Genomic DNA, 115,343 nt, shown 5'->3' with positions numbered 1-115,343 from the left:
GTAAGGCGAAGTATACGGGCTGACGCCTGCCCGGTGCTGGAAGGTTAAGGGGAGCGGTTAGGAGCAATCCGAAGCTGTGAACCGAAGCCCCAGTAAACGGCGGCCGTAACTATAACGGTCCTAAGGTAGCGAAATTCCTTGTCAGGTAAATTCTGACCCGCACGAATGGCGTAACGACTTGGGCGCTGTCTCAACGAGAGATCCGGTGAAATTTTAATACCTGTGAAGATGCAGGTTACCCGCGACAAGACGGAAAGACCCCATGGAGCTTTACTGCAGCTTGATATTGAATTTGGGTACGATCTGTACAGGATAGGTGGGAGCCTTTGAAGCAGGAGCGCAAGCTTCTGTGGAGGCACCGTTGGGATACCACCCTGATCGTATCTAGGTTCTAACCTGGTACCGTAATCCGGTGCGGGGACAGTGTCAGGTGGGCAGTTTGACTGGGGCGGTCGCCTCCTAAAGAGTAACGGAGGCGCCCAAAGGTTCCCTCAGAATGGTTGGAAATCATTCGAAGAGTGCAAAGGCATAAGGGAGCTTGACTGCGAGACCTACAAGTCGAGCAGGGACGAAAGTCGGGCTTAGTGATCCGGTGGTACCGCATGGAAGGGCCATCGCTCAACGGATAAAAGCTACCCTGGGGATAACAGGCTTATCTCCCCCAAGAGTCCACATCGACGGGGAGGTTTGGCACCTCGATGTCGGCTCATCGCATCCTGGGGCTGAAGTAGGTCCCAAGGGTTGGGCTGTTCGCCCATTAAAGCGGTACGCGAGCTGGGTTCAGAACGTCGTGAGACAGTTCGGTCCCTATCTGTCGTGGGCGTAGGAAATTTGAGAGGAGCTGTCCTTAGTACGAGAGGACCGGGATGGACGTACCGCTGGTGTACCAGTTGTTCCGCCAGGAGCACCGCTGGGTAGCTATGTACGGAAGGGATAAGCGCTGAAAGCATCTAAGCGTGAAGCCCCCCTCAAGATGAGATTTCCCAGTATGTAAGACCCCTTGAAGACGACGAGGTAGATAGGCTGGGGGTGGAAGTGCAGCAATGCATGGAGCTGACCAGTACTAATCGGTCGAGGGCTTATCCAATATGCACGTTGTAAATCGCACATTTCGTTTCGGATCTAGTTTTCAGAGAATGATCTCTGAAATGTAAGCTAAGCTATGCGTTTGGTGGCGATGGCGGAGGGGTTCCACACGTACCCATCCCGAACACGACCGTTAAGCCCTCTAGCGCCGATGGTACTTGGACCGCAGGGTCCTGGGAGAGTAGGACGCCGCCAAGCAAAGAACCACTGCCGATGTTATTCGGTGGTGGTTTTTATTTGTTTATAAGCAAAAGTAGAGGATTAGCTATTTGAAGATGGACTGAAATTTGGCGTTGGAAGCTGATATAAATAGAGGTTGAATTGACTTTTAAAAGAGGATAAATGAATGCTTTAAAAAGTCTTGAAATGAAGGTAACATTTTTGTTACGGAAAACGCATTCGAAACCAGTATAATAGGACTATGTTAAATATGCTAAAAGTACCTGACCACAGAGCTGGAATGTGCAGCTGTGAAAAGGAGGGTGTGTGTGACAAGTTGGCGAAGACTAGTTCTTCATTCGTTTCTCTTGCTCGGCCTGGTAGGCGTGCTTGTAGGATGTGGTGAAGCAGGATCTGCATGGACTTCTTATGAAGGAGCGGTAAACGAGAAGGGTTTCCCGGTTCCTAAAGTGGCGAATAAATCTGACCAGTCTGAAAACAATTCGGATATGGATTATGTTCGATATACGCTATCTGGTATTAGTGAGAGCACTAGTATTCCTGAGGTGTATCTAGACGAGATTAAGAGCTGGGGTTGGACAGAAAAGCAAGCCAAGAGTACATCCAATGACTCAAGTTCCCTACGTGTATTTGCTAAAGAAGGGCATACTGTACATCTAGCTGTACATGATGGCTTCTTCACGGTAATGGTTCCGAAAAGTGAAGCTGCTCAGACGACAGTAAAATCACTTGATGATGATGACTGAATGAGTTGTGCTTTGATGTAATGGTTCGACAATTAACGGTGTAATGGTCCGTATGATAGTAAAGCTCCCGATTACTGATCGGGGGCTTTTATTTTTGTCTGTCATGAACCATATTAGATGAGCAATGGATCGTTCGGAGTTTTTCTTTTGGTGGTGACTTAACCAGGAGCTGTAGAGAGGCAGGCTTACAGCACTCATACAGGAGACATGAGGCATAGATAGCAAAGATAGTAGGTGCCTGTAGAGGCTGGTTTCAGTCGTCTGTAGAGCAACTAAACATAGAAAAGGGGGAGAAGATACCGAAAGGAGCGATTATGAGCCTAATACATACTCAATATCAGAAACGGTATTCAATAAGCTAGGGAGTGACGGAACGGAAATGAATGAACTCTATTGGGGATAACCATTTTAACTATACCCATGCTGTGGATAAGGGAGAAAGGGAGGGGAAATGAATAAAGGTTATCCACAGTGGATAACCTTTAAGGTTTGGAAGCATGACGCAGTAATCAAAGAAGCGTGTCATAGGAGTGGTTGCGTCAGTTTGAATAGAAGGTATGGATTAGCTTTAGCGATTATGTATTACTGGGTTCTACTATATATTGCGTGTAGGCAAGGTTATAGATAACGGTTAGAAGAACAATTATTGCAGGTAGTAGGAGACATCTTGTTCATTTAATTTGATAAGCCCGTCCTTACGTTCGCGTGACAGAACAAGTACAACATATAGACGCGGTACAAGCAGCCACAGATGCCAGAAAATCAACGATAGGGTGAAGGACAAGGGTGACCATATTAAACAGACGGTAATGATGCATAATCCAATCCAGCTCATATTGAGGTGGACCCGGACGAACATACGGTAGCTGAAATGTTGGTCTGGAATATAGCCAAACCAAGGCATTTTGAGATTCCATCGCCAACGACGTGCATAGGAGGTACGGACCAGCAGTAATATGGTTCTGGCGATGACATAATGAATCCATAGTGTGATCGGGCCTGCCAGGATAAAGTAGAAGAGGCCGGTCCAGGAGAATGCTAACAGATTAAACAAAAGCATAATTACAGGTAAAGACAGATAGCTGAAGATTACGCTGCGGGCAATGGCCTTTTTTTTCAGAAGCCGGTATTGATAAAAGGTTGCTTTATTCTCCGGTTCGGCGATCATACGATTACAAATCCTCCTTCTGGGATCACGTTCATTCATAAAAGGTATTCGTTTTCATAAATAAGGAAATGGATGACGCTGAGTTGCACATTTGAACCTTGTATGTACTCCAGATTGATGTACAAGATATGGAAGTAGAATCATTCTATACAAGTATACCTTTGAAACGACCTGGCTGTCAGGTTCTGAATGGTGATGTATTATATATCGGCTGAAAATCCAAGTTTTTTTAAGATTATAGAATATAAGTTTTTCGTAGCTGTAGAAGGAGGAGATAATTACATAACAAATACAATGAAGTGCGGGAATGTTTCTTGTAATGGCTGTCCAAAATGGTTTTCATATAATAGAAGAAATTGCAGGTCTGCGAGGTTTTAGAGACGTTTTAAGGTTAAGGAGAAGGGGTAACAAATGCAGGCTGTCTCGCTGAAGTATAGAACGAATGGCCTTTTTCTTATGTTTGTTTTCGGTACAGACACCCACAGAGGGGTAAGCGAATATATATATTTTATAGAAAGAAAGCACTATGAAAAGGTTTAAAATAATAGAAACTGTGCAATACTGATAGTAATACGTAAAACAAGGTGGGATGGTTGATGGAAGGACACGCCGAACACACATGCATTATCTGCGAACAGACCAAAAGAGAAGGCATTTTTATTGTATCCGAATTTATATGTGACGCTTGCGAAGCAGAAATGGTTCATACGGATGCACAAGATGCCAAGTACAATTATTTTATTCATCAAATGAAGCAGATTTGGGTGCAAAAGAACGCATAAAGAGCGTTAAATCATATTAATGAACATCACATTGATTTGTATCGATGTGCATAGAGGCCCTAGGGGCCTTTTTCTGTTTCTATCAGGTAAATAAGAAGGAGAAAATGGACATGATAAGCACCCATGGGGTGACTGGATATGATGATGCTGCATCGGTGGAAACGGTGGTTTGCATGGGGGGCTGGACAATTCCTGATATAATGAAAGGAGAAGTGCTTCACCTACACGTTTTGAATACAGCAGATCGTAGGAAAGAGACAAGTTTGGAAAGGTCTCTGTTGTTATAGAGAGAGCATTGGTACGGACCGTATCAAAATTTATGAATGTACAGGATGATTACTCAATGGAGCATAAATCTAATACCGCACCTTTATATGAAGCGTTGCTTGCGTATCGTGATTCAGGGCAGCGTTCTTTTCATGTACCTGGGCATAAGAATGGACAAGTCTATCGAAGGTTACTGGAGCAAGCGGACCAGCAGCAGTTAGATGGGGGAGCTGTTGCAATTCACCGTAATGAGGGTGAGGCAAAGGGAAAACAAAGTTCGGGACGGTCAGTACCTGTTGGGGAGGATTGCTTCAGACAAGCTGAGGAAGAGAGGTATGGCAATGAAATTCACGGGCTGACGGTTCATGCTGAGAATGGAACTGACGAATCTGAAGCAGATGTAGATGTAGTACCGGTGAGTGCGTTTCTGGAGATGATGCGGCTGGATGTAACGGAAATCTCGGGGACGGACGACTTGCATCATCCAGAAGGGGTTATATTGGAGGCACAGCAGCTGGCAGCGGATTGTTTTGGAGCAGAGGAGAGCTTCTTTCTTGTCGGAGGCAGTACGTCTGGTAATTTGTCTTTGCTGCTGACCGTATGTAATGAACCTAATAGTCTTGTACTGGTACAGCGTAATGTGCACAAGTCCATCATTCATGGGTTGATGCTGGCAGGCGCAAGGGCTGTATTCCTGGAGCCATGGGTTGATCCAACGAGTGGACTTGCGGTGATGCCGTCGCTTGAGACGGTGCAGGCCGCTGTCCAAGCATATCCTGAGGCAAAGGGAGTACTTGTGACTTTGCCCAATTATTATGGCATGGGTGCTGATCTGAAGCCCATTGCTGGGGTGTGCCATGAGGCAGGCATGCCGCTGCTCGTGGATGAAGCGCACGGCGCGCATTATGGGCAGCATCCGGAGCTGCCAGCCTCCGCACTGTCATGCGGAGCAGACGGTGTGGTGCAGTCGACCCACAAGATGCTGTCTGCTTTCACCATGGGAGCCATGCTGCACGTTCAAGGACCACGGTTAAACCGGTCCTTGCTGCGTCAGCGTTTGGCCATGGTGCAAAGCTCAAGCCCATCGTACCCAGTGATGGCTTCGCTTGATCTGGCGCGCCGCCTGCTGCATACGCAGGGCGCGAATGCCTTCACGGCGGGGCTTGCCGCCGTGGACGCCTTTAAGCGTGGCCTCGCGGAGCTGCCGCGCTTTCGGTTGCTGCAGCCGTCGCAGCTGCTGCAGCAAGAGCCGCCAGCCGGGACGAAGCCGGCAGCGGGCGGTAATGCCGAGGCCGCCGGTGCACCGGGGCGGCTTGAAGCTCTGCCCGCGGCGGCGTTGCCTTCAGTCGCGGGGTACACCGCTCAGGACCCGTTCAAGGCCGTCATCTATGACGGCACAGGGGTGCTGAGCGGTTATGGGCTGCAGCAGCAGCTGGAAGCGCGCGGCTGCGTGCCCGAAATGAGCGACGAACGATACGTCGTTCTGCTCTTTAGCCTGGGCTCGACGCTGCGCGATGCCGAGCACCTGTTGCAGGCTTTACAGCAAATTAGCCTTGAACAGGAGCAGAGCCAATCTCTTGGTGAGCAATCACAGCGTTTAACAAAAGAGGCTACAAATTATATTTCCACGTGGAACAATTTTCAAGAAAGCACTCCTTTTTCGGAGCCTATCCCGTTTACGTTGCAGCCGATTATGGAGGAGGATACGACAGAGGTATCCATTGATAATTGTGTAGGTCTTCGCTCTGCGGAGATGGTCACTCCGTATCCTCCCGGTATACCCCTTGTATACGCTGGTGAACGAATAAGTGCAGCTATGATAACACGTATTAAGCTGCTGAGAGATGAAGGAGCAAGGTTTCATGGTGTATCGGATACTTCGCTGCAATCATTGAAAATCATCAGGGAATAATTGAGTTTAGAAGACACGCTTTGAATTCATGCAAAATGCTCAAACAAGTTAGGACATCATTGTTGTCTGGACATAAGAAAGAAGGGAACAAACTTTGGATATTCCGCTAAAAAAATATACGGGAATAGTCCTGCAAGTCATACTGATGTACGGTTTTTATTGGATAGGAAACCTGGTTCAGGCTGTACTGCATCTGCCGTTAACAGGAAGTATTGTCGGGATGCTGCTTCTATTCATCGTCATTCAACTGGGATGGATCAGAATAAGCTGGGGCGAAGAAGGATCATCCTGGCTTCAATCGAACTTGCAATTATTATTTATCCCTCCCACGGTGGGCATAATCAATCATTTTGATTTTTTTAGAGCCAATACCGTGCTGCTTGTTCTGGGGTTAGTCGTTAGTACATTGGTTACCTGTCTGTTGTCTGCGAAAATTAGTGAATGGCTCATGGCGTGGAGATCGACGCATCAAGGCAAGAAGGAGGCGATCTCATGCTCGCATTCATCCTCGGAATCGGAATGATTGCCTTGACCGTGGCTATATATATTCCGGCGACTCATCTATATAGAAGGTTGAAGTGGCCGATCCTTATGCCCGTCTTGACGGCAACGACTGTAATCGTACTGATTCTGGTCCTTTCCGGTATTAATCTCGATACGTACATGCTTGGTGGCAAATGGATACAGGAGTTATTGGGGCCGGCTGTAGTTTCTCTGGCATTTCCTTTGGCGAAACACCTTGATGTACTGAAACGGAATATTATCCCGATATTAGGGGGGACCTTGGGTGGAAGCATCGTTGGTATGTCCACAGGGGCCGCCATATCGCTGCTGCTCGGTTATCCGCAAGATATCGTTATCGCTTTATTGCCCAAATCCATTACGACACCTGTTGCCATTCAACTGGCTGATCAGGTGGGAGGAAATTCATCCTTCACTTCGTTATTTGTGATGATAGCCGGATTTTCGGGGATATTATTGGGACCCTTGATATTGAAATGGGCCAGAGTAAGTAGCAAAAATGCGTATGGAATCGGACTCGGCTCGGCTTCCCACGCACTGGGCATGGCAAGATCCTTTGAGTATGGAGAAAATGCGGTAGCACTGAGTTCCGTATCCATGATTGTCAGTGCTATTGCCGGCTCTGTCATGCTCCCTCTATGGGTATGGTTGATTTACGGCTGATCAGGCTATGTGCCTTAACGGAAATATTGGAGAATAGCTGACCGTTAACGCGGGATCATGTATAGTAGTTATAATAAGAAAGCTTGTACCAAACTCGAAATACTCTCAAACCAATCTATGGAGTAATTCATGAACATACACCTCTGGGCGGGTTCATTCATAGTCTGGTGTATGGAGGATCGAGATTGTAGTTATCGCAGCACAATTAGGAGCAATTATCGATATAGAAAGCAGGGAAGCATATGCAGGGCAGAGGTAAATTCATTACGTTGGAAGGGGGAGAAGGGTCCGGCAAAACAACGATGATCAGTAAGCTAGGTTCTTACTTTGAAGAACAGGGTATACCATATGTAGTTACTCGGGAACCTGGTGGGATTGAAATTGCGGAGAAAATACGTGCCATCATTCTCAATCCTCTTCATACGGCAATGGATGCAAGAACCGAAGCGCTGCTCTATGCAGCTGCACGCAGCCAGCATCTGGCAGAGAAGGTGGAGCCTGCATTGAATGCAGGGAAGACCGTTATCTGTGACCGATTTGTCGACAGCAGTCTGGCCTATCAAGGATACGCTCGTGGTCTTGGTGTAGAGAATGTTTGGGCTATCAATCGGTTTGCAATAGGTGAACTAATGCCAGATGTCACGCTCTATCTGGATATCGAGCCTGAAGCAGGGCTCGCCCGCATTGATGCCCACGATGGACGTGAAGTTAACCGCCTGGATCTCGAAAGTCTGGAGTTCCACCGCAAAGTGCGTGAAGGCTATTTTCTGCTGAAGGAACAGTTTCCTGACAGGATCAAAGTCATCGATGCTTCTCAAAAGCAAGAAGAGGTCTTGGCAGCAATGATTTTGTCGCTTGAGACAGGGATTTTGAAGGATTTTGACGAGTAATTGTCTAATATATAGACAGGGCATTTCACAAGGTGCTTATTATCTGAAGGAGGTTATGCAGGATGAAACTGATTGTTGCGATTATACAGGATAAAGACAGCAACCGATTATCCAGCGCATTGGTCAAAGCAAATTTTCGGGCTACGAAATTGGCCAGTACCGGTGGATTTTTGAAGGCAGGCAACACGACGTTTATGATCGGTGTCGATGATGGTCAGGTCGAGTCCGTAATGAACGTCATTCGCAGCAGCTGTAAGGTTCGTGAACAGCTCGTGACTCCAGTCACTCCGATGAGCGGAACAACCGACTCTTACCTGCCGCTACCTGTCGAAGTTCAAGTAGGTGGAGCTACCGTGTTTGTTCTTCCGGTAGATCGATTCGAACACTTTTAATGATGCATTTCGCATAAATCCTATTGAGCGTCCTTCTTGTTATCAAGATATCGCGTTCTCTGTCCGGAAAAAACTTTTCGATCAGGGAAGATTTTATTTCGGACAGAGGTTGACTAACCAACGAATAGATCCATGTGGTGATATTTAACTACTATTATATATAGAGTATGATGTAGCACATATATAAGGTCTCCTCCATGCACAGGCGCAGCGCGCACTGTGCTGATGGTCGATTGGCCTACTAAGGTAGAAAGCAGGCGTTTTCATGAAAATCAATCCTGGATTCCGACCGATGCAGAGTGGACTCAGTTCTTCCGATTCCGGCTCCAAACCGGTTCAATCCAAAAATTTCTCTGATATGATGAATCACCAGGGTGAACGGGCATCACAGGCTGAACTTACCCGCCGATTAAGTGAAATCCAGATGCAGGGTGATCGTTTGTCACGTTCCATGACCATTCGAGAATTAAAAGCATACAAGCAGCTTGTAAAAAGATTTCTGGAGGAAACAGTCCGTCGTGGTGTGTCTATGAAAGAGACTCGAGGATGGGATCGTCGGGGAAGAGGGAAACGTTACAAGTTAATTGATGAGATTGACTCTGCCTTATTATCCATGGCTGATGAGCTTTTGGAAACAGAAGAGGGCAAGATTACGTTATTACAGCAAGTAGGAGAAATTCGGGGAATGCTTATTAATTTAAGCTTCTGAGGAGGAAGTATGTCCTTTCAACAAATTATGGGTCAGCAGGCAGCCAAGCAGATGTTACAGAGCAGTTTGAGACGTCATGCCATAAGTCATGCCTATTTGTTTAGCGGACCATCCGGCAGTGGACAGTTGCAGACGGCGATCACATTTGCCAAAGCAATATTCTGTACAGAGCTTGAAGATGATGCCTGCGGACAGTGTCTTGAATGTCGTAAGGTGGAACATGGAAATCATCCGGATCTAACCATGCTTGCACCGGATGGAAATAACATTAAAATTGATCAAATTCGGGATCTGCAGCGTATCTTTTCGTACCGTTCAGAGGCGGGGCATCCCAAAGTATATATTATTGAACAGGCTGAGAAAATGACTGTCCAAGCGGCCAACAGCTTGCTGAAGTTTCTGGAAGAACCTCAGGTACCCGCAGTAGGCATTTTGATTACGGATAATGGACAGGCTATGCTGCCCACCATTCGTTCACGCTCTCAATTGGTTCCTTTCAGTGCATTGAATCCGGAAGAGATGCTGCAATCGCTGATTGCGGAAGGGCACCCTGTCAATCTAGCTCGCTCTGCCGTCCATTTAGCGTCAGGATTGGAAGCATGTAGAGAAATTCTCCAGCAGAATTGGTTTGCAGAAATTAGAAACGTAATGTTACAATTAGGGAAGGAGTCCCTGGGTAGAGGAAGTACATCATTGATCTCTGCACAGCAGAAGCTTTTTAAAACCGGACTCTCAGAACACCTGGATACGATGCTTAGCCTGTTCCATTTATGGTTCAGGGATATGCTGTATGTCCAGTATGGTAGGCATGAACATATCGTTTTTATAGATCAGTTGGACATGCTGTCTCAGTTGGCCCATACCCGCAGCACCGAGCAGTGGGTTTCCTACATGGATATGGCCGCAGCATGCAGAAAAAAATTGCGTTTCAATGTCAATGGCCAGCTTTGTCTGGAGCAATTTTTGATCGGTTTGGCATAAGACTGGGAGAGGAAGATTTTGTTCCAATCATATGCAAACGGTTATAACTTCGGCGGGTTCCCTAAGAAGACAGGGCTTCAGACGAAGTGGGATTGGCTTACGAGGGGGTTAATTTTTTGTACAGTGTAGTGGGTGTCCGTTTCAAAAAAGCGGGCAAAATTTATTACTTCGATCCCCTGGACCTTCCCATTGAAAAAGAAAACTGCGTTATCGTGGAGACAGCGCGGGGGGTAGAGTACGGTAAGGTTGTCGTTGGCAAGAAAGAAGTAGGCGAGTCTGATGTGGTGTTGCCGCTCAAAAAGGTCATCCGGGTGGCGGGCGAGACAGATGCCCGTGTCGTAGATGAGAACAAGCGCGCAGCAAAAGAAGCATTCGGTACTTGTTTAAATAAAATCAAAGACCACGGCCTCAAAATGAAGTTGGTCGATGTGGAATTTACGTTTGATCGCAATAAAATTATTTTTTATTTTACAGCTGAAGGAAGAGTAGATTTCCGGGAGCTGGTCAAGGATCTGGCAAGCATTTTCCGGACACGGATCGAACTGAGACAGATTGGTGTACGTGATGAAGCAAAGATGCTTGGAGGAATCGGACCTTGCGGCCGAGTATTATGTTGTTCTTCCTGGCTGGGAGACTTTGAGCCGGTATCAATCAAGATGGCTAAAGATCAGAGCCTGTCACTGAATCCGACGAAAATTTCCGGGTTGTGCGGAAGACTCATGTGTTGTCTGAAATTTGAGCATGATAACTATGAAAGTGTGAGAGAAGAATTGCCGGCTGTAGGCAAGTTGGTCGTCACCTCATTGGGTGAAGGAAAAGTTGTCGGCATTAATGCCGGTAATCGCACAGTCCATGTTCAACTGTTCGACATCAGTAAAGTCAAAGAACTTCCGCTGGATGACGTCGTTATCAAGTAAACCATAAAGGTTGCTTCGGGGTGGAAACTTGGAAAAGAAAAATCTGTTTACGCACATTCATGAAATGGAAACCCAATTGGGTCAGTTGCACAGTGATTTAGGAGAGTTAAAAATGATTGTTAAAGAGCTGCTTGAAGATAATCAGCGGCTTACCATCGAGAATGAGCAGTTACGCAAACTGCTGAAGCGTGAGGCCCCGGCAGATTTGCCCATCGCATCTGCACTCGCTCCGGTAGCAAGGCCTGCGGGTCCTGCTACTGGTGAAGATGTTGTAGGTGAAGGGTATGATAATCTTGCTCGGTTGTATCACGAAGGATTCCACATCTGCAATGTCTATTATGGACATTTGCGGACGGAAGGCGATTGTCTGTTCTGCCTGTCTTTTTTGAATAAATGAAGTGGCCGTAGGGATCCCCTACGGTTTTTTTTCAAGGTTAAGAACCTTGTCTGAGATATAGAGTACCGGAGGATGAGTGTATCATATGACAGAAATATCAGTAAAACTGCAAGATTCGGAGCGAATCGACGATTTGCTCTCTCATGATTTGAAGATTATTCAAAGTGATGAAGTGTTTAGTTTTTCAATGGATGCCGTATTGTTGGCCCGATTTGCTTCAGTACCGAAACGTGGTCGTGTGCTTGATTTGTGTACAGGCAATGGGGTTGTTCCCATTCTGTTGACCACACGGACTCAGGCGAGTCTGGAAGGCATTGAAATTCAGCCGCGATTGGCAGATATGGCACGCCGTAGCATTCAACTGAATGCATTGGAAGAATCCATTACGATCCATGAAGGTGATTTACGTGAACTCGTGAAAGAAACGGGCCATGCTGTATACGATGCTATAACGGTTAACCCTCCGTATATGCCCTTGAATGGAAGTGACCTCAAGATGAACACTCATCAGGCCATGGCACGTCATGAAATCGGATGTACGCTGGAGGAAGTCATTCAGGCCTGCAATCGACTGGTGCGCAATGGCGGTAAAGTATCCATGGTTCATCGTCCGCAGCGTTTAGGTGAGATCATCTCTCTGATGCGTGAGTATAAACTTGAACCGAAGCGAATTCGGATGGTACATCCCCGTGCTCATTTGGAAGCCAATATGGTGTTGATTGAAGCACTCAAGGATGGGAAACCGGAGGTACGCATGCTTCCACCACTGATTGTCTACAATGAAGAGGGGAAATACTGCGAAGAAATTATGGACATATATTACGGTGCACAGCATGCACAACGTACAACGGAAGGAGGGTTATAGATGACATTGCATATTCAGAAGAGCTACGCAGAGCGGTCAGATGATGCCGGTAAACTATATTTAGTAGGAACACCAATCGGTAATCTGGACGATATGACATTTCGAGCAATTAAAACATTGCAGAGCTGTGACATCATTGCAGCGGAAGACACACGTCAGACCCGAAAGCTGCTTACCCATTTTGAGATTACACCATCGATGTTGTTCAGTTATCATGAGCATAATAAGGGAGCCAGTGGGCCTGAACTAATACGCTATATAATAGAAGGAAAAAATTTGGCACTCGTCAGTGATGCCGGTCTGCCGGCCATTTCGGACCCTGGTTCCGATCTTGTAAAACTTGCGCTTGAAGCTGGAATTTCGGTCATTCCCATCCCTGGAGCCAATGCCGCGTTATCAGCTCTGATCGTATCCGGTTTACCGACGGAGCGTTTCACATTCGGCGGTTTTTTGCCGCGTGAGAAAAAAGACATGCGAAAAGTGATGGAAGCTTTTAATGAGTCCAACGGTACGTTGTTATTTTATGAGTCCCCTCACCGTATTCGCAAAACGTTAGCCTATCTCGAAGAGATTTTGGGTGATCGCTCGATCGTACTGGCACGTGAGCTGACGAAACGTCATGAGGAGTTCGCAAGAGGCAGTATCCAAGAATGCATAGAATGGCTTGAGGAACATCCGCCCCTTGGAGAATATTGTTTGCTTGTAGAAGGTATCAGGGAAGAGGAGCGTAAGGCGGAGCGGGAAGCCTGGTGGCAGCTGCTGTCTTTGGAGGATCATGTGAGCCATTATGAGAATGAAGGACTTAGTCGAAAAGATGCGATGAAGAAAACGGCAACAGATCGGGGTTTGACGAAACGAGATGTATATAACGCGTTAATCTAATAACGAATCAATAAATAGAGAACATACACTTAAAGGAACCTTAGGTCCAACCTTAATGGAATATGAAAACGAGTAGAGCGGAGAAAAAAATATATTACGAACGTCACCGCTCTTCTTTTTGGAGTTGTATAGACTCGTAGCTCTATTTTTGGGGTAATGAAAACCAATAATAAAGCAAAAAAATACCTTCCAGCGGTGGGGTTCACACCGGGAAGGCGATCAAGGAATATAAAAAGGTTAGAAATAACAATTTAATAAGACTATTATAGCGGATATTTCTTATTTTGTCACAGGTGCAGGGATTTCGGAAATACATTCGTTACAAACAATTTTACCTTTGAAATAAGTAACGTTCTCTGCATTGCCACAGAAGATACAAGCTGGTTCGTATTTTTTCAACATGATGCGCTCGCCGTCAACATAGATCTCAAGAGCATCTTTTTCACCAATACCGAGCGTACGGCGCAATTCGATTGGAATAACTACCCGTCCCAGTTCATCCACTTTTCTTACAATACCTGTTGATTTCATCATTATAATCAGTGCTCCTCTCAGCTAACGATCATTGTCATTATTCGACATTATTTTATGTTTTATGATACTCATCATACCAACGATTCCCAAAACAGTCAACCTTAAAATTAGCTTAAAATAAAGGCTGTTTTTGATAAGATTACGAGTGGTAAGGGATTGGAAGCCATTTTTCGTATTTAAACATCAATGTCAGCTTTGTCGATTTGGAAAACGACAAAACTACCTTATTCGACAAGATTCGTCAAATCGTGTCGAATCCTTGGTGGTATTATACTGAAAAGCGACAAATACAAACGATATTTAAAGGAGTGAATAGACATGGAACAGCGTTTAACGGAAGAAAAGGTGTTTAAAGATCCGGTACATAATTATATCCATGTGCAAGATCCGATTATATGGCAGTTGATTAACACGCCCGAGTTTCAACGTTTACGCCGAATCCGTCAGTTGGGAACATCGTTTCTTACTTTCCATGGTGCAGAGCACAGCCGCTTTTCACATTCCTTGGGCGTTTACGAAATTACGCGTAAGATTATTTCCCAATTCGAAAGAAGTCACTATTCAGATTGGCCAAAGGAGGAAAAGACGGTAGCCCTTTGCGCAGCATTGCTCCATGATCTTGGACATGGGCCATTCTCTCACTCTATAGAAGAAGCTTTCAATATGAATCATGAGGATTGGACTTGTCGGATCATTACAGGTGATACCGAAGTAGGGGCGATCTTAAGACGGTATGCTCCTGATTTTCCCGAGAAGGTGGCTTCTGTTATTCAAAAAACGTATGAGCAACCTATTGTTGTTAATTTGGTTACCAGTCCGCTCGATGCGGACCGCATGGATTACTTGCTTCGGGATGCCTACTTTACAGGTGTAAATTATGGGACGATTGACCTTGACCGTATCCTGCGTATGCTTCGTCCATATCACGGACGAATTGTGGTCAAGGAGTCTGGCATGCACGCCGTGGAGGATTACTTGATGTCCAGGTACCAGATGTACTGGCAAATTTACTTTCATCCGGTTACCCGGAGTTCGGAAATTATATTGCGGCAAATATTTAAGCGGGCAAAAAGTCTCATACAGCAAGGTTTTCAATTCCGCTTCATGATTGATCCACTGCCCCAGTTATTCAATGGAGATTTATCAGTGGAAGAATATTTGCAACTGGACGAAGCTTTGATTCAGACGGCATTTATGCAGTGGCGCAAAGAGGACGATACTGTTCTAAGTGAGTTATGCGAACGATTTATAGATCGCAAATTATATAAGTATGTAGAGATTGAACAGATCGACGTAAACATGATTGAAGAGATTCGGGAAGCCTTCACTGTAGCCGGTCTCAATCCCGAGTATGATCTAGAAATTGATTTTCCAACGGATAATCCGTATGATGTGTTTCGTCCGGATGAATCCACGGACAAGCAGATTTTGCTGCTTGATCGGCAAGACAAGTTACATGAGTTGTCAGAGGTGTCCGACATTGTCCGTTCAATCAGTGGTCTTCATCGCGGAAAACATCATTTGTATTATCCGCAGAATAAGGTGGATGCGATTGTTCATGAATTACCGTCCCATATTCGCCCCTATTTCTCACATTAAATGATGTGCAATGCTGTTCAAGAATCATGATGCAAAAAAGCTTTCGAAAAGAGCTATTTTTCATGATACAGTAATCTGCTTTAATGGAGAGTACATGTAGATCGACATAATTTTGTAATCTGAGCAATTAGAATACAACCCAAGTTGCTAAAAATAAGCACATATAGATATGAAGAAACTTGTTCGTTCTACATGTTGTGTTCAATAAACTAATGGAATGAAATATAAAAAAACATGATCCAATTTAGTAATATTTATGTTCTGGTTAAGATGTATAGGATACATTAAAAAGAGATAGTCGTTTATTCGACATGAAGGGAGAAATACAGCATGATGTTGTTCGACACACACACACACCTGGATGCACCACAATTCGACGAGGACCGCGAGGAAATGATTCAGCGTGCCGTGGATGCAGGCGTTGGTCGCATGATTAACGTGGGCTTTAATCGGGAGACCATTCCGTCCACGATGAAGCTGGCTGAAACCTATGATTTTATCTATGCTGCGGTAGGTTGGCACCCAGTGGATGCAATCACGATGCAGGAGGGTGATCTGGAATGGATTGCATCTTTATGCAAGCATAAAAAAGTGGTAGCCATTGGTGAAATTGGTCTAGACTATTACTGGGACACTTCACCGAAAGAGGTTCAACATCGCGTATTACGACAACAGATTGGTCTTGCCCGTGAGTTAAATATGCCAATTGTCATTCACAACCGGGATGCGCATGAGGATATTGTAAAGATTCTGCGTGAAGAGAAGGCCGGGGAAGTAGGCGGTGTTATGCATTCCTTCTCTGGCAGCTGGGAAACAGCGAAGATGTGCCTGGATTTGGGCTTTCATCTTTCCTTCGGAGGGCCAATCACGTTCAAAAATGCGAAGCAGCCCAAAGAGGTTCTTGAGAAGGTTCCTATGGACCGATTTTTCATCGAAACGGACGCCCCTTATTTGACACCGCACCCTTATCGTGGAAAACGAAATGAGACAGCGCATGTACGTCTGGTTGCAGAAGCAGCTGCGGAAATTAAAGGCATTTCGGTAGAGGAAATTGCAGCAATAACGACCAAAAATGCCATGGAACGATTTGGGATTCGTTAAAATATCGAGCAAAACAGGTGAAAAAGTGAGTTAGGCGGAGTTAATTTGCTTTTTGATCCAAATAAATCAAGAATATTACAATATTTTAACCAAATATTTAGAAAAACGTACTTGAACAACGCTTTACAACATGCATAGAAACAGGATATCATCTTTTCAGTGAATTGTTGTGCGGAAAATTGGACAGATGTTCGGGGGATGAACAAAGGGACACTTTCCGATGAAACAACATTACTTTCATGAATCAGTCTCGCTGAGTCTCCGTTAACGGAGAGCGGGGGAACCAATAGGGCTTAAACATCGGTGTTTGCAGCCGATGCGCAACATGCGCTGACCCAAAAGCAGCGTATGAATCTGCGAAGCCGTATTTGATTTCTTCTTTGGGTCTCGGGGTGAATTCAAGGGCGTCCGCCATGAGCGGATGACCGGAGATAGGGCGGCTCTCTTTCGCCCGAACCCGACAGCTAACCTCGCAAGCGGAAAAAGAGAGGCAACCTCGTGCATGAATTTCCGATATTCAGAATCATTCGGAAGCCACGAAAGAGTTCCTCTTAAACTCTTTCTTTGGCTTTTTTGTTTTTGAATAAAAGAAATACTGTCATCATACGGTAAGTATTCAGGAGGATGACATCATGTTGCGAAGATTGATTCATGGTGCAGAACCGGATTATGTTGGTCCGATCTGTGTTCTGTAGAAAATTTGGTATAGTCGCGTCAAAGACATCATGCATTACTTTAGACGGCGAGGCTATGAAGGAGGACGGAGAAGTGGGCACATTCCAACCAGAAGAGACCCATGAGTCACGATCATCCAGTAAGTCTTTCGCGTTGCGGTGGAAGCATGAGAACATGCGTCAAATGGCATTGATCGCGATTTTCTCAATTGCGCTTACAATCATGATCTTGTTAGTCGTTTACGGTCAGGCCGGGAAACAAATTTCACTGGTTATTGATGGCAAGGCTCAAGCGGTAGAGACTCGTACAGGAATGCTTCAGGAAATGCTGGAGGAGCAGTCAATCACAGTCAGCCCTCACGATCAGGTATCCATGCCCTTGAATGGGGCGATTACAGATGGAGACCGCATCGTTATTGAGCGGGCCGTTCCAGTTAAGATTACGGCAGACGGAGACACCAAGACTCTGTATACAACCGATTCATCGGTAAAAGATGCGATTAAAAAATCAGGTATTCAGATTGCAAGTGAAGACAAAGTGTATCCGGCGCTTGGAACCACTATCGAAGCGGATATGAAAATTCGTGTAGTGCGGGTAACAAAGCGTACGGTGGAAGTGGAACAGCCGATTGCTTATAAAGTGATCAAAACGGCTGACCCTAGCTTGTACAAAGGCGACAATCGTGTCATTGTGAGCGGTAAAGAAGGCACGCTTGTACAGCATATTGAAAAGGTGTTCCAGGATGGAGAATTGGTCTCCAAAAAAATGGTGGGTAAATCGGTCGCAACGAATCGCGTTGATAAAGTGATCGCCGTTGGTACCAAAGCCAAACCTGTTGTGAAAGAGCCAGTGATTCAGACGGTATCAGCGCAGACTTCCACGACAAAAACAGCAACAACCACGAACTCGAAGAAAACCGCTGCCTCGGGCAGCAAAGTAATTACCGTCTCAGGAAGTTCTTTTAAATATTCTAAAGTGTTAAAAAATGTATCCATGACGGCTTACTCTTCTGAAGAGCCCGGTATCGGCACAAAAACAGCATCAGGTACTCGGGTAACCGAGGGACGTACCATTGCAGTTGATCCCAAAGTCATTCCAATTGGCTGGTGGGTTTATATCGAGGGCCTTGGCTTCCGTCGTGCGGAAGACACAGGTGGTGCCATTAAAGGCAACAAAATTGATGTGTATTATGATAGTGTGAAGCATGCCCTGAACTTCGGACGGAAGAAAGGCAAGACGGTATATGTGATTGGTCCGGTGAAGCCGGAAGCGAACTAAAATCGTTTTACTTTGAAATGGGAATGCTATAAAATATAAGCATGAATGATTCATGCGGAATATGCGGCGGAGGGGTCTGAATTCAGTCTCCCCCGCCGTTTGGCAGAGAAGAGGATATTCCTCTTCTTTTTGCGTTAGAAAGGAAGAAATGGAACATGATAAAAGAAGTGATCGTGGTAGAAGGTCGTGATGACACCGTAGCCATTCGACGTGCGGTTCAGGCAGATACGATCGAGACTGGTGGATCTGCCATCAACCAGCGCATTCTAAAGCGTATTGCACTTGCTCAAGAGAGACGTGGTGTCATTGTACTGACAGATCCGGATCATGCTGGTGAACGTATTCGTAAAATCATCGCCAATAAGGTACCTGGTTGCAAGCATGCTTTCATTCCGGAGGCAGATGCTACGCGCAAGGGCGATATCGGAGTGGAGAACGCCTCACCGGAGGCGATTCGTCATGCACTGGCTCGTGTACACACGTCATATGAAGGCGCCCCAAGTCTGATCGATTGGGAGGATCTGATTGCGGCGGGACTGATTGTGCACCCACAGGCTGCTGCACGTCGTATGGAGATGGGCAATCTTCTGGGTATAGGTTATTGCAACGGCAAGCAGTTCCACAAGCGGTTGAGTGTATTCCAGATTACCCGGGAAGAATTCTCCGAAGCATTATCGCAAATTGAACGTGAAGGATTGTGAGCGTATGAAAGGCATGGAAGAAACCGTAGAGATTGCAACACCCAAACGAACCAAAGAAATTATTCAAAGACACGGATTTTCATTCAAGAAGAGCCTGGGTCAGAACTTTCTGATCGATCAAAATATATTAAACAAAATTGTAAATGCAGCTGATCTGGACGAGTCTAAGGGCGCACTTGAGATCGGACCAGGTATTGGCGCACTCACAGAACGTCTGGCTCGTGTAGCTGGTCCTGTAACGGCTGTAGAGATTGATCAGAGATTGATTCCGATTCTGGGTGAAGTGATGCAGCCTTATCCGAACGTTCGTGTGCATCACGGGGATGTGCTGAAGCTGGATCTAGCTGAGTTGTTCCGCACCGATTTTGGAACGGTAGATAAAGTGAGTGTTGTGGCCAATCTGCCTTACTATGTAACGACACCAATCATGATGAAGCTGCTCGAAGAGAAGCTGCCTGTAGACAGTATTGTAGTCATGATCCAGAAGGAAGTGGCTGAACGTATGGCTGCTGCACCGGGATCAAAGGACTATGGCAGTCTGAGCATTGCGGTTCAGTACTACAGTATGCCGGAATTGGTCTGTATTGTTCCGCCCACGGTTTTCATTCCGCAACCTAATGTGGAATCGGCAGTAATCAAGTTAAAGGTGCGTGAGCAACCACCGGTTGAAGTTCCCGACGAAGCACATTTCTTCGAAGTGGTACAGGCTTCCTTCGCGCAGCGTAGAAAAACAATCTCAAATAATTTGAAAGCTCGTTTCTTCACAAAGGAGAACAGAGAACAGGCTGATCAGCTGTTGGAGCAGGCCGGTATTCAACCTTCAAGACGGGGAGAAACATTGAGCCTGCAGGAGTATGCAACACTCTGTACCGTAATGTGGGAAGCTGGAGTACGCGCAGCTCTGTAAAATTCGGATGAACCAATCCGGGTTTCTGCCCATACGATGGGGTAGAGGTGATTATGTTGATGAATATCGGAGACTTGGTCGTTCGAAAGTCATACGGTGGAGATGTGACTTTTCGGGTGCAAGGCCTCCAGTCGGACGGTGCCATCATTAAAGGGACCGAGTTCCGGCTGTTAGCCGATTCCCCTGTGAACGATTTGATACAGGTTCCTTATGAACCGCAGAGTGCGAAGACGAGGCAGGCTCACGTGAAGGCACATCAGACGCTCTCACGCCTGCAGCAGAATCGAATGGAACAGGCTGAGCGCAATCGTGAAGGAATAGTTCAGGAATGGTCTGTGCAACAAGAACCGGCTTATTTCGAGATGCCTGGCAAAGTGCTGCACTTGGATGGTGACCCCAATTATCTAAAAAAAAGCATGAACCTTTATGAGCAGCTTCGTGTTCCCGCAGAGGGCCAATATGTACATGAGTCTGCCATGGCTGACACGTTATATCGTCTGCTGCCGAAAGTGCGTCCGGATATTGTTGTGATTACTGGCCATGACGGCGTACTCAAGACTCGTCAGCCCTACGACTTATATAGTCTGGGCAGCTACAAGAATTCGCAGAACTTCGTGTCCGCTATTCAAGTGGCTAGGCAGTATGAACGTCATCTCGATGCGCTCACGATTGTAGCTGGCGCGTGTCAGTCCCACTTTGAGGCCTTGCTACGGGCTGGAGCGAACTTTGCCAGTTCACCAGGCCGAATTCTCATTCATGCTCTGGATCCAGTCTATGTGGCAGCCAAGGCAGCCTTCACGTCGGTGCGGGAAACCGTGAACATGAATGACATTTTGCATAACACGATTAGTGGTAGCCAGGGTGTGGGCGGCGTAGAGACAAGGGGAAGTTATCGCGTAGGTCTGCCCGGATTGAATGATTTATCCACGTTAAAAGTGAATCCATCAGCCGTCTGAAGATGGCAGAAAAAAGTCCCATTTAGGGGCTTTTTTTGTTTGCAAAAAAATTCATTGACAACAACTTTTTGATACTGATATAATAATTAGTTTTGATTTGACAATGACTGTAAAATCCGGTATAATGGACAAGAAAAGAGGTGGTCGTCGACAATGGCTAAAAATACGCTATTGGATATCAAACGCAATCTCGATGCACATATCGGTCAGAAAATTATGCTGCGGGCTAATGGTGGCCGCCGTAAGACCATTGAGCGTACGGGTGTATTGGAAGAAACGTACCCTTCTGTTTTTATTGTCAAGCTTGATGAGGAGCAAGAAACTTTCAAGCGAGTATCCTACAGTTATGCTGATATACTTACGGAATCGGTGGAAGTCATGGTATTTGATCCAGGCAGCCAGACGCATAGCTCCTACATGGAGACGTAAGTATCGATTTACGGCGATTCTGCCCCCTTGGGCAGGTCGCTTTTTTTATTTTTGCAATAAGCCCGCTCGATTCATCGGAGAGGCATAGTTGATCAGGAATGAGTCTGGAGAAGAAGCGGCATACTATTTGGACAGGTTCAAGGCATTTTTCTTGGCCTGAGGGCAAATAGTCCCGGATACGAATGGACTTATTATGAATGAACTATTTCGAGGAGGATGACCCATGAGCCGGAGAAGAAGAAGTGTAATGTCGGATGAACTCAAGAATGAACTGGCAAAAGACCTAGGGTTCTATGATACCGTCCAGCAGGAAGGTTGGGGCGGGATCAAAGCGAAGGATGCGGGCAATATGGTGAAACGGGCCATTCAACTTGCGGAAGAAGCGGCACGCAAATCGTAATCCGGTTCAATCGGTTTGGAGAGCGGGGCAATCCGGCAGGAATGACCTCGCTTTTTCCCCATGGATGCGGAATAGAAATGACTTGACAGCCCCATTTTGATATAATATGTTAAGTTGTCTTAGGGAAAAGGTGAGGACGGGTGAACGCCTTGAAAATTTACGAAAAAGCGCCTGCTAAAATCAATTTGATGCTAGACGTTCTACATAAAAGAAGAGATGGATTTCACGAAGTTGAGATGATTATGACGATGGTGGATCTTGCCGATCGACTGGAAATGTCTGAGCTTCCTCGTGACACGATCTTTATCTCCAGTCAGGCGGGATATATCCCCCTGGATGAGAAGAACCTGGCATTTCAGGCAGCCAGGCTTATCAAAGAGCGTTATGATGTGAAAACTGGAGTTCATATTCATCTAGACAAAAAAATACCGGTGGCCGCCGGACTTGCTGGTGGCAGCAGTGATGCAGCAGCAACGCTGCGTGGATTGAATCGCCTCTGGCGTCTCAACATTCCGGATCAAGAGCTTCAGGAGCTCGGAGCCGAACTGGGGTCTGATGTGCCTTTCTGCATTACAGGTGGAACAGCACTCGCTACAGGCCGTGGTGAGAAGCTGACACCGATGCCGAATCCCCCGCAATGTTGGGTGATCTTGGCCAAGCCGCCGATTAATGTGTCCACAGCCGACGTCTATGGACGTTTCCGCAGCGACAAGATTGTTCGTCATCCAAGTGCTGCCAAAATGGAGCAGGCCATTCGCAATCAATCCTTTGCCGAAGTGTGCGGGCAGATGGGGAATGTGCTTGAGGACGTAACGTTGAAGCTGTATCCGGAAGTTCAGCATCTGAAAGATGCAATGATTCGGCTTGGAGCAGACGGAGTATTAATGTCAGGCAGTGGTCCAACCGTGTTTGGGCTTGTCTCCAAAGAGTCCAAGGTTGCCCGAGTCTACAATGGACTGCGAGGCTTCTGTAAAGAAGTGTATGCCGTACGTATGCTAACTTAATATTCGCTTTTATAATGTACAAACACGTATAAAGGTGGTATATTTTTAAATAATTATTCGGATTTGGATGTTTTCCGTGATCGTGAGGATGGATCTCTGTGAAGAAATTAAAACGAAGCGCAAGGCTGGTTGAAATGACGCAGTACTTATTGTCTAGACCGCATACGGTTATTCCGTTGACCACATTTGCCGAACGCTATGGAGCTGCGAAGTCGTCGATCAGTGAAGATTTGGCGATTATCAAGGAAGTGTTCGAAGAAGGTGGTTCGGGAGAACTGCATACACTGGCTGGAGCAGCCGGGGGAGTAAAGTGGATTCCAAAGGTGTCCAGAGAACTGGCACTGGCTTTTGCAGAACGACTTTCTACCCAGCTCGCGCAGCCGGATCGGATACTCCCTGGTGAATATCTGTACATGTCCGACCTGCTTGGACAGCCCGCATTGATGAATGAAGCCGGCAAGATTTTTGCAACGGCCTTTGGCAACATGGATATTGATGTGGTGATGACGGTCGAGACTAAAGGGATTCCGCTAGCTTATGCTACCGGAGCCCAGCTCAATCTGCCTGTAGTGCTCGTGCGCAGGGACCATCAGGCTACGGAAGGATCGGCCGTAAGTATCAATTATGTATCCGGGTCCCATAAAAGCCTACATACCATGTCCCTATCTCGCAGGGCAATGCGTGAGCACTCCAGAGTGCTCATTGTAGATGATTTTATGAAAGCCGGGGGAACCGTCCAAGGGATGATCGACCTATTGGCCGAGTTTAATGCCACGGTAGCCGGGGTAGGCGTATTAGTAGAATCTGGATCGGTTGATTCAGAAGAACGACTGCTGACGGACTACATATCTCTGGCGAAGCTGACGGCGGTTGATGCGAAGAGCAGACACATTTCCGTCAAGCCTGGCAACTATTTTGACCTGTAGAATCATGACGAATTACATGTCGGGAAAGGTTCTTTTCCATCGACCTGGCACTAACATTGTCGAATTGTGTATTAAATAAAAAAATTCCTGAAATTAGGACATTTTTGTGGTTATAAAAAGAAGGAGTTCGCATGTGCTGTGTGGAATTATACACCAAGTTCTGATGGAAAAAGGTGGTGAACACACACATGCAAATTACGGATGTCAGACTCCGCCGTGTTAACTCTGAGGGGAGAATGAAGGCTATCGCATCCATTACCATCGATAACGAATTCGTCGTTCATGACATTCGCGTCATCGATGGCAATAACGGAATGTTTGTTGCTATGCCGAGCAAGCGGACTCCTGACGGAGAATTCCGTGATATCGCCCACCCGATCTCTTCCGGTACTCGCGAGAAGATTCAAGCAGCTGTTTTGACTGAGTATGATCGCGCAGCAACTGAGGAAGAAGTCATTGAAGAAGGTGCCTGAGAACATTATTGGGGTTCGAAGGAAAAGAGAGCCATGTCTTATGGCTCTCTTTTCTTTTTGACCGGAATAAGATATATTCAGTATTGAGTTTATTCACAGAAGAGCATTTTCGCAGCTTAAATGTTGCAAAATGTTGAAAGAACAAAAAGCGCAGCGTGCGCTTGGTAACAGGGCGGCATCTTAGGAATCATGGGAATCGGTTAAGCTCGCAGGTACACGGCGTATACATATAGGTCACGATTTGTTGGTGTCCGCGTTGTTACGCGTGATTACAGAGACAGCAGGCGATGAACAAGACCGGCGCAGGGCCGGCTGAACGTTACTCATCGGATATATACAGGTAAGGTCAAACGATGGGTTTTTCAGAACAGGAGGTCGTAAATTTTGAAAAGAATGGCAATCGTTCTTGCGGCAGGGCAAGGAAAACGGATGAAATCGAAATTGTACAAGGTACTGCATCCCGTATGCGGTAAACCGATGGTGGGTCACGTGCTGGATGCAGCTCTTCGCGCAGGCGTTGAACGCAGCGTCGTTGTGGTCGGTCATGGTGCCGAAGCGGTGCAGTCATTTTTGGGTTCCAGAGCAGAGTACGTGCTTCAGGCTGAACAATTGGGAACAGGACATGCGGTGAAGCAGGTTAAATCTCTGCTCGGCAGTGAAGCAGGGTCAACCATTGTTGTCTGTGGAGACACACCACTTGTGACCAGCGAGACGCTGGAAGGACTAATGAAGCTCCATGAGAGCCGTGGAGCAGCAGCAACGGTTCTCACAGCTGAACTGGACAATCCTAAAGGGTACGGCCGCGTTATTCGCGGAGAAGATGGTTCTGTACAACGTATTGTGGAACAGAAAGATTGCACGGAGCAGGAAGATGCTGTGAACGAAATCAACACAGGCACGTACTGCTTCGATAATGCCAAGTTGTTTGCTGCGTTGGAGAAAGTGACGAACCAGAATGCTCAGGGAGAGTATTATCTCACTGACGTGGTTGGCATATTCCGTAATGATGGAGAAGTGGTAGAAGCTTACATGTCAGATGACATCGCGGAATCCATCGGAGTTAATGATCGACTTGCCCTTTCACAAGCAGAAGCGTTCATGCGTGAACGTTTGGCGGTAAAACATATGTTGAACGGTGTTACGATCATCGATCCGGCATCGACATATATCGGGGCGGATGTTACCATTGGATCAGATACAGTATTGTATCCGGGTACCATACTCAAAGGTACAACTACCATTGGCGAAGCATGCCATATTGGTCCTCAGGCAGATGTGGAAGACAGTATCATTCAGGATGGGGTTACAATCAAGCATTCTGTATTGTCACAAGCCGAGGTTGGATCAGAAGCAACTGTAGGTCCATTTGCTTATTTGCGTCCAGGCACCAAACTGGGCCGCAAAGTAAAAATTGGTGACTTTGTTGAAGTGAAAAATGCTACAATTGATGAAGGCTCCAAAGTATCTCATCTCAGTTATATTGGGGATGCTAAAGTAGGGAAAAACGTAAATGTTGGATGTGGGGCAATAACGGTGAATTATGATGGATATAATAAAGCTGTAACGACGATTGAAGATGATGCGTTCGTAGGCAGCAATGTCAATCTGATTGCACCTGTCACGGTAGGAAAAGGCGCATATGTTGTTGCGGGCTCTACCGTTACCCATTCTGTTCCCGAAAACGATCTTGCGATTGCCCGCCCACGCCAGGAGAACAAACCTGGATATGCGGAGAAAATTCGTGGTCGTGCCAAAGCTAAGAAACAAAATGCAAAACCCGAATAAGGGGTATTGATATTAAGAATTGCCTCCCGAACATCGGGGGGTGCCGACATGTCGCAGACGCTTATAGATTCCAATGAACCAGCACGGAGGGTTTTTATTTTATGACTTATTTTGATTCGAAATTAAAAATATTTACTTGCAATTCTAACCCCAAGCTTGCCCATCAAATTGCTGATTATATCGGAATTCCTATGGGTGAATCTCACACAACCAGCTTCAGTGATGGTGAGATCCAAGTGAAACTCTCTGAGAGTGTTCGGGGCTGCCACGTTTATATTGTGCAGTCTACTTGCTTGCCGGTTAATGACAACCTGATGGAAATGCTCGTTATGATTGATGCACTTAAACGGGCATCTGCCAAGACGATTAACGTCGTTATTCCGTACTATGGCTATGCTAGACAGGACCGTAAGGCCCGTTCGCGTGACCCGATTACAGCCAAACTGGTTGCCAATCTGATCGAAAAAGCGGGTGCAACCCGTGTAATTGCGATGGACTTGCATGCAATGCAGATTCAAGGATTCTTCGATATTCCGGTCGATCATCTACTCGGCGTGCCGATTTTGGCTCAATATTTCCGCTCGAAACAGATCGAAAATCCGGTTGTTGTATCGCCTGACCACGGCGGCGTAGTGCGCGCTCGGAAACTGGCGGACTTCCTGAATGCACCTCTCGCAATTATCGACAAACGTCGTCCAGAGCCGAACGTCAGCGAAGTGATGAACATTATCGGTAACATCGAAGGTAAAACAGCAATTCTGATCGATGACATCATTGATACAGCGGGAACGATTGTACTGGGAGCGAATGCTCTGATGGAAGGTGGCGTGAAGGAAGTATACGCTTGCTGTACTCATCCAGTATTGTCCGGACCTGCGATGGAACGCTTGGAGAATGCACCACTGAAGGAAGTTATCGTAACGGATACCATTCCGATTACGCATGCTAACCCGACAAGCAAACTTAAAGTGTTGTCTGTAGCACCTTTGCTCGGAGAAGCCATTATCCGGGTTCATGAGGAATTGTCAATCAGCAAGCTGTTTGAAATTGAATAAGGATGTCTGCATAAAGTAGTAGAGGGGTTACGTTTTCCGGATCAATGGAAAATGTAACCCCTGTCGGCGTGCCGTTATATTGGAAGTGAAACAGTGCCTGCCGAATTTCTAGTATCCGGGGCGGGAGATAAAACGGAACCGGCGCCGATGAAAAAGAGTGTCGGCAATTTCGACAAATTGATTATCGAAACGTGTGATTAGTCCGATCTCAATATGGGTGTCGCGGTCATATACCTGTACAGGTACGTGATATTCCAGATGATAGATAAAATCGCTATGTTGAGTCAGTTGTCCGTTGTCTTCGCGCAAAACCCGCTCACCTTCCTGGGTTGATGAAATAATAAATGTAAACACTATATAAGATCAACTAAACATTTACACGATAACGGAGAGGACAGAAATAACTTGAAGAAGCGAAGCGTTCGCCTGAAAGCTTTCTGCAAGAAAGCTACATCGGAAGCATAAGCTATCCCCGGATTTTCCCTTTTCATAAAGAATTCAAAAAAATCTGGGGATAACAGCGATCGGAAAGTTGTTCTGTCATCGGAGTGCCAGTGTAAATACTCTTTAGTTCAAATTATATAACCAATTCGAATCTCACTTTGTTGATATTATATGAAATATAACATTCGAAGTCTATGCTTCACCTTAGGCTGATCCGAAGGAGGGAACAAGATGAAGTGGATTGTCGGCCTCGGAAATCCAGGCCCGAACTACGCTAAAACCCGTCATAATATCGGTTTTATGGCACTTGATCGACTTGCAGAGCGGCATAATATCTCCATAACGCAGAGCAAATGCAAGGCGCTGATTGGAGAAGGTGTAATTGGTGGCGTCAAAACGGTGCTGATTAAACCAATGACGTTTATGAACCTGTCCGGTGAGTCGGTAAGGGCTTATATGGATTTTTATAAAGTTAGTCTGGAAGACCTGATTGTCGTCTATGACGACATGGACACGGAAACAGGCAAAGTCAGATTGCGTTACCAAGGCAGTGCAGGTGGTCACAATGGAATCAAATCCATTATCCAGCATACCGGTACACAGCATTTTAACCGGGTGCGGATGGGAATATCCCGACCAGAACCGGGACATGCCATTGTAGACTACGTACTGTCCAAGTTTATGAAGAACGAAAAGGAAGCACTCGATCAAACGATCGAACAGACCTGTGATGCATTGGAGTATAGTCTGGATCATACGTTTGAACAGACAATGGCCAAGTTCAACGGGTGAACCGCTGCAACTGACACTGGAAAAATGATCTAGATTCGGGTTCGATTCAGTCTTAATGGGCATACTGGACGTATAAACCATGTTCAGGAGGCATAAACATGTCAGTGAATTATGTGTGCAGGCATTGCCGTACTTTTATTGGACGAATCGATTCTGCCCGGATAACGGAAGCGCAATTGGGCTTTCATTTCTTGACCCCCGACGAGCGGAGGGATATAATAGCGTATAATTCCGGTGGCGATATAACCGTTCGGATTACATGTGATTATTGCAAAGAAGCTCTGGAATTCAATCCTGAGCTGAGCCTGCTTGCGAGTCCGCTTCAGTAATTAACTCGCAAGCAGCTAGAACTTATGACAGATGATGGTGGATGAGGAATACCGCTCCACCTTTATAGCCTTGGCAGCCTGCTGAGGCTTCTTTTCAGTTGGGATGAAACCAGACTATATGTGAAATTACCCTTCAGCTACATCAAACGGATGTGGCAAAGAAGCGACTTATCCTTTATGATGAAACAGGACAAAAAGGAATTTGTATCCAATTTCTAATGTGGTGAACCTGCGCGCAGGCGTGAGATACTCAAGTAAGTTATAAGAGAGGTGCCCCTTTTGTTACAAGCACTTATACAGGCTTTTTCCAAAGATCCGGACTTCGGATCCATTACGGCCGGGATTACATCCGGTATGAAGGAGCAATTGGTTTCGGGCTTATCCGGTTCGGCACGTCAGATTATGCTGGCTGCCTTACATCAGGAAATGAACAGACCCCTGCTCGTTGTGACACACAATATGTTTTCCGCTCAAAAAATCGCAGAAGATTTACAGGAAGCGCTTTCACCAGATCAGGTGCTGCTCTATCCTGCCAACGAACTTGTTGCCGCTGAAGCTGCTGTTTCCAGTCCGGAAACATTGGGTCAGCGTATTGACGTGTTGGTCCGTTGCGCCCAGGGATTCAGGGGCGTTGTTGTTATCCCGTTTTCCGGGGTACGGCGCTATGTTCCACTTCCAGAAGTGATGGCTAATGCTCAGATTACAATTAAACAAGGTAATACACTGGAGCTGGATTCATTCCTGCTGGAGATGGTGAAGCTCGGATATGAACGTGTAGAGCGCGTAGAATCACGCGGCGAGATGAGCGTGCGTGGTGGAATTATTGACTTCTATCCAGTCACATCGTCCATTGCGTACCGTGTGGAATTATTCGATGATGAGATCGATTCCATTCGTACATTTGATCCTGCAGACCAGCGTTCCATTGAACGAATTGATGAAGTGACGGTTCTGCCGTGCAAAGAGTTAATTGCAGATCGCGAACGTATGGAGAAGGCTGCCGATGCAGCCGTTATTTTGCTTGACCAACAGTTGGAGAAAATGACGGATCGGCAGGCGAAGCTGCGTCTGCGAGAAGAAATTCATCGCGAGATTGAACTTCTACGGGAGCATGTGTATTTCTCTGAAATGTATAAATATATTTCACCGCTCTATCCGGAAAACAAGACGATCTACGACTACATGCCAGAAGATACGTTACTTGTACTCGACGAGCCAGCAAGGCTCGCTGAGACGTCGAAACAGCTTGACCGGGATGAGTCGGAGTGGAATCTTCATTTGATGCAAAACGGGAAGACTCTTCCGGACCTGCATCTGTCGGCAGATGGGGATGATCTGATCTATGAACGTCCATTCCAGACGCTGTTTATGTCCATCTTTTTGCGTCAGGTTCCTCATACCCAACCGCAGAATATCCTTAACTTTATCAGCCGTGGAATGCAGGACTTCCATGGTCAGATGAATGTGCTCAAAGCAGAAATGGAGCGCTGGCAGAAAGCCGGAGTTCAAGTACTCATGCTGGCTAACGGTGAGGAAAGACTTGATCGGATGCGCCGGGTACTCATGGACTATGATATCCCTGAGCCGGAGATGCTTATTGGCAACTTGCAAACCGGATTTGAAATGCCTTCTATTCATCTGGCTGTCGTTACCGAAGGTGAGATGTTCTCACAGAAGCAGCGCAAAGTGCGCAAACCGATTCGCAATGTGGACAACGCTGAACGCATTAAATCCTATAGTGAGCTGAAAGTGGGCGATTATGTCGTTCACCAGAATCACGGGATTGGTAAGTATCTCGGGATCGGCACACTTGAGGTTGGCGGTATTCACAAGGATTACATGCATATTCTATATGCAGGTGGAGACAAACTGTCTGTACCGATTGAGCAGATTGATCTGATTCAGAAATATGTCGGTTCGGAAGAGAAAGAGCCGAAAATATATAAGCTGGGCGGTAATGAGTGGACACGGGTTAAAAACAAAGTCCGCACATCTGTACAGGATATTGCTGATGATCTAATCAAGCTTTATGCGGAACGCCAGACGTCAAAAGGCTTCGGCTTCGACAAAGACTCTGCGGAACAGCAGGAGTTCGAGGACATGTTCCCTTATGATGAGACACGTGATCAGGTGCGTGCAATTGAAGAAATCAAGAAGGATATGGAACAAAATCGTCCGATGGACCGTTTATTGTGTGGGGATGTCGGTTACGGCAAAACCGAGGTTGCGATCCGTGCTGCATTTAAGGCTGCCATTGAGGGGAAACAAGTTGCTGTATTGGTACCTACAACCATTTTGGCACAGCAGCATTATGAAACGTTCCGTGAGCGTTTCTCGGGTTATCCATTCAACATTCATGTACTTAGTCGATTCCGTTCACGTAAAGAACAGAATGAGACGGCCAAAGGTATCAAGGCAGGCACCGTCGATATCGTTATTGGTACTCATCGGTTATTGTCACAGGATCTAGTCTTCAAGGATCTTGGCCTGTTAATTGTAGATGAAGAGCAGCGCTTTGGTGTAACTCACAAGGAAAAACTGAAAAAGCTGAAAACAAACGTGGACGTGCTGACACTGACAGCGACGCCGATTCCGCGTACCCTTCACATGTCCATGCTGGGCGTTCGTGATCTGTCGGTTATCGAGACACCGCCGGAAAACCGTTTTCCGGTACAGACGTATGTCGTTGAACACAGTCAGGCGCTTGTTCGTGAAGCGATTGAACGTGAGTTAGCTCGTGGTGGTCAGGTCTACTACTTGTATAACCGTGTGCAGGGAATTCAGGAGATGGCTGCCGAAATTTCCGAATTGGTCCCTGAAGCCAAGGTGGGTGTGGGGCATGGCCAGATGTCGGAAACGGAGCTGGAGAAAACTATTCTGGACTTCCTGGATGGTGAATATGACGTACTCGTCAGCACAAGCATCATTGAGACCGGGGTGGATATTCCTAACGTAAATACGCTGATCGTGCATGACGCGGACAAAATGGGTCTTTCCCAGCTGTACCAACTGCGTGGACGGGTGGGACGTTCCAATCGGATTGCATATGCCTATTTCACGTACCAACGGGACAAAGTGCTGACCGAAGTTGCTGAGAAACGTCTGCAATCGATCAAGGAATTCACCGAACTGGGTTCGGGATTCAAGATCGCGATGCGTGATTTGTCGATCCGCGGCGCGGGTAATCTGCTCGGAGCTGAACAGCACGGCTTTATTGCGTCTGTCGGATTCGATCTGTATTCTCAGATGCTGGCAGAGGAAATTAACAAACGCAAAGTTACGATGCTTGGCGAAGAGCCGGTGCCATCCGATCAGTGGAACACAACGCTGGATCTCAGTATCGATGCGTACTTGCCGTCGGATTATATTTATGACAGTATTCAGAAGATTGAAATTTATAAAAAAGTGGCGGTTATTGCCTCCTTCGACGATGCAATGGAACTGGAAGACGAATTGGTTGACCGATTCGGAGATCTGCCGGAAGCCGTGATCAATCTGCTGGCGGTGGCCAGAATGAAAGTCTATGGCAAGATCTACGGTATTGAATCCATCTCCCAACGCGGAGATGATCTTACAGTGAAGTTCTATGAAGGCCGAGAACATGCATTTGAGCTCTCAAAAATCGCACACATTGGAAATCAGTTCGAAAGACGTGTACAATTTGAACAAGGACCCCATATGCTTATTCATGTCAAGGGCAAAGGGCTTGGGGACAAGCAACTGATGGAGCTGGTAGAGAAATTTCTGGAGTCCATGAAAAGTGCTTTTAAATCAAAGGGGGAACTAAAGGATGTTAGCAAAGTATAAAAAAGTAGGGAAAGTACTGTCTGTGAGTATGGTAGCAGTACTGTCCCTATCACTGCTTGCTGCTTGTGGCAAGAAGGAAGAAGCGACAACGGAACCAAAGGATACAAGTGCAGTAGTCGCTACGTATGATGGCGGTACAATTACAGCCAATGAATTCGACATGGAGCAACGGGTCATGAAATTCCTCTATCCGGAATATGCACAAATGATGGATATGGATGATTTCAAGGAGTACCTGGTAAAACAGGAAGTTGCATATGAATATTTGAGTGGAAAAGCAAGTGATGCAGCCAAAACCGAAGGTGAAAAAACAGCGACAGAGCAATTCGACAAAATGAAAGCTTCTGTTCAAGCTGACCAATGGACTGAGATGCTGAAAGCTCAGAATCTGACAGACCAGAACATTAAGGATTACATGACTCGCATCATGACGGTAATTAAGGACAAAGAAACTGGCGTTACTGAAGATGCGATTAAAGCTGAATTTGAGAAAAATAAAGATCAGTTCACAACGGCGTCTGTTCGTCACGTACTGATTAACTTTACTGATCCAAAAACGCAAAAAGAGCGTAAAAAGGAAGATGCTCTGAAACTTGCAAAAGAAGTGAAAGCCAAATTGGACGGCGGAGCAGACTTTGCTGAAATTGCGAAGAAATACTCTGAAGACACAGGTTCTGCAGAAAAAGGCGGATTGTATGAAGATACACCTGTAGCTAGCTGGGTAGATGCGTTCAAGGAAGCAGCAAAAACGCTGCCATTGAACAAAATCAGTGATCCTGTAGAGACTGAATATGGTTATCACATCATGAAAGTAGAAAAACGTACAGAAGCGGACTACGCGAAATTGACTGCTGAACAAAAAGAAACACTCAAAAGCCAATTGGCCGCTGCTGAGATCGATACATTCATGACCAGCGAACTGGACAAAATCGTAAAAGAAGTAAAACTGCCGAAAACAGACAAGGCTGAAGAAGGTACGACTGAAGGTACTACCGAAGGCACAACCGGTACAGGAACTGGTACTGAGGGTGAAAAAACCGATGCGGGTACCGATACCAAAACGGATCAAGGAACAACTGGAACCGACAAGGATACAAAAACAGATGAAAGTACAGATACAAGCGGTAAGTAAGATAGCGAATGCGTACATCCAGCTAATACGTTTGTCTGGGTGATACACTGAACGCTTCAAATATGGACAACCATACAGAAAAGCAAGAGGGGGACTTAAGGCCTCCCTCTTGCTTTTGCTTGTATCTATGGAGCAAAGTGGGTACATGGTCGCCTTCTGTGGAAGTTTACACAACTATATTCTCCAAAGTATGTATAAGGAAATGGGAACAGATGAATACTATGGTCAAGATATCACACTAAACGTTCTGGGACTTTCCTCTACCCATTAAGGAACAGTAGTTGAAAAATCTTCTCGAGAAAGTGGGGCAACATGTGAAATGAAAGCTACTGGTATTGTCCGCCGTATAGATGACCTCGGTCGAGTGGTCATTCCGAAAGAAATCCGCCGTACGTTACGTATCCGTGAAGGCGATCCACTTGAGATTTTTGTGGACCGCGATGGAGAAGTTATTCTTAAAAAATACTCGCCGATTGGCGAACTTGGTGATTTTGCCAAAGAATATGCAGAATCGCTGTATGAAAGTACAGGCCATGTAACGATGATCTCTGACCGCGATACGATTATTACGGTCGCAGGCGGTTCCAAGAAAGAGTATCTGGACAAGCAGGTAGGTCAACTGGTGGAGAGTTGTATGGAAAACCGCAAGACGATTTTGGAGACCAACAATGGTTCTTATGAGCTTAGCAAAGATCATGACGAGACGTTATCGTCTTTTGTTATCGCCCCAATCATTTCGGGTGGTGACCCCATCGGAACGGTTATCCTTTTCAACAAGGATGAGTCGGTGAAGATGTCTCAGATGGAAATCAAAATGTCTGAGACGGCTGCCGGGTTCCTTGGCAAACAGATGGAGCAATAAAAAAAGCAGATTAACTCCTGGTGCCCTGAGGCAACCAGGAGTTTTTGCATTTTAGGGAAGCTGTAGACCGTGTGGATGATGTCCTGAAGGACAGGATACCTGGAAGGGTTAGTCTGTGCGCCTTTGGACAGGTATAATAACTAGGTATACTTTGGAGAAAGAACGCATGGACATACGCAGGAGGGACATATGAAACAGTTGTCTACAGGCTCAAGATTGCTTCAGGGCGCATTTGTACTTGGGCTTGCCGCCATTATATCCAAAATCATTGGTGCTTTTCAGAAGATTCCGCTACAGAATCTGGGGGGAGACGGTGTTTTTGGCATCTACAACACGGTGTACCCGTTCTATATGCTCATCATTACCATTGCTGCTGCAGGGCTGCCTGTGGCTGTATCCAAATTCGTAGCCGAGCAGAATGCACTTGGTCGACCGGAAGAAGGCAGGAGGGTTATACGCTTGTCCTCGATGCTGCTCGGTGGAATTGGACTGGCCCTGGCTTTGTTAATGTATATCGGTGCACCGCTTATTGGAAACCTGATTGGTAACGGAAGTGTCGTACCGTCCATTCGGGCAGCTTCGATGGCATTGTTGTTTGTACCGGTGATGACAGGCTTGCGCGGATATTTCCAGGGGTTGCAGCAAATGGTGCCTACAGCGGTATCCCAGGTGGTAGAGCAGACTGTACGGGTCACGGTGATGATTGTTCTGTTGTTGTGGCTCATGGGACGGGACGCTTCATTGGAGACTATAGCAGCTGGAGCTATGATTGGCTCAGTGGCAGGAGGGTTTGCCGGGTTAGTTACGATGCTTGGATATGTGTACCATCATCGACGGAGAAATGAGGAAAGGCTCGCTGTTATGAAAAGTACTGAGGCAGCTGGGCAAATGGAGAAAAACAAAGAACACCGAAGCGTGGGGAGCAGCCTTCTGCCTGAAGAGCGGCGATCCAACGGTGAGTGGATGCGGACGCTACTGATCTATGCCATTCCGGTCTGTCTTGGATCATTGGCTGTGCCATTGATGAATCTGGTGGATACCTTTACGGTACCCCGCTTGTTAAGACGAGAAGGGCTGGATGAGCTTCAATCCATGGTGTCCTTCGGAATTTACAACCGGGGATTGCCGCTGGTTCAGTTAGTCACGATGCTTGCCACGTCACTGTCTGTGCTCTTTATTCCGGCGATGGCCGAAGCCCGACTGAAAGGCGGGCCAGAAGCCGTGAAGCAGCAAGCAGGCCTTGCGCTGCGTTGGTTCTGGTTAATCGGCCTAGCGGCATCCGCAGGTTTGGCGGTGCTGGCAGAGCCGATTAACCGCATGCTGTACGGGGATGCCGCAGGCACCGAAGCCCTGCGGTACATGGCGCTGACGGCTGCGGGAAGCACCGTCAGCATTATCGCGGCGGCGCTGCTGCAAGGCCTCGGCGCCGTGCGCGCTCCTGCGTTCAGCATGCTGGCCGCCGCAGGCGTCAAGGCGCTGCTGAACGTCATGCTTGTGCCGGCGCTGGGCATCAGCGGCGCGGCCCTGGCAGGCGCAGTCGCCTACATGCTGGCGGCTGGCCTGAATGTGGCGCTGCTGGCGCGACTTGTCGCCCTGCGCCCCGCTCCCGGCGCCGTCTTGGCGAAGCCGGCGCTGGTTATCGTCGCCATGAGCGTGGCGGCGGCAGGCACGGCCTGGGCCGCCGAAGCTGTGCTCGGCGGCATCGGTATCGCGGCCGACCGCAGGCTGGCCGCGATGGGCGTGAGCCTGCTTGGCATAGCTGCAGGCTCGGCCGTGTTCTTGCTGGCAGCGGCCCGAACGGGACTGCTGACCGCCGCAGAGCTGGCGGCCGTGCCCAAGCTGGGGCCGCTGCTGGCCAAGCTGCTGCGCAGACTGCGTGTGCTGCGCTAACCCTCACGTTGCGCTGCTACACTTAGCGCCACGCCGTCCATTCACCCCGGCTCTCGCATTCTAAAGCGGAGCAGCGGAGGTTGAATGAGTCACACCGTGTCATATGCAAATGCAATTATAGGATAACGTCTAATTCTGGTATAATACGTGTAATTATAGAGCCCTGTTCTGTACTATGTATGACTCATTCGTGATTGGCTTTGATCAAGGATGGAAAGTCGGAACAGGATAGTTCGGATGGAGGCTTATAAAGATGAGTGCAGCTTTGACAGTAGTCGGTCTTGGATCTGGAGATGCAGATCAGCTGACGGTAGGGATCATCAAAAAAATGAAGCATGCAGCGATGCTGTATGTACGCACACTGGATCATCCCGTACTGAATGATCTCAAGCAGGAAGGATTGGAGATGACATCCTTTGATGCCATCTATGAGGCGAAGGATTCTTTTCCGGAAGTGTACGACGAAATTGCAGACCGGCTGATTGAGGCCGCACGCAAGGGCGAGCCGGGTACCGAGATCGTTTATGCCGTGCCAGGGCATCCCATGGTCGCTGAAGCGAGTGTACGCCTGTTGAAGGAGCGCTGCCCACAAATGGGCATTTCGCTGCGCGTTATGGGCGGGGAAAGCTTTCTGGATGAGGCGTTTATTCGTCTTGGATTCGATCCTATCGAAGGGTTTCAGCTTCTCGATGCCAGCAGTCTGAATACGGAACTGGTGCAGCCGCAGCTTCATACCTTGATTGGACAAGTATATGATGTGTTTACCGCTTCCGATGTAAAATTGTGCCTAATGGACGTTTACCCTGACGATTATCCGGTATTTGTCGGACATGCCTTGGGTGTACAGGGACAGGAAATCATACACAAGGTACCGCTGCATGATCTGGACCGGATTGAAGGGTACGGTAATCTCTCATTGATATATGTGCCCAAAAATACGGATGACGCGCTTCGTCGGCGCTCCTTCGCACGACTTCATGAAATCGTGAATATTCTTCGTAGTCCAGGCGGCTGTCCATGGGATCAGGAGCAGACCCACCAGTCGATCCGCAAAAACCTGATTGAGGAAACCTATGAAGTTATTGAAACGATTGATGAAGATGATCCTGATCACATGAAGGAAGAGCTAGGTGATCTCCTGTTGCAGATTTTGCTGCACTCCCAGATGGAAGAAGAGGTTGGCACATTTAACGTGTACGATGTTATTGAAGGATTGAACGACAAGCTAATTTTCCGTCATCCGCACGTATTCGGTGAACAACAGGCAGGGAATGCGAATGAAGCGTTGCAAAACTGGGAACAGATGAAGGCAGAGGAGAAAAAGCGCAAGGGACAGGATCTACAGCAGACTTCTGTGCTGGACGGCATTCCCCGTGACTTGCCTGCCTTGATGAAAGGGTACAAATTACAGAAAAAAGCGGCCAAAGTTGGCTTCGATTGGGATGACGTGGAAGGTGTCTTTGCCAAGATCGAGGAAGAACTGGCAGAGCTAAAAGAAGCGGTACAGCATAACCAATCTGCGGAAGAGCGGAAGTTGGAACTGGGCGATTTATTGTTTGCAGCGGCCAATGTTGCGAGATTTATTGATACAGATCCGGAGGAGGCGCTTGCCGCCACCAATCGGAAATTCATTCAGCGTTTCCAGTATATCGAGGAGCGTCTACGTGAACAGGGAAGAACTCCGTCAGACAGCAATGTCGATGAAATGGAGCAATACTGGCAGGCAGCGAAAAAGGCTGGATTGTAAAGGGTTCTGGCATTTTGGGCGCTGATCCGATATCATTAGTTGCATCATGCGTATCGTCGTCGAAGCATCTCGAGCGAATTGCACGAGAAAGCGTGTGATTAACGGAGAGGTGTTTCGGGTACTGGACTTAGACTGTTCTTGGGCAGGACCGACAAAAAGTGAAAAAAGTCGAAGACCGAGGCAGGATTTCAGATGCCAAGCCAGAATACATGTGTAGTAACCTTGCGCGGAGCCAGCAGCAGCAGATCTGTTGTCACGGATTCGCAGATACTTTTTTTTCAATTTGGGAGGCTTTTAAAAATGAACAAAACAGATCTGATTAACAACATTTCCACCAAAAGCGGTTTGACTAAAAAAGACGTTGAGTCCGTATTGAACGGCTTTTTGGGAGAAATTACAGATGCACTTGCCAGCGGAGACAAAGTACAACTGATCGGCTTTGGCACTTTTGAGACCCGCAAACGTTCCGGTCGTACCGGACGTAACCCACAAACAGGGAATGAAATCGTGATTCCTGAGTCCACCGTTCCTGCGTTCAAAGCAGGCAACAAACTTAAAGAAGCCGTAAAATAATGCGTCTTGATAAATTCCTGAAGGTCTCTCGGCTGATCAAACGCCGCACCGTAGCCAAGGACGTTTCCGAACAGGGACGTGTGCTGGTGAACGGACGTGAAGCGAAGCCAAGCGCCGCTGTCAAAGTGGGCGATGAGCTTACGGTTCAGTTCGGTCAAAAGCTGGTCACCGTGAAGGTGGAGCGTCTTGCCGAGAGTACCAAGAAGGATGAGGCGAGCAGCCTCTACACCTTGGTTAAGGAAGAGCCGATCGCCAAGGATAACGGTCTGAACTGGTAACAGGGATGCCTGATATACTTTTCTACAACATTCATTGCAAAATGAAGAGAAACGCCTTTCCCGTGCAGGGAAGGGCGTTTTTGTGTTCCACTCTTTTCCGGACAATTGCTTTCATCCAACCTTGGTTCTATTCTGCACTTCTGATCCATAAGCTAGGGTTAAGAAGGAGGGGTACATGCCATGGTTGAGCAAAGTAAGACGAAACAGCATCATCTGAGCATGCAGAATCGGAAACTGCTGGATCTGACGGGTGTCTCCAATGTGGAGAGCTTCGACAGTGAGGAATTTTTGCTGCAAACTGAACTTGGGCATCTGACCATCCGGGGGCACAATTTACATATCAAAAACCTGAGCCTGGAGGACGGTTTGTTATCCATCGAGGGCACTGTCAGTTCTCTTCAATATCTGGACCCCGGTTCTCAGTCCAAAAACGGTAAAGGCCTGTTCGGCAAGATGTTCCGATGAGTCCGGATACTCAATGGATCACATTGATGTGGATGCTGATGTCGGGAGCCGTGATGGGGATGGCCTACGACAGTTACCGGGTACTGTCCGGTCAGCTGCGGTTCCCGAGATGGAGCGTCCACACGCTAGATCTGTTGTATTGGGTCGCTTCCGCGCTGTTCGTCTTCCGGATGCTGTACGCCGGGAACCACGGACAGCTGCGGTTTTATGTCTTTTTGGGGCTGATTATAGGGGTTTGCTTCTATTTTTGGCTTTTAAGTGTTACAACCCAGCGTTTTGTGGTAATGTTAATTAAACTCGCAAGAACGCTGATTCATTGGTGTGGACATATCCTTAACATCCTGATCGTTATGCCCGCTAAAGGACTATACAAGCTAGTGCGCGTATTATTTGGTTTTGTACTCGCCATACTGTTATTCCTGGGTAAGCTGGTGCTGCAATGTTTGGTACCTTTCGGCAAGTTGTTCCGCTGGATGTTTAGGCCAATCCTGAAACATTGGGTTACGCCACGCTTCCTGATCCGTGCGGGTTCAAGTATCGCAGCGATGTGGAAACGCTGGTTTTAAGGAGGTCCGATAATGGGTAAAACACCTATGAACAAATCAAAAGCTCCAGCAGGCCAAGGAAAATCTGCAGGTGCCAAAAGGCGTCTCATGCTATGGATGACCTTTATGGTTGTGTTTATCATTTGGGCAGGATATACGTTCCTTGTGCAGACTGCGCAAATTTCGGACAAGAGTTCTCATCTGGCTGCCCAGCAATCTTCAAAGGAAGAGACGTTGAAGAAGCTGGCTCAATTGAAGTACGAAGTCAGTCGGTTGAAGGATCCCGAATACATAGGACAGCTGGCTCGGAAAAAAGGATACTATCTGCCTGAGGAAACACCAATTCAGGTTGAAGAGTCAGGGAACTGATGTAATTTGGCTCATTATTGAGCAAGGATTGTTATCTATATGTCTGAAGCCGTTATACCGGAAAAAATAGGCTACCTTAAGGGGTAGTGCTCAGTTGACCTTGGTTTGCGGCATAAGGTATAATTAAATTAGCACAGCATTGATTTTGGCATTCAAAAAATCGGGTTGTATATTTTTAAGGGAGGATCATTTTATTCTATGGCAATTGAAGTGGGCACCAAGTTAGAGGGCAAGGTGACAGGCATCACGCATTTTGGAGCATTTGTGGATCTGTCAGGAGGTGTCACGGGTCTCGTTCACATCTCGGAAATCGCCGACAATTATGTCAAAGATGTCAACGACCACCTGAAGCTTAATGACCTCGTTACCGTTAAGGTCATCAACGTTGACAAGGATGGCAAGATTGGGCTTTCCATTAAGCAAGCTGTTGACAAACCGGTTGAGCAACAAACACAGTCCAGACCCCCGAGAGCTCCTAGACCGGAACGCAGTGGAGGAGATCGCGAACGATTCAGCGGCGGAGGCCCAAGTGGTGGCCAAGGTCGTGGTGGCGGCGGTGGATTTAACCGTGGTGACCGCGGAGGCCGTTCTTTCAAGCCCGCAGCAGGCAAACCTTCATTTGAGGATAAAATGTCACGCTTCCTGAAAGATAGTGAAGAGCGGATCTCTTCGCTGAAAAAGAACACAGAAGGCAAACGTGGTGGCCGTGGAGCCAAACGCGTGTAATCTGGTTCAACCTGATTTAAAATATAAGAAGAACCGTTAGCCTTGGGGCTGACGGTTTTTTTGCGTTTGTTTTTAATGTTGGGGTTTAACCGTTCAGATATAGACATTTAACCGGATTCATAGCCGTTTTTGTAAAGTGAAGCTCCATATCCCCAGTTTTTCTGCGCAGGAAAAAAAGTACATAAGAACATTTGTCGTCTACCATTTTTTACCGACAGGTTTCCGTGGCATTCCACAGGTATCCTGCTCAAATCGTGGCGATGACGAACCGCGTCCGGTTCAAAATCAGACAAGTGCCTTGTCGGCAAGGGTCTGGGCAAATGGATGAAACCACAATAAGGCCGGGGGTTTCGCACCACCGCGCCGCGTCTGTTTCTTTTGTCGTAAAGTTTTTGGACCCTACCCACCAATTGTGACAAACTACGTCTTCTATTCTATCTATAATCAGAACCATCGAGAACGAAACACGAAAATTAAATTAATCGAATGGGGTGCCTTGAGGATGATGGAAAAGTGGAATGTCATTCAATTTCCGGGAATGAAAGCTGGTAAAGGAGGTACAGAAGCTCGGGAGGAGCTTTCGGTACGCCTAAAACAGTGGATTAGCTCCCGCAAGGCCGTCCAGATCGTTGCTGCACGTAAATGGGTGCTGCTTCTTACCTTTATGGGATTTTTGCTGGGCAAGGCCATGATTCTGAATGAATTATCGCCCTTTGCGATTGCTTACTTTGCGGTTATCGCCTTCATGCGTAGGGATTACATTATTCCGGTAGGGGCTGCGTTGCTGGCAGGAAGTCTCTTCGCTCCGTTTCCGGTACCTCTGATTGTTGCTTCGGAGCTCGCCATCTTCTATCTGTTGTTCAGAGGACTGGAGTCTTATGACCGCGCTGAATTATCTTATGCGCCAACGATGGTGTTTACGACTACTTTTATGGTCAAGTTATTCGCCGTCGTTATTGGGCCGTCTTTCAGCTGGTACGCCATGTTAATGCTCACGATGGATTCCGTACTCAGCTTTGTGCTTACCCTGGTTTTCATACAGGCCATACCGATCTTCACGTATCGCAAAAAAAAATTCAACCTAAAGAACGAGGAGATCCTCTGTCTGATCATCTTGCTGGCTTCCGTGATGACAGGGGCGGTGGGCTGGACGATCCAGTCCCTGTCTGTAGAGCATATGCTCTCCCGGTATCTCATTCTGATCTTCGCGCTGGTGGGCGGAGCCCCCCTCGGAGCCTCGGTTGGGGTCATTACTGGCCTCATTCTCAGTTTGGCCGATATGTCGGCGGTATATCAGATGAGTCTGCTTGCTTTTGCTGGCATGCTGGCAGGTATGCTCCGGGAAGGAAAACGTGCGGCTGTTGCTCTGGGCATGCTGCTGGGTTCCTCTATTCTATCCATATATCTGGGTGGACCGGGAGATGTCATGAATTCTTTATGGGAGACATGTGCAGCCATTGTTTTGTTTATGTTAACGCCAAAAAGTATGCTGACGGCCATATCCAAATATGTTCCTGGCACGCAGGATCATACGAAGTCGCAGCATGAATATGCGAAGAGAATACGTGATGTCACCGCAGAACGGGTTACCCGCTTCTCGCAGGTATTCCGTCAGTTGTCACGCAGCTTCGATCAGATGTCTGGCGCGGGGGAGCCGGTACAGAACGAAGGCGGGATGGAGCACTTCATGAATGCCGTAGCCGAAGGCACATGTTCGGGTTGCTTTAAGAAGGCCCAATGCTGGGATGCGAAGTTTATTCAGACCTATAAATATATGACAGATGTGATGAGTTCCATTGAAGCCAACCCGGAGATGTCAGGCAAGCAAATTCCGGTGGAATGGAACAGGGTATGTGCGAAACCGGAGGAGGTACTTGAAGTGATGCGCGCCCAGTATGGTCTGCATCAACATAACATGCAATGGAAACGTCAGATTATAGATAGTCGACAGCTGGTTGCAGAGCAATTATCAGGGGTATCCCAGGTAATGGAGGACCTGGCGAAAGAAATTCAACGGGAAAGTGAGGAGATGGTACAACAAGAGGAGCAGATTCGAGATGCGCTTGAATCGTTAGGTCTGTCCATACATTCTATTGAAATTATTAATCTGGAAGCGGGGAATGTGGAAATTGAGATTGTTCATGCCTATACACGCGGATTTGACGAGTGCCGGAAAATGATCGCTCCGCTGATCTCAGATGTACTGGACGAGCATATTGCCGTCTTGAATGAGACGATGCTTGACCCTCGCCAAGGGCTGGCGACAGTTACCTTTGGCTCTGCCAAAACTTTTGAGATAACAACGGGTGTTGCCGCCGCCGCCAAAGGGGGAGATGTGATGTCCGGGGACAGTTTCAGTACAGTTGAACTGGGTAACGGGACCTTTGCAGTTGCGCTTAGCGATGGCATGGGCAATGGGGAACGGGCACGCATGGAGAGCAGTGCTGCACTAAATATACTGGAGCAGTTGTTACAGTCGGGCATGGATGAGAAGTTGGCGATCAAATCGGTGAATTCCGTTCTGATGCTGCGTTCTCCTGAAGAAATGTATGCAACGGTGGATATGGCTCTGATCGATGAATATACGGCAGAGACCACGTTTATGAAAATCGGATCGACTCCAAGTTTTATTAAACGAGGGCAGGAGGTTATTCAGGTTTCGGCAAGCAATCTGCCGATTGGTATTATCAAAGATATTGAGGTGGATCTGGTAACCGTACAGCTTCAGCCAGGGGACGTTTTAATTATGATGACAGATGGTATCTATGATGCGCCGGGGTATGCCGTCAACAAAGAACTATGGATGAAGCGGCTCATTCAGGAAATTGATAGTGACGATCCTCAGGAATTAGCAGACTGTCTGCTTGAAAGTGTTATTCGTTATCAGCAACATGAGATCTATGATGACATGACTGTAATTGTAGGCAAAATAGAACATTATCGCCCGGAGTGGGCGACATTAAGAGTCCCCGGAATAAGCCGGATGGAACGTCCACGTACCGTTAGTTAATTGCATATTCCTCTGTTTGAAGTCTCTTCATTCTGGCAATGCTAGTCATAGAGTTGGAGAGTAACCCAAAACGGAGGGATATCGGATGAAACAAATCTTGTTGATCACCGACGGTTGTTCCAATGTAGGTGCAAGCCCGGTGCTGGCTGCGGCGGAAGCGCGGGAAGAGGGAATTACGGTCAACGTGGTCGGTGTTATTGATTATGGAACCATTGGTGAGTTAGGTAGTCGAGAGATCGAGGATATTGCCAAAGCCGGGGGTGGAATCAGTCAGATCGTAGGTACCAGGCAGCTTGCCCATACGATGCAGATGATGACAAGAAAAACAGTGGTTCAGACCATTCAACAGGCGGTTAATAGAGAGTTAACACAAATTCTGGGAGAGCACGAGCCCAAAACGGTAACCGACCTTGAACCGGCTAAACGTGCACAGGTGGTTGAAGTGATGGAGGATATGGCGGAGACAACACCGCTTCAAGTCGTTCTTCTCATTGATGTAAGTGCCAGTATGAAGCCGAAGCTTGCTGCTGTGGAGGAAGGGATTCGGGATTTAATGCTTAGCTTGCAGGCACGTATGGGTCAGAGCCATCTTTCCGTCTTTCATTTTCCTGGACGACATAGCGGAGAAGAAGCTGTCATGGACATCGACTGGACAGTTGACCCGAGCCGTGTTCGTTCGCTGTTTGGACGTTTGCAAATGAAGGGAGCGACGCCGACAGGTCCTGCGATTCAAAGGGTGATTGATTTTTACCGTTATGGTACACTGGAGGGACAGCAGGAAATAGAAGGGAACTATCGCATTGAAAGAGAAGGGATGCTCGGTGACAACGTTGTCTGACGCCTCTTTCCCGCCAGGAACAGTCATCACAGGGAAATGGAATCGCAGCCGCTATACGATTCGGAAGCTGCTGGGCAAAGGAGCCAACGGCATCGTTTTTCTTGTCCAGCGGGGTGAGAATGGCAAACATTATGCGCTTAAAATGGGATTTGACCCAGTAGATCTGCAATCGGAAATTAATGTGCTCAAATCTTTTCAATTACAGCGTAATCATGAGGCCCTTCGACAGAGTGGCATTCCTTCTTATCTGAAAGATGTGGATGACTACGCCATTCGTGGTCGTGATATTCCCTTTTATGTGATGCGTTACGTTCGGGGGGAATCTCTGCACCACTTCATTCGGCGTCAGGGAACGGATTGGACACTTCTGGTTGGACTCAGACTATTGCAGAAGCTGGCTCAATTGCATCAGGCTGGATGGGTGTTTGGCGATCTCAAACCCCAAAATGTACTGGTATCGGATTATGGGCAGGTAGAACTTATCGACTATGGCGGAGTGACTTCTATCGGCCGGAGCGTCAAGCAGTTTACTGAATGGTATGATCGCGGATTCTGGAATGCGGGTAGCCGAACAGCAGATGGTACCTATGATGTGTTTGCTTTTGCGCTATTATTGATTCATGTACTTGAAGCTGATGCACTCAAAGCGCTGGCTGCAGAAGGATTACCCCAACTGCGAAGTGTAAACCAGCTTACAGCCCTTGTGGAGCGCAGCGAACGTCTTCGCCCCTTTCGAAACTGGACTATTCAGGCATTACGAGGTCAGTTTCAGGATGCCGGACACGCGGCTAAGGTCTGGAAAGAGATGATGGCACGCCCTTCTCCTCTTCGCCGACGTTCCAAAAGTACAACACCGCGTTGGCTCAAAAATGCATTTACTGTATCCGTTATATTACTTATCGGGGTACTCATCTATGCACTGCGATTCTGACCTGTGAGAGTGCATATACATAACGTAAGGAATGAGGAACAGGTATGGAGGCTTTACGCTGGAACAAGCTGGTGAATAACGTGCTGGATGCAGCGGAAGAGCATCAGTTATGGGTTCCCGGGGATCGGATTGTCGTCGCAATATCGGGCGGACCGGACTCGGTAGCTTTTTTGCATATCATGCATGAGATCAGTACCAGGCATGTCCCGCTGGAGTTGATCTGCGCCCATGTACATCATGGTTTTCGGATTGAATCCGATCATGAAGCCGAGATGATGAAAGAACTTGCGCACCGGCTTGGCATAGCATTTGAATGGGTAAAGGCCGATGTACCTTCTTATATGAAGCTTACCGGTCAAGGTCCTCAGGAGGCCGCGCGCAACAAACGATATGAATTTCTGCATGAAGTGGCTGCCAAATACGATGCGGCGAGCATTGCACTGGCCCATCATGCCGATGATCAAGCAGAGACGGTTATGCTCCATTTGCTGCGTGGGAGTGGTCTTTCCGGACTCGCAGGAATGAAGTTTAAAAGACGAGAAAAAAATGTGGAACTTATTCGTCCATGCCTTCGTATAAACAAGACAGACCTTGTAGAAGCTTGTAATACCCAGGGTTTTCTGTATTTTAATGATGAAAGCAATTCCCTGCGTAAATATCGGCGTAATGCCATTCGCTTGGATGTGCTCCCATTTTTGGGGCAATATAATGGACAGTTGACGCCGTCTTTGAATCGACTTGCCGAAATCGTGGGCGATGAAGACGATTTCATGGAACAAGGTGCATATGACGCATACAGGTGTCTAGTGCAGGCGAACGGCGGAAGGCAAACCTTTGAGGTGCCTTCCTTTTTGAAGTTACATGTCGCTTTACAACGAAGGTTGATTAAACTAATATTGAATTATCTGCCTTTGGACAGTGATTTTGTCGACTTTACCCGTATTGAGACCATTCGCCGCAAGGTTATTCAGCCTGAAGCGACGACCTGGAGCCTGGATATAGGACAGACACTCGCCTGCACCCGGGAGTATGATCTGATCTCTTTCGGCGTACGGACTGACGTACAGGGTCAATCTTACGAATATCGTCTTGCTCAATCGAGCGGAACCTATGAGCTTTCTCTCACGGAAATTGACCGGCATGTTCAGATCGTTCCGATGAGTCCCGAGGACTATCATGTACCAGAATCGGCGGATCATGCCGCATTTGATGCAGATCAACTGCTTATGCCGCTGGTTGTGCGTTCACGGTTACCTGGAGATACCATGAAAGTGATGGGATTAAACGGAAGCAAAAAGGTGAAAAATATTTTCATCGATGAGAAAATTCCCCCTTCTGTCCGTTCACGGGTTCCCGTGGTATGTGATGGAGCAGGCAATATCATCTGGTTACCGGGTGTTCGCCGGTCTAGTGTAGCTCCTGTCAGGGAGGATACTTCCGCAATCCTGTACATGACTGTAGGCGATTCAGCGATTCAGGGGTAGTGGTTATGGTTCAGGTAAGGCTTTCATATGTATAACTTAGGAGGTTCGCACAGTTGCAGAACGACATTCAGGAAGTATTGATCAGTGAAGAAGAGATTCAGAGTAAAATCAAGGAATTAGGCGCAACAATAAGTGCCGAATATGCAAATCGCAATCCTTTGGTCATTTGTGTGCTTAAGGGTGCGTTTATATTTATGGCTGATTTGGTTAAGAACATTACGGTACCTGTTGAGATGGATTTCATGGCAGTATCGAGTTATGGCGCTTCCACCAAATCATCCGGCGTGGTTAAAATCATTAAGGATCTGGATGAATCCGTTGAGGGACGCGAGGTTCTGATTGTAGAGGACATTATTGATAGTGGACTCACGCTCAGTTATCTGATCGAACTCTTGCAGAACCGCGGTGCTGAATCCGTCCGCGTGGTTACGCTATTTGACAAGCCTTCAGGTCGCAAAGTCGAACTTGAAGCCCATTACACTGGCTTTGACATTCCGGACGCATTCATCGTTGGCTATGGCCTGGATTATGCCGAGAAGTACCGGAACCTCCCTTACATCGGGATTCTGAAACCGGAAGTTTACAGCAACTAATGCTTAAGCTAGTTCCAAGCCCATATCTGTTGGTGGCTTCTGTTGAGAAGCCATGTTGGGCTATGTTAAAATAATTAAAGTGTCTCGAGAGGAGGTAGGGGATGAATCGGTTCATCCGGAATTCTGCTTTTTATTTGATTCTTTTTTTAGTTGTGGTGGGGATAGTCCAGTTCGTCAGCAATGGCGGCGAAGCCACCGATAATCCTAGATATGATCAGTTGCGCGCGGCGATCAAGACCAATAATGTCTCTGAATTGACGGTTCAATTCAACGGTCAGACGTACCTCGTGACCGGTCAATACAGGAAGACGCCTGACGGAGCCAAATCAGAAAATTTCTCAACGTATATTCCTCCTACGGATGAGGCAATTAGTGAGCTTGTAGCTGCAAGCGAAACGAACAATTTCGAATATCATCAGGAACCTATGAAAGGTGACAGCATCTGGTTGACGTTGCTGACTTCCTTTATTCCTTTGATCATTATGTTCCTGCTGTTCTTCTTCCTGTTTAATCAGGCTCAAGGCGGCGGCGGTAAAGTAATGAACTTTGGTAAAAGCCGTGCTCGTCTCTACAACGAAGAGAAGAAACGGGTTACGTTTGAAGATGTTGCGGGTGCTGACGAAGAGAAACAGGAGCTTGTTGAAGTCGTGGACTTCCTCAAAGACCCTCGTAAATTCGCAGCAGTAGGTGCACGGATTCCTAAAGGCGTACTGCTTGTAGGTCCTCCGGGTACAGGTAAAACCTTGCTCGCTCGTGCTGTTGCCGGTGAAGCGGGTGTGCCATTCTTCAGTATTTCCGGTTCTGACTTCGTTGAAATGTTCGTCGGTGTCGGTGCATCTCGTGTACGTGACTTGTTTGAAAATGCGAAGAAAAACGCCCCATGTATCATCTTTATCGATGAGATTGATGCTGTAGGACGTCAGCGTGGTGCTGGTCTTGGTGGTGGTCACGACGAACGTGAACAAACACTCAACCAGTTGCTCGTTGAAATGGACGGATTCGGAGCCAATGAAGGTATTATCATCGTTGCTGCAACGAACCGTGCTGATATTCTGGACCCTGCCTTGCTGCGTCCAGGACGTTTTGACCGTCAAATCACGGTTGATCGCCCTGACGTGAGAGGTCGTGAAGCGGTTCTGAAAGTACACTCACGCAACAAACCACTCACCAAAGATGTGAAGCTGGACATTATTGCGAAGCGTACTACCGGATTCTCTGGTGCAGATTTGGAAAATCTCTTGAATGAAGCGGCATTGCTTGCGGCACGTCGTAATCGCAGAGATATCTCCATGCGTGAAGTAGACGAAGCGATTGACCGTGTCATTGTTGGTACGGAGAAGAAAAGCCGTGTTATCAGTGACCGTGAAAAACGTATTGTTGCTTATCACGAAGCAGGTCATACCATTGTAGGCTACTTCCTGGAACATGCCGATATGGTACATAAAGTTACCATTATTCCGCGCGGACGTGCGGGTGGATATGTAATCATGTTGCCAAAAGAAGATCGTATGCTTGTTACCAAGCAAGAATTGCTGGACAAAATTACTGGACTCCTTGGTGGCCGCGTTTCCGAAGAACTGTTTATCGGTGAAATCGGTACGGGTGCATACAGTGACTTCCAACAAGCGACGGGTATCGTCCGTAGCATGGTTATGGAGTACGGTATGAGCGAGAAGCTGGGACCTATGCAGTTCGGTAGTTCGCAGGGACAGGTATTCCTGGGTCGTGATATCGGTCACGAACAGAATTACTCAGATTCCATTGCTTACGAGATCGATCAGGAGATGCAACGCTTCATCAACGAATGCTATGAGAAGTGTAAAGACTTACTCGTTAAACATTCTAAAGAAGTGCATCTGATTGCGAACACGTTGCTGGAAGTGGAGACATTGGAAATGGATCAGATCAAGCAATTGATCGAGACAGGTGCCCTGACTCCAAAAGATGAGAACAGCAACGATGGAGAAGGTACGCCTAGCGAAGGCGGAGAAGCGATCATCGACAACATCGGTGATGTACGCGTCCGTATCCAAGGCAAAGATGAAACGCCTGAACCACCAGCCGGAGATATTCCTAACGAAGCTCCGAATCTGGACAAAGGAAACAGCAATGACCCGGATGATGGTGGAACGAAGCCAACGTCTTAATTTATAACACCATCTGTCTTATAGTGGCAGATGACAAGGAGAGCCTTCGGGCTCTCTTTTTTTATGTATTCCTTCAAATTGTATAGATAATGATAACCGGGAGCTATAGGGCGAACTACGTAGGAAATGGGTGGTTATGCCCTTGTTCTGGGGCGATTTCATTTATTGACAGAGTCGTGAACGTTGTGTACATTAGGTGTTAAACCGCTTGTGATTCGTTTCTCAAGCGAAAATAACGACTTGGATTTGCCATATGAAACAGCGTATAAGGCTGTCCCGATAAGGAGAGGATCACAGGTGGAAGCTCTGGCTTTAGAGCGCAAGGCTGAGATGAACCGGGAGCTGCGCGAGCGGCTGATGGAGTTGAAGAAGGAACGGAATGCCATTATTCTTGCCCATTATTATCAACGTGACGAGGTACAGGAAGTCGCTGATTTCCGGGGAGATTCGTTTTTGCTGGCTCAGAAGGCGGCACAAACCGATGCGGATGTTATCGTTTTCTGCGGAGTTCATTTTATGGGTGAAAGCGCTAAAATTCTTGCCCCTAACAAAACGGTTATCATCCCCGACGAGCGTGCAGGCTGCCCAATGGCGGACATGGTGAACGTTGAAGGCTTACGTAAATTGAAAGCACAGCACCCGAATGCCAAAGTTGTAACGTACATCAATTCCTCAGCTGAGATCAAGGCAGAGACCGACATCTGTTGTACATCGGCCAATGCTGTCAGAGTCATTCAATCTGTTGATTCCGATGAAATCATCTGGGTACCGGATAAAAATCTGGGACATTATGTGCAACAACATACAGACAAGAAAATGATTATCTGGGAAGGTTACTGCAATACCCATGATATGCTGACGGTCAAAGACGTGGTAGAGATGAGAGCGAAGCATCCAAATGCCGAGTTCGTTGTTCACCCGGAATGTCGTCCTGAGGTTGTAGAGATGGGTGATTTCGTAGGTAGCACAACCGCCATTCTGGAATATTGTAAGAATTCGTCCGCTAAAGAATTTATCGTAGGTACCGAGGACGGTACAGGATACCAACTGCGTCTCGATAGCCCGGACAAACAATTCCACTTTGCTACCAAGTTCCTCGTATGTCCGAACATGAAAGTCAATAACTTGAAAAAGCTGGTTAAATGCTTGGAAACGATGAAGCCGCAAATTTACGTGCCTCCAGCCGTTGCCGACAAAGCCAGAGAATCACTAGAGCGCATGTTACTGGTGAAGTAGCATGCGTTACTCTTGCTCCAAGACAGGTGAAATAACATGATACCGCAATATTTAGTGGATTTTGATCTGTCCGCGCTGCCGATGGTGGAGACGGATGTGCTGGTTATTGGTTCGGGCATTGCTGGTTTGTTTACTGCGATCAAGGCGAGTGAACAACGCAGTGTGTTGATGATCACGAAGAAGTCGTTACTGGAAAGTAACACCCGGTATGCGCAGGGGGGAATCGCTGCGGTTATCGCTGAGGATGATTCACCTGCCTACCATTTGCAGGATACACTTGTTGCAGGAGCGGGATTATGCCGCTCCGAAGCAGTAGAAGCATTGGTGAACGAGGGCCCGGATGGAGTGAAAGAACTGATTCGACTGGGTACTTTGTTTGATCTGGAGAACGGCGAGTTGGCGTTGACGCAGGAAGGTGCGCACAGCCACCGCCGTATTTTGCATGCCAATGGGGATGCAACGGGATATGAGATTGTGCGTGCACTGGCTGTACAGGCGAATGAACATCCGGGGATTAAAGTGTGGGATGAGCATTTTGTCATTGACCTGATTACAGAGCAGGGAGAATGTGTAGGTGCGCTAGTACAGAAGGCTGACGGTTCGCAAGTATTTGTGAAGGCAGAGGCAACCGTTCTCTGCTCTGGTGGGGCTGGACAGTTGTATCGATATACGACCAATCCGGAAGTGGCTACAGCAGATGGCGTGGCGATGGCCTATCGTGCCGGAGCAGTTGTCCGGGACATGGAGTTTATCCAATTCCACCCGACCTCCCTTTGTTATCCGGGAGCACCACGTTTCCTGGTGTCCGAGGCTGTACGTGGCGAAGGAGCTTATTTGCGCAATGTGAAAGGCGAGCGCTTCATGGAACGGTATCATGCACAACTTGAACTGGCACCACGGGATATCGTTGCGCGGGCCATTGTCAGTGAGATGGAATCGACAAACAGTACCTTTGTATATTTGGATATCACTCATGAACCAACGGAGATGATTAAACATCGGTTTCCTACCATTTATGAGACCTGTATGCGATACGGACTGGATATGACCACAGACTGGATTCCAGTTGCTCCTGCTGCACATTACATGATGGGCGGAGTGAAGACGGATCTCAGTGGGGAGAGCAGCATTAGCCGGTTATTTGCCTGTGGTGAGGTATCTTCTACTGGAGTACACGGAGCCAATCGTCTGGCGAGCAACTCTCTGTCTGAAGCAATCGTATTTGGCCGGAGAATCGTGGATCGAATTCAATCCCTTCCTCCGCTTGCTTCACTCCAGACAAAGATTTCCACATTAACAAGTATTCGCAGGATCATAAAGGAAGAGCAGAAGCCGGTGTCCGAAAGACGTTTGCGTCTGCAAAAAATGATGGTGCGTCAAGTGGGGCTGCGCCGGAATGGCGCTAACCTGCAAGCAGCAATAGAGAAACTGCAACATGAACTGCAATTTTTTGATCAGAAGTTTACTCACAAAGAAGAGATGGAATATGCCAACCTTTTGACCTGTGCCTGGTTGGTTACCACTGGAGCATTACACCGCGAGGAAAGTCGGGGAGCACACTACCGTGAGGATTTCCCGCAGCGTGACGATGCCGTATGGCAGAAGCATAGTCTGCAGCAGCGAGAACAAGCGATTGTGGAGGAATTGATGTCATGATACTGAACGGATATAATGAAGGACTCATCGAATCAATTAAAAACTGGCTTCGTGAGGATGTTGGTGCAGGGGATGTCACAACAACTGTGACGATTCCCGCCGGCAGTCAGTCCAAGGCCGTGATACATGCCAAAGACAATGGAATCATTGCAGGAATTACGGTAGCAGAACTCGTGTTTCAGGTAGTGGATCCTGGCCTTGCGTTCACACCGATGGTAAAAGACGGTGATGCAGTTACGCATGGTACGATTCTGGCTGAGGTAGAAGGAAGCACACATAGCTTGCTGACAGGAGAGCGTCTGGCCCTTAACCTGCTTCAGCGCATGTCTGGTATCGCTACCCGCACACGTACTTATGTTGATGCGTTGGAAGGCCTTTCTACCCGTCTGGTCGATACTCGTAAAACAACACCGGGACACCGCTTGCTTGAAAAATATGCAGTGCGGGTTGGTGGCGGAGCAAATCATCGGTTCGGCCTCTATGATGCCGTCATGATTAAGGATAACCACATCAAGGGCGCAGGCGGGATTACTGAAGCTGTACAGCGTGCGCGATCTGTCATTCCGCATACAATGACCATTGAAGTAGAGACCGAAAACATGGAACAGGTCAGAGAAGCCTTGCAGGCTGGGGCAGATATCATTATGCTGGATAACATGTACCCAGACCGGATGCGTGAGGCCGTTGCTCTTATTCGTGAGCAGGCTCCGCATGTGAAAGTTGAGGCATCGGGCAACGTCTCGCTAAATACCATTCGTGGTATTGCAGAGAGCGGAGTGGATGTAATTTCAGTTGGCAGGTTAACCTACTCTTTTGAGAGCCTGGATATTAGCCTGGATTTAAACGAAAAGAAAGAGGGGTGAACCTCTTTGATTCTTGTGGTAGACGTGGGCAACAGTAATATCGTACTCGGCGTGTATCAAGGCCGGGAGTTGCTCCACCATTTTCGCCTGAGTACATCCCGGCAGTCGACAGTGGATGAATACGGCGTATTGATTTATAATTTATTTCATATGTCGGGTATTTCAACACGCGACATTGAAGGTGTGATCATCTCATCCGTGGTTCCACCGCTGGTGAATGTGATTGAAGCCATGTGTGAGAAATACGTAGGCAAAAAACCGTTACTTGTTGGGCCTGGTATCCGAACCGGCCTGAACCTGCGGTATGAGAATCCTCGTGAAGTTGGCGCGGATCGCATTGTTAATGCAGTAGCAGCCGTTGAGAAGTATGGCGGCCCTCTCGTTGTGGTCGATTTCGGTACAGCGACTACATTTGACTGTATTGACGAGAAAGGAAATTATCTGGGCGGGGCTATCGTACCCGGCATCCATATTGCAACCGAAGCACTCTATGAACGAGCGTCCAAGCTACCTCGTATTGAATTGGAGAAGCCCAAGAAAGTCATTGGTCGCAACACCATTCATGCGATGCAGGCCGGCATTATTTATGGTTATGCAGGACAGGTGGACGGTATCGTGGAGCGTATTCGCGAGGAAATGGGAGCCAAGCCTAGAGTTATTGCAACCGGAGGCCTTGCCAAGCTGATTGCAGAAGAAACACGCAGCATCGATGAAGTGGATCCGCTGCTTACGCTTGAAGGGCTGCGTATCGTTTATGAGCGGAACCGGGAAAGGTAAGAACAGAGACGGCAAACAGCGGGCTGAGATTACAGTCTTATATGTTATGCCGTTTTTTCTATAACTGGCGATTACGCCAAAGGAGGCTGAATGACTTGGAAAACAACAACAAACAAGACCGGTTAATTCGCGGTACAGCAATGAACGGACGGGTTAGGGCCTTTGCTGTTCAAACGACAGAACTGGTTGAGGAACTGCGCAGAAGACATGATACGTTTCCCACGGCTACAGCAGCTATGGGGCGTACGGTTACAGCAGCATCCATTATGGGTGCTATGCTTAAAGGAGAAGAGAAGCTCACAATTCAAGTCAAAGGTGACGGTCCCATTGGACAGATTGTTGCCGATGCTAATGCGAAGGGTGAAGTTCGTGGTTATGTAAGCAATCCGCATGTACATCTGCCGAGCAACAGTATGGGTAAACTGGACGTTGCTGGCGCAGTTGGAACCGAAGGATTCGTGAACGTAACGAAGGATTTGGGGCTGAAAGAGCCTTACCGCGGCAGTGTGCCAATTATTTCGGGAGAACTTGGTGAAGACTTTACGTACTATTTTGCCAAATCGGAGCAGACGCCTTCTGCTGTAGGCGTTGGTGTACTGGTGGATACCGACAATTCGGTTATTGTAGCCGGTGGATTCATTGTACAGTTGCTTCCAGGTTTGACGGATGATGAAATTACTGTGATTGAAAATGCCATTGGTACAATGCCGCCAGTGACATCACTGCTGGCTGAGGGGCTTGAACTAGAAGCGCTGCTTCGTCGTGTACTGCCTGATGTACAGGTCATGGACGAAATGGATATTCATTTCCACTGTGAGTGTTCACGTGAGCGGGTAGAGAAAACGTTGATCAGTCTGGGTCAATCCGAAATGGAACAATTGATTGAGGAAGAAGGCCAGGCTGAAGTGGTCTGCCAATTTTGCAATGAGGCTTACGATTTCAACAAGGAACAACTTGAGACCATCCTAGAGCAAGCCAAGAACTGATTTTATGCGGGGACGGGACGCGGAATGACAAGACAGGAAAAAGGGTTATGGACGGCTGTAATTGTCTTGACGCTTGGAATGCTGGTGATGGGTTCAGTTATGGTTGTGCAAGGCTTACGAAATGGACGTGAAGGAGCAGATTCGCCTCAGGATACCAATCAGGAAGAGGGAAATGCCGTAGCAACGATCAATGGGGAGGTCATCACCAACAAGGAATGGACCGAGGCATTGAAACGGCGCTATGGCAGTGAATTGCTGCTCCAGATGCTCAATCGCAAAGCCGTATATGCGGAAGCACTCGATCGTAATCTGACGGTGACTCCCAAAGAAATTGCGAAAGAACTTGCCGCGGCCATGGATGGATATGATTCGGAGAAGGCTTATTTTGACGAAATGCAGTCTCAACTGGGTTTATCCAGGCAGGACCTTGAGTTGGAGGCGGGATACCGACTTCTGCTTGAGAAAATCGCAACGAGCGGTATACAGATCAAGGATGCAGATATCGAGCATTATTGGAACGAACACCATGAAGACTATGTATCCCCAGAGAAATATGATCTGTCTATCATTGTATTGAAGGAAGAGGACCAGGCAAAATCAGTTCTGGATGCGCTCGACAAGGGAGCAGACTTTGAAGAAACCGCACGTAATGAATCGACGGACAGTTACTCCCGTGATTCGGGCGGTCGTCTGGGATGGATTGAGCAGAACGATCCGTTTCAGTCCGAAGCAATTCTCAAACTTGCAGCTCAACTGGACGTTGGTGATATTGCGGGGCCAGTGAAGATGGAAGAAGGTTACGCCATCATTAAAATGAATGACAAACAAGAGCGTCAAGTGCAATCGGCAGAAGAGGTTCGTGAAGAAATTCGGATGCAGCTTGCTCTAAGCCAGGCTGATCCCCTCCCCCAGGTGGAGGAAAGGTTACGCAACAAGTATGAAGCTGTCATCATCGCTGAAATTCCGGCATCCTGATTATCCTGCAAACGAATGTCCTACTGCATCTTGATAAAAATACTCTGTCTACGGCCTTAGGGCCCAAGGCGGAGTATTTTTTTGAGTACTCATATTGACAATAGGGTGTAACGTTGATAAGATAAAAATAATCAAAAACCTACTCATTTACTCGGAATAAAACCATTTATATGAACAAAGAAATCTTCGGAAACCCAGTTTCTGTCCGGTTTATTGCAGACGGAATGAACTCAGACGGATTTCCGTAGTTCTTCTATAACATCTAGAGGCTGCTCGGCCACACATGTATATGGCAACAGGACTTAAGTAGTATTCATCCCACTAAGGAGGGCATTCATATGGCTAAAGTAGTTAATAACGTAACAGAACTTATCGGAGGTACTCCGCTTGTTCGTCTGAACCGTATCGTACCTGAAGGCAGTGCTGAAGTATTCGTGAAACTGGAATACCAGAATCCAGGTTCAAGCGTCAAAGACCGTATCGCGATTAGCATCGTGGAAGAAGCGGAAAAAGAAGGCAAGCTGAAACCGGGTGATACCATCATCGAAGCAACAAGTGGTAACACAGGAATTGGACTGGCTATGGTGGCTGCAGCCAAAGGCTATAAGTCTGTTATTGTTATGCCGGAAACGATGAGCATGGAGCGTCGTAACCTGCTTCGCGCCTACGGAGCTGAGCTTGTGCTCACACCGGGAGCCGAAGGTATGAATGGTGCAGTTAAAAAAGCTGAGGAATTGCTTAAGGAAAATCCATCTTATTTCATGGCTGAGCAATTTAAAAATAAAGCCAACGTGAAGATCCACCGTGAAACGACCGGCCCTGAGATTGTTGAAGCTATTCAATCTGTAGGCGGTACGTTGGATGCTTTCGTTGCAGGAATCGGTACAGGCGGAACGATTACAGGTACAGGTGAAGTGTTGAAGGAATCCTACCCTGGGATTAAAATCGTTGCCGTTGAACCAGCAGCTTCGCCAATCTTGGCAGGTGGCAAACCGGGTCCTCATAAAATCCAGGGAATCGGTGCTAACTTTATTCCTGAGATTCTTGATCAGGAAATCTATGACGAGATCATTCACATCGAGAACGATGATGCGTTCGAGACGGCTCGTCAGGTAGCGAAGGAAGAGGGCATTCTGTCCGGTATTTCTTCTGGTGCAGCCATCCGTGCAGGTCTGCAAGTGGCTAAACAGTTGGGTGCAGGCAAACGCGTTGTCGTGATCGTGCCAAGTAACGGCGAACGTTACCTCAGTACGCCACTTTACAACTTCGAAGCTTAAGCCTAACAAGTGATGAAACAAATCCTCCTTGCCCGTATGTCGGGTGTGGAGGATTTTTTGCTGAATGCTTTTAAAAGCAGCGGCGCTTTAGTATACTATCAGACAATAGAACTAGCGACAGATGGAGGGCGGCAAACCGCAATGACACACCTGATGACAACATACGCCGACTGGACAGAGTGGGCCGGAGAAGGTTGGACCATGATGCCGTATATGATCAAGTCGGATAAGGGACCGTATCATGGCGGTTTACCGTTAACGTGGGAAGCAGCCTGGCAGCAGGCGTCACCCTATGCAATGGTGTTGGAGAATGGTAAAGGCGGAAGGTATACCTTTCTGGGATTAAACCCGGTATCCGTTATCTCCGGCAAGGGCAACGAAGCTGTTATTGATGATCTTATTCAAGGCAGTACCCGGGCAGACTGTGGTAAACCGCTTGAAGTATTAAAAAGATGGGCTGCGCCGTACAGCGCACCAAAGGTGAGCGGGGCTCCAGACTTTGGCGGTGGATGTGCAGGTTATCTAAGCTATGACGTAGCCAGATCTTTGGAAAAGCTGCCAACCTTGGCAGAAGACAACCCGGCTCTCCCGGATTATTGGTGGATGCGGTTTGAAGAAATATGGGCGTATGACCATGAGCAGCAGGCACTGTTCTGCATGGTTCATCTGGCTGTACGGCCGAATCAGGATGAAGCTCAGCTCCGTATGCTGTACGCAGAAGCAGAAGAGCGGGCAGCAGCCATGCAGCAGCGATGGTTGCATATTCTGGGATTTGCCCAGGCGGAAGAGCAGCAGCAGGCATTGGAGCATCGCCATAGCCACATTCATCTCACTGCGCAATCAGCGGATGCGGAGCGGGAAACGGAAGGGTGGCATACCTCCTTTCCTCAAGAGGACTTTGAGCAGGCGGTACGCACAGTGCAGGAATATATCCGGCAAGGGGATGTGTTTCAAGTGAACCTATCCCTACGGCAAGAAAAACGTCTGAAGTCCAGTGCAGAGCACATCTACGAATGGCTTCGTCTCGTGAATCCCTCTCCTTACATGGGGATGCTGCGTAGTCCTGATTTCCAACTGGTGAGCGGATCACCTGAATTGCTCGTCAAAGTGGATCATGGCAAGGTGAGCGCTCGTCCGATCGCAGGAACACGGAGAAGAGGACGGGATGAAGCCGAAGATGAGTTGATGGCCGCTGAGCTGCTGAACAGTGAGAAGGAACGGGCAGAGCATATAATGCTGGTCGATCTGGAGCGGAATGATATCGGGCGAATTGCAGCTTATGGATCAGTTCATGTGCCTGAACTGATGACGATCGAGAAGTATTCGCATGTCATGCATCTGGTGTCTCAAGTCGAGGGGACGCTGGCAGACGGACTATCCGCATTTGATGTGATTGCAGCGACGTTCCCAGGTGGAACGATTACAGGTGCACCCAAAGTTCGCACCATGGAAATCATTGAAGAACTGGAGCCTGTGCGTCGTGGACCGTATACAGGTTCGATTGGGTGGATGGACTACAGTGGCAATATGGAGTTGAACATCGTCATTCGTACACTTTCCATTAAAGATGGAGTGGGATATGTGCAGGCAGGAGCGGGCATCGTAATCGACTCCGATCCATATCGGGAATACAAGGAGTGCCGCAACAAGGCAAGAGCCATGATGAGGGCTGTCAATTACAGCGAGGAAGCAGAAACCGTTAAATTAAAATAATCAAGCAGCCGTCCCTGTGTGGGCGGAAGAATAGGAGGAACAGAGATATGATACTGGTTATCGACAATTATGATTCCTTCACATACAACCTGGTTCAATATCTGGGTGAACTGGGGGAGACGGTGGAAGTTCGCCGTAATGATGAAATTGATCTGGCAGGCATTGAGGCGTTGGCACCTGATCATATTTTGATCTCACCGGGTCCTTGTACTCCAAATGAGGCAGGTATTAGTCTGGCGGTCATTGATCACTTCAAGGGCAGTATTCCGATCTTCGGCGTATGTTTGGGACATCAGGCGATTGGACAGGCTTTTGGAGGCAATGTTATTCGCGCGGACCGTATGATGCATGGCAAAACATCGGATATGCATCATAACGGAACGTCCGTATTTACCGGATTGCCATCTCCCTTTACGGCAACGCGGTATCACTCTTTGATCGTGGAGCGCAGCAGTCTGCCAGATTGTCTGGAGATTACGGCCGAGACGGCGGAAGGCGAGATTATGGGCTTGCGTCACAAGGAATATGCGATTGAAGGTGTTCAGTTCCATCCCGAATCCATCATTACGGATCACGGTCATCAAATGCTGCGTAACTTCCTGTCTCAGCAGGTAAAGGTATAGAGATGAAATATGCCGCGATAAACGGAGAATTGGTCAATATGGCGGCAGCCGTGGTTCCGGTGACGGATCACGGCTTTTTGTACGGACTTGGATTGTTCGAGACGTTTCGGACGTATCAAGGAGTTCCTTTTCTATTGGAACGTCATTTGCAGCGGATGGCTTCAGGCTGTCGTGAACTAGGCATTCCTTTCACAGTAACAGCAGCGGAGGTAACGGGCTGGATCAAAAACCTGTTGCTTGCTAACGAACTTCAGGATGCCTATGTACGCTATACGGTATCCGCGGGCGAGGCTCCCCTCGGGCTACCTTCAGGAGATTATGTGAAACCCAATCATATCGTATTGGCAAAAGCACTACCTGAATCCTCTCCCTCACTATACGAAAATGGAAAAATGCTTCAACGACTGTCGACGCCCCGTAACACGCCTGAAGGAGAAGTGCGGTTTAAATCGCTGCATTACATGAACAGCATTCTGGCGAAACGTGAACTGAACGGATACGGGCAGCATGTACAAGGAGCGGAAGGTCTGCAACTCACCCGAGAGGGCTACATAGCTGAGGGAATTGTCAGCAATGTGTTCTGGGTGAGACAAGGCGTAGTCTATACGCCAGCACTTGCGACTGGCATCTTACCGGGAATCACCAGAGCCGTTGTACTGGAGCTTGCAGCTCACCGAGGAATACCTTGCGAGGAAGGATTCTTCCCTTGGGAGGAGCTGTTACAGGCAGATGAGATCTTTTTGACAGGCTCTGTTGCTGAACTTGCTCCAGTTACTACGTTGAGGGATCAGGATGGAACAGAAACAGTAATCAGCAGCGGACATATCGGCCCGGTTACAGAAGCGCTTCTGGGTATGTACCGGCAGAAAGCGGGGTATACTTCATGACACTTACACCAGTCATTTATGAACGGAATTATGCGTGGGGGCCAGCAGAGCTAAAACTTGGCACACGTACACTTATTATGGGCATTCTGAATGTCACACCGGACTCCTTCTCGGATGGGGGACGTTATACCAGTGTGGAGCGAGCGGTGGCTCACGCCATTCAGATGATGGAAGACGGCGCGGATCTCATTGATATTGGCGGGGAATCCACACGTCCGGGTTCAGATATCGTTGGCGCTGATGAAGAGCTCAGCCGAATCATTCCGGTCATTGAAGCACTGCGGCAGCAGGCTCCGCATATTCCGATATCGGTAGATACCTATAAAGCGGATGTTGCTCGGCAGGCCATTCAGGCTGGAGCGCACATCATCAATGATGTGTGGGGTGCCAAGGCTGACCCGGAGATGGCACGTACTGCGGCAGAACTGGGATGTCCTCTGATTCTAATGCACAACCGGCAAGAACGAGACTATACCAACTATTTGGTTGATGTAGTCAGTGATCTTCAAGAGAGTATACAGATTGCGTTAGAGGCTGGAGTACATCCCGATCAAATTATTCTGGACCCGGGCATTGGCTTTGTGAAGGATCTGAATGAAAATCTGGCGCTCATGTCATCGCTTGGGTTGCTCAATGAGATGGGGTATCCCGTTCTGCTTGCCACCTCGCGTAAAAGGTTTATTCAGAACACCTTACAGGTACAGGCGGATGATGCGCTGGAGGGTACAGCCGCTACGGTTGCTTTCGGCATAGCCCAAGGATGCCAGATGGTCCGGGTCCATGATGTGAAGCCGATTCGGCGCACAGTGGATATGTGTGATGCCATGTTCTATGCATCTTCAGGCTTGCGGAGGAAATGATACTTGCGGGTCCGGTGACCCGTTCAGTGGAAGCGTAGCGTTTGGCAATAGGAACAAACATCGAACCGTGAATTCATTATATATAGAGGGCAGGCGGAACTTATGGATAGAATGGTAATGCATCGAATGGAGTATTACGGATATCACGGCGTATTTGCCGAGGAGCGGAAGCTAGGGGCGCGTTATTATATTGATCTGGAGATCGATATGGATCTGGGTGAAGCTGGGCGTAACGATGATTTGACCAAAACTATCAATTATGCGGAGATCCATGAGCTGGTAAAACAGATCGTTGAAAATAAATCATTCCAGTTAATTGAAGCTTTGGGCGAACATATTGCATCTTCTTTACTAGACACTTATACTATTATCAATGCATTGACAGTCAAGGTGACGAAGCCACATCCGCCTTTCGATATTCATTTTGGGGGCGTAACTGTAGAGCTTCGCCGCACAAGAAAGTGAGAACCGATCATGATTGCACATTCGACCTCTGAATCTTCAGAGGCTTATATTGCTTTAGGGGCTAATTTGGGTGACCGGGAACAGACCCTGCTTGAAGCGTTAACGTTACTGGATGCACATCCTCATATATCCGTCCTGCGCTGTTCTGCGCTGTATGAGACGGAGCCGGTAGGTTATGTGGACCAGCCAGCGTTTCTGAATATGGCTACTGCGGTACAGACTACACTTTTGCCGGAGCAGCTGCTCACGGAACTGCTGGATATTGAAACACGGCTTGGGCGGGTTCGTGATATCCGTTGGGGCCCTCGTACAGTCGATTTGGATCTGCTTTGGATGGATGGAGAGACGAGTGATACCGAACGGCTGCAACTGCCGCATCCACGGATGGGTGAACGGGCGTTTGTATTGGTGCCACTGGCTGACATCGTAACCGAAGATGAGCATTCAGGTTTGTATACCTTTGTACAATCATCGTTGTCTGTACTGGATGGAAAGGATGGAATACAGCTTTGGAAAACGTGCAATTGGCCAATCGAATCCGGGCTTTCCGGAAGCTGAAAGGTTTAACACAACAGGAACTCGCTGCTGAGACGGGCATATCGCTGGCCATTCTGGGTATGATTGAACGAGGCAACCGCAAAGTCGCTGAACGGGAGCTGAATCTAATTGCCGGGGTACTTTCGATCAGCATTGAGGAGTTACAGGGGAACTAAGGTCGCTTTTTACTAACAAGAAGATATCGTCATTATTCGTTTATTTTATTCCAGGATTCATGCAAGAGTCGGATTTAAAAAGGAGTGGAACGACTACCATGCTTAAAATTGGTGACATTGAAATGAAAAACCAGGTTGTACTTGCGCCGATGGCTGGCGTGTGTAATCCGGCTTTTCGTCTGATCGCAAAAGAATTCGGAACAGGCCTCGTATGTGCGGAGATGGTGAGTGGCAAAGCCATCGTGCATGGTAATAAGCGCACACGTGAAATGTTGTTTGTAGATGAGCGTGAGAAACCGCTGAGCCTGCAAATTTGGGGGGGAGACCGTCAAGCCCTCGTAGAAGCAGCCAAAATTGTGGACAAAGAAACCAATGCTGACATCATCGACATCAACATGGGATGCCCTGTGCCAAAAGTAACGAGCTGTGATGCAGGTGCACGCTGGTTGCTTGATCCGAACAAAATTTATGAAATGGTATCCGCTGTTGTGGATGCGGTAGATAAGCCAGTTACAGTCAAGATGCGGATCGGTTGGGATAACGAGCATATCTACGTGGTTGAGAATGCACTTGCGGTTGAACGCGCTGGCGGACAGGCGGTAAGTGTACACGGTCGTACACGTGAGCAGCTCTATACAGGTACAGCGGACTGGTCACACATCAAAAATGTAAAAGAGGCTGTCTCCATCCCAGTTATCGGGAACGGAGATGTATCTTCCCCAGAAGATGCCCGTCGCATGTTGGATGAAACGGGTTGTGACGGAGTTATGATTGGTCGTGCCGCCCTGGGCAACCCATGGATGTTGTATCGGACCATTCAATACTTGAGTTCCGGCGAACTGCTTCCTGACCCGAATGGGGAAGAGAAGATTCGGGTTGCCATTTTGCACATGGACCGTCTGATCGCACTGAAGGGTGAGGCTGTTGCTGTTCGCGAGATGCGTAAACACCTGGCTTGGTATCTGAAAGGTCTCAAAGGATCTGCCCGCATCAAGGACGTTATTATGGAAGAAACCAAACGTGATGAGATGGTGCACATTCTGGAGAACTTTGTAGGCCAGCTGCATATCGAAGGCAATCTGGAGTCAGAACCGGCAGTAGCCGAAAATGCATCCTGATCTGCTGCTGTAAAACGTTTACAGCTATAGGGGGCGTAACATTGACTTTTCGAGACCGTTACCCTATAATTTCACAGTATAAATTCGCCATGTGCGTCATAAGGCTAGTGCATCAGGAGGAACGTTCTGTTTCTCTGGAGAACTTCATATAGTTTTGAAGATGTATGCGGGCGGAGCTCTGTAAACAGCACTGGTTCCGTTGCCGTGCAATCAAATTATTCCCATGACAGGAGAATCGGTTGAGATGAGCGATAAGGAAGTTATCCTTACACCAGAGGGACTTAAGAAGCTTGAAGAAGAACTGGAAATGCTGAAATCAGTGAAGCGCCGCGAAGTGGCTGAACGGATTAAGGTAGCCATCGGGTATGGAGATATTAGTGAAAACTCCGAATACGAAGACGCGAAGAACGAACAGGCTTTCATTGAAGGCCGCGTTATTACGTTGGAGAAATTGCTTCGGAACGCACGGATTATCAACAGCGACGAGATCGATACCGAAGCTGTAAGTGTGGGTGCAACAGTCACTGTAGAAGATCTGGAATTCGGTGATATCACGGAATATACGATTGTAGGTACTGCGGAGTCCAATCCGCTGCAAAACAAAATATCGAACGAAAGCCCTGTTGGTAAAGCCATCCTGGGTAAGAAAAAAGGTACGGTTGTTGATGTAAGTGTGCCTGCTGGCGTAATTCAATATAAAATTGTAGACATCAAAAAGTAATTAAGCAATGAAGCAGTCGGGTACGGAGACAAAAGCTTCCTTAGGGAAGCTTTTTTCAACATTTGAGGCAGAACACCTCTGAAGATGCCTGCAATGTAAATAAGGAGATGAATATAGATCATGACGGATGAAGTCTTGAATCAGGAAACCGAAACCGAACTAAGTGAGCTTTTACAAATTCGCCGCGACAAATTGGACGAGCTCCGCAAATTGGGGATCGACCCTTTTGGCCAAAAATACGTACGTACGGAAGAAGCCGGCTCCATTCTGAAGAAGTATGAAGAACTGACCAAGGAAGAGCTGGAAGAGAAGCACATCGAAGTCAGTATTGCCGGACGGATTATGGCGAAGCGGGGAATGGGTAAAGCGAGCTTTGCACATATTCAGGACCTGAGCGGCAGAATCCAGATCTATGTTCGTCAGGATACTGTACCGGAAGACAAATATGCCGCGTTCAGCCTGCTCGATCTCGGGGATATTGTAGGTGTATCTGGCGTAATCTTCAAAACCAAGACAGGCGAAACTTCGGTTAAGGTTCAGAATCTCGAAGTATTGTCCAAGTCACTTTACCCACTTCCGGATAAATATCATGGACTTGCGGATGTAGAGCTGCGTTACCGCCAGCGCTATGTTGACCTGATTATGAATCGTGAAGTGCAACAGACCTTCATTACTCGTTCCAAAATCATTCAATCCATGCGTCGTTACCTGGATTCATTGGGCTATCTGGAAGTGGAAACACCGACGCTGCACACCATCGCTGGTGGAGCTGCTGCGCGTCCATTCATCACGCATCATAATGCGCTTGATATGGAATTGTACATGCGGATTGCGATCGAGCTTCACTTGAAACGTCTGATTGTAGGCGGTCTGGAGAAGGTATATGAGATCGGCCGTGTATACCGTAATGAAGGGATGTCGACACGTCATAACCCTGAGTTCACGATGATTGAACTTTATGAGGCATATGCCGATTATCAGGATATTATGCGTTTGACTGAGAATCTTGTTGCTCACATCGCACAGGAAGTGCTTGGTACGCAAGTTATCCAATATGCAGACTATCAAGTGGATCTTACACCACAATGGCGCCGTGTAACGATGGTAGACGCGGTTAAGGATGTTGTAGGCGTGGACTTCTCCGTGCATATGACGGACGAGGAAGCTCATCGTTTGGCGAAAGAACATAAGGTTACGGTTGAAAAGCATATGACATTTGGTCATATTCTGAATGCATTCTTCGAACATTTTGTAGAAGAGACGTTGATTCAACCAACCTTTATCATGGGGCATCCGGTTGAGATTTCTCCGTTGGCGAAGAAGAGCGATGTAGATCCACGTTTCACGGACCGCTTCGAGCTGTTTATCGTTGGACGTGAGCATGCAAATGCATTTACGGAGCTGAATGATCCAATTGATCAACGTCAGCGTTTTGAGGCACAATTGCTGGAGAAAGAACACGGGAACGACGAAGCACACGAAATGGATGATGATTTCATCCGTGCGCTCGAATATGGTATGCCACCAACAGGTGGACTGGGGATCGGTATCGACCGTCTGATCATGTTGTTGACCAACTCGCCGTCCATTCGTGACGTACTTCTCTTCCCACATATGCGTCCTCGTACACAGGATTAAATAAGGAACGTTTAACTCGTTCATAATAGAAGAGGAACCTGCCGTTCAGTATGATGCTGGTGGCAAGTTCCTCTTTAGGTTTACATAGGCATCGAAGTGACAAATCACTCGAAACAACATGCCTGCCATGAATATATGACAGATCTTCTTCGCCTACCTGTATGTATTATGTTAAAAGAGGTGCCCTTCATGAAGTTTAGGCTTCACATTGCTAAATTCCTATCACCCCCACTGATTCTGGTTGGTGGTTTTATGCTTATTATCACGATCGGTACGATTCTGCTCATGCTACCTATCTCCAATCAAAGCGGTGAACATTTGGCGTTCATTGATGCGCTATTTACGTCTACCTCTGCCGCATGTGTGACCGGGCTGGTTGTTGTGGATGTAGGGACGACCTTCAACCTGTTTGGTCAAATCGTGATTATGGTGCTTATGCAGCTAGGTGGACTTGGCTTCATGACCATCGCAACGTTGTTTGCGTTAGTATTGGGTAAGAGAATCTCGCTTAAGGACAGGCTGCTGCTGAAAGAGGCTATCAACGCTGATAGTATGGAAGGCATTGTTCGCATTATCCGCAAGGTGCTAATTTTTTCGTTTACCATTGAAGGGGTGGCTGCTGTTATATTGGCACTACGCTGGGCAACGGAGATGCCTTTTTGGCAGGCGGTATACTATGGTGCTTTTCACTCGGTTTCATTATTTAACAATGGTGGTTTCGATCTGTTCGGCAACAGTTTTCAGTATTATACAGGGGACTGGTTGTTTAACCTGACAGCTTCCGTGCTGGTTGTATCGGGTGGACTCGGCTTTGTGGTGCTGAATGATTTGTTTGAGTTCCGCAAGCGCCGTCGCTTGTCGTTGCAGTCCAAACTGGTGTTGTCCGTATCAGGTGCACTGATTGGTATTGGAGCAATTGTACTGTTTGTATTTGAGTTCACCAATGGACACACACTGGCATCTCTAAGTTGGAGTGAAAAGATATACGCCTCGTTCTTCCAATCGGTCTCTACACGTTCGTCGGGTACGAGTACCATTGATATCACCCAGATGAGGCAGGCTACCCAGTTCTTCTTCATTCTGTTGATGTTCATTGGGGCATCTCCGGGATCAACCGGGGGTGGGATCAAGACGACAACGTTCCTGATCATGATTGGAGCGGTGTATGCCATGATTCGTGGCAATAAAGATATTGTATTTTTCCGTCAGCGTGTTCCGAAAGATTTGCTGATGAGAGCATTGACGATTATTATGGTTTCCTTGATCATATTCATGGTTGTGGTAATGCTACTACTTACAACAGAGGATGCACCGTTCCTTTCACTTATGTTTGAAGCGGCCTCGGCGATTGGGACAGTAGGTCTGTCGGTGGGAGTAACGCATGAATTAACGGTATGGGGAAAAGTGATTATCGCCTTCACGATGTTTATCGGACGTATTGGACCACTCACCATTGCATATGCGCTTCGTCCACGTAAAGAGAAGAAGCTGTATCGCCATCCGGAGGGTCGGATTATTATTGGATAAAAAGAAAAACCGTCACGTATCTAGGATTAACCCTATTATGGAATAGGTTAGTCCCAATTGATGCATGACGGTTTTTTTGTTTCATAGAAGCAATTACTCGTTTCTTGCTGGTACGAAGGATAGAGCTGTATTTAATTTTGTGACCGAATGTTATTGTGCATCCCGGCATAACGTTGCAAGATGCGTGGTAAGAATATTCTCCATAATCTTGGTGTTCATCTGGTCAGGACGAAGAATCGCATGAATTCCCAAACCGTCGACCAGTGCGTATAGGCGTTCAATTTCCAACTCCTTATCGAGGTCTGTACGGGAGAGATTGAGCTCCATCAGGTAGGTGATAACTGTAGCCATCGCGTGTCTGAGTTCATCATAGACTTTGTCGGCATGCACTTTGAGAACGGGCTCATTCTTGGACTTGGCTGTAAAAGCGTACCACACCTCCATTTCGGCCCTTTTTTCATCCGTACTTGGCAAGAGTTCTAACAACAGAATCTTCATATTCTCCAAAGGAGACGCATCAAACGACATCTGTGTGATTCGATTCGATACCCGTTCGGACACCAGATTCATTGCGTATAGGAGTAGTTCTGATTGGGTTGAAAAGTAGTGGCGCATAGACCCGGCCGATATTCCTGCTTCTAACGCAATATTTCGAACGGAGGCCTGCTCCATGCCATCTCTTCGGATGACACGCCAAGCCGCTTCGGCTACGAGCAGACGTTGTTTATTATGATCAACTATTTTAGGCATAAAGGGATTATATCATTGTTGATTATTATAATACAAACGTGTTAAATTGAATTTAATACATTTGTGTTATAAAAGGAGTGGATCATTTGATTGCCTATTTTATTATTGGATGTGAGATTGCCTTTTGGGTATTTGTCGCTGCAGGTCTGAGTGTGCGTTATCTGCTTGGCATGAAACGGACAGGGATCGCGCTGTTAATGGCAACGCCCATTGTGGATGTTCTTCTTATGGTAGCGACGGTGATGGATCTTCAACGGGGTGCTACGGCAAGTATGGTTCATGGCATTGCAGCTATATATATAGGTGTAAGTATTGCCTATGGTCATCAGATGATCGCTTGGGCTGATCGTTATTTTCTGTATTGGTTTAAGGGTGGCGATAATCCTCGGAGCAGCAAGGTTTACGGCAGTGAGCATGCAAGTCGTGAAAGAGTGGGATGGCTTAGACATCTATTGGCTTGGGGCATAGGTAGCTTGTTCTTGCTCGCGATGATCTGGTGGATTGGGGATGCGGAGCGTACTGCGGCATTTTCTAATCTCATGAGAGTATGGGGAATCATACTGGGGATCGATTTTATAATCAGCTTCAGTTATAGCTTATGGCCGCGAAAGATGCCTGTGGAGAAAGTGAAGTAACATATAGTGGATAGGGCGGGAGGATCATGCGGATTATCTATGGAGGACAGGTGATCCGTTTGTTCTGGGAAGAGAGTGTTTAATAATAATTGATGCAACCTTAAATAAGCCAGGCTTTAGGTGAATAGCTATACGAGAGACAAAATAAAATTTATTGAAAATAAAGCTTGCAATCGAAATCTGTACATGGTATATTCTAATTCCGGCCAAGAAAACACGAGAAACACGGTGCGGCAAGCGAAAGAAATAAGCTTCGAAAGAAACTTAAAAAAAGAGCTTGCAAAGTTGGTTCGGATGTGATAAGATATAAAAGTTGCTGAGATGAACAACACACGGCAATGAAACAAGTTTGATCTTTGAAAACTGAACAACGAGTGAGTAAACATTCTGCTTGCAGAATGAACGCGAAAGTTTGAGACAAGCCTTGGCTTGGATCGACTGGAGCAACAATGAGATTTTTAATCTCGTCAGTTTCAAAATGAGCTTATCGCTCTTTTCAATACTTTATTGGAGAGTTTGATCCTGGCTCAGGACGAACGCTGGCGGCATGCCTAATACATGCAAGTCGAGCGGACTTGATGAGAAGCTTGCTTCTCTGATGGTTAGCGGCGGACGGGTGAGTAACACGTAGGCAACCTGCCCTCAAGCTTGGGACAACTACCGGAAACGGTAGCTAATACCGAATAGTTGTTTTCTTCTCCTGAAGAGAACTGGAAAGACGGAGCAATCTGTCACTTGGGGATGGGCCTGCGGCGCATTAGCTAGTTGGTGGGGTAACGGCTCACCAAGGCGACGATGCGTAGCCGACCTGAGAGGGTGATCGGCCACACTGGGACTGAGACACGGCCCAGACTCCTACGGGAGGCAGCAGTAGGGAATCTTCCGCAATGGGCGAAAGCCTGACGGAGCAATGCCGCGTGAGTGATGAAGGTTTTCGGATCGTAAAGCTCTGTTGCCAGGGAAGAACGCTTGGGAGAGTAACTGCTCTCAAGGTGACGGTACCTGAGAAGAAAGCCCCGGCTAACTACGTGCCAGCAGCCGCGGTAATACGTAGGGGGCAAGCGTTGTCCGGAATTATTGGGCGTAAAGCGCGCGCAGGCGGTCATTTAAGTCTGGTGTTTAATCCCGGGGCTCAACCCCGGATCGCACTGGAAACTGGGTGACTTGAGTGCAGAAGAGGAGAGTGGAATTCCACGTGTAGCGGTGAAATGCGTAGATATGTGGAGGAACACCAGTGGCGAAGGCGACTCTCTGGGCTGTAACTGACGCTGAGGCGCGAAAGCGTGGGGAGCAAACAGGATTAGATACCCTGGTAGTCCACGCCGTAAACGATGAGTGCTAGGTGTTAGGGGTTTCGATACCCTTGGTGCCGAAGTTAACACATTAAGCACTCCGCCTGGGGAGTACGGTCGCAAGACTGAAACTCAAAGGAATTGACGGGGACCCGCACAAGCAGTGGAGTATGTGGTTTAATTCGAAGCAACGCGAAGAACCTTACCAGGTCTTGACATCTGAATGACCGGTGCAGAGATGTACCTTTTCTTCGGAACATTCAAGACAGGTGGTGCATGGTTGTCGTCAGCTCGTGTCGTGAGATGTTGGGTTAAGTCCCGCAACGAGCGCAACCCTTGATCTTAGTTGCCAGCATTTCGGATGGGCACTCTAAGGTGACTGCCGGTGACAAACCGGAGGAAGGTGGGGATGACGTCAAATCATCATGCCCCTTATGACCTGGGCTACACACGTACTACAATGGCCGGTACAACGGGCTGTGAAGCCGCGAGGTGGAACGAATCCTAAAAAGCCGGTCTCAGTTCGGATTGCAGGCTGCAACTCGCCTGCATGAAGTCGGAATTGCTAGTAATCGCGGATCAGCATGCCGCGGTGAATACGTTCCCGGGTCTTGTACACACCGCCCGTCACACCACGAGAGTTTATAACACCCGAAGTCGGTGGGGTAACCGCAAGGAGCCAGCCGCCGAAGGTGGGATAGATGATTGGGGTGAAGTCGTAACAAGGTAGCCGTATCGGAAGGTGCGGCTGGATCACCTCCTTTCTATGGAGAATCGTTTCCCGAGTGGAAACATTCAAAACCGCAGCTTAGCTGCAAAAACTACTCACTCGTTGCTCAGTTTTGAGAGCTCAAACTCTCAAACAGCTTGCTTTTGCATGGAGCTTGTTCTTTGAAAACTAGATATCGAAACGAAAATTGCGAATTAGAACATTCCTTTTTAAGCTGAACTTGTGTAAACAAGTTTCAATAAAAACGGTAGATTGCATTTGCTCCTTGGAGCAATTGGTTAAGCTACTAAGAGCACACGGAGGATGCCTAGGCGCTAGGAGCCGATGAAGGACGTGGCGAACAACGAAACTGCCTCGGGGAGCTGTAAGCAAGCTTTGATCCGGGGGTGTCCGAATGGGGAAACCCAGCTGGGGTAATTTCCAGTTACTCATAACTGAATACATAGGTTATGTAGAGGCATACCAGGGGAACTGAAACATCTAAGTACCTTGAGGAAGAGAAAACAATAGTGATTCCGTCAGTAGCGGCGAGCGAACGCGGAGAAGCCCAAACCAGAGAGCTTGCTCTTTGGGGTTGTGGGACATCTCACATGGAGTTACAAAGGAACCGGTTAAACGAAGAGGTCTGGAAAGGCCCGCCAAAGAAGGTAAAAGCCCTGTACTTGAAAGTTGGTTCTCTCCGAGATGTATCCCGAGTAGTGCGGGGCACGTGAAACCCCGTATGAATCCGGCAGGACCATCTGCCAAGGCTAAATACTTCCTAGCGACCGATAGTGAAGCAGTACCGTGAGGGAAAGGTGAAAAGCACCCCGGAAGGGGAGTGAAATAGAACCTGAAACCGTGTGCTTACAAAAAGTCAGAGCCCGTTTTAGGGGTGATGGCGTGCCTTTTGTAGAATGAACCGGCGAGTTACGTTCCCGTGCAAGGTTAAGGTGAAGAGCCGGAGCCGCAGCGAAAGCGAGTCTGAATAGGGCGAATTAGTACGTGGACGTAGACCCGAAACCGGGTGATCTACCCCTGTCCAGGGTGAAGGTGCGGTAACACGCACTGGAGGCCCGAACCCACGCACGTTGAAAAGTGCGGGGATGAGGTGGGGGTAGCGGAGAAATTCCAATCGAACTCGGAGATAGCTGGTTCTCCCCGAAATAGCTTTAGGGCTAGCCTCGGAAAACAGAGTCGTGGAGGTAGAGCACTGATTGGGTGCGGGGCCCGCAAGGGTTACCAAGCTCAGTCAAACTCCGAATGCCATAGACTTACTTCCGGGAGTCAGACAGTGAGTGCTAAGATCCATTGTCAAAAGGGAAACAGCCCAGACCATCAGCTAAGGTCCCCAAGTGTGTGTTAAGTGGGAAAGGATGTGGAGTTGCACAGACAACCAGGATGTTGGCTTAGAAGCAGCCACCATTGAAAGAGTGCGTAATAGCTCACTGGTCGAGTGACTCTGCGCCGAAAATGTAACGGGGCTAAACACACCACCGAAGCTATGGCTTGATGCTTTGCATCAGGGGTAGGGGAGCGTTGTATAAGGGTTGAAGGTGTACCGTAAGGAGCGCTGGACATTATACAAGTGAGAATGCCGGTATGAGTAACGAAAAGATCAGTGAGAATCTGATCCGCCGAAAGCCTAAGGGTTCCTGAGGAAGGCTCGTCCGCTCAGGGTAAGTCGGGACCTAAGGCGAGGCCGAAAGGCGTAGTCGAAGGACAACAGGTCGAAATTCCTGTACCACCGTAAGCCGTTATGAGCAATGGGGGGACGCAGCAGGGTAGTGACGCGGACTGATGGATGTCCGTCTAAGCAGTGAGGCTGATGTGTAGGCAAATCCGCACATCATAAGGCTGGGCTGTGATGGGGAGCGAAAATTATAGTAGCGAAGGTCATGATCTCACACTGCCAAGAAAAGCCTCTAGCCAGGTGATGGTGCCCGTACCGCAAACCGACACAGGTAGGCGAGAAGAGAATTCTAAGGCGCGCGGAAGAACTCTCGTTAAGGAACTCGGCAAAATGACCCCGTAACTTCGGGAGAAGGGGTGCCCCGGTAGTGTGAATAGCACGAGGGGGCCGCAGTGAAAAGGCCCAAGCGACTGTTTAGCAAAAACACAGGTCTGTGCGAAGCCGTAAGGCGAAGTATACGGGCTGACGCCTGCCCGGTGCTGGAAGGTTAAGGGGAGCGGTTAGGAGCAATCCGAAGCTGTGAACCGAAGCCCCAGTAAACGGCGGCCGTAACTATAACGGTCCTAAGGTAGCGAAATTCCTTGTCAGGTAAATTCTGACCCGCACGAATGGCGTAACGACTTGGGCGCTGTCTCAACGAGAGATCCGGTGAAATTTTAATACCTGTGAAGATGCAGGTTACCCGCGACAAGACGGAAAGACCCCATGGAGCTTTACTGCAGCTTGATATTGAATTTGGGTACGATCTGTACAGGATAGGTGGGAGCCTTTGAAGCAGGAGCGCAAGCTTCTGTGGAGGCACCGTTGGGATACCACCCTGATCGTATCTAGGTTCTAACCTGGTACCGTAATCCGGTGCGGGGACAGTGTCAGGTGGGCAGTTTGACTGGGGCGGTCGCCTCCTAAAGAGTAACGGAGGCGCCCAAAGGTTCCCTCAGAATGGTTGGAAATCATTCGAAGAGTGCAAAGGCATAAGGGAGCTTGACTGCGAGACCTACAAGTCGAGCAGGGACGAAAGTCGGGCTTAGTGATCCGGTGGTACCGCATGGAAGGGCCATCGCTCAACGGATAAAAGCTACCCTGGGGATAACAGGCTTATCTCCCCCAAGAGTCCACATCGACGGGGAGGTTTGGCACCTCGATGTCGGCTCATCGCATCCTGGGGCTGAAGTAGGTCCCAAGGGTTGGGCTGTTCGCCCATTAAAGCGGTACGCGAGCTGGGTTCAGAACGTCGTGAGACAGTTCGGTCCCTATCTGTCGTGGGCGTAGGAAATTTGAGAGGAGCTGTCCTTAGTACGAGAGGACCGGGATGGACGTACCGCTGGTGTACCAGTTGTTCCGCCAGGAGCACCGCTGGGTAGCTATGTACGGAAGGGATAAGCGCTGAAAGCATCTAAGCGTGAAGCCCCCCTCAAGATGAGATTTCCCAGTATGTAAGACCCCTTGAAGACGACGAGGTAGATAGGCTGGGGGTGGAAGTGCAGCAATGCATGGAGCTGACCAGTACTAATCGGTCGAGGGCTTATCCAATATGCACGTTGTAAATCGCACATTTCGTTTCGGATCTAGTTTTCAGAGAATGATCTCTGAAATGTAAGCTAAGCTATGCGTTTGGTGGCGATGGCGGAGGGGTTCCACACGTACCCATCCCGAACACGACCGTTAAGCCCTCTAGCGCCGATGGTACTTGGACCGCAGGGTCCTGGGAGAGTAGGACGCCGCCAAGCAAAGAACCACTGCCGATGTTATTCGGTGGTGGTTTTTATTTGTTTATAAGCAAAAATGCAGGATTAGCTATTAGTTTAGAGACATTGCACTAAATGACTTAACATAGATAAGCGCCACTTGATATGAGTGGCGTTTTATATAAATAAAATGAACCTGTCCGTATGGAAAATACAGTTGTATGCATCAGGCAATACACCTAATATAACCAGGGAGTTTCCCTTGACAGTCTAAATAACGCTTTGCTAAGATGGCAATAATAAATTTTTCAGAAAACGTATTTTCGGCATTAAATACAGCCTGAGATCTTCGGGTTTTGGACCGTAAAGCTGAGCAAACATAAGGAGGAACGCCCGCGTGTGGGAAGATAAATTTGGTAAGGAAGGTTTCACCTTCGACGATGTACTGCTGGTGCCACGGAAATCCGAGACACTGCCTAAAGAAGTGGACGTATCTGTTCGTTTGAGTGACAGCGTAAAACTGAATATTCCTTTGATTAGTGCTGGTATGGATACTGTTACTGAAGCGACATTGGCTATTGCCATTGCCCGTGAAGGCGGTATTGGTATCATCCATAAAAATATGTCTGTTGAGCAGCAAGCGGAGGAAGTGGATCGGGTTAAGCGCTCGGAGAGTGGTGTTATTACCAACCCGTTCTCACTTACAGCGGAACATCTGGTTTCTGATGCAGAGTCGGTTATGGCGAAATATCGCATTTCCGGTGTACCGATTGTTGAAGGAGATCAAAAGCTTGTTGGTATTCTGACAAACCGTGACTTGCGTTTCATCCACGACTTCTCCATTAAAATTAGCGAAGTTATGACTCGTGAGAATTTGGTTACTGCGCCTGTAGGTACTACACTGCAAGAAGCAGAAGGCATTCTCCAGAAGCATAAAATTGAGAAACTTCCATTAGTAGATGAGTCCAACACACTGAAAGGTCTCATTACTATTAAAGATATCGAAAAAGCAATTCAATTCCCTAACGCAGCTAAAGATGCACAAGGACGTTTGCTGGTTGGAGCAGCGATTGGGATTTCCAAAGACACCTTTGAACGTGCTGATGCATTGGTTCAAGCTGGTGTGGATCTGATTACGGTAGACTCGGCACACGGACATCACATTAACATCATTGATGCGGTTCGTCAGCTGCGCGAACGTTTCCCGAACCTGACCATTGTTGCAGGTAACGTTGCTACTGGCGATGCGACCCGTGAATTGATCGAAGCTGGGGCGTCCGTTGTCAAAGTGGGAATTGGTCCAGGTTCCATCTGTACAACTCGTGTAATTGCTGGTATTGGTGTTCCTCAAGTTACAGCAGTATACGATTGTGCAAATGTAGCACGTGAATATGGCGTACCAATCATTGCTGACGGTGGTATCAAGTACTCTGGTGAGATTACTAAGGCTCTTGCTGCAGGTGCTCATGCAGTCATGCTGGGAAGCTTGTTTGCAGGTACGGCAGAAAGCCCGGGAGAAACGGAAATCTTCCAAGGACGTAGCTACAAAGTTTACCGCGGTATGGGTTCAATGGCTGCGATGAAACAAGGAAGTAAAGATCGTTACTTCCAGGATGATGACAAGAAACTGGTTCCGGAAGGAATTGAGGGACGTGTTGCTTACAAAGGTCCTTTGTCTGATACGATTCATCAGTTAATTGGTGGTCTACGCTCAGGTATGGGATACTGTGGTACAAGCAGTTTGGAGCAGCTTCGTAACAACACTCAGTTTATTCGTATTACAGGCGCGGGGCTTCGTGAAAGCCATCCGCATGATGTACAGATTACGAAAGAAGCTCCTAACTACTCGTTGTAATCTGAATTGTGTTAATTATTTCCAGGACAGGCTTGGCGATTTTCGCCGGGCCTGTCTTTTTTTGCGGATACCCCTGTGATAGAATAGAACAAGCGGTGATGATCCTTTAATGGATTAGGGCGTTGCGGCGGTTTTTTGACGTGAGTCTATGAAACTGTTTCCGACAATGAATTTTAAGTGATAAAAAAGGTTGAAGGTTGCCCAGCGAAAAAGAAGCGCGGACGTCCTTTTACATAAGCATTTCATTTAATGCTAACTAAGTGACAATCGATTCGAACTTTAGGAGCAATGACATTGCTCTTTCGATACAGCGCATATACAACACACATCTCACACATCATCTTCACCTGTTAGGGACTAAGAAAATATTGCAGCTCAAGCTGTACTGAAGCAAACAATAGAAAGCTTCGGACCGAAGGGAGTATTCATCATTGAAAGCCAAACAAATGAATAAGAAAAAACGTCAAATGCTCAAAAAAAGCGTAGCCTCGGTTATGCTGATTAATATGCTCTGCATGTCTGCGGTAATGCCTGTTATGGCTGCTGCAAACGATTCAGGGCAGGTCTTGACCGCGGCAGCTACAACAACGAAGACCGAAAAAGCCGTGGACATTCCTTCGGCAGACTCCCTGGGACTCGATGTTAAATCAGCCGTACTGATGGAGGCTTCAACGGGTCAAATTCTACTCAATGTTAATGCGGATAAAGCTATGCCGCCTGCTAGTATGACTAAAATGATGACAGAGTACATTGTGGCTGAGCAGGTTAAACAAGGGAATTTTAGCTGGGATGATGTCGTTACAGTCAAAAAGAACGCAGCGCAAAGTGTTGGCTCTCGCATTTTCCTTGCAGAGGGTGATCAGCATACTATTAAGGAACTATACATCGCCATGGCTGTAGGATCAGCCAATGATGCTACAGTGGCTTTGGCTGAACACATCGCTGGTTCCGAGCAAGCTTTTGTGAAAATGATGAATGATGAAGCGAAGCGTATGGGAATGAAAGATAGCTATTTCATCAACTCCACAGGACTTGATCGTGCAGATATGCCTAAGGATTTCCGCCCAACGAAGGATGAAGAAATCGTTATGTCGGCGCGAGATGCGGCCATTTTGTGCAGATATATCATCATGGATCACCCGGACTACACAGATTTTACAACCATTCAGTCCTATAAATTCCGTCCCAATGACAAAGCTCCTATTGTTAACTATAACTGGATGCTGGAAGCGAATAAAAATATAACCAACTTCAAAAGCTATGCCTATGAGGGTCTGGACGGTATGAAAACGGGACATACCACGAACGCAGGCAATAATTTTACAGGCACTGCTGAACGCAATGGCATGCGTCTGATCAGTGTAGTTATGGGTACCGATTCGGAGCCAGCGCGTTTCAGAGAAACGAAGAAAGTATTGGACTTCGGATTCAACAATTTTGAAGTGAAACAGGCGGTTGCTGCCAAAACTAAAGTCACAGGCTGGGAAGCTGTACCTTTGAAAAAAGGGAAGGAAACAACTGTACCTGTTGTGACAGATAATGCAGTAAGTTTCGTTGTACCTAAAGGTACTCAAAACCTGGACGTGACATTTAAAGCGAATGTAACTGAAGCTGATAAGCTGGTTGCTCCAATTAAGGCCGGAACCAAGGTTGGTACGGTTACTTATACGTACAAAGCAGAGGGAATTGAACCTCAAGAGAAGACAGTTAACCTCATCACCGCAGAAGAAGCGGAAAAAGGCGGTTGGTTCCGTCTCTTCTTCCGTGCAGTGAAAGATTTCTTCGTTGATCTGTTTGATGGCATCAAAAACCTGTTCTAATAGACATGGTGAAGGAAGACGGGATAATATGACATTTTCAATATAGTGTCGTTAGACCATTGACAAAATACAATTAATTCCGACTGGATGGATTGTATATTTACAATTTTTCCGGTAAAATATCAAGTTAGAATTCTACGTATAATTCAGTTGAAAAGTCTATTGTTCTTCTAACTGACACTGCATATTCCACATCCTTTTCATGGACAAGAACGATACATCCATAATGGTAGGGTTGGGGTATGGAAACGGGAATAGCACGCTTTAAAAGAGGGACCAAAGCGCGGATCGGACATTATGGCGCCAAGGACTTGGGTGAAGCGTTCGCCGGATTGGCGAAGGTGCTTCTATGATCGGTACCAATTCCAAACTTGCACCTTCCGAGCCCATGCAGGATAGCGGCTGGTAAGAGAAAGGTGGATTTTAAATGAAGATCGGCGTTTTAGCACTTCAAGGGGCAGTCACCGAACATATTCGTAGTGTTGAACGTGCCGGAGCAGAAGGATTGGCAATCAAACAGGTTCAGCAACTCGAGGAGCTGGATGGGTTGATTCTTCCTGGCGGTGAGAGTACCACGATTGGCAAACTGATGCGCAAATATGGTTTCATGGAGGCCATTCGGGCATTCGCTGCTGAGGGTAAACCGGTGTTCGGCACCTGTGCTGGTTTGATTGTTATGGCCAAACATATTAAAGGACAAGAGGAAGCTCATCTGGAGCTAATGGATATGACCGTTTCAAGAAATGCATTTGGACGGCAGAGGGAAAGCTTCGAAACGGATCTCCCGGTAAAAGGCATTGAGGAGACGGTAAGAGCTGTGTTTATACGGGCACCTCTAATTGAGAGTGTGGGGGAAGAGGTAGAAGTTCTCTCCACTTACAAGGATGAGATTGTTACTGCCCGCCAGGGGCATCTGCTGGCTTGCTCCTATCACCCTGAGCTGACAGATGATTATCGACTGCATGCTTACTTTGTGGACATGGCTAGGTCGTATAAACAGCCTGTACAGAACCAATAGTGATTGATATACAACCTATGACTGCCGGTGAACCGGATCAGTCCTCCAGAGGCTCACAAGGCTTGCTGGCAAGGTGCTGTCTGGTCAGATGCCTGATGTTGCCCGTATCTGCTTTCAAAGCGGGAATCGCAGCGTAGGGCAGCACCGGAGGCCATAGGTTGTTTTTTACCATTAAGAAATGATGAAGTTATAAGGCTGCAAAGTTTTGGCAGGAGTTAATGAGGAAGGTTTCTACTTTGTGGTGTTATTTAGGAGGGGTATTTAGTGCTTGATGTGAAAATATTGCGGAATGAGTATGCACGTGTTGAAGAAGCATTGACGAAACGTGGCAAATCACTGGATCTAATCGCCGGGTTTACGGACATGGATGCCAAGCGTCGTGAGTTGCTGCAAGAGAGTGAAAACCTGAAAAGTCGCCGGAATACGGTATCCGGAGAAGTTGCCAAGCTTAAAAAGAGTGGCGAAAATGCGGATGAGTTGATCCTTGAGATGCGCGAAGTCTCCGATCGAATCAAAGCAATGGATGAAGAAGTGCGTGAGTTGGAAGTGAAAATCAACGATCTGACTATGGCGATTCCAAACATCCCTAACGAGAGTGTACCTGTTGGTGCGTCCGAAGATGATAATGTGGAGATTCGTCGTTGGGAAGAGCCTAAGTCCTTTTCATTTACACCAAAAGCACACTGGGAAATTGCTCAGGATCTCGACATTCTTGATTTTGAAGCTGCTGCCAAAGTAACAGGCTCCCGTTTTACCTTTTATAAAGGATTGGGCGCACGTTTGGAACGTGCTTTGATCAACTTTATGATGGATCTGCACAGCGATCAGCATGGGTATGAAGAGATTCTGCCTCCATACATCGTTAACCGTGACAGCTTGTTTGGAACTGGCCAATTGCCGAAATTCGAGGAAGACCTGTTTAAGCTGAAAGATACCGAGTATTATTTGATCCCTACCGCTGAAGTTCCGGTAACGAACTATCATCGCGAAGAGATTTTGAATGCTGACCAGTTGCCTAAACACTTTGTAGCATACAGTTCGTGTTTCCGATCTGAAGCAGGTTCCGCTGGACGGGACACACGTGGCTTGATTCGTCAGCATCAGTTCAATAAAGTTGAGTTGTTGAAACTGTCTTCTCCTGAGACTTCTTATGAGGAATTGGAGAACATGACTCTAAATGCGGAACGTGTGCTTCAATTATTGGGGCTGCCTTACCGTGTTCTGACGTTGTGTACAGCAGATATGGGCTTTACGTCCGCCAAAACATATGACATTGAGGTTTGGTTACCGGAAAGCAATACGTATCGTGAAATCTCGTCTTGCTCCAACTGTGAAGACTTCCAAGCACGTCGAGCCAATATCCGTTTCCGCAGAGAGCCAAAAGCGAAACCGGAATTTGTCCATACTTTAAATGGTTCAGGACTGGCAGTGGGGCGTACTGTAGCTGCTATTCTGGAGAACTACCAACAAGAAGATGGAACAGTGGTTATTCCTGAAGCACTGCGTTCTTATATGGGCGGAGTCAGCGTAATTGCTCGTCGTTCCTAGGATGTTCAACTAAATGAATGAAATAAAAAACCGTCTCCTGACAAATGGAAGTTTAGAATGTTCCATTTTCACAGGGCGACGGTTTTTTGTAGTTTATTGTTTAAGAAGACGATACGTTAGCTATGATTATCACCTAAGCGAAAGCGTAATATTAGTTCACATACTCAATGGAGCGCAGGGTGCGCACCAAGATCATAAGTGCTTCATCTGTGGTTGCTGCTTTTTTCGGCTCGAAGGATGTCCCGAAAGTATCTTGAAGCAAATCGAGCGATGTCAAAGCCTGGACTTGGGCTGTGGCCCAAGGAGAGATAGAGTCTTGGTCCGGATAGGATTTCACAGCTGATCTATTAGCGACAGAATCTCCTCCTGCATACTGAATTGCCCGATAAACCATGTTTGCCAACTCTTCCCGGGTGACCTGGCGATCGGCACGAAATGTTCCATCAGCATAGCCTTTAACAAGTCCAAGGTGTGCAGCTGTTGCCGCATACGATTTTTCCTCAGGCAACGTGTTCAAAGGGTCATTTTTACGATACACACCTATAAACAATCAACCACCCCATAATGAAAAAGTCTAAATTCGATTATACAGAGCAGGGCTGAACCGATTCTGAACAATCATATCAATCGTTAGGTAGCGCTGGTTACGGTTACTTAGTAGGTGGAATTTTCCTTTTTGATGCATCCAATAATAAATCTTATAAAAAGGTTGCTTTCTGCTATACAATTATGGTATGATCTATTTCGTGGCAAGTTTATAAAAGTTAATGTCCTGGAGAGGTACCGAAGCGGTCATAACGGGGCGGTCTTGAAAACCGTTAGGGGGCAACTCCACGTGGGTTCGAATCCCACCCTCTCCGCCATACTACAATTATGATAAGGATTTGAGCGATAAGCTCAGGTCCTTTTTTGCATTTATTTATACATTTAGCGCAGCCGCATACATGCTGTTTTTATAAAGAATTTTTACGACAAGAAATCAGTTTGTTTCAATATCTGTGTGATGCATAAAAACATCCGAATCGCCGCACTTTATATAAGAGTGGAGGTGGTTAGATGAACCGCGAATTAAACATAGATCAGACGGAGCTTGTAGGTGCTTGGCAGGAAAGATTGCCTGAGGTCCTAAATGTCGGAGATCGCGCTCAGGTTATGGCTGACGAGGCTGATCAACAGGCTATTCGAATTCACATCGCAACAGCGGGACACCAGATGTACTCTTTTGATTTCAAGTGTGCCTATGTGGATTCTCGTGAAGTCAGTGTGCAGCTAATTGATGTGGAGCGCGATGGAAGGACGACGGATGAGCGTACAGAACCCATTCAGGAATTGGCTCAGGATTACACGCGTCATATTCATGAATGTGCCCAGTCGTTGCAACCCAAAACCAGACATTAGGCAGACGTCAAAGGAGTGGTAATACGTGAGCAAAGCCAAAGCTGGAACAGATAAAAACCTGCAAAATGTAGTCGCAGATCTGGATCAGACACCTGTGAATAGTCACCATGCCCAACAAATTCAACAGGACTCGAATGACCGTCGGCATCAGGATTCCATGAATCATGACAAAACGGAAGATATGGACCCATCCCATTCCTAATCCAATGAAGAGGGGGGAACAACATGAGTAAACCCAAAACAACACCTGTGCCCGAAGCTCAGGCTAATGTGCAGCACCGAAAACCTGAAAAGCATTCTTCCATGCAGGAACCGTTGTCAGGCTCCAAAAAAGTGAAAAACCAGAATCATGTAGATCATCACAATCCCCAAGGCTAAGGTAAAGGAACATTCATTCCTTTCTATAGCACATATCAATGCATAACTATAACCTATAACTCCGGTTAACAAACCGGGGTTTTTGCGCGTTCATACATGATTTAGAGGAGGACATCATTGATATCTAAAGCTTACATAGGTCTTTGTAGCCAATTTAGAGAGTAAAGCTCACAAATTTCCCAAATCGTGTTTCCGTTTCAGAATAAATGGTATATCATTGATATTGAATTATTTTTTTGGGGTTATCACGAGAGGAGAGAAACAAATGACTAAACGTATGGGGGCGCTTCTTCTTACGTTGCTGTTAACCGTATCCATGGCACTGACAGCATGTAGTAGCAAGCAAGAGCCAAAAGAGGCATTGAAGACGGCGGCAGCCAATGCTTCCAAATTGACTTCGTATGAGATGAGTTCTAACTTCACTATTAATGAATTGAGCTATAAAGCTGCAGACGAGTCACAACAGGATCCAACGATGTCTCAGTTTATGAGTATGCTGAAGGATGCTCAGTTGAATGTAACTGGCGTATACCAAAGCGAGCCAATGCAGACCGAAATGACGGTAGGTATTGAGCTTAAAGGCGATATGGGTATGACATTTACCATTCCAATGGTTATGACCGCTGAGAAGTTATATGTTAAGGTACCAAGTATTCCGTTCTTCCCGATTCCGGAAACGGTTGTTAATAAATTCCTGGAGCTGGATCTGAAAGAACTGGCTGAGCAAGAAGGAACGGAATGGAATCCAAATGCTATGGATGCAGCGAAAACACAAAAGCTGAGCAATGAAGTTATGGATGCGGTCCTGAGCGAGTACGATCAGGATAAATTCTTTAAAAACCTGGACGTGAAGGATGCGCAGCTTCCAGAAGGTTTGGATGCCAAGCAAGTCGTTCAATTTTCAGTCAACAATGACAATGTGAAGGAAGCTGTTACTGTTCTGGTCACCAAAGCATTGCCAAAAGTATTGGATATCATTTCTAAAGAAGAGTATCGTGACATGTTGCAAATGAGTCAGGAAGATATCAACAAAGCTAAAGAGGATCTGAAAATCACTGAAGCAGATCAAGCTGAAATGGCTAAAGATCTGGATCAGTTGAAAGATACACTGACCATTAACCAGTTCCACATTGATTTTGCTTTGGACAAAAAAGATTTCCCGGTATATCAAAAATTGGTTGCTGATCTGTTGATTAAACAACCTGATACCAAGGATGAAGTTAAACTTGCTTTCACGGGTTCGAACACGTACACCAAAATTAACGAGAAGCCAGCATTCAAAATCAATATTCCTACTGGCGAAGACGTCATTACAATGGATCAGTTTGAAGAACTAATGAACGCATCTTACGGATACTAAGTTCTTAGATCCATTAGTTAAAGCAAAGAGCCGCTCGACCTTAGGGTCGAGCGGCTCTTTGTATGTTGTTCCATGTTTGTTCAATTACTGTAAAGATTCACCCAAGTCCTCGGCCAGCACAGCATAGATCTGATGATCCTGATACTCTCCGTTAATTTTGAGATATTTACGAGCAATGCCCTCAGCTTGAAAGCCATTCTTCTCCAAAACACGTTTTGAACCCGTATTGGATAATAGAATGGCCGCTTGAACACGATTTAACTTCAGAGCACGGAAAGCATAGGATACAGCGAGTTTCACGGCTGCGGTCATTCGTCCTCCGCCTTGGTAATCTGGATGGATGAAGTATCCCATGTCTGCATAATTGGCAACGCCCTGAACGACATTGTTCAAGCTAACTTGACCGATCAGAATACCGTCGTCGATTGTAAAAATTCCGAATTGATAACCTGTTCCTTCCTCAGCCGCCTGCATTCTGTCCTGAATGCGTCTGGTTTGTGCATGCAGCGTATAGAACTCATCATCCCGGATAGGCTCTACAGCTTGGTAGGGTAGACGTGTGATTTGAATAAGAGCAAGATACGCCTCTGTATCTTGTGGAGTAAGTAAACGGAGACTTATTCCCTTTGGTGTGTCGTATAGTGTAAGCGGCATGGAATGCACTTCCTTTCCAGATGGATGTAAGATTCTATTTTTTGCGTAAACGTCGGAAAAATTGAGTCAGCATGGTGGAACACTCTGGTTGCAAGATGTCAGCTACTACTTCGGTTCGATGATTAAAACGAGGTTCCTGCAGCAGATTCATCAGCGTTCCTGCGCATCCGGCCTTGGGGTCTGCGGTACCATATATCACTCGAGGCACCCTGGATTGCACAATGGCACCTGCACACATGGGGCATGGCTCCAGTGTGACGTACAGACTGCAATCCAGCAGTCGCCATGCACCGATGGCTTCACTGGCCTGCCGGATGGCTACCATCTCCGCATGTGCTGTGGAATCAAGTGTCGTCTCACGCAAGTTATATCCACGACCGATAATGCGATTATGTTGAACAATTACAGCCCCGATCGGTACTTCCCCGAGTGCTTCTGCTTTGTACGCTTCAGCGATGGCTTCACGCATCCAGTGCTCATGCTGAGCCTCCTCCGAGAGATGTGTAAGATCAGATTGGAGAACGTCATCCTTCATTAAAATGTAAAACTCCTTCCAAAGAGCATTTTGTGCGGCGAACAAACATTCGTTTGTTAACATGTTGTGTATAAGTCTGTGGATAACCAACGAGTTGCTCACATAGTTATGAACATACTATCCACATGCCTGTGGATTTGTGTATAATTTTTAGAGGTTATTCCCATTGTAGGCATGGAAATGACAAAATACAATTGATTTCGCGTTTTTCAGCCAAGCGGTAACTTTTGGACAAGGGTCAATTATCCTTTTCAAATAGACATACAACAGTTATGATGGATATAGGTTTTGCCATATATCGCCAGAGGGTACAAGCCGAGAGGTGAACGAAAAAGTTGTCTATTAAAACGAAATTATCCATGATTATGTCGTGCTCAGTGCTCGTCATTTTAGTTTTAAATATAGCACTGAGTTATTATACTACAGAAGAGAATCTAAGGCAGGACAGCGAAACCAAGATGGTGCTTACTGCCAAACAGATTGCAATCGCTGTCGAACAGAGTCAGTCCAGTTCAGAATATGTAAAACGACAAATTGGGAACAATCTATGGCTGGCCTCAGTAATGGCAGCGGAAGAACTAGACCCGAATATTAATAATATCACAAATGAAGACCTGGTTCGCATGAGCGAAAAAGTTGGTGTTTCCCACATTTCATTGATGGAGCAAACGGCTGATGATATTGTGGTTACCCGATCTTCCGATCCAAAGGAGATTGGATTATCTACCAAATCCATGACGTACTGGTATCAGGCATTTAAACAGCTATTCGAAAACCATCAGGTTACGATTTCACAAGGACAGAAATTAGACCATTTTTGGTCGGATGGATTCGAATATTCTACATCCAATCCGTCAGATGTTGATATCTGGGGTTACTATCATGATGGGAAGAGGAATTACATAATCAATCCCTTCTATAATAATGCCGCTGTTGACGACTATGTGAAGATCTCTGGTCCAGACGAGATTTTGAATAAGATTCGTGAAGTGAATCCTTCAATTCTGGAGATTACAGGCATCAATCCATTGACCTTCGGTAGCTCGAGCATGAGCAATGACGGAAGGGATACGAATCACAACAAGTTGAATAACAGGCCAATTCGTTTCGGTACCTATCAATATGGTGCCGCAGAAGAGGATCACAAGGCAGTCGTACGGGCCATTCGTACTGGGCAGAATGTATCCTTTGTCAGTGAAACTCATGAACAGAAGGTGCTCAAAAGTTTCATTCCGATATTCACCCCCAATGAATCATCTTATGTGATTAGTATTGTCATGGACTATAAGCAAATATCCTCCATGGTATCGGAACAACTGGTTAGCCATGCCTCCATTTCACTTGTGTTGCTGGAGATTGTGATCTTTGGCAGCTATTTGCTCGCAGGTTACATTACACGTCCAATTCAATCTATTCTGGGCAAAGTGAATGATGTGGCAGATGGCCATTTTGATTTCCGTCTAAAAGTGAGAAGGAAAGACGAACTGGGCCAATTAGCGAATCGCATTAATGCCATGATTCGTAATTTGGGCCATTATACGAATCGTCTGAAACAGATGTATGAAGAAAATCGTGCGGTAAAAGAGCATTTGGAATCGATCATTAACCAAACCGCAGATGCGATTCATATTACGGATCTGGATGGAAATGTTCTGCGGGTAAACCGTGCCTTTGAGCAGTTGTACGGCTGGCGCAGTCGTGAAGTAGAAGGCCGTAAGTTAAAAATTATCCCTCCTGGTACTGAAGAGGAGATGGAAGAGCAGCATGCCCAGTTGATTGAGGGTATGTCAATTACGTCCAATGAAACGACATGGATGAAGAAGGATGGTAGCCGTGTCGAAGTCAGCGTGAGTACAGCACCAGTCCGGGATGAAGCAGGCGAGATCACAGCACTAATCAGCGTATCAAGAGATATTACCAGCCGTAACCGTATGGAGGAACTGCTCAGACGTTCCGAGAAACTGACGACGGTTGGTCAGCTGGCAGCAGGGGTTGCGCATGAGATACGTAACCCTCTTACGACCCTACGTGGGTTTCTTCAGCTCCAACAAGAGACGAACAAGCTTAACCACCGGCACTTGGACTTGATGCTGTCCGAGTTGGATAGAATTAATCTTATTGTGGGTGAGTTTCTGATACTGGCCAAACCACAGGCGGTTCATTTTCAAGAACGGGATATTCGCTTCATACTGGGAGATGTTATATCATTACTGGACAGTCAGGCGCATCTGCATGGTGTTGAATTTGTATTGAATGCTTCATCCGATTCAGCTATGGTACACTGTGAAGAGAACCAGTTGAAGCAGGTCTTCATTAACTTGCTGAAGAACGGCATGGAGGCCATGCCAGACGGAGGTAATATTCGAATTAAACTCAATCATGACGAAGAGAATAGTCGGGTTCGGATTGAAATTAAGGATGAAGGCACTGGAATTCCAGAAGAATTGATGCCTAAGCTGGGGGAACCATTCTTTACAAGCAAGGAATCGGGAACAGGGCTTGGCCTGATGGTCAGCCAGCGCATTATTCAATCACATAAGGGCATGATGGATATCAAAAGCGTCATGAACAAGGGAACGACCGTCATTATCGAGCTACCTGCTTCCCAACAGCAACCGGAGAGTATGGAGGAAGAGCATAAGACGGACAATGAACCTACAGACGAAGAGAACTAGATGAGGTGAGATTACCTTTTGCGTATTAATAAATTTATCAGTGAAACGGGTTTTTGTTCCCGTCGAGAAGCCGACAGATTGGTGGAAAGCGGGAAAGTAACGATTAATGGAGTCAAGGCCGAGCTGGGCAGTCAAGCAGAAGATGGCGATGATGTAAGAATTAATGGTCAACCTATTAAGGAAAAACGGAAACACGTATATATTGCACTCAATAAACCTGTCGGAATAACGAGTACAACCGAACAGCACATTCAAGGGAATATCGTTGATTTTGTAGGGCACAAAGAGCGTATTTTCCCCATTGGACGCCTGGATAAGGATTCGGAAGGTTTGATTCTTATGACCAATGACGGTGATATCGTCAATCGAATTTTGAGGGCAGAAGGACGTCATGAGAAAGAATATATTGTCACCGTGGATCGTGCGGTAACGCCGAGTTTCTTAAGAGGCATGAGCACAGGAGTCAAGATCCTTGGCGAAATGACGCTGCCTTGTACGGTGACTCGTATATCAGAGCGGGTGTTCCGCATTATTCTGACAGAGGGAAAGAACCGTCAAATTCGCCGGATGTGCAGTGCATTTGGCTATGAGGTTCGGAAGTTGAAGCGGATTCGTATTATGAACATTCATCTCGGTGAACAGGCCACAGGGAACTGGAGAGAACTAACGCCCGCTGAAAAGTCGGAACTAAGCAGTTTGCTAGATTATAATATGGAATAAATGATGATATCCAAAGCGCTGCTTTCCCTCAAGGGAAGCAGCGCTTTTTCATATCAGTGGATAGAAAAAAGTCACTCCCCTGTAATGAAGGAGAGTGACTTAAGCATTACTTTGCTACAACGAACAACTCTTTAGTTATCTTTTCCGACTGCTTTCACGGCCGTGTTGTTACTCTGATATTTCCGGATAATCGAAACTTCTACCCGACGGTTTTGAGCTCGTCCAGCATCTGTTTGGTTGCTAGCGACTGGGTGATACTCTCCATAACCGCTAGGTGTGAACTTCGAAGGGTCCAGCGCCTCATTCAATAACAGAATTTTGAGGAAATTCAGTGCTCGATCGGCACTCAAATCCCAGTTATCCTTATATTGGCTGTTCGAAATGGGAACATTATCAGTATGGCCAGACACTACGACTTCATATTCCGGAAACTCCTGCAGCATGCTCGAGATGGCTTTGGCCAGCGAGCGTGACTCTGGTTTAACATCAGCCCGGCCTGAGGAGAACAGGGCGTTATCACTGATCGTGATTTTGAGCTCAGACTGATTCAGCTTCGTATTCAGCTGATCGGAGAGACCGTTTTTCTGAATATATTGATCAAGCCGTTTCTTGAGTTTCTCCAGATCTTCCTGTTCTTTCTGAGCCATCTGCGCATCTGTAATCTGAGCGGCTGTCTTCTTGATATCTTCAGGCTGCTGTTTGTTCTTACCCAAATCTATAGTAGATTCTGTAGGGTTCATGGAGGTATGATCCAGTACACCCGAACCACCATTCAATGCGCTGCTCAGTGCGGAAGCCATCTGTTCAAACTTCGTTGCATCTATAGAGCTCATAGAGAATAATGTGATAAACAGAGCGAGCAGCAACGTCATCAAGTCAGAGTAGGGAAGCAACCAACTCTCGTCTATATGTTCTTCATGCGGTTCGTGTTTTTTAGCCTTTTTCACCTGATGAGCCCTCCTTCTCTTCCAACTGTCTACGTTCGGAAGGTGTCAGGAATACAGATAATTTTTGATTAATGGCAATGGTGGATACACCAGATTGTATGGATAACAAGCCTTCAACCATCATCAGCTTGATTTCCATCTCTTTTTTGGACATCCGCTTCAGCTTATTGGACATTGGATGCCACAACACGTAACCACTAAAGATACCGAGAAGTGTCGCGATAAACGCCGCTGCAATCGCATGCGAGAGCTTTTCCATATCACTGAGATCGGCAAGCGCTGCAATGAGACCTACAACGGCCCCGAGTACCCCGAGCGTTGGTGCGTACATACCCGCTTGGGCGAAGATCAAGGCACCGCCACGATGGCGCTCTTCTGTAGCATGAATATCTTCCATGAGTACATCACTTACAAATTCCTGATCATTTCCGTCAATAATCATACGCATACCGCCGCGCAGGAACTGATCATCAATATCTTCGACTTTCGATTCAAGTGCAAGCAAACCTTCACGACGGGTGGTGGAAGCCCAGTCCATAAATGTGCCGATTAGAGAAACACGGTCAATCAGTTGTTGCTTTTTGAACAGTACCCCAAATAGCTTGGGGATTTTTTTAACTTCAGACATGGGAAATGCCATGAAAATAGTTGCTGCCGTACCAACAAAAATAATAACGTAGGCTGCCGGGTTGTTAACCAGGTTGATAAGGGGCGCACCCTTCAGGAACATACCCACTACAAGTGAAACCAGCCCTAAAACTAGTCCGATAATCGTTGAAATTTCCATCATACACCTCATCCATGAGATAAAATTGAATCCTTTCAAGCGGCTTTATTCGGGCTTCCGGACGAACGTTACACCGCAATCCGTTTAATGTTAGGCATCCTTTAGGGTTGCAGAAACAGTTAAAACGGTCATGTATAGTATTTATCGACCAGATGGCCTTTTTTTTTAAGGGTTATTTTCAGGTATAATAAGATCAAATCTGCTCCTTAGGGGCTAAATAGGAGTGAAAAGCCAATGGGCGTAAAGCATGGACGAGATTATGAAGGAATATTGACAGATTTGACAGAGGCTATAGGACGAATACCGGACCGCTATGTTTTCTTTGAGATGGATGAGGAAGAATGGTCACGCCTTGGTGTAACAGAGCAACTTGAAGTAGATGAGGCGCTCGCTGAAGATCTGTTCTATGCACTGGGTGAGGAGTCGGTCATTCCGGTAGGAAGTGGAGTGGTCATTCATGACAAGGATCAGCACCGAATTCATATCTTAATTGGGGAAGAAGAGCTGACTTTTGTACCGCTCATTTAGTATGTACCCATAAGATATTTGGCATGGAAACCTGAGTTGGAGAATCTCCCTAAAGCCTTATGGTTAGTGGATCTAGCGCCATTTGTACTATTGGAATTTGAGGCTTGTCCGTGGTAAGATGATAGTCATGAAACGGGCGAACCGCAGGGCGGTGGACCTATGCGTTTGGGTTGCTATGGGTAGCACCAAAGGTTTCGGTGGCAGTATGGACAGTTGTCTATGATGAGCCATCATATGGGGAGGAAGATAACGTATGGTTTTTACGCAAGAGGAAGTCGAAGCTCATCTGGGAAGGCTGGAAGGCTGGGAACTGGAAGAGGGACGATGGATTGTCCGCAAGTTCGTATTTTCCAACTACATGAAAGGGATTGCATTTGTGGATGAGGTCGCAGCGATTTCGGAAGCATTCAATCATCATCCTTTCATTACAATTGACTATACAACGGTCACACTGCGTCTCACGTCATGGGATGAAGGTGGCATCACATCTGTAGATATTAAAGAAGCGCAACAATATAATGAGGCTTTTGAGAAAATGAGGTCGGAATAACCTGGATCGGTTATTATCGCACTACCGGAAATGAGTGAAACATACATGTCAGACGATAATCAGAACAAACCTCTTATTGCTGTCGTAGGCAGCCTTAATATGGATCTGGTGGTGAAGACGGACATCATTCCTGAGGAAGGCGAGACGGTGAGCGGGGAGGAACTGCACTATTTGGCCGGGGGCAAAGGCGCCAATCAGGCGGTTGCTGCTGCACGACTGGGCGGACAGACAACGATGATTGGTGCGGTAGGTTCGGATGGTTTTGGTGAACGCCTGCTGCACAGTCTAATGGAAAGCGGGGCGGATGCCTCGCAAGTTCGCATTCTGGATGATACCGTTACAGGTACGGCCTCCATCTGGCTCTCCAAAGGAGATAACCGGATTATTGTCATTCCTGGAGCAAATGGGCAGGTTGTGCCTGTGATGCTGGAAGAGGCGGATACGTTAAAAAGCCTGACTGCAGCCGCAGCGGTGCTGCTGCAGCTAGAGATCCCGCTGCCCGCGGTCACCCGCGCCGCCCAACTGGCGGCTGAAGGCAGCGCATTGGTGGTGCTCAACCCGGCGCCTGCGGTGCCGGGTCTGCCCCAGGAGCTGCTGCGGTGCGTCGACGTTGTCACGCCGAACCGCAGCGAGCTCGCCGTGCTCACCGGCCGGGATGATCTCCGGCCGGAAGACGTGGATGCGGCGGTCGCAGAGCTCGCCGCATCCCTCGGGGCCGCTGTCGTCACGACGCTCGGCCCCGAGGGGGCTGTGTACGCGGCAGCGCCTGGCGGCCGCGTACAGGCAGGGCGTGCCGGCGCGTGCCGTGCGCCCGGCTACGCCGTAAGCGCCGTCGACACGACCGGCGCTGGCGATTGCTTCAACGGCGCGCTGGCAGTAGCCCTCGCGCGCGGAGAGACGCTGGACGCGGCGGTAAGCTTCGCCATGGGCGCAGCCGCGTTGTCCGTGACGAAGCTCGGCGCCCAGTCCGGGATGCCGTCCGCACGTGAAGTGCAGGCTTTCCTTGCCGAGCAGAAGGCAAAGAGCCAGTAATCGATGCTTGCTTTAGCTGAATCAGAGGCCGGAGGGCAGGCAGGATACGCTAATGCATCTAGATAGCCACAGCATAGTGGATATTTTCATCGGAGCATCCCTGAAATGAGCAAGAGGCTCTTACTTCCCTGTACGGGAGAGTAAGAGCCTCTTCTCTGTATAACCATTGATAAATCCAGCAACCCTGCAATACGAATACGGGTTGCCTACGTTGTGCGTCTAGCGTCAGCATGGTTTAGAGCATGCATAAAGAGCAAGAGGTGACTAAGGCCACCCACACTCAATATACATGAACCGCCACAAACTAATCGCCTTGAAAGACTTCTTCGATTACTTCTTCTCCGCCAGCCACATCGCAATATTCGCGATTTCTTCATCCTTCAGCTTGTCTTTGAACGAAGGCATACCGCCACTTTTACCTTTGACAATCGTGGTATAAATCTTCTCCACATCGTCCTGGCTACCAATCTTCTGCAGACTAGGGCCCATACCCCCTTGAAGCTGATCACCGTGGCAGGTAATACAGTTGGCTTTGACCAGTGCCTCAGCCTGTCCTGCATCCATTGTAACTTGCGGCATCGTCGGTTTCGCTTCTTCTGCAACTTCCTCTTTCCCTGGAAGCGTAAACATTAGTACAATAGCTAAAGCGCACGCTGCAAAAAATACCCCGCTCATGATCCATTTGTGCATCCCTTATGTCCCCTCCAGAATGAAAGATCATCTAACTTGAAACTATCCATATCATTATAACGGAACCTGTAGTGACATCATAGCATTTTGTGGTAATTTTTTGAACTAATCACATAACCGGGGACTTTCTAGGGTGATTTTAAGCTCTTTTTATCCGCGTGGACCTTCATAGACCATACAGTAGAAGGGCTTCAAACCGCTTGGTGTCTGTCGTTCGTATGTATCCTGCGTAACAAATCCGGCTTTGAGATAGACGCGAATGGCCCGGTCATTCCAGGTCAGAACTTCCAGATCGATTTCGTTTGCAGGGTTCCGGCGAATGGCTTCCTGCACAATGGCGGAGACAAAAGCCGTTCCTTGACCATGACCACATCGTTCCGGGTGCATGCCAAGCCCAATGCGGGTGACACCTTCAAGTGGGAAGTATTGAGCGAAGCCGCAAATTTGTTGATTCTCTCCCAGCACCACCACATATTGTTCCTTCCGCAGCTGGGGATCGCCGAATTCTACTTCGAGTGCTTTCATCTGCTCCCAGGGTAGCCAGCTATAAATATTATAAGGCGGGTCATACTGCCAATTGCAGATGAGCTCCGCATGTTCTTCTTGCATGGGCACAACGTGAAACGTCACAGGGGCTTCATCCATACAACTGCACGCTCCTCTCATTGTGAACAAGCTATAATGATTCTGATTTGTCCATATACATATGTCATTCCATATCTAAGCTTGTTTCCACTCTACAAAAGAGGCGTTCATTTGGCAAGTCCTCGTTTTTGAAAAAAAAGTGAAACAAAAGTTCCGGTAATTTCGTTTATATTATAGTGGGATGGGTAAAAACATTATAAGAGCACGGACAAAGCAACGAAAATTAGCTTTTTAAAAAAAAGTTAAAGTTAGGTTTGATAGCTGTCCCGAATACGTTAAAGGAAACGAAGCACAAAAAAACCGCCGGATACATTCCTGCGGAGAATGTACCAGACGGTTCTATTATGCTTCGTTACAGTAGTTTTATTGTTACAGCATGACGTTGCTCAGCTTGTCCCTAGTCGATGGCCAATGTCTCATATGCGTCCGTGCTCATAATGCGTTTAGCGCCAACATAGCGGTTAGCCCAGTAGCTTTCGCTTAATGCACTGATTGTAACTCCTTTGGAAGAAGAGGAGTGTGCAAACTTTCCATCCCCTACAAAGATCCCTACGTGTGAGACCCCTTTGCCCGTTGTATTGAAGAATACCAGATCACCTGGTCTCATTTCCATACGGGATACTGAATCACCCATGTCGAATTGCGAGCTCGATTGGCGAGCCAGATCAATACCCAGCTTGTCGAATACATAACTTGTGAACCCAGAGCAGTCAAAGCCGTTAAGCGTTGTTCCTCCGCTTTTGTATGTAGTTCCCATTGCTGAATCAATGACTTGGTCCATTTTTGAATCTGCGAATGCGCTGCCTGCTCCAAGCGATAATGCGAATGTGATGCTGAGTACAGCTGCGGTTAATTTCTTCTTAAACAAGAGATATACCCCTTCCAATGCCTGCGAGGTTAGCTTAAGGATTCGGTTGAAGGTCCCCTATGATCCCTCTGTTGCAAGATCAATTCACCCATAACTGGTTCCCCCGCTTCCCAGGTGCTAGGAATTTGGCTATGCTAGTTATGCACCTGCGAAATCAAGAAATGACGATTAAATTTTAAGTAGTTACAAATATGAAGGTAAAGATTACAAAGTTGTTACTAAAAACTCACTGCGATTATTGTAACAGAGGTATATCACTTTGGCAACGTTTAACAGCAAAATTAGCAAAAAAAACCTCGACCTTTGACGGGGAAAGGTCGAGGTTTGCTTGTTTAAAGGTGTTTGATGAAAACAACTTTACATATAGATGGTAACCATTTTTAACTGTGCACGTTAATCCTTGACCGAGTTGGACTGCCATAACCGGAAATGGGCGCATATCTTCCATAAGCTCAGCAAGCACCGGGCAAGTGGATACGTCTGTTGTAGTATAAGACCAGTTAAGCCCGTTAGTAACCATGAAGCTGAAGTGAAGGCGCCAAAGACCAGGAGATGAAGGCCACCCAGCAGTACGGCAATGCCAATTAGAGTGATGACCTGGCGTAGTGCAATCCATAGAGCTTGAAACGTACCACGTGCTCCGCCTTCCCCATCAGGAGCCGAGATACCAAACTGCATGTACAGCAGGACATGATGGATAACCCACCCGTATACAATCCAACCAGCAACATAGGGAATACCAGGCAGGAGCAGATGGAGGGAATGAAAACCTTCCATAAGGATGGAATAAAGTTTTGGTGCGATCCAATAAGCCGGTAGCAGCAGCAATAGGGTGCGAATAGTGTGGAGCAGAAGCATTGGTTTCCACAAATTTTTGATGCCGCGAATGAATGGAATGCGCTCTTCCGAATGATTATAATGCTGGAGCGAGTAGAGCAGCCCTGCCTGAATGAGAGGGCTAATTAGCATCCGTAGCAGCAGCATAGCCCCTAAAATCCATAAATAGCGATGGACCTCTGGATTCATTGTCAGGCCGAGTTGGCTCTCCATTTTGAATAAAATTGTACTGAGTTCCCCTGCATCAGGGTCGGGATAACGCAGGAGTAGCGGAACCACAGCTGATTGAACCATTCGATAAAGAAAGTATCCCCATACTAATTGATAGAGAAATAAGAGTGCTGCAATGAACATATGCTGACGGACGAGAAACCAGCCTTCACGTATTTTCGCTTTCACTGTATCCACCTCACCATGACAGACTTCCGAATATGGCTTCTATAAGTTTGGTTGCACTCATGCTCCAGCGGGATTTGGTTGGCTCATCCAGTCCGGCTTTCAGAAAATTGTTCATATGATGGTTCTCCAGCACAATCGTGTACAGCGGATCAGTCATGGCCCAGGAAACAGGGGAAGTATAGGTCAGTTTGTAGGTAATGCGCTCCTCGCTGCCATCCCATTCTTTCGTCATGGTTTTCCCATCTTCGAACATAATTCGAACAGGCACCTTCTTATATTCACTGCCTTTTTTCTGGACTGTAATGGATGACTCGTACAACGTTTGACCGTCTTTCAGGGTAGGATTGATTGTGATCTTCTCCACTGCAAAGTCAGCCATGCCGTCACCGTATACATATTGATTAAAATAATCGGTCCAGGAGGTACGGGTTACTTGCTCCACGACCTTTTGAAAATCAGACGAAGTAGGGTGTTTGAAACGGTATTTCTTTACATAGGTCGAGAGAATACGCTCCATCGTTTTGGCACCAACTTGTTGTTCTATCCCGAGTAATACAAGCTTGCCTCGTGTGTATACGTTGGCGGCATATTGATTCTGGGAATCGAACTTCCAGGAGTCCTGTGTCAGAGAGGCTGGAGAAGTAATGAGACCTGATTGTACAGGCAGATTCGGGATAAGTCCGTATTCCTGTTCCATCACTTTGTCTTCTGCATAGGAGGTGAATCCTTCGTCCAGCCAAGCCTCCTCAAATTCATTACTGGCGACCATGCCGTAAAAATACTGATGCCCAATCTCGTGCACAACCGTGCGTTCCAGATCGTAACCAGGTGTAGAATCATCCGCACCGAAAGCGGTGACCAAGGTAGGGTATTCCATTCCCCCTGCGCCATTCCCCGATTTGGGCGGGACAACGATGGACAGTGTGGAATACGGATAAGGGCCAAACCACTTGCTATAATTGGATAACGCTGCTTTGGCGGCGTAGAAATAACGTTCCTTCAGGTCCTCATGAGCAGGGTCGAGATACAGCTTGATTCGGACGCCTGGCACATTGGGAGCAGAGAAGGGTTCTTCCGCATAAACAAAATCAGGAGAGGCTGACCAGGCAAAATCATGCACATCATCGGCATAGAACTGATATACTTTTTCGCCGTTCTTCACAACAGCTTGCTGGGTTGGGAATCCAGTAGCAGCTACTTTGTATGTTTCCGGTACCCGAATACGCACACTATAGATACCGAAATCGGCATAAAACTCTGAATTGCCGTGATACTGATGCAGATTCCAGCCTTCGGTCGTCCGACCTCGTGTGCCTACTGGCTCATATACGCTAAGTTTAGGGAACCATTGACCTGCCATAACAAAATGATCTGCCGTTCCCATGCGGGCAAAAATCTTCGGTAGCTTGACCTCAAATTGGGTGTGAAGCGTTATGCTTTCACCGCCTTTAACGGGTTTGGGCAGCCGTACCTTAATGAGGGTAGTATCTTTCATGTTTCCGTCATCCGGTTGCACATATTGCATCCGATGCAAGAGAGAAAGCCCGTCCTCTGTTTTCATTTCTGTAATATGCATAGAACCATAACCGTTCGTGGGCATAACATCACCGCGAAGTTTCCCCCCGGATTCTTTCATAAAAGTGGTGTCAGCAGAAGAGAAGGCATTGGGATACATGTGAAAATAAAGCTCGCTGACGGTTTTCTTACCTGGATGTGTCCAGGTTATCGTCTGAGTCCCTTGCAATACATTTCCGTCTACCAGCTTCACATCCATGTGATATTCCACTACGCGGTTGCTGAACACTTCAGCTGTAGGTGTCTGTATACTTTCCGGAGATGTTTGGGTTTTGACGGGTGCCGTAGGCTTGCCCGATTCCGGGGCGAGCGCAGGCAAGTCAGAATGAATGGAACGTGTGGAGCCCAGACCAAGCCATATCCCCCCGGCAACTACACACAGGGCTATAATTGCGGTGAGCCAGCTCTTGGCGCGTCGTGGAATCATCGTTAAATACCTCCCGTTGACAAGCATCTACAGCATGTATATGTTTGCATTGGAGCGATTATTAGTTAAAATATTTGTATCAACCCTTGGAGGCTATAAACATGGACCAAAACGAGCAAAACGGCAAAAAACAGATTGCCTTGAATATCGTTAGTGCAAAGAGCAAACACAAAGGCTTCGGTGCAGGTTCCATAGATCTGAACAACCTTTCTCCAGTTATTATTGATAACGGAGAAGCCAAGATCGATATTGGTGCGATGCATGCAAAGAGCAAAGTGGAGCGCAACATCAAGTTCTCAACCAACCGTGAGGACGTACCCAATGGACGCCAGGTATGGCTGGTATGGGTAGCTGTGGACCGTAACGAACAGGGGCAGTTCTATGGTGGAGCAACAGCGTGTGAGATGTGGATTGATACAGAAGCGCGTCGTGGATGGAAACTGCTGGCCGAACATGTGAACCGCATGGATTATGCCATGAAGCGCCGGTTCATGCTGGATGACCTTGGACCTGAGGATCGCGCGGCACTCAAGACGTTATTGACTACGCATAACGAAGAATGGTGGAACGCTTCTCCGGATGAATTGAAAGAAGCGCTCGCCTAATTTATGAATGTTCAAAGTTGTTCAAAAAAAAGAAGCAAAAGCCCCGGGACCGAGATGATCGGTTCGGGGTTTTTGCTTCTATGCTAAAATTAAATTTTACAGAAGCTGACGCAATTACGTCATTACGCATTTACGTCACTTTGGTTACTCCACCCACCAGCGTTTGAAATCCTTCCACCAAGAATGTTTCTCTTCCTGTATTCCCTGCTGGTTTTGCACTTCGCGACTGTCTTTATCATTCTCTGAACCCGAGTCGTCTGAAGCGCTGCGACAGACCTCGGTCGGTTCCGTGCCATCAATAAAAACTTCCAGCCGTTTCTCGGCGCAGCCATTGCCAGCCAGTTTGCCGGATTCGGGATCGATATATACACTGACGACATTATCCGGTACGGTGAAAATCTTCGGTGGAACACTGGCGAGGGCCTGTTCCGTAAACTGGGCGAACATGGGTGCCGCCCGACGCCCGTCAGATGTGGAAATGGCTTTGCCTTGATCGTAACCGACCCAGACAGCCGTTGAGAGCTCTGGAGTAAAGCCGACTAGCCAAGCATCCGTATTGGTTGTCCCCGTTTTGCCGGCGACAGGTCGCTTAATGGTTGCTGATACTCGATTACCCGTTCCACCATTTTCGAACACACTTTCCATCAACCGTGTTAATACATAAGCGGCAGCCGGTTCAACAACCCTCTCGGCCTTGGTCTGAGGTGCTTCATAGATGACTCGTCCTGCGGCATCCGTCACTTGCAGAATGGCTACAGGAGGTGTTCTTTGCCCACCTGCGGCGATAGCGGAGAATGCTGAAGCCATCTCCAGTGGACTAACGGGTGAGGTGCCAAGTGCAAGGGAAGGTACCGGGCTCATGTTGCTCGTAATCCCTAGGTTTTTGGCCATTTTCACCACTTGTTCAGGTCCAATCTGCATAATCGTATTTACCGCGTAGATGTTGTCCGAAGCGGCGATAGCCTGTCTCAGATCAATCTCACCTAAATACTTGTCTCCGAAGTTACCAGGCTTATAGGTCTTGCGATCATTGTCATAATGAAACAGGGTCGGCTCGCTTTTAAACATGGATGCACTGGTGAGCTGTTTCGATTCCAGGGCAGCCAGATACATAATTGGTTTAAAAGCAGATCCCGGCTGGCGTGTAGTCGCCAGTACATGGTTAATCTGATTGGTGCGGTAGTTTTTGCCGCCCACCATCGCTTTGATATAACCGGTTCGGGGATCGATTGATACCAGCGCGGTTTCGAGCTCGCTTTTGGCGTCCATACCTTTGGCTACGGCGTCTTCCGCCGCTTTTTGCACACGCAAATCCAGCGTGGTGTATATATTCAATCCTCCATGATCCAGCATCGCTTCGCTGATCCCCAACTCCTTGATGGCCAGATTACGGATATAATCGCGGAAATAAGGTGCACTTTCCACAGTTTTGCGTTCACTTTCCGGTTTAAACGAAAGCATTTCCTCATAAGCCTTGTCTGCTTCCGCTTGCGTAATTTTGCCGACGTCAGCCATGGCATTCAATACAACCTTCTGTCGGTCCTTGGCGTTCTTCATATGATTATATGGAGAATAGTAGGTCGGCCCCTTTGGAATCCCTGCAAGCATGGCACTTTCGGCAAGCGTCAACTGTTTGGCGGATTTGCCAAAATACATCCGTGAGGCTGCTTCGATCCCGTAGGCGCCGTGACCGTAATAAATTTCGTTCAGGTACATCTGCAGAATTTCATCCTTGCTGTATTTCATCTCCAATTGTGCCGTGTACATGGCTTCCTTGGCTTTGCGGGTCCATGTCTTTTCATGCGATAAATACAAGTTGCGTGCGAGCTGTTGGGTCAGTGTGCTTGCTCCTTGGGACATCTGCATATGTTCCAGGTTGACGAGTACAGCCCGTCCCATCCCTCGGATGTCGAAGCCGATATGATCATAGAACTTGCGGTCCTCTACAGCAAGTGTAGCGTTAACCAAATCAGGTGAAATATCTCCCAACTGTACGGGTACCGAGTCTTTGCCGCCTGCCGAGAAAGTGGCAATGACTTCCCCCTGGCTGTCCAGCAGCCTGGAATTGCGGTCGGAGTCGGCCAGTGGCAGGCTGGTGGCGTATAGATAGACCAATGCTGCTGCCGTGGCGATTAGGCCGAGAATAGCGAGCAAAGCTAGGCTTTTGATGACTTTCCATGTGCGGAACCCGCGTTTGCGGGTCTTTTGGCTTGATTGGGTCATGGAACGGGCTCCTTTCTTTTCTTTCCAGTATGGGAATTCAGTGACACGGATATTCAATTCGCCCGTTCAACGGTTTAAAATATAGCTTTTTTGCAGAAAAAAACCGTTTTGCAGTATAAACGTCAATCGCGTATAATGCAAAAGGGTAATGAAAAGTAACAGTTCGGCACAACATACAATAGGCAAGGAAGGTCGAACAGTACCCATTGTCAGCGCTTGGATTCTTTGATTAGTCAGACGCTATGTACGCTCTGGTCAATATAATCTATATAAACTTTACGGAAAGAAGGTAGAGATTATGGAATTGTGGTTTACGGAGAAACAGACCCCCGCATTCGGAATCACCGCGAAGATTAAACAGACCTATGTAAGCGAAAAGACGGATTTTCAAGATCTGGCTATGGTAGAGACCGAAGAATTCGGCAATATGTTGCTGCTTGACGGCATGGTGATGACGACGGTGAAAGACGAGTTCGTTTATCACGAAATGGCGGCTCACCCTGCGCTGAATACACATCCGAACCCGAAAAAGGTGCTGGTTGTCGGTGGCGGTGACGGCGGAGTTATCCGTGAAGTCATTAAGCATGCTGCTGTAGAAAAAGCAGTTCTCGTCGAAATCGATGGGAAAGTGATTGAATATTCCAAAAAGTATCTGCCTGAAATCGCCGGTAAGTTGGACGAGCCTAACGTTGAAGTGCTGGTGAACGACGGCTACATGCATATTATAGAGCATAAAAATGAATACGATGTAATCATCGTTGACTCCACAGAGCCTGTAGGTCCGGCTGCTCCGCTGTTTGAACGCGGTTTCTACCAAGGTATCTATGAAGCGCTGAGAGAAGACGGGATCTTCGTTGCTCAAACGGACAACCCGTGGTTTAAAGCGGATCTGATCCAAAAGGTAAACAAAGACGTTAAAGAAATCTTCCCGATCGTACATGTGTACGGCTGTAATATCCCTACGTATCCAAGTGGTCTGTGGACTTTTACAATGGGTAGCAAAAAACATAATCCGCTCGAGGTGGACGAGACGCAGATTCCAGAGATGGATACGAAATATTACTCTCCACGTCTGCACAAAGCGGCGTTCGTTCTTCCTAAATTCGTGGAAGACCTTACGAAATAAGGAGGAATAATTAGATGAAATTGGATCAAGCTTATTCAGGTAACGTGTTTATTTGCAGTTCAGAGGATTATGAGAACTCCAAAGCGGTCATTTATGGTATGCCGATGGATTACACCGTCAGCTTCCGTCCAGGGTCCCGTTTTGGTCCTTCTCATATCCGTCAGGCGTCGGTTGGACTTGAAGAGTACAGCCCTTACCTGGATAAAAGCATTGTGGATATGACTTACTTTGACGCTGGGGATCTGCTTTTGCCTTTCGGTAACGCAGGACGCAGTCTCGAAGTCATCGGAGAATACATCGGTGGCCTGCTGGCTGACGATAAATTCCCGATTGGTCTCGGCGGGGAACACCTCGTCACTTGGCCTGTCATTCAGCAAATGTACAAAAAATATCCCGACCTTATCCTGATCCATATTGATGCACATGCCGACCTTCGTGAAAACTATGAAGGCGAGCCATTGTCTCACTCAACGCCAGTGCGTAAAGCAGCTGAACTGATGGGTGGCAAAAATATTTATCAGTTCGGGATTCGTTCCGGCTCCCGTGAAGAGTTCCAATTCGGACGGGAGAACATCAACTTCTATCCGTTTGAAGTGGCAGCTCCGATGAAGGAAGCTCTTCCGAAAATGGGTAACCGTCCGGTGTACGTTACAATCGATATCGATGTACTTGATCCATCTGCGGCTCCGGGTACAGGAACGGCAGAAGCGGGCGGTATTACGTCCAAGGAACTGCTTGAAGCGATTCACATGATCGCAGGATCAGATGTAAATGTGGTTGGTTGTGACCTGGTTGAAGTAGCGCCGATTTACGATCCTACAGAACAGACACAAATTGTGGCTGCGAAGATGATCCGTGAAATGCTGCTTGGATTCGTGAAGTAATCGCAAAATAACAGCGTCCTCTGTCTGCGTCAGGTTGAAGCCTGCGTAGGAGAGGGCGTTTTTTTGTGATTGCCTCCTGATCTCATTCGTGAAGTATAGGGTGATTGGGTTCGACCATATACTAAAAAAGAGCCTCCACCGCGCCAACGGTAAAGACTCTTAGGACCGCGAAAGACTGTGGATTGCCCCGGCGTGCAAGAATTAAATATGGATATTCAAGCGAAACCCACGTCAGGCTTCCGACCTTATGAGGTGGGTTTTCGCTTGCAATTCAAAGTCCATAATATTAATTATAGCACGTACGTTCCCGTCTCTCTACCATTTGTGTTTATATGATTCCGTCCGGGTGTTAAGCGAAAACACGTATTTGGGATGACTCTATCTTAATATTTATGTATAATATGGAAATAGAGGAAAGGGGTTTTTGTTATGCATGCAATCCGGGCTCAATTGAGCATGTATCCCAAATGGTTCATAGCGGTACTTATGATATTTACCATCAATCTTATAATAACAATGACTTTGTTCATCAATTTAACGTTCATACTGGCTAATCTCGCCATGTTATATGCTGCCTTTAGCATCAAAACACTTAAATACAATAAACTGCATTTTGTCCTGTGTCTTTTTTTAAGTATCACTTTTGTGATCATTGCTTTTAAGACATATCCCATTTAATTCAGCTCTTATCAGAGATTAATGATGAACCACTCATGCCCATGAGATAAAAAATGTGGGCATGAGTGGTTTTTTTATTGCAATAATGTCATGCGCGATAAACAAATTGTTACGTTAAATCCTGCGAAATGGGGTAAAAACATAGAAGGAGGTGTCACAATGACAACAAAGAGCAGAACGACATGGAAACGGATTGGCGCACTCGCACTATCGGTAACATTGGCTTGGGGACTGGGACCGGTACATACTCTACCCGGCGCTAATGCTGCATCCTCCCCAACATGTGGAAGTGGAGATCACGGATTAACAGCTACGTTGAAAAAAGGCAGTGGTGTGGAAGACCAACGACTGCAATTTACGGATATCGATTTTCTAAACAGTACAACCGGACGGGCTGCTGGTGAGGGATTCCTCATTGGTACATCGAATTCAGGTTGCACTTGGCAGTCCATCTATACAGGCCAATGGCAGTTCACACAACTTGATTTCCCGAATAATGTGAATGGATTTGCTTTGGCTCAGGTAAAGGATACTCCAACGACATATCTCATCCGCTCAACGGATGGTGGCGCGCACTGGACACGGATGGATACTAAAGGGGTACAATTTAAACGTATTGATTTTCGCAATAAAAACGAAGGCTTTGGATACACCTATAACGGAGCTTATTTGACGAAGGATGGCGGTGAAACATGGAATCGAATCTCCACACCAGCCAATACACGCGGAGCTGTGTTCACGACAGAGAAGCAAGGTTATGCCATTATAGTGGCTCCTGGTGCAGGTTACCGTATCATGCAGACAAGTAACGGCGGTAAGAACTGGACGCAATCGCTGAAGGTAGCCTCAACAACTTGGAGCGGTGGAGATTTATACGCAAGTGGTAACCAGGTATGGGCTCTTCTGTATGGCGACGCAGGGATGTCCCAGCAGTCGTATTCCCTCTACGCGAGCGGAAATGAGGGCAAGAATTGGAGACAGGCCTTTGCTCAATCGACAGCAGGTGGTGGCCCGGCTCCAGGTGCAAGCAGCACAGGGAATGGAAAAGGCCCCGCAGACCCGGGGGGTCACCCAGGGAACATGTCGTTGATCGGTAATCAGACGGCCTATCTCTCTGCAGGATCACCTGCAGCAGGCAAAGTGGGGATTGGGCGTTCTTATGATGCAGGTTCCACGTGGAAAAATATTGAACTGAAAGATCCAGGTTATAGCTCTCGCATTTCGTTTCCTTCTGCCAAAATAGGTTGGCTCGTCGTAACAAGCGACAATTCACCTGCGATTTATGAGACGACAGATGGTGGAACAACATGGAAGCAAAAAATGTTGTTGCCCGCTGAAAACGAGTAAATGGCGTCATGCCATGGAATAATTTTAAGGCGATTTCAATCTAAAAGAGTATAAATCTTAACTAATTTGGCCTGATGAGGCCAGAGCATACAAACAAGCCTTTTTCGGACAAATGAAGCCGGAAGGGGCTTGTTTTTGCTTAAATAAAAACGGTTGAATCCTGTTCAGAAACAAGTTATTGTAAGCGATAACAATACTATTTGGGAGGTTGAAATTATGGTTGATGTTATTTTAAAGGCTGATTCGGAACAAGGATTAATAAATCGCAATATATATGGTCATTTCTCAGAGCATCTGGGACGCTGTATCTATGAAGGCATCTTTGTGGGGGAGGACTCACCTATTCCCAATACAGAAGGTATCCGAAATGATGTTCTTACTGCACTGCAAAAACTCCATATTCCCGTACTTCGCTGGCCTGGAGGTTGTTTTGCCGACGAATATCACTGGAAAGATGGCGTAGGTCCAAAAAGTGAGCGCGCCCGGATGATCAATACGCACTGGGGCGGGGTAGAAGAGAACAATCATTTTGGTACCCATGAATTCTTGAGACTATGTGAGCTACTTGATACGCAGCCATATATAAGTGGCAATCTGGGGAGCGGTACAGTGCAGGAGATGCAGGAATGGGTGGAGTACATCACGTTTGATGGGGAATCACCGATGGCGAACTGGCGGAAGAGCAACGGCCGAGAAGAGCCATGGAAGCTGAAATACTTTGGTGTGGGGAACGAGAACTGGGGTTGCGGCGGTAATATGCGTCCGGAATACTACGCAGATGAATATCGTCGTTATGCTACATATGTACGCAATTATTCTGGAAATGAAATTTATAAAATCGCCTGCGGGCCCAATGACAACAACTATCACTGGATGGAGGTGTTAATGCGGGAAGCCGGTCGTTTTATGGATGGAATCAGCCTGCATTATTACACCATCCCAACAGGTGAGTGGGCAGATAAAGGCCAGGCTACAGGTTTCGGAGAAGCTGAATGGTTCACCACCTTGAAAAAGACGCTATATATGGAAGAGTTACTTGTGAAGCACTCCGAGATTATGGACAAATATGATCCTGAGGGCAGAGTTGGTATTATCGTGGATGAGTGGGGAACGTGGTATAACGTTGAGCCAGGTACGAATCCAGGGTTCCTGTATCAACAAAATACGATGCGTGATGCCGTACTTGCCGGGATCAATCTGAATATTTTTAACCAACATAATAAAAGAGTGCATATGGCCAATCTTGCGCAGATCGTCAATGTTCTCCAGGCGTTGGTTTTGACAGAAGGAGAGAAGATGCTGCTTACGCCTACATATCATGTGTTTGATATGTATCAGGTGCACATGGACGCGCAGAGGTTGGAACTGAATTACGAGAGCCCTGGATACACTTTCGGAGAAGAGACCATTCCTCAACTGAGTTTGTCGGCTTCTCGCAGCAATGAAGGCGTTATTCATGTGACGGCGTGTAACCTTAGTCATACGGATGAGCTTGAAGTGGTTTGTCAGATTGAATCAACGGATGCTTCTGCTGTATCGGGACGAATTCTGCATCACGCAGATTATAGTGCATTCAACACATTTGAACAGCCGGATCAGGTTCAACCTGCGGAATGGAAGGGTATTACACTCGAAAATAACAAACTGCGTTTTGTACTGCCTCCGGCCTCGGTTGGTGTGGTCGCTATAAAGGGATAATCAGATGGATTCATCTGTGCAGAGTAGAAGTGCTGGGAAACGGGAACCATGCAAGGGATGTAATGATCAATATGATGTGAAGATTAGTGAAGCCAAGATGGACCGGCTCGTGGAGCTGGCCTCACGCTCACGTCCGGCCGTTGATGATGCTGAATATGATCGTCGGTTATCCACCTGCTCTAATTGTCCAGGGTTACAATACGGTACAACCTGCCGTTATTGTGGTTGTCTCGTACAGGTGCGCGCCAAGCTGGTAGAGTCGACCTGTCCGTTTCCATATGAGCCGCGATGGACCTGATCCAGAATGTATTTCTTTATTAATGAAGCAAGGCAGAGCTGCACTTTACAGGTGAAGCTCTGCTTTTTTTGGTGCCGATGGGCAAAAACTCTGAATTTGGATTTGAATTGAGCGGGTGAACTGGATATAGTTATACAGTAGAGTGTAGGATAGCGAGCTATCCGGGAATATGAGCGCGTATAGCGGCACAACAATACAGGAAGGGCTGTTCTCACCGGCCGTGCCTGATTTTGCGTCGCCTCGAATATAATGGAGGTTAACATTCATGTCGAACATGCGACCGGTTCAGATCCGGCTGCACAGCCGTTATGAAGGTGAAGATGTACTGCAGGAAATGCAGGGTGAAGCCGTATTGAAGGGATCTGTGCTCTATGTTCGTTATGAAGAGCCACAGGCTGGCCCCGAGGGCGGAATTACCCGAACAACATTGAAGCTGGGCGGACAATCCATCAAGATTATACGTCACGGTGAGGTGGAATCGGAGCAAACATTTGAGTTAAACCGCAAGCTTCCTGGTTTTTACCGCTCGCCGTATATGTCGTTTGCCTTGTCCACGCATACACAGGAGCTGGAACTTTCCATTCAGGGATTGAGCGCACGCGCAGCGTGGAGCTACGACTTTTACCGCTTTGACGAAGAATCCGGACATTTCGCGATTAGTTTGCATATACAGGAGGAACCAATTTCATGACACGTAATCCATTAGATACGATTAACGAACGGGTAAGTACAGCCATCGGCAATGCCATTGTGACTGCTGGCATTGTTGCGCAGGAGGATCTACCAACCATCACCCTTGAAGTACCACGCGAGAAAACACACGGCGATTTGGCGACCAATGCCGCTATGCAACTGACCAAGATTGCCAAGCGTAATCCACGCCAGATTGCAGAAGAGATTATTGCCAATCTCAACCTGGCTGAAGCTGGAATCGAGAAAGCGGAAATTGCTGGACCGGGATTCATTAACTTTAAGTTGGACAAGAGTTATCTCTATCCTGTGCTGGGGCTTGTGCATGAGCAGGGTGAGAATTATGGAAGAATCAATGTTGGTGAAGGGCGCAAGGTCGAGATGGAGTTTGTCAGTGCCAACCCGACAGGCAGTCTGCATCTGGGCCATGCGCGTGGAGCGGCTGTGGGTGATGCGCTTTGCAACATCCTCGACTATGCCGGATATGATGTAACACGTGAATACTACATTAATGACGCGGGTAATCAGGTATTTAATCTGTCTCGTTCCATTGAAGCTCGCTATTTGCAGGAACTGGGCCAAGACGCAGAGATGCCGGAAGACGGTTATCACGGGGAGGATATCAAAGGGTTTGCCAAGGAGCTAGTGGCTGAGAAAGGCGATTCTTTGCTGTCCATGCATCCAGGTGACCGTGCGGCTTACTTCCGCGACTTCGGTTTGGAGAAAGAACTGGACAAGATCAAACGTGACTTGAATCGCTTCCGTGTCAATTTCGACATCTGGTTCAGCGAAACTTCACTGTATGATAACGGAGAAGTGTTGCGTGTACTTGACGAATTGCGTGATCGTAATGAAATCTATGAGCAAGACGGAGCAACTTGGTTGAAAACGATGCAGTATGGTGACGATAAAGAGCGTGTATTGATTAAGAACGATGGAACGTACACGTACCTGACGCCGGATATTGCTTATCACCGTGATAAATATGCGCGTGGATACGACACGATGATTAACATCTGGGGAGCAGACCACCATGGTTACATTCCACGGATGAAAGCGGCCATGCAAGCACTGGGCAACGATCCTGAGAAATTGGTCGTGCTGATTGCACAGATGGTGAGCTTGTTCCAGAACGGCGAGAAAGTGAAAATGTCCAAGCGTACCGGCAAGGCGGTAACGATGGAGGATCTGATGGACGAAGTAGGCATTGACGCCATTCGTTACTTCTTTACCATGCGCAGCATGGATTCTCATCTAGACTTCGACATGGACCTTGCGATTTCGACGTCCAATGAAAACCCTGTATTCTATGTACAATACGCTCACGCTCGGGTATGCAGCGTATACCGTCAGGCAGAAGAACAAGGCATTGAACTGTTGCCATTGTCACAGATCGACTTTTCGAAGCTGACCACGGAACATGAATATGACCTTCTTCGCAAAATGGGTGAACTGCCTGAAGAAATCGCGACTGCCGCTACGGGATATGCGCCGCATCGTATTGTTCGTTATGTATATGAACTGGCATCCCTGTTCCACAGTTACTATCGTGCAGAGCGCGTCATTACGGAAGACGCGGGACAAACCCAGGCGCGTCTGGCGCTGATCGGTGCTGTACGCACCGTCATCGCAACAGCGCTTCGTCTGGTGGGCGTATCCGCACCGGACAAAATGTAATTCAAGCCCTGGCGGTGTGCAACCGCCCTGTGGCTTGACAAAGAGTCTCCATGCACCACGCTTGCAATGCAGCGTGGACATGGAGACTTTTTGCTGTGCCCGCGGCCGAGTTCATACGGCCCCGAGGCACCTAGAGACAGCGCCGCCTGCCGCCGTGGGCAACCACCGTGAAGCATCACACCTCGCAGCAGTGCTGCGCTTAGCGATGCTTCACGGAACGGCTCCCCCGGCATGCGGCGCACTTTACCCTCCGCCCTCCTGCATTAGCTTGAGGGCGTCAATCTCGCCACCGCGTATTTTGCTCTTCGCGGTGGTGGTCTTGCGTGCGCGCAGCGGTACGGTTGCGCGCTTCACGAGCGTTTTGATTTCGGCTGGCGACAGGCCGGGATGCTTTGCAAGCAAGAGCGCTATGGCGCCACTGACGTGCGATGTCGCCATGGAGGTGCCGCTCATCTCATGGTGCTTGCCGTGCACCCAGGATGAAACAATTTTGTCCCCTGGCGCATATACATCGACGTATGCACCTCGGTTACTGAACGAGGCAATACGCCGGTTTTTGTCAGTTGCCCCAACCGATATCGTTTGCGGATAACGTGCCGGATAATCAATGCTGCGGCGTTTGCCGTCATTTCCTGACGATGCAACTATGACAATCCCGGCCTGATAGGCACGGTTCACGACATCAAGCAATGCTTTGCTACGCGTTTTCATGCCAAAGCTCATATTGATAATATCGACCCGATTGCGAACACACCAATCGATGCCAAGCACAATGTCTGACACGAAAGCCGAACCATTATGGTCGAATGCCTTCACCGGATAGATCAGGGAGCGAGGAGCTACGCCAATCATACCTGCCGTACTATTGGCAGCGGCAATGGTTCCGGCAATATGAGTGCCATGACCGTTATCATCATGAGGAAGCAGACTGCGGTTTAACAGATTGATTCCGCGTGCCAGCGAATAGCGAAGATCGGGGTGTTGATAATCGGCACCTGTGTCGATCACGCCGATTTTGATTCGATGTCCTGTGGATACGGACCATACTTTGGGAGCATGAATCTGTTTAACGCCCCAAGGTATGCCCTGAGCACTGCTCGGTTTACTGTGAAGCGCGGTGGCATGCAGTGAGATGGATACATCTTCTTCTACCGTAATCTCATCGCTGTAGCGAGATAATTCTTCTGGGTCATGCACCGGGGCGATAATGGAGCGCGCCAGCCGGGAGGAGCGTACCATACCAAGATCCGTAAATTCATTCCTCATCCGCGACAGTTCCACGAGGCAGGCTTCATATTGCTTCGGTTTGGCGAACCGGATCAAGTACCGCCGCCCCTGTTCTGGTTCGGGACGTTGCATTCCTTCAACCAATTGATGTAGAAAACCAGTATAGTCCATAATGGGCAGCCCCCTTCGGGATGAACATGCTGAGGTATTCTATGAATGCATTGATCCCGCCGCATGGGGAACCTGCCCTTTTTTTACAAAAACACATTCTCTTCGTGTCAAAACGGGCGCAGGGACATATGATGGATGGAGGGCTAGAGGGCTCTTGCGGGGACCCTGGTGAGGAGCGATCCTTCAAGGGTATACAGTCAGAAGGCGGAGGGGACTCCGTCTTTTTTATATGATGATGCTTTTTTTGCACAAAGGACGATATGCCCGCGAGTTAGATGTCTCTTACGGATCTGTACATTGCTCGTTTGGAGTTGCTTCTTGGAATTATGAGACATCCATACATAAAAACTTGCTTTTTGAGGCTAAATAGGTTTTACTTAGGTTTGTTAATGGATATGTTATACGTAACGTTCCAGTTCGTAGGGATATAAAGTGAATTTTGTGTGAGAGGAAGTGTCTGTCAGTGAGTACCTCGCTCAATTTGAAAATTGATAAAGAAAAGGTCAGAGAGATTCCTTTGGTGGACCTCGCCTTTATGGTGCTGAAAGCGGCCAATACGCCGTATTACTACCGTGATTTGATGAATGAGGTAGCTAAACAGCGCGGAATGACTGATGAAGAAATCAACGAGTTTATCGCCCAGCTATATACCGAGATTAATATCGATGGCCGTTTTGCTTGCGTCGGTACAAGTCTGTGGGGCTTGAAGCGCTGGTATCCGGTAGCTGGATCGGAAGATACCATGACGGGTGCGAAGCGTCCGCGCATCATCAACGATGAAGACGATGATCTGGAAGATGAGGACTTCGGGGAAGAGGAAGACAGCTATAACAGCGACGAAGACTTCGATAATTCTGACGATGATCAGGACGAAGATGATGATGACGATGATGATGACGAAGACGACATCTTTGACGAAGAAGATGGCGATGAAGAAGTTCTAGTTGAAGATGACGATTTGGAAGAGGAAGACCTCGATGAAGACGATGAAGAAGAGTCCGAAGACGAGGGTGAATTTGACGACGATTCCGATAAGTAGCAGTCATTTTTGATGTCGATAGTTTACCCGTTTTCCCCGCATAGTCAGCCTTGACAGCAGACGGGGTAACGGGTAAACTATTGCATGGGCTTATGAATGAGCGACAAAATATTTATGTTTTTTATAAAAAGTGCCCCGTCCTGCGGGAGTACTTTTTTTGTATTTTTAGAGGCAGAATTTTGCAAAATGATTTGAATTCCGCATGCTCCCGGCCAACAATCCGTGGTCTATTTTTGTATATCCAAAACACCAAATGGATCGATGCAATGATATCTATTTAGGGACAGGCACGGTAGTTGGCTTCCGGAAGGTTTGCACCATTCTACGCTGTAGAACAACGTTGTTTACACACGGTCTTCGCATGAAAGAGCAGTTCGCAGATGCAGGGAATTTCTGCCATTGCTCTTTTTAACGATGATTACCTGGGAAACGGGTTACGATAATACCATATATCGCCTGAATTTCTGTACTTATATTAGGAGGGTAATAATAGTGACAAAGTATATTTTCGTGACGGGCGGAGTTGTGTCCTCCCTGGGCAAAGGGATAACGGCTGCCTCGCTGGGCAGATTGCTGAAAAACAGAGGGTTGAAGGTAACCATTCAAAAATTTGATCCATACATCAATATCGACCCGGGAACAATGAGTCCTTATCAGCATGGTGAGGTTTTTGTAACGGATGATGGCGCGGAAACGGATCTTGACCTTGGCCACTACGAACGTTTTATTGACATCAACCTCTCCAAGAACAGCAACGTCACGACTGGTAAAGTATACTCCTCCGTCATCAGCAAAGAGCGGCGCGGGGAATATCTGGGCGGAACGGTACAAGTCATTCCACACATTACGAACGAGATCAAAGAGCGCGTATTCCGCGCAGGACGTGAAGCGGGTTCGGATGTTGTCATTACGGAGATCGGCGGTACGGTGGGTGACATCGAGAGCTTGCCGTTCCTGGAAGCTATTCGTCAAATCAAGAGTGATGTAGGTCGTGACAACGTCATGTACATCCATGTAACACTTATTCCTTACATCAAGGCTGCCGGCGAAGTGAAAACTAAACCAACACAGCACAGTGTGAAGGAATTGCGCAGTATTGGAATTCAACCGAACGTCATTGTATGCCGTACAGAGTATGAGCTGTCCAAAGACATGAAAGCTAAAATCGCTCTCTTCTGTGACATTGATGAAAATGCCGTGGTGGAATGCCGTGATGCAGACACATTGTATCAAGTGCCTTTGAACCTGCGTGAAGAAGGTTTGGATGAGATCGTGGTAAACCACCTCAAGCTGACTACTCCTGCACCGGATATGAGCGAGTGGGAAGGGCTGGTTGACCGTATCAACAAGCTGAAGCATACAGTGGAGATTGCCATTGTAGGTAAATATGTAGCTTTGCATGATGCTTATTTGAGTGTTGTTGAATCCTTGTCTCATGCAGGATTTGCATCCAATGCTGATGTGAAGATCCGCTGGATTCATTCCGAAGATATCACAGATGAGAATGTGGGCGATCTGCTGAACGGCGTAGGCGGGATCCTCGTACCAGGCGGATTTGGTGATCGGGGTATTGAAGGTAAAGTATCGGCGATTCGTTATGCCCGTGAGAAACAAATTCCGTTCTTCGGTATTTGCTTGGGTATGCAGGTTTCCGTTATTGAATATGCACGTTCCATCGTTGGTTTGACTGGAGCGAACAGCTCCGAGATCAATCCAGCTACAGAGTTCCCGGTAATCGACCTGTTGCCTGAACAAAAAGATATTGAAAACCTGGGTGGTACAATGCGTCTGGGTCTGTATCCTTGTAAGCTTCAGGAAGGTTCCCTGGCAATGTCTTGTTATGATGATGAACTGGTCTATGAGAGACACCGTCACCGGTACGAGTTCAACAATGAATACCGTGAAGCGATTGAAAAAGCCGGTTTGGTTATCTCGGGTACATCCCCGGATGGACGTCTGGTTGAGATCGTGGAGCTTCCAGGACACCCATGGTTCTTGGCAGTACAATTCCACCCGGAATTCACTTCCCGTCCGAACCGTCCGCAGCCGTTGTTCCGTGAGTTTGTAAAAGCTTCTCTGGAGAGCGCTGGAAAATAAGTATTATCATTAAGTTATAAATAAATGGATGTTCTTGGCAGCCGATAAGGGTGCTGGGGGCATCCTTTTTTAGTGGGTAAAGTTAAGCGAAAATGGTTTTTGGCATTTTGGGATGTAAGCAGGATTTCAATGGGTAAGGTAGAATACTTATCATGACGACTATGGGATTGTTATCCAGATTCAGACGTACATGCTTTCCTAATTCTAGGAGGTTACTCAGTGGAAAATAAAAAAGTGTTGATTGTTGATGATCAAAACGGTATTCGAATCCTGTTAATGGAAGTGTTCAGCAGCGAAGGATATAATACGTTCCAAGCGCCTAATGGGAAGATTGCCCTGGAGATAGTAAATAATGACAAACCTGATCTTGTGCTGCTTGATATGAAGATTCCTGGCATGGATGGCCTGGAAATTCTGAAACATATTAAGGAAATTGATCCGGATATCAAAGTCATCATGATGACGGCCTATGGTGAACTGGACATGATCAAAGAAGCTACGGATCTTGGAGCGCTCATGCACTTTACGAAACCGTTTGATATCGATGAAATGCGTGTGGCAGTCAATATGCAGCTTCGAAATGATACCGCGAATAAGTGCAGCTGAATCCTGTAGATACAGGATTTTTTTGCGTGTGAAGCTGTGAGAGTTAACGGGTGGGTATGCAGGGTATTTCGGTCAAGCATCCGGGGAATATTGGAAATGGGGACGTCGTCATGCTGTGTCTATGAAAACTGTGCTGCAAAGCACAGCATTTTTGCAAATGCTTGTTTAGTATTTGACATGGGATGTGGTATAATAAGCCCGTATGTGATTTCGGCTAAAAACCATAGACACAACCCAACACCCCTAGGAGGATTGAAACCATGCCATTAGTATCTATGACAGACATGTTGAACAAAGCACTCGAAGGAAAATATGCAGTTGGTCAATACAACATCAATAACCTTGAGTGGACTCAAGCGATTCTTGCTGCTGCTGAAGAAGAGAAATCCCCAGTAATCTTGGGCGTATCCGAAGGCGCAGCGCGTCACATGAGCGGTTTCTACACAGTAGTTAAAATGGTAGAAGGACTCATTCACGACATGAAAATCACTGTTCCAGTTGCTATTCACCTGGATCACGGTTCCAGCTTTGATAAGTGTAAAGAAGCGATCGATGCTGGATTTACATCCGTAATGATCGACGGTTCCCACCACTCCATCGATGAAAACATCGAAATGACTAAAAAAGTTGTTGAATATGCACACGCTAAAGGCGTTTCTGTAGAAGCCGAAGTAGGTACTGTTGGTGGACAAGAAGACGACGTTATCGGTGGTATCATGTACGCTGACCTGAACGAGTGTGTACGTATCGTTAAAGAAACAGGTATCGACACATTGGCTCCAGCTCTT

At 47.3% G+C, this 115,343-nt stretch carries 105 protein-coding genes, 1 tRNA gene, 5 rRNA genes and 2 riboswitches (2 of these 113 running past the window's edge); of the genes, 95 read left to right on the top strand and 16 right to left on the bottom strand.

The window, feature by feature from the left end; all coding sequences use genetic code 11:
* The 3 genes from MHB84_RS13000 to MHB84_RS12990 all read left to right on the top strand — a co-directional run.
* Positions 1-1,087: ribosomal RNA gene (locus MHB84_RS13000) — 23S ribosomal RNA — on the top strand (it extends 1,839 nt beyond the left edge of the window).
* Positions 1,088-1,167: 80 nt separating this feature from the next.
* Positions 1,168-1,284 (top strand): 5S ribosomal RNA (gene rrf, locus MHB84_RS12995).
* A 290-nt stretch (positions 1,285-1,574) separates the two neighbouring features.
* Entirely contained in the window at positions 1,575-2,012 is a 438-nt protein-coding gene (locus MHB84_RS12990) for a hypothetical protein (protein WP_076292105.1), read from the top strand.
* A gap of 643 nt (positions 2,013-2,655) precedes the next feature.
* Here MHB84_RS12990 and MHB84_RS12985 read toward each other — a convergent pair.
* On the bottom strand, positions 2,656-3,180 hold the full coding sequence (locus MHB84_RS12985) for a hypothetical protein (protein ID WP_063568461.1): 525 nt from the start codon (positions 3,178-3,180) through the stop codon (positions 2,656-2,658).
* Positions 3,181-3,776: 596 nt separating this feature from the next.
* Here MHB84_RS12985 and MHB84_RS12980 point away from each other — a divergent pair.
* The 12 genes from MHB84_RS12980 to rsmI all read left to right on the top strand — a co-directional run bounded on the left by MHB84_RS12980 (position 3,777) and on the right by rsmI (position 13,359).
* Positions 3,777-3,962 (top strand): sigma factor G inhibitor Gin, encoded by a 186-nt coding sequence (locus MHB84_RS12980; RefSeq protein WP_024633689.1) that lies wholly within the window; start codon positions 3,777-3,779, stop codon positions 3,960-3,962.
* 343 nt (positions 3,963-4,305) lie between these two features.
* Positions 4,306-6,141 carry an aminotransferase class I/II-fold pyridoxal phosphate-dependent enzyme gene (locus MHB84_RS12975; protein ID WP_076292106.1) on the top strand — a complete coding sequence of 612 codons (1,836 nt, stop codon included), beginning with the start codon at positions 4,306-4,308 and terminating at the stop codon, positions 6,139-6,141.
* A gap of 94 nt (positions 6,142-6,235) precedes the next feature.
* Positions 6,236-6,664: a CidA/LrgA family protein gene (locus tag MHB84_RS12970; protein ID WP_083679149.1), complete on the top strand. Its 429-nt coding sequence runs from the start codon at positions 6,236-6,238 to the stop codon at positions 6,662-6,664.
* Positions 6,634-7,326 (top strand): LrgB family protein, encoded by a 693-nt coding sequence (locus tag MHB84_RS12965; protein WP_076292107.1) that lies wholly within the window; start codon positions 6,634-6,636, stop codon positions 7,324-7,326. Before MHB84_RS12970 ends, MHB84_RS12965 begins: the two co-directional genes overlap by 31 nt.
* Positions 7,327-7,568: 242 nt before the next feature.
* Complete coding sequence (gene tmk / locus MHB84_RS12960; RefSeq protein ID WP_076292108.1) at positions 7,569-8,216, top strand: dTMP kinase; 648 nt, start codon at positions 7,569-7,571, stop codon at positions 8,214-8,216.
* Between the two features lie 62 nt (positions 8,217-8,278).
* Positions 8,279-8,608, top strand: a complete 330-nt coding sequence (locus tag MHB84_RS12955; protein ID WP_017691391.1) for a cyclic-di-AMP receptor — start codon at positions 8,279-8,281, stop codon at positions 8,606-8,608.
* 265 nt (positions 8,609-8,873) lie between these two features.
* Positions 8,874-9,317, top strand: coding sequence for a YaaR family protein (locus tag MHB84_RS12950; RefSeq protein ID WP_024633694.1), 444 nt, complete (start codon positions 8,874-8,876; stop codon positions 9,315-9,317).
* 9 nt (positions 9,318-9,326) lie between these two features.
* Entirely contained in the window at positions 9,327-10,298 is a 972-nt protein-coding gene (gene holB / locus MHB84_RS12945; RefSeq protein WP_076292109.1) for a DNA polymerase III subunit delta', read from the top strand.
* A 116-nt stretch (positions 10,299-10,414) separates the two neighbouring features.
* The gene (locus MHB84_RS12940; RefSeq protein WP_024633696.1) at positions 10,415-11,215 is read left to right on the top strand and encodes a PSP1 domain-containing protein; all 801 of its coding nucleotides are present in this window, start codon (positions 10,415-10,417) and stop codon (positions 11,213-11,215) included.
* Positions 11,216-11,243: 28 nt separating this feature from the next.
* Positions 11,244-11,612, top strand: a complete 369-nt coding sequence (gene yabA / locus MHB84_RS12935) for a DNA replication initiation control protein YabA (protein ID WP_024633697.1) — start codon at positions 11,244-11,246, stop codon at positions 11,610-11,612.
* Positions 11,613-11,697: 85 nt separating this feature from the next.
* A complete protein-coding gene (locus MHB84_RS12930) occupies positions 11,698-12,477 on the top strand; it encodes a tRNA1(Val) (adenine(37)-N6)-methyltransferase (protein WP_076292110.1) in 780 nt (259 codons plus the stop codon).
* Positions 12,478-13,359 carry a 16S rRNA (cytidine(1402)-2'-O)-methyltransferase gene (rsmI, locus tag MHB84_RS12925; protein WP_076292111.1) on the top strand — a complete coding sequence of 294 codons (882 nt, stop codon included), beginning with the start codon at positions 12,478-12,480 and terminating at the stop codon, positions 13,357-13,359.
* Between the two features lie 279 nt (positions 13,360-13,638).
* Here the strand turns inward: rsmI and MHB84_RS12920 are convergent, their stop codons facing one another.
* Positions 13,639-13,893, bottom strand: coding sequence for an AbrB/MazE/SpoVT family DNA-binding domain-containing protein (locus MHB84_RS12920; protein WP_024633700.1), 255 nt, complete (start codon positions 13,891-13,893; stop codon positions 13,639-13,641).
* A gap of 318 nt (positions 13,894-14,211) precedes the next feature.
* Here MHB84_RS12920 and MHB84_RS12915 point away from each other — a divergent pair, with 318 nt between their 5' ends.
* The 13 genes from MHB84_RS12915 to MHB84_RS12855 all read left to right on the top strand — a co-directional run bounded on the left by MHB84_RS12915 (position 14,212) and on the right by MHB84_RS12855 (position 27,182).
* Positions 14,212-15,492: an HD domain-containing protein gene (locus tag MHB84_RS12915; RefSeq protein ID WP_076292112.1), complete on the top strand. Its 1,281-nt coding sequence runs from the start codon at positions 14,212-14,214 to the stop codon at positions 15,490-15,492.
* A gap of 330 nt (positions 15,493-15,822) precedes the next feature.
* Positions 15,823-16,593 carry a TatD family hydrolase gene (locus MHB84_RS12910; protein WP_179087239.1) on the top strand — a complete coding sequence of 257 codons (771 nt, stop codon included), beginning with the start codon at positions 15,823-15,825 and terminating at the stop codon, positions 16,591-16,593.
* 241 nt (positions 16,594-16,834) lie between these two features.
* A riboswitch (cyclic di-AMP (ydaO/yuaA leader) is annotated at positions 16,835-17,088 on the top strand.
* A 273-nt stretch (positions 17,089-17,361) separates the two neighbouring features.
* The gene (locus tag MHB84_RS12905) at positions 17,362-18,546 is read left to right on the top strand and encodes a 3D domain-containing protein (RefSeq protein ID WP_076292113.1); all 1,185 of its coding nucleotides are present in this window, start codon (positions 17,362-17,364) and stop codon (positions 18,544-18,546) included.
* Positions 18,547-18,701: 155 nt separating this feature from the next.
* A complete protein-coding gene (rnmV, locus tag MHB84_RS12900; RefSeq protein ID WP_024633704.1) occupies positions 18,702-19,247 on the top strand; it encodes a ribonuclease M5 in 546 nt (181 codons plus the stop codon).
* Between the two features lie 4 nt (positions 19,248-19,251).
* Positions 19,252-20,154 carry a 16S rRNA (adenine(1518)-N(6)/adenine(1519)-N(6))-dimethyltransferase RsmA gene (gene rsmA / locus MHB84_RS12895; protein WP_076292114.1) on the top strand — a complete coding sequence of 301 codons (903 nt, stop codon included), beginning with the start codon at positions 19,252-19,254 and terminating at the stop codon, positions 20,152-20,154.
* Positions 20,155-20,213: 59 nt separating this feature from the next.
* Positions 20,214-21,110, top strand: coding sequence for a sporulation peptidase YabG (yabG, locus tag MHB84_RS12890; protein WP_076292115.1), 897 nt, complete (start codon positions 20,214-20,216; stop codon positions 21,108-21,110).
* A 153-nt stretch (positions 21,111-21,263) separates the two neighbouring features.
* Positions 21,264-21,539 carry a biofilm formation stimulator Veg gene (gene veg, locus MHB84_RS12885; RefSeq protein ID WP_053778931.1) on the top strand — a complete coding sequence of 92 codons (276 nt, stop codon included), beginning with the start codon at positions 21,264-21,266 and terminating at the stop codon, positions 21,537-21,539.
* A gap of 223 nt (positions 21,540-21,762) precedes the next feature.
* Positions 21,763-21,939, top strand: a complete 177-nt coding sequence (locus MHB84_RS12880) for a small, acid-soluble spore protein, alpha/beta type (RefSeq protein ID WP_053778930.1) — start codon at positions 21,763-21,765, stop codon at positions 21,937-21,939.
* Between the two features lie 149 nt (positions 21,940-22,088).
* Entirely contained in the window at positions 22,089-22,943 is an 855-nt protein-coding gene (ispE, locus tag MHB84_RS12875) for a 4-(cytidine 5'-diphospho)-2-C-methyl-D-erythritol kinase (RefSeq protein ID WP_076292144.1), read from the top strand.
* Positions 22,944-23,041: 98 nt separating this feature from the next.
* Positions 23,042-23,869, top strand: a complete 828-nt coding sequence (gene purR / locus MHB84_RS12870; RefSeq protein WP_053778929.1) for a pur operon repressor — start codon at positions 23,042-23,044, stop codon at positions 23,867-23,869.
* Positions 23,870-24,057: 188 nt separating this feature from the next.
* Positions 24,058-24,342 (top strand): septation regulator SpoVG, encoded by a 285-nt coding sequence (gene spoVG, locus MHB84_RS12865; protein ID WP_017691372.1) that lies wholly within the window; start codon positions 24,058-24,060, stop codon positions 24,340-24,342.
* 393 nt (positions 24,343-24,735) lie between these two features.
* Positions 24,736-26,127: a bifunctional UDP-N-acetylglucosamine diphosphorylase/glucosamine-1-phosphate N-acetyltransferase GlmU gene (glmU, locus tag MHB84_RS12860; protein WP_205525115.1), complete on the top strand. Its 1,392-nt coding sequence runs from the start codon at positions 24,736-24,738 to the stop codon at positions 26,125-26,127.
* 101 nt (positions 26,128-26,228) lie between these two features.
* Positions 26,229-27,182, top strand: coding sequence for a ribose-phosphate diphosphokinase (locus MHB84_RS12855; protein ID WP_017691370.1), 954 nt, complete (start codon positions 26,229-26,231; stop codon positions 27,180-27,182).
* Positions 27,183-27,290: 108 nt separating this feature from the next.
* Here MHB84_RS12855 and MHB84_RS12850 read toward each other — a convergent pair whose 3' ends face one another.
* Positions 27,291-27,491, bottom strand: coding sequence for a hypothetical protein (locus MHB84_RS12850; RefSeq protein ID WP_024633712.1), 201 nt, complete (start codon positions 27,489-27,491; stop codon positions 27,291-27,293).
* A gap of 366 nt (positions 27,492-27,857) precedes the next feature.
* Between MHB84_RS12850 and pth the strand changes: the two genes are divergently transcribed.
* From pth to MHB84_RS12665, 37 genes are all read left to right on the top strand, one after another.
* A complete protein-coding gene (gene pth, locus MHB84_RS12845) occupies positions 27,858-28,418 on the top strand; it encodes an aminoacyl-tRNA hydrolase (protein WP_076292117.1) in 561 nt (186 codons plus the stop codon).
* Between the two features lie 98 nt (positions 28,419-28,516).
* Positions 28,517-28,747: an anti-sigma-F factor Fin family protein gene (locus MHB84_RS12840; protein ID WP_024633714.1), complete on the top strand. Its 231-nt coding sequence runs from the start codon at positions 28,517-28,519 to the stop codon at positions 28,745-28,747.
* A gap of 279 nt (positions 28,748-29,026) precedes the next feature.
* Positions 29,027-32,554: a transcription-repair coupling factor gene (mfd, locus tag MHB84_RS12835; RefSeq protein ID WP_076292118.1), complete on the top strand. Its 3,528-nt coding sequence runs from the start codon at positions 29,027-29,029 to the stop codon at positions 32,552-32,554.
* Positions 32,538-33,686, top strand: coding sequence for a peptidylprolyl isomerase (locus MHB84_RS12830; RefSeq protein ID WP_076292119.1), 1,149 nt, complete (start codon positions 32,538-32,540; stop codon positions 33,684-33,686). The genes mfd and MHB84_RS12830 overlap by 17 nt, the downstream gene beginning before the upstream one ends.
* A gap of 319 nt (positions 33,687-34,005) precedes the next feature.
* Positions 34,006-34,548, top strand: coding sequence for a stage V sporulation protein T (spoVT, locus tag MHB84_RS12825; protein ID WP_076292120.1), 543 nt, complete (start codon positions 34,006-34,008; stop codon positions 34,546-34,548).
* Positions 34,549-34,737: 189 nt separating this feature from the next.
* Positions 34,738-36,438, top strand: a complete 1,701-nt coding sequence (locus MHB84_RS12820) for a putative polysaccharide biosynthesis protein (RefSeq protein WP_076292121.1) — start codon at positions 34,738-34,740, stop codon at positions 36,436-36,438.
* Between the two features lie 253 nt (positions 36,439-36,691).
* Positions 36,692-38,185 (top strand): nucleoside triphosphate pyrophosphohydrolase, encoded by a 1,494-nt coding sequence (mazG, locus tag MHB84_RS12815; protein WP_076292122.1) that lies wholly within the window; start codon positions 36,692-36,694, stop codon positions 38,183-38,185.
* A gap of 300 nt (positions 38,186-38,485) precedes the next feature.
* A complete protein-coding gene (locus MHB84_RS12810) occupies positions 38,486-38,758 on the top strand; it encodes an HU family DNA-binding protein (protein ID WP_017691362.1) in 273 nt (90 codons plus the stop codon).
* Complete coding sequence (locus MHB84_RS12805; protein WP_024633720.1) at positions 38,758-39,036, top strand: RNA-binding S4 domain-containing protein; 279 nt, start codon at positions 38,758-38,760, stop codon at positions 39,034-39,036. Before MHB84_RS12810 ends, MHB84_RS12805 begins: the two co-directional genes overlap by 1 nt.
* Before the next feature lie 180 nt (positions 39,037-39,216).
* Positions 39,217-39,501 (top strand): sporulation protein YabP, encoded by a 285-nt coding sequence (gene yabP, locus MHB84_RS12800; RefSeq protein ID WP_053778920.1) that lies wholly within the window; start codon positions 39,217-39,219, stop codon positions 39,499-39,501.
* Complete coding sequence (yabQ, locus tag MHB84_RS12795) at positions 39,498-40,067, top strand: spore cortex biosynthesis protein YabQ (RefSeq protein ID WP_024633722.1); 570 nt, start codon at positions 39,498-39,500, stop codon at positions 40,065-40,067. Before yabP ends, yabQ begins: the two co-directional genes overlap by 4 nt.
* A 12-nt stretch (positions 40,068-40,079) precedes the next feature.
* A complete protein-coding gene (locus MHB84_RS12790) occupies positions 40,080-40,415 on the top strand; it encodes an FtsB family cell division protein (RefSeq protein ID WP_076292123.1) in 336 nt (111 codons plus the stop codon).
* Between the two features lie 198 nt (positions 40,416-40,613).
* A complete protein-coding gene (locus tag MHB84_RS12785) occupies positions 40,614-41,141 on the top strand; it encodes a S1 domain-containing RNA-binding protein (protein WP_076292124.1) in 528 nt (175 codons plus the stop codon).
* 502 nt (positions 41,142-41,643) lie between these two features.
* A complete protein-coding gene (gene spoIIE / locus MHB84_RS12780; protein WP_175382519.1) occupies positions 41,644-44,151 on the top strand; it encodes a stage II sporulation protein E in 2,508 nt (835 codons plus the stop codon).
* Between the two features lie 85 nt (positions 44,152-44,236).
* Positions 44,237-44,989 carry a VWA domain-containing protein gene (locus tag MHB84_RS12775; RefSeq protein WP_076292125.1) on the top strand — a complete coding sequence of 251 codons (753 nt, stop codon included), beginning with the start codon at positions 44,237-44,239 and terminating at the stop codon, positions 44,987-44,989.
* Complete coding sequence (locus MHB84_RS12770) at positions 44,973-45,920, top strand: serine/threonine protein kinase (RefSeq protein ID WP_076292126.1); 948 nt, start codon at positions 44,973-44,975, stop codon at positions 45,918-45,920. The genes MHB84_RS12775 and MHB84_RS12770 overlap by 17 nt, the downstream gene beginning before the upstream one ends.
* 44 nt (positions 45,921-45,964) lie before the next feature.
* Positions 45,965-47,404 carry a tRNA lysidine(34) synthetase TilS gene (tilS, locus tag MHB84_RS12765; RefSeq protein WP_076292127.1) on the top strand — a complete coding sequence of 480 codons (1,440 nt, stop codon included), beginning with the start codon at positions 45,965-45,967 and terminating at the stop codon, positions 47,402-47,404.
* A 53-nt stretch (positions 47,405-47,457) separates the two neighbouring features.
* A complete protein-coding gene (gene hpt, locus MHB84_RS12760) occupies positions 47,458-47,997 on the top strand; it encodes a hypoxanthine phosphoribosyltransferase (protein ID WP_024633729.1) in 540 nt (179 codons plus the stop codon).
* Between the two features lie 101 nt (positions 47,998-48,098).
* Positions 48,099-50,144 (top strand): ATP-dependent zinc metalloprotease FtsH, encoded by a 2,046-nt coding sequence (gene ftsH, locus MHB84_RS12755; protein WP_076292128.1) that lies wholly within the window; start codon positions 48,099-48,101, stop codon positions 50,142-50,144.
* Positions 50,145-50,441: 297 nt separating this feature from the next.
* A complete protein-coding gene (gene nadA, locus MHB84_RS12750) occupies positions 50,442-51,380 on the top strand; it encodes a quinolinate synthase NadA (protein ID WP_024633731.1) in 939 nt (312 codons plus the stop codon).
* Positions 51,381-51,416: 36 nt separating this feature from the next.
* Positions 51,417-53,036 carry an L-aspartate oxidase gene (gene nadB, locus MHB84_RS12745; protein ID WP_076292129.1) on the top strand — a complete coding sequence of 540 codons (1,620 nt, stop codon included), beginning with the start codon at positions 51,417-51,419 and terminating at the stop codon, positions 53,034-53,036.
* Positions 53,033-53,899 (top strand): carboxylating nicotinate-nucleotide diphosphorylase, encoded by an 867-nt coding sequence (nadC, locus tag MHB84_RS12740; protein WP_076292130.1) that lies wholly within the window; start codon positions 53,033-53,035, stop codon positions 53,897-53,899. The genes nadB and nadC overlap by 4 nt, the downstream gene beginning before the upstream one ends.
* A gap of 6 nt (positions 53,900-53,905) precedes the next feature.
* Positions 53,906-54,676, top strand: coding sequence for a type III pantothenate kinase (locus MHB84_RS12735; protein ID WP_024633734.1), 771 nt, complete (start codon positions 53,906-53,908; stop codon positions 54,674-54,676).
* Between the two features lie 95 nt (positions 54,677-54,771).
* Positions 54,772-55,662, top strand: coding sequence for an Hsp33 family molecular chaperone HslO (gene hslO / locus MHB84_RS12730; protein ID WP_076292131.1), 891 nt, complete (start codon positions 54,772-54,774; stop codon positions 55,660-55,662).
* A 24-nt stretch (positions 55,663-55,686) separates the two neighbouring features.
* Positions 55,687-56,637, top strand: a complete 951-nt coding sequence (locus MHB84_RS12725; protein ID WP_076292132.1) for a peptidyl-prolyl cis-trans isomerase — start codon at positions 55,687-55,689, stop codon at positions 56,635-56,637.
* Between the two features lie 338 nt (positions 56,638-56,975).
* The gene (cysK, locus tag MHB84_RS12720) at positions 56,976-57,914 is read left to right on the top strand and encodes a cysteine synthase A (protein ID WP_063567563.1); all 939 of its coding nucleotides are present in this window, start codon (positions 56,976-56,978) and stop codon (positions 57,912-57,914) included.
* A gap of 153 nt (positions 57,915-58,067) precedes the next feature.
* The gene (locus tag MHB84_RS12715; protein ID WP_341143042.1) at positions 58,068-59,627 is read left to right on the top strand and encodes an anthranilate synthase component I family protein; all 1,560 of its coding nucleotides are present in this window, start codon (positions 58,068-58,070) and stop codon (positions 59,625-59,627) included.
* Positions 59,628-59,674: 47 nt separating this feature from the next.
* Positions 59,675-60,250, top strand: coding sequence for an aminodeoxychorismate/anthranilate synthase component II (pabA, locus tag MHB84_RS12710; RefSeq protein ID WP_076292133.1), 576 nt, complete (start codon positions 59,675-59,677; stop codon positions 60,248-60,250).
* Between the two features lie 2 nt (positions 60,251-60,252).
* Positions 60,253-61,137, top strand: coding sequence for an aminotransferase class IV (locus MHB84_RS12705; protein ID WP_076292134.1), 885 nt, complete (start codon positions 60,253-60,255; stop codon positions 61,135-61,137).
* Positions 61,134-61,997, top strand: coding sequence for a dihydropteroate synthase (gene folP, locus MHB84_RS12700; RefSeq protein ID WP_076292135.1), 864 nt, complete (start codon positions 61,134-61,136; stop codon positions 61,995-61,997). The genes MHB84_RS12705 and folP overlap by 4 nt, the downstream gene beginning before the upstream one ends.
* Before the next feature lie 102 nt (positions 61,998-62,099).
* On the top strand, positions 62,100-62,462 hold the full coding sequence (gene folB / locus MHB84_RS12695; protein WP_053778905.1) for a dihydroneopterin aldolase: 363 nt from the start codon (positions 62,100-62,102) through the stop codon (positions 62,460-62,462).
* A 9-nt stretch (positions 62,463-62,471) separates the two neighbouring features.
* Positions 62,472-63,020, top strand: a complete 549-nt coding sequence (folK, locus tag MHB84_RS12690; protein ID WP_024633743.1) for a 2-amino-4-hydroxy-6-hydroxymethyldihydropteridine diphosphokinase — start codon at positions 62,472-62,474, stop codon at positions 63,018-63,020.
* Positions 62,972-63,175: a helix-turn-helix domain-containing protein gene (locus MHB84_RS12685; RefSeq protein WP_053778903.1), complete on the top strand. Its 204-nt coding sequence runs from the start codon at positions 62,972-62,974 to the stop codon at positions 63,173-63,175. The genes folK and MHB84_RS12685 overlap by 49 nt, the downstream gene beginning before the upstream one ends.
* A 98-nt stretch (positions 63,176-63,273) precedes the next feature.
* Complete coding sequence (gene dusB / locus MHB84_RS12680) at positions 63,274-64,293, top strand: tRNA dihydrouridine synthase DusB (protein WP_076292136.1); 1,020 nt, start codon at positions 63,274-63,276, stop codon at positions 64,291-64,293.
* Between the two features lie 244 nt (positions 64,294-64,537).
* Positions 64,538-65,014, top strand: coding sequence for a transcription elongation factor GreA (gene greA / locus MHB84_RS12675; protein ID WP_076292137.1), 477 nt, complete (start codon positions 64,538-64,540; stop codon positions 65,012-65,014).
* A 120-nt stretch (positions 65,015-65,134) separates the two neighbouring features.
* Positions 65,135-66,652, top strand: a complete 1,518-nt coding sequence (gene lysS, locus MHB84_RS12670; RefSeq protein ID WP_076292138.1) for a lysine--tRNA ligase — start codon at positions 65,135-65,137, stop codon at positions 66,650-66,652.
* A gap of 189 nt (positions 66,653-66,841) precedes the next feature.
* Positions 66,842-68,179, top strand: a complete 1,338-nt coding sequence (locus MHB84_RS12665) for a TrkH family potassium uptake protein (RefSeq protein ID WP_076292139.1) — start codon at positions 66,842-66,844, stop codon at positions 68,177-68,179.
* 150 nt (positions 68,180-68,329) lie between these two features.
* Here the strand turns inward: MHB84_RS12665 and MHB84_RS12660 are convergent, their stop codons facing one another.
* A complete protein-coding gene (locus tag MHB84_RS12660) occupies positions 68,330-68,929 on the bottom strand; it encodes a TetR/AcrR family transcriptional regulator (RefSeq protein ID WP_076292140.1) in 600 nt (199 codons plus the stop codon).
* Positions 68,930-69,006: 77 nt separating this feature from the next.
* On the opposite strand from MHB84_RS12660, the gene MHB84_RS12655 reads away from it, so the two are divergent.
* The 8 genes from MHB84_RS12655 (at position 69,007) to serS (ending at position 81,184) form a co-directional block, all read left to right on the top strand.
* The gene (locus MHB84_RS12655) at positions 69,007-69,564 is read left to right on the top strand and encodes a hypothetical protein (protein ID WP_318261670.1); all 558 of its coding nucleotides are present in this window, start codon (positions 69,007-69,009) and stop codon (positions 69,562-69,564) included.
* A gap of 504 nt (positions 69,565-70,068) precedes the next feature.
* A 16S ribosomal RNA gene (locus MHB84_RS12650) occupies positions 70,069-71,620 on the top strand.
* A 242-nt stretch (positions 71,621-71,862) separates the two neighbouring features.
* Positions 71,863-74,788 (top strand): 23S ribosomal RNA (locus MHB84_RS12645).
* 80 nt (positions 74,789-74,868) lie between these two features.
* A 5S ribosomal RNA gene (gene rrf, locus MHB84_RS12640) occupies positions 74,869-74,985 on the top strand.
* The 16S, 23S and 5S rRNA genes sit together here, the layout of an rRNA operon.
* A gap of 355 nt (positions 74,986-75,340) precedes the next feature.
* A complete protein-coding gene (gene guaB, locus MHB84_RS12635) occupies positions 75,341-76,798 on the top strand; it encodes an IMP dehydrogenase (RefSeq protein WP_024628817.1) in 1,458 nt (485 codons plus the stop codon).
* 431 nt (positions 76,799-77,229) lie between these two features.
* Entirely contained in the window at positions 77,230-78,618 is a 1,389-nt protein-coding gene (locus MHB84_RS12630; protein ID WP_076292211.1) for a D-alanyl-D-alanine carboxypeptidase family protein, read from the top strand.
* 427 nt (positions 78,619-79,045) lie between these two features.
* A complete protein-coding gene (gene pdxT / locus MHB84_RS12625) occupies positions 79,046-79,636 on the top strand; it encodes a pyridoxal 5'-phosphate synthase glutaminase subunit PdxT (protein WP_076292210.1) in 591 nt (196 codons plus the stop codon).
* Positions 79,637-79,900: 264 nt separating this feature from the next.
* Positions 79,901-81,184 (top strand): serine--tRNA ligase, encoded by a 1,284-nt coding sequence (gene serS, locus MHB84_RS12620; protein WP_076292209.1) that lies wholly within the window; start codon positions 79,901-79,903, stop codon positions 81,182-81,184.
* A gap of 151 nt (positions 81,185-81,335) precedes the next feature.
* Here the strand turns inward: serS and MHB84_RS12615 are convergent, their stop codons facing one another.
* Positions 81,336-81,722 (bottom strand): S-layer homology domain-containing protein, encoded by a 387-nt coding sequence (locus MHB84_RS12615; protein ID WP_341143041.1) that lies wholly within the window; start codon positions 81,720-81,722, stop codon positions 81,336-81,338.
* Positions 81,723-81,958: 236 nt separating this feature from the next.
* On the opposite strand from MHB84_RS12615, the gene MHB84_RS12610 reads away from it, so the two are divergent.
* The 5 genes from MHB84_RS12610 to MHB84_RS12590 all read left to right on the top strand — a co-directional run bounded on the left by MHB84_RS12610 (position 81,959) and on the right by MHB84_RS12590 (position 84,320).
* Positions 81,959-82,047 (top strand) — tRNA-Ser (locus MHB84_RS12610).
* Between the two features lie 193 nt (positions 82,048-82,240).
* Positions 82,241-82,582 (top strand): hypothetical protein, encoded by a 342-nt coding sequence (locus tag MHB84_RS12605; RefSeq protein WP_064641367.1) that lies wholly within the window; start codon positions 82,241-82,243, stop codon positions 82,580-82,582.
* Between the two features lie 25 nt (positions 82,583-82,607).
* Positions 82,608-82,784 carry a hypothetical protein gene (locus MHB84_RS12600; protein WP_175382032.1) on the top strand — a complete coding sequence of 59 codons (177 nt, stop codon included), beginning with the start codon at positions 82,608-82,610 and terminating at the stop codon, positions 82,782-82,784.
* 23 nt (positions 82,785-82,807) lie between these two features.
* Positions 82,808-82,960 (top strand): small acid-soluble spore protein P, encoded by a 153-nt coding sequence (locus MHB84_RS12595; protein WP_063567623.1) that lies wholly within the window; start codon positions 82,808-82,810, stop codon positions 82,958-82,960.
* A gap of 265 nt (positions 82,961-83,225) precedes the next feature.
* Positions 83,226-84,320, top strand: coding sequence for a hypothetical protein (locus MHB84_RS12590; protein WP_076292207.1), 1,095 nt, complete (start codon positions 83,226-83,228; stop codon positions 84,318-84,320).
* Positions 84,321-84,404: 84 nt separating this feature from the next.
* On the opposite strand, the gene MHB84_RS12585 is transcribed toward MHB84_RS12590, so the two are convergent.
* A complete protein-coding gene (locus tag MHB84_RS12585) occupies positions 84,405-84,974 on the bottom strand; it encodes a GNAT family N-acetyltransferase (protein WP_076292206.1) in 570 nt (189 codons plus the stop codon).
* Between the two features lie 34 nt (positions 84,975-85,008).
* Positions 85,009-85,509: a tRNA adenosine(34) deaminase TadA gene (tadA, locus tag MHB84_RS12580; RefSeq protein WP_076292205.1), complete on the bottom strand. Its 501-nt coding sequence runs from the start codon at positions 85,507-85,509 to the stop codon at positions 85,009-85,011.
* A gap of 335 nt (positions 85,510-85,844) precedes the next feature.
* On the opposite strand from tadA, the gene MHB84_RS12575 reads away from it, so the two are divergent.
* Both MHB84_RS12575 and rluF read left to right on the top strand, forming a co-directional pair.
* Complete coding sequence (locus tag MHB84_RS12575) at positions 85,845-88,184, top strand: PAS domain S-box protein (RefSeq protein WP_076292204.1); 2,340 nt, start codon at positions 85,845-85,847, stop codon at positions 88,182-88,184.
* 18 nt (positions 88,185-88,202) lie between these two features.
* Positions 88,203-88,904: a 23S rRNA pseudouridine(2604) synthase RluF gene (gene rluF / locus MHB84_RS12570; RefSeq protein WP_076292203.1), complete on the top strand. Its 702-nt coding sequence runs from the start codon at positions 88,203-88,205 to the stop codon at positions 88,902-88,904.
* 131 nt (positions 88,905-89,035) lie between these two features.
* Here the strand turns inward: rluF and motB are convergent, their stop codons facing one another.
* Positions 89,036-89,851, bottom strand: a complete 816-nt coding sequence (gene motB / locus MHB84_RS12565; RefSeq protein ID WP_076292202.1) for a flagellar motor protein MotB — start codon at positions 89,849-89,851, stop codon at positions 89,036-89,038.
* Positions 89,838-90,638: a flagellar motor stator protein MotA gene (motA, locus tag MHB84_RS12560; protein ID WP_024628803.1), complete on the bottom strand. Its 801-nt coding sequence runs from the start codon at positions 90,636-90,638 to the stop codon at positions 89,838-89,840. Before motA ends, motB begins: the two co-directional genes overlap by 14 nt.
* 234 nt (positions 90,639-90,872) lie before the next feature.
* Here motA and MHB84_RS12555 point away from each other — a divergent pair, with 234 nt between their 5' ends.
* From MHB84_RS12555 to rbsK, 3 genes are all read left to right on the top strand, one after another.
* Positions 90,873-91,166, top strand: a complete 294-nt coding sequence (locus MHB84_RS12555) for a hypothetical protein (RefSeq protein WP_063567630.1) — start codon at positions 90,873-90,875, stop codon at positions 91,164-91,166.
* Between the two features lie 253 nt (positions 91,167-91,419).
* Positions 91,420-91,716, top strand: coding sequence for a 4a-hydroxytetrahydrobiopterin dehydratase (locus tag MHB84_RS12550; protein WP_064641360.1), 297 nt, complete (start codon positions 91,420-91,422; stop codon positions 91,714-91,716).
* Between the two features lie 45 nt (positions 91,717-91,761).
* On the top strand, positions 91,762-92,748 hold the full coding sequence (rbsK, locus tag MHB84_RS12545) for a ribokinase (RefSeq protein WP_076292201.1): 987 nt from the start codon (positions 91,762-91,764) through the stop codon (positions 92,746-92,748).
* 330 nt (positions 92,749-93,078) lie between these two features.
* On the opposite strand, the gene MHB84_RS12540 is transcribed toward rbsK, so the two are convergent.
* From MHB84_RS12540 to MHB84_RS12520, 5 genes are all read right to left on the bottom strand, one after another.
* Positions 93,079-93,438: a c-type cytochrome gene (locus MHB84_RS12540; RefSeq protein ID WP_063567633.1), complete on the bottom strand. Its 360-nt coding sequence runs from the start codon at positions 93,436-93,438 to the stop codon at positions 93,079-93,081.
* 150 nt (positions 93,439-93,588) lie between these two features.
* Complete coding sequence (locus MHB84_RS12535) at positions 93,589-94,083, bottom strand: GNAT family N-acetyltransferase (protein ID WP_076292200.1); 495 nt, start codon at positions 94,081-94,083, stop codon at positions 93,589-93,591.
* 397 nt (positions 94,084-94,480) lie between these two features.
* The gene (locus MHB84_RS12530) at positions 94,481-94,951 is read right to left on the bottom strand and encodes a C40 family peptidase (RefSeq protein WP_076292199.1); all 471 of its coding nucleotides are present in this window, start codon (positions 94,949-94,951) and stop codon (positions 94,481-94,483) included.
* Between the two features lie 3 nt (positions 94,952-94,954).
* Positions 94,955-95,092: riboswitch (cyclic di-AMP (ydaO/yuaA leader) on the bottom strand.
* A gap of 252 nt (positions 95,093-95,344) precedes the next feature.
* The gene (locus MHB84_RS12525; RefSeq protein WP_076292198.1) at positions 95,345-96,187 is read right to left on the bottom strand and encodes a hypothetical protein; all 843 of its coding nucleotides are present in this window, start codon (positions 96,185-96,187) and stop codon (positions 95,345-95,347) included.
* Positions 96,188-96,197: 10 nt separating this feature from the next.
* Positions 96,198-98,189, bottom strand: a complete 1,992-nt coding sequence (locus MHB84_RS12520) for a M1 family metallopeptidase (protein WP_076292197.1) — start codon at positions 98,187-98,189, stop codon at positions 96,198-96,200.
* A gap of 101 nt (positions 98,190-98,290) precedes the next feature.
* Here MHB84_RS12520 and MHB84_RS12515 point away from each other — a divergent pair, with 101 nt between their 5' ends.
* On the top strand, positions 98,291-98,794 hold the full coding sequence (locus MHB84_RS12515; RefSeq protein ID WP_076292196.1) for a YwhD family protein: 504 nt from the start codon (positions 98,291-98,293) through the stop codon (positions 98,792-98,794).
* A 144-nt stretch (positions 98,795-98,938) separates the two neighbouring features.
* Here MHB84_RS12515 and MHB84_RS12510 read toward each other — a convergent pair whose 3' ends face one another.
* Positions 98,939-101,017, bottom strand: coding sequence for a transglycosylase domain-containing protein (locus tag MHB84_RS12510; protein ID WP_076292195.1), 2,079 nt, complete (start codon positions 101,015-101,017; stop codon positions 98,939-98,941).
* Positions 101,018-101,315: 298 nt separating this feature from the next.
* On the opposite strand from MHB84_RS12510, the gene speE reads away from it, so the two are divergent.
* The 7 genes from speE to argS all read left to right on the top strand — a co-directional run bounded on the left by speE (position 101,316) and on the right by argS (position 109,415).
* Positions 101,316-102,143, top strand: coding sequence for a polyamine aminopropyltransferase (gene speE / locus MHB84_RS12505; protein WP_064641349.1), 828 nt, complete (start codon positions 101,316-101,318; stop codon positions 102,141-102,143).
* Between the two features lie 14 nt (positions 102,144-102,157).
* Positions 102,158-103,027: an agmatinase gene (speB, locus tag MHB84_RS12500; protein WP_024628791.1), complete on the top strand. Its 870-nt coding sequence runs from the start codon at positions 102,158-102,160 to the stop codon at positions 103,025-103,027.
* Between the two features lie 837 nt (positions 103,028-103,864).
* Complete coding sequence (locus tag MHB84_RS12495; RefSeq protein WP_076292193.1) at positions 103,865-105,052, top strand: WD40/YVTN/BNR-like repeat-containing protein; 1,188 nt, start codon at positions 103,865-103,867, stop codon at positions 105,050-105,052.
* A gap of 216 nt (positions 105,053-105,268) precedes the next feature.
* The gene (locus MHB84_RS12490) at positions 105,269-106,750 is read left to right on the top strand and encodes an alpha-N-arabinofuranosidase (protein ID WP_076292192.1); all 1,482 of its coding nucleotides are present in this window, start codon (positions 105,269-105,271) and stop codon (positions 106,748-106,750) included.
* A gap of 4 nt (positions 106,751-106,754) precedes the next feature.
* Positions 106,755-107,048: a DUF6171 family protein gene (locus MHB84_RS12485; protein ID WP_076292191.1), complete on the top strand. Its 294-nt coding sequence runs from the start codon at positions 106,755-106,757 to the stop codon at positions 107,046-107,048.
* Between the two features lie 265 nt (positions 107,049-107,313).
* Positions 107,314-107,739, top strand: a complete 426-nt coding sequence (locus MHB84_RS12480) for a DUF1934 domain-containing protein (protein ID WP_063567645.1) — start codon at positions 107,314-107,316, stop codon at positions 107,737-107,739.
* Positions 107,736-109,415, top strand: coding sequence for an arginine--tRNA ligase (gene argS / locus MHB84_RS12475; protein WP_076292190.1), 1,680 nt, complete (start codon positions 107,736-107,738; stop codon positions 109,413-109,415). The genes MHB84_RS12480 and argS overlap by 4 nt, the downstream gene beginning before the upstream one ends.
* A 243-nt stretch (positions 109,416-109,658) precedes the next feature.
* Here the strand turns inward: argS and MHB84_RS12470 are convergent, their stop codons facing one another.
* Complete coding sequence (locus tag MHB84_RS12470) at positions 109,659-110,813, bottom strand: S8 family peptidase (protein WP_076292189.1); 1,155 nt, start codon at positions 110,811-110,813, stop codon at positions 109,659-109,661.
* 463 nt (positions 110,814-111,276) lie between these two features.
* Between MHB84_RS12470 and rpoE the strand changes: the two genes are divergently transcribed.
* The 4 genes from rpoE to fba all read left to right on the top strand — a co-directional run.
* Positions 111,277-111,852: a DNA-directed RNA polymerase subunit delta gene (rpoE, locus tag MHB84_RS12465; RefSeq protein WP_076292187.1), complete on the top strand. Its 576-nt coding sequence runs from the start codon at positions 111,277-111,279 to the stop codon at positions 111,850-111,852.
* A gap of 492 nt (positions 111,853-112,344) precedes the next feature.
* On the top strand, positions 112,345-113,949 hold the full coding sequence (locus MHB84_RS12460; protein WP_076292186.1) for a CTP synthase: 1,605 nt from the start codon (positions 112,345-112,347) through the stop codon (positions 113,947-113,949).
* A 219-nt stretch (positions 113,950-114,168) separates the two neighbouring features.
* Positions 114,169-114,555 carry a response regulator gene (locus tag MHB84_RS12455; RefSeq protein WP_024628781.1) on the top strand — a complete coding sequence of 129 codons (387 nt, stop codon included), beginning with the start codon at positions 114,169-114,171 and terminating at the stop codon, positions 114,553-114,555.
* Between the two features lie 260 nt (positions 114,556-114,815).
* Positions 114,816-115,343, top strand: partial view of a class II fructose-1,6-bisphosphate aldolase gene (fba, locus tag MHB84_RS12450; protein ID WP_024628780.1) — the 5' portion only. 327 nt of this gene lie beyond the right edge of the window; only the first 528 of its 855 coding nucleotides appear in the window; its start codon is at positions 114,816-114,818; its stop codon lies off the right edge, out of view.

Source organism: Paenibacillus sp. FSL F4-0087, from assembly GCF_038020215.1.
Taxonomy (GTDB): Bacteria; Bacillota; Bacilli; order Paenibacillales; family Paenibacillaceae; genus Paenibacillus; species Paenibacillus taichungensis.
The sequence above is the reverse complement of the archived record's forward strand: the minus strand, read 5'-3'. Positions and strand labels throughout refer to the sequence as shown.

Coding starts and splice junctions, on each gene's coding strand:
- MHB84_RS12480 (WP_063567645.1), top strand. CDS start 107,314: ATGTCGAACATGCGACCGGTTCAGATCCGGCTGCACAGCCGTTATGAA.
- speB (WP_024628791.1), top strand. CDS start 102,158: ATGAAATTGGATCAAGCTTATTCAGGTAACGTGTTTATTTGCAGTTCA.
- tadA (WP_076292205.1), bottom strand. CDS start 85,509: ATGAAGGATGACGTTCTCCAATCTGATCTTACACATCTCTCGGAGGAG.
- MHB84_RS12975 (WP_076292106.1), top strand. CDS start 4,306: ATGGAGCATAAATCTAATACCGCACCTTTATATGAAGCGTTGCTTGCG.
- MHB84_RS12840 (WP_024633714.1), top strand. CDS start 28,517: ATGTCAGTGAATTATGTGTGCAGGCATTGCCGTACTTTTATTGGACGA.
- MHB84_RS12985 (WP_063568461.1), bottom strand. CDS start 3,180: ATGATCGCCGAACCGGAGAATAAAGCAACCTTTTATCAATACCGGCTT.
- greA (WP_076292137.1), top strand. CDS start 64,538: ATGAGCGATAAGGAAGTTATCCTTACACCAGAGGGACTTAAGAAGCTT.
- MHB84_RS12955 (WP_017691391.1), top strand. CDS start 8,279: ATGAAACTGATTGTTGCGATTATACAGGATAAAGACAGCAACCGATTA.
- MHB84_RS12920 (WP_024633700.1), bottom strand. CDS start 13,893: ATGATGAAATCAACAGGTATTGTAAGAAAAGTGGATGAACTGGGACGG.
- holB (WP_076292109.1), top strand. CDS start 9,327: ATGTCCTTTCAACAAATTATGGGTCAGCAGGCAGCCAAGCAGATGTTA.
- MHB84_RS12810 (WP_017691362.1), top strand. CDS start 38,486: ATGAACAAAACAGATCTGATTAACAACATTTCCACCAAAAGCGGTTTG.
- MHB84_RS12830 (WP_076292119.1), top strand. CDS start 32,538: ATGTTAGCAAAGTATAAAAAAGTAGGGAAAGTACTGTCTGTGAGTATG.
- MHB84_RS12915 (WP_076292112.1), top strand. CDS start 14,212: ATGGAACAGCGTTTAACGGAAGAAAAGGTGTTTAAAGATCCGGTACAT.
- MHB84_RS12930 (WP_076292110.1), top strand. CDS start 11,698: ATGACAGAAATATCAGTAAAACTGCAAGATTCGGAGCGAATCGACGAT.
- MHB84_RS12820 (WP_076292121.1), top strand. CDS start 34,738: ATGAAACAGTTGTCTACAGGCTCAAGATTGCTTCAGGGCGCATTTGTA.
- MHB84_RS12965 (WP_076292107.1), top strand. CDS start 6,634: ATGCTCGCATTCATCCTCGGAATCGGAATGATTGCCTTGACCGTGGCT.
- MHB84_RS12705 (WP_076292134.1), top strand. CDS start 60,253: ATGAAATATGCCGCGATAAACGGAGAATTGGTCAATATGGCGGCAGCC.
- MHB84_RS12470 (WP_076292189.1), bottom strand. CDS start 110,813: ATGGACTATACTGGTTTTCTACATCAATTGGTTGAAGGAATGCAACGT.
- MHB84_RS12775 (WP_076292125.1), top strand. CDS start 44,237: ATGAAACAAATCTTGTTGATCACCGACGGTTGTTCCAATGTAGGTGCA.
- pdxT (WP_076292210.1), top strand. CDS start 79,046: ATGAAGATCGGCGTTTTAGCACTTCAAGGGGCAGTCACCGAACATATT.
- MHB84_RS12510 (WP_076292195.1), bottom strand. CDS start 101,017: ATGACCCAATCAAGCCAAAAGACCCGCAAACGCGGGTTCCGCACATGG.
- MHB84_RS12715 (WP_341143042.1), top strand. CDS start 58,068: ATGACAACATACGCCGACTGGACAGAGTGGGCCGGAGAAGGTTGGACC.
- MHB84_RS12785 (WP_076292124.1), top strand. CDS start 40,614: ATGGCAATTGAAGTGGGCACCAAGTTAGAGGGCAAGGTGACAGGCATC.
- MHB84_RS12880 (WP_053778930.1), top strand. CDS start 21,763: ATGAGCCGGAGAAGAAGAAGTGTAATGTCGGATGAACTCAAGAATGAA.
- dusB (WP_076292136.1), top strand. CDS start 63,274: ATGCTTAAAATTGGTGACATTGAAATGAAAAACCAGGTTGTACTTGCG.
- MHB84_RS12950 (WP_024633694.1), top strand. CDS start 8,874: ATGAAAATCAATCCTGGATTCCGACCGATGCAGAGTGGACTCAGTTCT.
- lysS (WP_076292138.1), top strand. CDS start 65,135: ATGACGGATGAAGTCTTGAATCAGGAAACCGAAACCGAACTAAGTGAG.
- MHB84_RS12595 (WP_063567623.1), top strand. CDS start 82,808: ATGAGTAAACCCAAAACAACACCTGTGCCCGAAGCTCAGGCTAATGTG.
- rsmA (WP_076292114.1), top strand. CDS start 19,252: ATGAAAGGCATGGAAGAAACCGTAGAGATTGCAACACCCAAACGAACC.
- MHB84_RS12515 (WP_076292196.1), top strand. CDS start 98,291: ATGGACCAAAACGAGCAAAACGGCAAAAAACAGATTGCCTTGAATATC.
- yabQ (WP_024633722.1), top strand. CDS start 39,498: ATGAGTCCGGATACTCAATGGATCACATTGATGTGGATGCTGATGTCG.
- MHB84_RS12490 (WP_076292192.1), top strand. CDS start 105,269: ATGGTTGATGTTATTTTAAAGGCTGATTCGGAACAAGGATTAATAAAT.
- spoVG (WP_017691372.1), top strand. CDS start 24,058: ATGCAAATTACGGATGTCAGACTCCGCCGTGTTAACTCTGAGGGGAGA.
- glmU (WP_205525115.1), top strand. CDS start 24,736: ATGGCAATCGTTCTTGCGGCAGGGCAAGGAAAACGGATGAAATCGAAA.
- mazG (WP_076292122.1), top strand. CDS start 36,692: ATGAGTGCAGCTTTGACAGTAGTCGGTCTTGGATCTGGAGATGCAGAT.
- MHB84_RS12540 (WP_063567633.1), bottom strand. CDS start 93,438: ATGCACAAATGGATCATGAGCGGGGTATTTTTTGCAGCGTGCGCTTTA.
- motA (WP_024628803.1), bottom strand. CDS start 90,638: ATGGAAATTTCAACGATTATCGGACTAGTTTTAGGGCTGGTTTCACTT.
- MHB84_RS12665 (WP_076292139.1), top strand. CDS start 66,842: ATGAAGTTTAGGCTTCACATTGCTAAATTCCTATCACCCCCACTGATT.
- MHB84_RS12725 (WP_076292132.1), top strand. CDS start 55,687: ATGACAAGACAGGAAAAAGGGTTATGGACGGCTGTAATTGTCTTGACG.
- MHB84_RS12980 (WP_024633689.1), top strand. CDS start 3,777: ATGGAAGGACACGCCGAACACACATGCATTATCTGCGAACAGACCAAA.
- spoIIE (WP_175382519.1), top strand. CDS start 41,644: ATGATGGAAAAGTGGAATGTCATTCAATTTCCGGGAATGAAAGCTGGT.
- rsmI (WP_076292111.1), top strand. CDS start 12,478: ATGACATTGCATATTCAGAAGAGCTACGCAGAGCGGTCAGATGATGCC.
- MHB84_RS12660 (WP_076292140.1), bottom strand. CDS start 68,929: ATGCCTAAAATAGTTGATCATAATAAACAACGTCTGCTCGTAGCCGAA.
- spoVT (WP_076292120.1), top strand. CDS start 34,006: ATGAAAGCTACTGGTATTGTCCGCCGTATAGATGACCTCGGTCGAGTG.
- ftsH (WP_076292128.1), top strand. CDS start 48,099: ATGAATCGGTTCATCCGGAATTCTGCTTTTTATTTGATTCTTTTTTTA.
- MHB84_RS12805 (WP_024633720.1), top strand. CDS start 38,758: ATGCGTCTTGATAAATTCCTGAAGGTCTCTCGGCTGATCAAACGCCGC.
- MHB84_RS12535 (WP_076292200.1), bottom strand. CDS start 94,083: ATGGATGAAGCCCCTGTGACGTTTCACGTTGTGCCCATGCAAGAAGAA.
- MHB84_RS12590 (WP_076292207.1), top strand. CDS start 83,226: ATGACTAAACGTATGGGGGCGCTTCTTCTTACGTTGCTGTTAACCGTA.
- MHB84_RS12555 (WP_063567630.1), top strand. CDS start 90,873: ATGGGCGTAAAGCATGGACGAGATTATGAAGGAATATTGACAGATTTG.
- yabP (WP_053778920.1), top strand. CDS start 39,217: ATGGTTGAGCAAAGTAAGACGAAACAGCATCATCTGAGCATGCAGAAT.
- folK (WP_024633743.1), top strand. CDS start 62,472: ATGATTGCACATTCGACCTCTGAATCTTCAGAGGCTTATATTGCTTTA.
- cysK (WP_063567563.1), top strand. CDS start 56,976: ATGGCTAAAGTAGTTAATAACGTAACAGAACTTATCGGAGGTACTCCG.
- rnmV (WP_024633704.1), top strand. CDS start 18,702: ATGATAAAAGAAGTGATCGTGGTAGAAGGTCGTGATGACACCGTAGCC.
- MHB84_RS12585 (WP_076292206.1), bottom strand. CDS start 84,974: ATGCCGCTTACACTATACGACACACCAAAGGGAATAAGTCTCCGTTTA.
- rbsK (WP_076292201.1), top strand. CDS start 91,762: ATGTCAGACGATAATCAGAACAAACCTCTTATTGCTGTCGTAGGCAGC.
- argS (WP_076292190.1), top strand. CDS start 107,736: ATGACACGTAATCCATTAGATACGATTAACGAACGGGTAAGTACAGCC.
- MHB84_RS12485 (WP_076292191.1), top strand. CDS start 106,755: ATGGATTCATCTGTGCAGAGTAGAAGTGCTGGGAAACGGGAACCATGC.
- MHB84_RS12910 (WP_179087239.1), top strand. CDS start 15,823: ATGATGTTGTTCGACACACACACACACCTGGATGCACCACAATTCGAC.
- nadB (WP_076292129.1), top strand. CDS start 51,417: ATGATACCGCAATATTTAGTGGATTTTGATCTGTCCGCGCTGCCGATG.
- veg (WP_053778931.1), top strand. CDS start 21,264: ATGGCTAAAAATACGCTATTGGATATCAAACGCAATCTCGATGCACAT.
- tilS (WP_076292127.1), top strand. CDS start 45,965: ATGGAGGCTTTACGCTGGAACAAGCTGGTGAATAACGTGCTGGATGCA.
- MHB84_RS12520 (WP_076292197.1), bottom strand. CDS start 98,189: ATGATTCCACGACGCGCCAAGAGCTGGCTCACCGCAATTATAGCCCTG.
- yabG (WP_076292115.1), top strand. CDS start 20,214: ATGAATATCGGAGACTTGGTCGTTCGAAAGTCATACGGTGGAGATGTG.
- tmk (WP_076292108.1), top strand. CDS start 7,569: ATGCAGGGCAGAGGTAAATTCATTACGTTGGAAGGGGGAGAAGGGTCC.
- MHB84_RS12550 (WP_064641360.1), top strand. CDS start 91,420: ATGGTTTTTACGCAAGAGGAAGTCGAAGCTCATCTGGGAAGGCTGGAA.
- speE (WP_064641349.1), top strand. CDS start 101,316: ATGGAATTGTGGTTTACGGAGAAACAGACCCCCGCATTCGGAATCACC.
- nadC (WP_076292130.1), top strand. CDS start 53,033: ATGATACTGAACGGATATAATGAAGGACTCATCGAATCAATTAAAAAC.
- folB (WP_053778905.1), top strand. CDS start 62,100: ATGGATAGAATGGTAATGCATCGAATGGAGTATTACGGATATCACGGC.
- pabA (WP_076292133.1), top strand. CDS start 59,675: ATGATACTGGTTATCGACAATTATGATTCCTTCACATACAACCTGGTT.
- pth (WP_076292117.1), top strand. CDS start 27,858: ATGAAGTGGATTGTCGGCCTCGGAAATCCAGGCCCGAACTACGCTAAA.
- MHB84_RS12495 (WP_076292193.1), top strand. CDS start 103,865: ATGACAACAAAGAGCAGAACGACATGGAAACGGATTGGCGCACTCGCA.
- MHB84_RS12790 (WP_076292123.1), top strand. CDS start 40,080: ATGGGTAAAACACCTATGAACAAATCAAAAGCTCCAGCAGGCCAAGGA.
- MHB84_RS12855 (WP_017691370.1), top strand. CDS start 26,229: ATGACTTATTTTGATTCGAAATTAAAAATATTTACTTGCAATTCTAAC.
- MHB84_RS12605 (WP_064641367.1), top strand. CDS start 82,241: ATGAACCGCGAATTAAACATAGATCAGACGGAGCTTGTAGGTGCTTGG.
- folP (WP_076292135.1), top strand. CDS start 61,134: ATGACACTTACACCAGTCATTTATGAACGGAATTATGCGTGGGGGCCA.